We start from the raw sequence: 112835 nt of genomic DNA, 5'->3' as shown, positions 1-112835 counted from the left end.
TTATAGCCGCCGTACTTCGTTCCTGCAAGCGCCAATGGCAGCGCTTCTGTCGCATTTCTTGCCGTTTCGCCTTAACGTCACACAGGTTTAAGTTCCCTGCGGGATAAACACCGCTTAAGGGCTCGTGTTATAGGCATGGCCACCTGCGTTAAAACCACTCTGAATCCAGCCGCTTGGAGTTGCTGTCTTGTCCCTGAAGATCGTTAGCGAAGCCCGTCCCAACACCTTCGAGTTTGAAACCTCGGCGCTGATCAAGGCGTCCGGCTTTCGTGAGTATGATGCGCGCTGGTGGTTCGGCCATCCTGGCTCGGCGGAGCCGCCGGAGCTCAACCTGATCGGTGTCCAGGCGCTCGGCATGGGGCTCGGCACGCTGATCCGGCGCTTGGGCGCCGGGCCGGACATCGTGACCGGGCATGATTTCCGCTCCTATTCGCTGGCGATCAAGCTGGCGTTGGTTTCCGGGCTGATGGCCGCCGGCGCGCGGGTCAGGGATATCGGGCTGGCGCTGTCGCCGATGGCCTATTTCGCCCAGTTCGCGCTCGACACGCCGTCGGTCGCCATGGTCACCGCCTCGCACAACGAGAACGGCTGGAGCGGCGTCAAGATGGGGGCGGCGCGTCCGCTGACCTTCGGCCCGGAGGAAATGAGCGCATTGAAGGCGATCGTGCTTGCCGGCGACTTCGATCTTATCGGAGGCGGCTCCTATGACTTCGTTGCGGATTTCCGCAAAACCTATCTCGACGACCTGACCCGGGACAAGCGCATAGCGAGAAAGCTCAAGGTAGTCGCCGCCTGCGGCAACGGCACCGCCGGCGCCTTTGCACCTGAAGCGCTGGAACGGATCGGCTGCGAGGTGATCCCGCTCGATGTCGAGCTCGACCATACGTTTCCGAATTACAATCCCAATCCCGAAGACATGAAGATGCTGCATGCCATCCGCGACAAGGTGCTGGAGACGGGAGCCGACGTCGGGCTTGGCTTCGACGGCGATGGTGACCGCTGCGGCGTGGTCGACAATGAAGGCAACGAGATCTTCGCCGACAAGGTCGGCGTCATGCTCGCGCGCGACATCGCGCGACTGCATCCCGGCTCGACCTTCGTCGTCGACGTCAAGTCGACCGGATTGTTCAACACCGACGCCGCCTTGCGCGCCGATGGCGCCGTCACCGACTATTGGAAGACCGGCCACTCCTACATAAAACGGCGCGTGGCCGAGCTTGGCGCCATCGCCGGTTTCGAGAAATCCGGTCATTTCTTCTTCAATCCGCCGATCGGGCGCGGCTATGACGATGGTCTCATCACAGCCATCGCCATCTGTCAGATGCTGGATCGCAGCCCGACAAGCAGCATGGCCGATCTCTATCGCGACCTGCCGCTGACCTTCGGCACGCCGACCATGTCGCCACACTGCGCCGACGAACTGAAATACGGCGTGGTCGAGCGGGTCGTTTCCGACTTTCAGGCCATGAAGCAGGACGGCGCGGTCTTCGCCGGCCAGAAGATCGCCGACCTGATAACCGTCAATGGCGTGCGCGTTGTTGCCGAGGACGGCACCTGGGGCCTGGTACGGGCGTCGTCGAACAAGGCGGAGCTGGTCGTGGTGGTGGAGAGCCCGGTGTCGTCGGAGCGGCGCCGGCAGATGTTCGAAGCCGTCGATGCGGTGCTGCGCCGCAGCCCTGAGGTCGGCGCCTATAACCAGACTTTCTAGGTTTTCTCATTCATCGCGGCGTGAGAAGGCCACGGTGGGGGAGCGGACCAAATTTTCCCGTTACAGCTGGTCCGCTCCCCCAGTTTTCATCGGCCGATCATGTCTACAGGAGCTCAGGCAGCGGAATAAGCCCGCTCAAGGGCACGCCAGTCGAACTCCCGCGCCCAGTCGGCAAAACTGTGCCAGCGGACCTCCGGGAAATCTCGGTGTAAAGCCGCGATATCGACGTCATAGCCGACGCGGTCGAACCACTCGAACATCAGCGCCGTATCTTCGCTTTGTTGGCGGGCCACCGCGATTGGAATTGCCTGATAGTTGATCGGGCGGCCGATGGACTGCGAAAGGATCCTGGCCTGGTCTTCGCCGGACAACTCGTCTCCCGCAATATCGAAGCGCTTGCCAAACACGCGCTCGCGTCGCTCGACCAGGGCGGCAACGAAGGCGCCGATGTCGGCAAGTGCGACCAGCTGGAGGACACGTTTGGCGGGCATTGCAAAGGCATGCGTGCCCTGGCTGAGCGCGCCGATCGACCACGGCGCGACGAAATTCTCCATGAAGGCAACCGGGGCGCTGATCGTATAGGGAATGCCGAGCCGTTCGACATGCTGCTCGACGAGATATTTGCTTTCGAAATGCGGGATGCCGGTTTTCTTGTTGGCATCGGCAACGGACGAATAGATCAGATGCCCGACGCCTGCAGCCTTGGCTGCATCGGCGGCTAGAATCCCCTGGCGGGTCTCCTCTTCCATCCCGGCTTCGTAGCTGTTGCCCATCAGGAACATGGTGTCGACGTCTTTGACTGCCTGCACAACGGAGGCCGTATCACCGAGATCGCCGGCCACGATCTCGGCGCCTACCGACGCCAGCTGCCGTGCGGCATCGCTGTCCGGCTTGCGGGTCAGTGCCTTGACGCGATGTCCACTCGACAGCAAGGCACGCGCAACTGCGCCGCCTTGCTGGCCGGTGGCGCCGGTCACCAGAACGTTTCGTTTGGTGGTCATGTGTTTGCTCCTTCTTTTTTCCGATGGAGCAAAATTAGGGCCTGTCACATTGATGCATAATTGCCTATAATTGGAAAACTTTGTCCCATGCATGGATACTATGCTCGATCTCAACGACATCGTCGTGTTCGCTCGAGTCGTCGAAGCTGGCAGTTTCACCGCTGCCGCGCGGCTGCTTGCCATGCCCAAGACGACGGTCAGTCGACGCGTTGCCGCGCTCGAGCGTGAAGTTGGGGTCCGCCTGCTGCAGCGCACGACGCGCAGCCTCAACGTGACGGATGCCGGGCGTCTCTATTACGAGCAGAGTAGCCAGGCGCTGCGGACGATCGAGGTAGCAAATCTGCGCCTCGCCGAAGCGAGGGCGGAGCCATCGGGCACTATCCGCATTTCGGCGCCCGTTGGCTTCGGCGGCCATTTCCTAACCCAGGCGGTGGTCGACTTTCTTGCGATGTATCCAAAAACCAAGGTCGAACTGCGCCTGACCGACGACAAGCTCAACCTGGTTGAGGACGGTATAGATCTCGCTTTCCGCACCGGGGTTCTTCAGGATTCGACGCTGATCGCCCGCAAACTCGGCTCCACGCACAGGTTGCTCTGCGCCAGCCCGGACTATCTCGCGCGCCGCGGGGTGCCGGAGCGCCTGGCGGATCTCGCGCACCACCAGTGCGTCATCGCAGGCCCTTCGACCTCGGGCACCCATTGGGTGCTGGACGGGCCACACGGCCAGGAAACGGTCACGGTGGCCGGGCGCTTCGCCGCTAATGAAATGCAGGCGGTCGTTGCGGCCACGCTCGCAGGCTTCGGCATCGCCCAATTGCCGCACAGCATCGCCGAGCCCCTCATCAATGGGGGGCGGCTGAGCCGCGTTCTCCGGGACTACACGACTCCGGTCGGCGGGCTGCATGTCCTATATCCGAGCAGCCGGCATCTTTCGCCCCTCGTCAAGGCATTCATCGAGCTTGCATCCGACCGGATTTCCAGTCGGGCAAATACAGCGGCTGACCAGCAGTAGCCGCGAGCCTCAATAGGGGCTCGCCACATCCCCGGTCTCGACATAGACCGACTTCAGCTGCGAATAGAGCGCCAACGCCGCCAGCGAATTTTCGCGGCCGATACCGGATTGCTTGAAGCCGCCGAACGGAATTTCGACCGGCGTCAGATTATAGGCGTTGATCCAGCAGGTGCCGGCCTGCAGCTCGGCGATGACGCGGTGGGCGCGCGGCAGGTCGCGCGTGAACACGCCGGCGGCAAGGCCGAATTCGGTATCGTTGGCGCGGTCGATCACCTCGTCCTCACCGTCGAATTTCAGCACGCTCATCACAGGCCCGAAAATCTCCTCGCGCGCGATGCGCATCGTGTCGGTGACGCCGATGAAGACGGTCGGCTCGACGAAGAAGCCGCCTTGGAAACCCTGCAGCGAGGGCACGTTGCCGCCGCAGGCGAGCACGGCGCCATCCTGCTTGCCGGCTTCGATATAGCCGATAACTTTCTCGTGCTGGGCCTTGGAGACAAGCGGCCCCATCTGCGTTTCCTGGTCGAGCGGATCGCCGATACGGATCTTCTTGGTCCGCTCGGTCAGACGTTCGACGAAACGGTCGTGGATGCCCTTCTGCACGAACACCCGTGTGCCGTTGGAGCAGATCTGGCCGGTCGAATAGAAATTGCCGAGCATGGCGCCGCCGATGGCGTTTTCGAGATCGGCATCGTCGAAGACGATCAGCGGCGACTTGCCGCCGAGCTCCATGGTGGCATGCTTCATCTTCGAGCCGGCGAGCGACAGCACCTTGCGCCCGGTCGGCACCGACCCGGTCACCGAGACCTTGGCGACGACATCGTGCCCGACAAGGCCGGCGCCGACATCGCCATAGCCTTGCACGACGTTGAACAGCCCGTCGGGAAGGCCGGCTTCTGTATAGATTTCGGCGAGCGCCAGCGCCGACAGCGGCGTGTTCTCCGACGGCTTGAACACCATGGCGTTGCCCATGGCGAGCGCTGGTGCCGATTTCCAGCCGGCGATCTGGATCGGATAGTTCCAGGCGCCGATGCCGACGCAGACGCCGAGCGCCTCCCGCCTTGTATAGGCGAAGGGTCCGCCGAGATCGATGGACTCGCCATTAAAGGCAGCGACCACGCCGCCGAAATATTCGAGGCAGTCGGCTGCCGATGGCGCGTCCGCCACCAGCGTCTCCTGGATCGCCTTGCCTGTATCCAGCGTCTCGATGCGCGCCAGATCGGCGTTGCGCGCGCGCACGATGTCGGCGGCGCGGCGCAGGATGCGTCCGCGCTCGACCGGCTTCAGCCGCGCCCAGGCCGGTTGTGCTGCACGCGCTGCTTCGATCGCGAGTTCCAGCACGTTCGGTGTCGCCGAACGCAGCATTGCGATGGTCTCGCCGGTTGCCGGATAGATCACCGGCAGCAGCGCACCCTGCTCGTCGTCGATATAGCGTCCGTTGACATAGTGCGATGCCTTTGGCTGGGCGCGCATGGGAGCTTCTCCAAAATTGTCTTTCGCCGGGACCGGCGGGCGGACAGTCCGCCGGATCATGGCTTATCTGTCCGATGCCTGCCAGCGCGGATTGATCCATGGTTCCTGGTTGGACGGCGCCAGCGGCGTGCGGCCGAGAATGTGGTCGGCGGCCTTCTCGCCGGTCATGATCGAAGGCGCGTTGAGATTGCCGTTGGTGACGCGCGGGAAGATCGAGGAATCGGCGACCCGCAGCCCTTCGACACCGATGACACGGCATTCCGGATCGACGACGCTCATCGGATCATCGGTGCGGCCCATCTTGCAGGTGCCGCAAGGGTGGTAGGCGCTTTCGGCGTGATCGCGGATGAAGGCATCGAGATCGTCGTCCGACTGAACGTGCGAGCCCGGCGAGATCTCCCTGCCGCGATAGGGATCGAATGCCGACTGGCCGAAGATCTCGCGCGTCAGCCGTATGCAGTGGCGGAACTCGGTCCAGTCGTCCGGATGCGACATGTAGTTGAAGCGGATCACCGGTTTCGATCCGGGATCGGGCGAGCGCAGCATGACAGAACCGCGCGACTTCGATCGCATCGGCCCGACATGCGCCTGGAAACCATGCGCTTTCGCCGCCGCCTTGCCGTCATAGCGGACTGCGGCCGGGATGAAATGATACTGGATGTCGGGATAGTCGACACCGGCGCGCGACCGCACGAAGGCCGCCGCCTCGAAATGGTTGGTTGCGCCGAGACCCGATTTGAAAAACAGCCATTGCGCGCCGATCATCGCCTTGGAGAAGGGATTCAGCACCGAATTCAGCGTGATTGGCTGCGTCGATTCTTGCTGGATATAAAGCTCCATATGGTCCTGCAGGTTGCGGCCGACGCCGGGCCGGTCGGCGACCACCTGAATGCCGTATTCCTTGAGATGTTCGGCCGGGCCAATGCCGGACAGCATCAGGATCTTGGGCGAATTGATCGAGGAGGCGGCGACGATCACTTCACGTCGCGCCTTGACCACCTGAATCCGTTTGCGCGCTTCGATCTCGACACCGGTAGCGCGTTGATTCTCGATGATCACCCGCCGGGCGAAGCCCTTGACCAGGCTCACGTTTTTCCGCCTGAGCGCCGGCCTGAGATAGGCGCTCGCCGCCGACCAGCGGCGGCCGCCGCGAATGGTCTGCTCCATCGGCCCAAAACCTTCCTGCTTCGCGCCGTTATAGTCGTCGGTCAGCTCGAAGCCGGCCTGACGGCCCGCCTCGACGAACGCGCCGTAGAGCGGGTTGGTCCTTGAGCCCCGCTGCACGGTCAGCGGGCCGCCGTGGCCGCGCCAGCCATTCTCGCCGCCGTTGGCGTCCTCCATGCGCTTGAAGTAGGGGAGCACGTCGGCAAACCTCCAGCCGGCCGCGCCCTGTTCGGCCCAATGGTCGAAATCGCGAGCATGGCCGCGCACATAGACCATGCCGTTGATTGAGGACGAGCCGCCGATGACCTTGCCGCGCGGCGTCGCCAGCACGCGGCCGCCGAGGTGCGGTTCCGGTTCGCTGGCAAAGCCCCAGTCGTAGAGGCTCATGTTGAGCGGGATCGACAGCGCCGACGGCATCTGGATCAGCGGGCCGACATCACTACCGCCAAATTCGATGACGATCACCGAATGCTTGCCGTCCTCCGACAGCCGGTAGGCCATGGCCGAGCCGGCCGAGCCGGCGCCGATGATGACGAAATCCGCCTCAAGCATGGTTCATATGCGCCATGAAATCGGTGAGCGAGACATTGCCGCCGGTTGCCACCACGAGCACCGTCTTGCCGCTCACATCCACCTTGCCGCCGAGCAGCGCCGCCAGCGATGCAGCGCCCGAAGGTTCCAGCACCAGCTTCATCCGCTCGAAGGCGATCCGCATCGCACAGCGCACCGATTGATCGTCGACGGTGATGCCGCGAACGCCCGCGGTCCTGACCGCTGCGAACGGCGCGTCGCCGGGCTTGCGCGCCATCAGCCCGTCGCAGATCGATTTCGGCCCGATCGGCATGGTTTCGATGGCGCCATGCGCCAGCGACGCCCCCATGCCGTTGAAACCTTCCGGCTCGACGCCGATGATCTCGGTCGCCGGCGACAGATAGTGGAAAGCCAGCGAAACGCCGCCGATCAGCCCGCCGCCGCCAACCGCGCAGAACAGCAGATCGGCGCTGGCATTCCTGGCATCGAGTTGCTCGAGTGCCTCCAGCCCCGCACCAGCCTGGCCGGCGACGATCTCGGGGTCGTCGAACGGATGCAGCAGCGCCAGCCCCTCGGTCGCGGCGATCTCGCGCGCCGTGGCGGCGGCAACCTCCTCACGCGCGCGCTCGCCATGGTCGGTCAGCACCACGCGCGCGCCATAGCCAGCCGTTGCGTCGCGCTTGGCGGCCGGCGCGTCGATCGGCATGACGATCGTGACCGGAATGCCCAGCGCCTGGCCGGCGGCGGCCAGCCCTTGCGCGAAATTGCCGGAGGAATAGGCGACCACGCCTCTGCTCGCTTCGTCAGGCGACAGCCGCTTCAGCCGCCAATAGGCGCCGCGCACCTTGAACGATCCCGCCCATTGGAGCGATTCCGGCTTGACGAAGACACGGGCAGCTCCGGTCTCCCTGGCCAAGGCCGCTGACTCCAGCAATGGCGTGATCTGCGTCGCCTTGGCGGTGGCGGCATAGGCCTGTTTGAGGTGATCGAGGGAGGGGACAAGGGTTGTCATCATTCGCCTCGCGGAAAGCGCTTCTGCTCTTCGAGCAGGTCAAGGTTCATGTGGTTGCGCATGTAGCGTTCCGAAGCCTTCTGCAGCGGCTGGAATTCCCAGGGGTAATGGGTGCCGTTGCGCAGCGCCGGATAGACCACCCAGCGGCGCGCCTGGCTGGCGCGGACGGCGGCGTCGAAAGCGGCCATGTCCCAGCGCGCCCGAACCTTGTCGGTGAATGCAGCCACCAAAGCCGCATGCGCCGGGTCGGCGGCGAGATTGGTCAACTCGAGCGGATCCGATTCAAGATCAAACAGTTGCGGCGGATCGATCTCGCAATGGATGAATTTGAAGCGACCCTCGCGGATCGCCACCATTGGCGCATTAGAGCCTTCGGCCGCATATTCCATCAGCACCGGTGCGGTGCGCGTCTTGCCGTCGAGCAGCGGCAGCAGCGACTGGCCGTCGGTCCATGGCGCAATCGCGCTCATGTCGATGCCGGCCAGATCGCAAAGCGTCGGCGTCGCGTCGAGATTGGAGACCGGCGCGGCGATCAGGGTGGCCGAAATGTCTTTTCCGGCGATCATCAGCGGCACCCGTGCCGAGGCCTCGAAAAAACACATCTTGAACCACAGGCCGCGCTCGCCGAGCATGTCACCGTGATCAGAGCAGAACAGGATGATTGTATCGTCGAGCATTCGCGTGCGTTCGAGCACCGACAGCAGTTCGCCGACCTTATCGTCGAGATAGGAGATGTTGGCGAAATAGCCGCGCCGCGCGCGGCGGATATGCTCCGGCGTGATCTTGAATCTGTCATAGTCGCTCGCCCGGTAGAGCCGCTGCGAATGCGGATCCTGCTTGTCGTAGGGAATGAAGCCCACCTTGGGCTCAAGCGCCGGGCAGTCCTCGTAGAGATCCCAATAGCGCCGCCGGGCGACATAGGGGTCGTGCGGATGGGTGAAGGAAACGGTCAGGCACCACGGCCGCCGCGAAGCGTCGTCGGAGACGCGGGCGAAATCATAAAGCTTCTGCACCGCGTGAAAAGCGACCTCGTCGTCATACTCCATCTGGTTGGTGATCTCGGCGACGCCGGCGCCGGTCACCGAGCCGAGATTATGATACCACCAGTCGATCCGCTCGCCGAGCTTGCGATAATCCGGCGTCCAACCGAAATCGGCCGGATAGATGTCGGTGGTCAGCCGTTCCTCGAAACCATGCAACTGGTCCGGCCCGACGAAATGCATCTTGCCGGAGAGACAGGTATGGTAGCCGGCGGCGCGCAGATGATGCGCATAGGTCGGGATCGACGAGACGAATTCGGCGGCATTGTCATAGACCTCGGTGCGTGACGGCAACTGGCCGCTCATGAACGAAGCGCGGCCCGGCGCGCAGAGCGGCGAGGCAGTGTAGTTGTTTTTGAAGCGCGCCGAACGAGCGGCCAGCGCCTTCAGATGCGGCGCATGCAGGAAGTCCGCCGGCCCATCCGGGAACAACGTGCCGTTGAGCTGATCGACCATGACGATCAGGAAATTGGGTCGCTTGGACGTCACTGTGCGCTCCGCCGGCTGAGTTTCGTTTCGAGATAATCCTCGATCAGTGCGATCGCGGTCGCGGCATTGGGCACGCCGTCCTTCAGCGCGCGCCTGATGTAGAGCCCGTCGATCAGCGCCGCTGTCGCCTCGGCGACGCGGTCGGCTTCGTTTCTTGGCAGGATGCCGGTCAACCCGCTCAACAGATTGGTATGGAGGCGCCGCGCATAGACCTTGAGCAGCCGGCGAAGTGCTGCCGATTTCTGCGCCTCGACATAGAAGGCCAGCCAGGCGGCGATCGTTTCCGGCCGGAACTGGACGTCGGAGAAATTGACGGCGACCACGGCCGAAACGCGCTGGCGTGGGGTGCCGGCCGATCGAAGCGCGCGCCGCATGTCGGCGGTCAGCTCGGCCAGGATGTGCCGCATCGTCGCCAGCAAAAGTTCGTCCTTGGCGCCGAAATAGTGATGGGCAAGCGCCGAGGACACGCCAGCGCGCCCGGCGATTTCCGACATCGTCACATCAAGCGAACCGCGCTCGCCGATCGCCGAGATCGTCGCGTCGATCAGCGCCCTGCGGCGCAACGGCTCCATTCCGATTTTCGGCATCTTTGCTCCGGCCTGTTGCCACGAGATTATTTTTTATTGACGGATCAATCAACAAAAATCCAGCCTGATTTGGTGGCAAAAGCCAGGTGCCGTGACCAGATACACAAGATCAAGCGATTGCGCGGTTCTGGCCCCTTCACGAAGTCGCTGGAACGGTTCATGCATTGAACAATGCTGAGGCGCTGCGACATCGCGTAGCCCGGGCCCGCAGGATGGAGATAACCATGACAGCATGCATCGTCGGCTGGGCGCATTCGCGTTTCGGCAAGCTCGAAGGCGAGACGCTGGAGGGCCTGATCACCAAGGTGGCTAGCGAGGCGCTCGATCATGCCGGGATCGGTCCGGACGAGGTCGACGAGATCGTGCTTGGCCACTTCAATGCCGGCTTTTCCACACAGGATTTCACCGCAAGCCTGGTCCTGCAGGCCGACGACCGGCTGCGCTTCAAGCCGGCGACCCGCGTCGAGAACGCCTGCGCCACCGGTTCGGCGGCGGTCAGGCAAGGCATCCGCGCCATCGACGCCAATGCCGCCCGCATCGTGCTGGTGGTCGGCGCCGAGCAGATGACGACGACATCAGGTCCAGAAATCGGCAAGAACCTTCTCAAGGCCTCTTATCTGCCCGAGGAGGGCGACACGCCGGCAGGCTTCGCCGGCGTTTTCGGCAAGATCGCCCAAGCCTATTTCCAGCGCTATGGCGACCAGTCGGATGCGCTGGCGATGATCGCCGCCAAGAACCACAAGAACGGCGTCGACAATCCCTATGCGCAGATGCGCAAGGATTTCGGCTATGAGTTCTGCCGGCATGAGAGCGAGAAGAACCCCTTCGTCGCTGGCCCTCTGAAACGCACCGACTGCTCGCTGGTTTCGGACGGCGCCGCCGCCCTGGTCCTTGCCGACACGGCGACGGCGTTGAAGATGCGCCGCGCCGTCGCCTTCCGCGCCAACGAGCATGTGCAGGATTTTTTGCCGATGTCGAAGCGCGACATCCTGGCGTTCGAAGGCTGCGAACAGGCCTGGAACCAGGCGTTGAAGAGGGCTGGTGTGACGCTTGATGATCTGTCCTTCGTCGAGACGCATGACTGCTTCACCATCGCCGAGCTGATCGAATATGAGGCGATGGGACTGGCGAAACCGGGCGAGGGCGCAAAACTTGCAATGGACGGCGAGACGGCGAAGGACGGCCGGCTGCCGGTCAATCCGTCCGGCGGGCTGAAGGCCAAGGGGCATCCGATCGGCGCCACCGGCGTCTCCATGCATGTGTTGAGCGCCATGCAGCTCGTTGGCGAAGCCGGCGGCATCCAGGTGCCGGGCGCCAAGCTCGGCGGCATCTTCAATATGGGCGGTGCCGCGGTCGCCAACTACGTTTCCATTCTCGATCGGATCAGATAAAAGCGGCCCGCATTACAGCGCCGCGCGCCCTTCCGGGCGCGCAAAGAACGCTGTAACACTTTGATTTTACGCATGACTTTCGAGGTCATGCGTCAGCGGGGAAATCATGACGAATCCGGTTCTGGTCGAAGTTTTGCGCGGCACCGTGGTCGAGAGCGCGCATCGTGGCGCCATTGCGGTCTTCGATGCCGACGGCAGGCCGGTCTGGGAAATCGGCGATACGGCCCGCCCTGTGTTCCCACGCTCGGCGGTTAAGGCGATCCAGGCGCTGCCGCTGGTCGAAAGCGGCGCCGCCGATGCGTATGGTTTCGGCGACCGCGAACTGGCGCTAGCCTGCGCTTCGCATTCCGGCGAGCCGGCGCATGTCGAACTGGCGCGGGCGATGCTGGCGAAGGCCGGGCTGGACGAGGCGGCGCTGGAATGCGGCGCGCATTGGCCGTCGAACCATGATGCGACGGTTGCGCTGGCCAGCGCCGGTAACTTGCCGAACGCGCTGCACAACAATTGTTCTGGCAAGCATGCGGGCTTTCTCTGCACCTGCGTCCAATCCGGCATCGCGCATCGCGGCTATGTCAAATCAGGCCATGCCTCGCAGGAGATGGTGCGCGATGCGATGCAGGCGGTGACCGGTGCCGCCCATGATTTCGATCATTGCGGTACTGACGGCTGCTCGATCCCGACCTATGCCGTGCCGCTACGCAGCTTCGCGCTCGGCTTTGCCCGCATGGCGACCGGGGTCGGCTTTGAACCCGTGCGCGCCAAAGCCGCAAAGCGGCTGCTTTCCGCCTGCATGGCCGAACCCTTTCTGGTCGCCGGCACAGGCAGGGCCGATGTTGCGCTGATGGAGGCCGCACCCGGCCGGATTTTTGTCAAGGGAGGGGCCGAAGGCGTCTATTGCGCAGCCCTTCCGGAGCTTGGCCTTGGCATTGCGCTCAAATGCGATGATGGCGCTGGCCGCGCGGCTGAAGTCATGGTCGCGGCATGCATGGCCAGGCTTTTGCACGCCGACAAGGCACTGGCGGAGAAGCTGATCGAACAGGCAAATCCACCCATCCAAAGCCGGATCGGCGCCAAGGTCGGCGCACTCCGCCCCACTGCTGCACTGAGATCGGGCATTCAGCGCACATGATTGCGCTCGATGGTCAGATGCGCATAGCCGGCATTGCCTGATGAGGCGAGATCGCCGGTCACCGGCTCGGCCCAGCGATGGCCGACGATCGCGCCGTTTTGGGCGCCATCGATGACATTGTCGGAGATGATCGCCGTGCCGGCGCCCTCGACCACGGTGACGGCGATGCCGGTTCCAGCCTTGCGGATGATGTTTCCCATGGCGACCACATTGCGCATGAATGGCCCCCAGCCGATGTGCATGCCGTAGAGCGGCGTATTTTCGACGACGTTGCCGAAGGCGGTGGTATCCGCTTCAACGTTGATACCGATGCCGAAACCGGGTGGATCGGCAGGGTAGGGGCCACTGGTCGAGAGGTTGCGGACGATGTTTCCCGAACACACGCCCATGCGGCCGCCTTCGTTGAAATTGACGATAGAGATGCCGTTGGCGGCACCGTCGACGATGTTGTTGCTGACGATCGCCCCCTCGAAGGAGAATTCGCAATAGAGCGCCGTTTCGCCCGACCGCGAGCAGGTGTTGCCGGTGATATGCAGATTACTGGCGCTGTTGGCGCGGATCGCCGAAAACGCACAATCCGAGACGATATTGCCCGAGATGACGACGTTGCCGGCGCGGAACGCATTGATGCCGTTGCCGTTCTGGCCGGTTCCGCCGCTACGCGCCTGAATGCGCTCGACGCGGTTGCCGCTGACGATGGTGCCGTCCTCGGCCGCTTGCCGGCGGTGCACGAGGATACCGCCATTGGCGCAGTCGGAAACGGTGTTGCCTGATACCTCCAGGCCGGCGGCTTCGACCGAATAGATGCCGGCGTCGGCCGCGCCTGATATTTCCGAGCGCTCGATGCGGCCCGAAGCATGCTCGAGCGCCAGGCCGTTCTTGCCGCTGCCTGATATCTGGCAATTGTCGATGACGAGGTGAGCGACGCGGCGAAGGTCGAGCAGGCCTTTCGCGTAATCGCCCATCCAGCGGTTGGTGCCGTCGAATACCAATCCGGTGAATTCGATATGCTCGGCCTGTTCGGCCATAAGCAGGTGGCCGTTGCCGCCATAGACGATCCGCGATGCGCCCGGCACGCCGGAAAGTCTGATACGGCTGGGCAGCGAAAGGTTGGATACGACATAGGTTCCCGGCGGCAGGAACACCGGCATATCGCGGTCGTTTGCCTCGCGCAGCAGCGTGGCGAAGGCCTCGCTCTGGTCGTCAAGCGCGCCGAGCTGCACGCCGAGGTCGGCAGCGTTGATCGAGCCGCGCATCGAGGCATTGTCGATGCCGGGCAGGCTGCCTGCCGCTGCCTTGCCGAGCGAGAGGCCCAGGACGGCAAAGCCGGCGGTTTGTGCGAGAAATTTTCGTCTGTTCAACATCGGCACAGAGTCCCAGCGTTCGGCCGTCGCGCCGCAGGAATCGTGCCAGACCGATCGGCCGATCGGGTTTGCCGGCAATAGCTTGTGGAGTCGCCGCGCGAGGCATAAGCTCAACCAATGAGCAGAGCCTTCACGCGCGAAGAGGATAGCGAAAACGCCATCGCCGGCATCGGCGAGCGGCCGATCAGTCCGCACCGCAATCTGGTGACGCAACGCGGCCTGGCGCTGATCGACGCCGAACTGGCTGTTCTGCGCGATGATCTGGCCCGAGCGGAAAAGAGGGCCGACCGCGAGCGCATCGCGCTCATCTCGCGCGACCTGCGCTACTGGACCGCGCGGCGTGAAAGCGCCGAGCTTTCCGTACCGGAACCGGGCAGCGACCTGGTTCGCTTCGGCATGGGCGTCACGCTGGAAGGCGATGACGGCAGGAAGGTGCACTGGAAGATCGTCGGCGAGGATGAGGCCGATCCGGCCAAGGGCACGATTTCCCATGTTTCACCGATGGCCCTGGCTTTGTTCGGCAAGAAGGTCGGCGAAATTGCCGTGGTGAACGGCAAGGAGTGGGAAATCGTCAAGCTCTCCGACAATTAGACCTCGATCTTCACGACATGGTCGCGGAAGAATGCCGCCGCCCCAGCCTCGTCGATCTCGCCGGCGGCGACACCCATGACGAATTCATAGATCGTGCCGTTGTCGGCCGTCAGCGTATAGCCGTTGACAATCAGGAACGCGCCGGCGGCGACGATGGCCGTGCGCCTGTTGCCGTCGACAAAGGGGCGATTTCTGGCGGTGCCGAAGATATAGGCCGCAGCCAGGTCCTCGATCGATGGATCACCATAGTTCGCCTTGTTCTCGGCTCGGGCGGGCGCCGATTCAAGAGCATTCTCGTCTCTTAAACCTTGTGCGCCGCCATGCCGGCGCAGCTGCTCCGCGTGCATCGCTTCCACGGCGCGCCGGCTCAGGAATTGCCAGCTCATTCGGCGAGCTTTCGAAGCGCCACTTTGTATTTGTCCATCACCTCGCGGGCAGCTTTCATTTGCCGCTCGAAGCTATCGTCCACCGGCTTCAGCGCAAGGCCATCACCGGTTTCAACGATTTGAAGCTGGTCGCCAGCCTTCAGGTTCAGGCGATCGAGAAGCTCCCTCGGCAGGATGACGCCTTCGGAATTGCCGATCTTGCGGATTGTCGTGTTCATGGCGTTGCACCTTGGTTGCAACACCAATTATAACGAAACCCGCCCTCGTTACAACATATATTATAACGGCTCATCCAACCTGCAACAGCCGGTCCATCAGCCGGTCGGCGGCCTCGGGGATGACCGTGCCCGGCGGGAAGATCTCCGCGGCCCCCGCCTGCATCACAGCATCGTAATCCTGCGGCGGGATAACGCCGCCGGCGACGATCGATATGCCGTCGCGTCCGAGCTTCTTCAGCGCGTCCTTGAGTTCGGGAATGAGCGTCAAATGTCCCGCCGCCAGCGACGAGGCGCCGATGATATGCACGTCGTGCTCGACCGCGAGCCTGGCGATCTCGTCCGGCGTCTGGAACATCGGTCCGACGGTCACGTCGAAGCCGAGATCGGCAAAGGCCGTGGCGATGACCTTCTGGCCGCGATCGTGGCCGTCCTGCCCCATCTTAGCGACGAGAATGCGCGGCTTGCCGCCGGACTTCTCCTCGAACGCCACGATCTTGTCCTGCAGCCGGTCGACCACCGGATTGTCGCCGAGCGCCTTGCGATAGACGCCGGAGATCGTCTGGACCGAAGCGACATGGCGGCCGAAGACCTTTTCCAGAGCCAGCGAAATCTCGCCGACCGTGGCGTTGGCGCGCGCGGCGCGAATGGCGAACTCCAGCAGATTTTCGCCGCTCTCCGCAGCGCGGCTCAGCGCACTCAGTGCGCTCTCGACAGCAGCGACGTCGCGCGTGCCTTTCAGCCGTTGCAGTTTCGACAATTGACGGGCTCTGACTTCGGCGTTGTCGATTTTCAGCACGTCGACTTTGATGTCCGTCTCCGGACGATAGGCGTTGACGCCGACCAGTATCTGCTCGCCGGAATCGATCCGCGCCTGCGTGCGCGCGGCGGCCTCTTCGATGCGCAGCTTCGGTATGTTTTTTTCGGTTGCGGCGGCCATCCCGCCCAGGCTCTCGACCTCTTCGATATGGGCAAGCGCGCGCGCCGCCAGGTCATGCGTCAGCCGTTCGAGATAGGCGGAGCCTCCCCATGGATCGATGATGCGGGTGGTACCGGATTCCTTTTGCAGGATGAGCTGCGTGTTGCGGGCGATACGAGCCGAATGGTCGGTCGGCAGCGCCATCGCCTCGTCGAAGGCGTTGGTGTGCAGCGATTGCGTATGACCCTGCGTCGCCGCCATCGCCTCGATCATGGTGCGGATGATGTTGTTGTAGGGGTCCTGCGCCGTCAGCGACCAGCCCGAAGTCTGGCAATGGGTGCGCAGTGACAGCGAGCGCTCGTCCTTCGGCAAGAAGTTCTTCAGCATCAGGTTCGACCACAAAAGGCGGGCTGCCCTTAGCTTGGCGACCTCCATGAAGAAGTTCATGCCGATCGCCCAGAAGAAGGAAAGGCGCGGCGCAAAACGGTCGATATCGAGACCCGCCGCGACACCGGCGCGGGCATATTCGATGCCGTCGGCGATCGTGTAGGCGAGCTCGAGGTCGGCGGTCGCACCTGCCTCTTGCATGTGATAGCCGGAGATCGAAATCGAATTGAACTTCGGCATGTGCTGCGACGTGTAGGAGAAGATGTCCGACACTATCCGCATCGAAGGCTTTGGCGGATAGATGTAGGTGTTGCGCACCATGAACTCTTTCAGGATGTCGTTCTGAATGGTTCCGGCGAGGTCCTTCTGCGCAACGCCCTGTTCTTCCGCCGCCACGATGTAGAGCGCCATGATCGGCAGCACCGCGCCATTCATGGTCATCGACACCGTCATCTCGTCAAGTGGTATGCCGTCGAAGAGCTGGCGCATGTCGAGGATGGAATCGATGGCGACGCCGGCCATGCCGACATCGCCGGCAACACGCGGATGATCGCTGTCGTAGCCGCGATGCGTGGCGAGGTCGAAAGCGACCGACAGTCCCTTCTGGCCGGCTGCAAGGTTGCGCCGGTAAAAGGCATTCGACTCTTCCGCCGTCGAGAAGCCGGCATATTGCCGGATCGTCCACGGCTGCTGGACATACATGGTCGGGTAGGGGCCGCGCACGAATGGCGGCAGGCCCGGATAGGTGTCGAGATGCGGTAACCCCTGGAGGTCGCCCTGGTTGTACAGATGCTTGATGGCCAACCCTTCCGGGGTCATCCGCTGGCCCTTGGCCTCGATCGGCGCCCGGCGCGGCGCCGACCAGCCGATCTGGCTGAAATCCGGGATCATGGCGCTGCTCCGATCGATTGATCGAGGCGGATCGGAAACAGCGGCTCGCATACCGCTACGCCCTCGGTGACGGCAGGCCGCCGCTCCGCCGCCAGCGTTTCGACCGGACGTTCGGTCTTCGACGGGTGAAGCGTCGTGCCGATGATGGCCCGATCGCCCGCCTGATAGGCAGCATTGCGGCGGGCGGCGGCCGCCTGAACCCGTTTCTGGATGTGTCCTTGCTGCAGGCTGGACAGCACGCCGCCTTCCGCCTCGATCCGCTGGAATTCTTCCCACGCCGCTTCGCAGAGTTCGGCGGTCAGCGCTTCAACCGCGCCCGAACCGCAAGCAGAGTCGGCGACATGATCGATATGGCTTTCGCTGGCCATGATCAGTTGCGTATTGCGGGCGACACGGCGGGCAAAGCCCGCCGGCAGGCCGTGCGCGATCGTATGCGGCAGGATGGAGATCGAATCCGCCCCGCCGGCTGCCGCGGCAAAACCGGCGATCGCAGTACGCAGGATGTTCGTCTCCGGGTCCGCCGAAGTCATCATGCGGAAGGACGTCTCGGCATGGATGTTGGCGGTGGAGGCGGCGATCGAGCATGCCTCCTGAACACGTGCCCACAGCCTGCGCAAAGCCCTGACCTTGGCCATCGACACGAATTGATCCTGGTCGACGCTCAGCGCAAAGCCGATATGGGGCGCCGCATAGACGAGCGGCTGGCGCGCCTCCTCGAACATCCGGAGATAGGAGACCGCCGAAGCCATCATGGCGCCCAGCTCCTGCGCTTCGGTGGCGCCGGCATTGTGGAAGACGCGTCCGTCTGCCTCCAGCAGAACCCCGGGAACGCCCATCGAGAAAAAATGTGCCAGGGACTGCGGCATCGATGCCTGCAGGGCCTCGATCGACATCCGCAAGCGGCCGGTTCCGGCAAAGATCGCCGCCGGATCGATACCGAAGGAAAGGTTGAGTTTTGCCGGGTCCGACCGGCGCTTGCTCAAGAACGCAACCAGCCAGTCGGCCACGGCGCGGCTCCAGGGATGCGCGTCGATGCGGACCTGGATGCGATTGAGCGGCACGCCGTCGAGCACGGTCTCCAGCGCCTCGGCAGTCCTCGGCAGGCCGTAGCCGAACGCATTCGGCGCGCCTTCGAAGACAAGCGACAATCCGGTGGCGCCCTGTGCGACGTCTTCCAGGGCCTGGGCTTTGGCGCGGCCGACATCGGGGTCGTCGATACGCTGGCTGACGATCCACGGCGATCTGGGATTTGCCCGCGCGAGAGGCTCTGCGGTGACCGAACGATCATAGAGCGGCTCGATACGGATGCCATCGTCCGTATGGGATACGAGCTTTTCCTCGAAGGATTCGCCGGCCAAGGCTTTTTCCGCAAGGGCCAGCCACCGCTGCCGGTCAGGGTTCGGAAGTTTGGCATCGTGGTTCAAGGCACCGGCGCCCATCCGCTCTCCTCGTCTTCTCGGCCGATAGGCCTGGAACGTCAGTCTACGGTTCCCCGTCCCATATCACAATGCAACACGCGTCCTGCGACGGTGAACCGTCAACCGATTGCCAAACATGCGCAAAATCCGCAAGCTCCAAAAAGCCCAATTTCGACCATGGCCATTGTCGCTGCGCAATGGCGTCATTATACCTGCGGCGAGCCCCATTACTTTCAATAGACCGGGGCGTTCAACACTTCAGGTTTGCGGAGACCGGACACATGGCTGACGACACCAGTATTTTCATAGGAGCCAGCCGAAAGCCTGATGACAGCTACCAGCGCGCCGAAAATCTGCTGCTTCAGTATGGCAATCGTCACGGCCTGGTCACCGGTGCGACCGGTACTGGCAAGACCGTGACCTTGCAGATTCTGGCGGAAGGTTTCTCCAATGCCGGCGTGCCGGTCTTCTGCGCCGACATCAAGGGCGATCTGTCCGGTATCGCCATGATGGGCACGGCACAGGATTTTCTGGTCAAGCGCGCCGAGCAGGTCAAGCTCGATCCTTATGATTTCCAGGAATTTCCGGTCATCTTCTGGGATTTGTTCGGCGAGCAGGGCCATCCGATCCGCGCCACCGTCTCGGAAATGGGGCCGCTGCTTCTGTCGCGCCTGATGAACCTGTCCGAGGCGCAGGAAGGCATCATGAACATCGCCTTCCGCATCGCCGACGAAGAGGGCCTGTTGCTGCTGGACCTGAAGGACCTGCAAGCGCTTCTTGCCAACATCGCCGAACGCGCCGAAGAAATCGGCGCTCGCTACGGCAATGTCACAAAACCCTCGGTCGGCGCGATCCAGCGCACGCTGCTGGTCCTGGAGCAGCAGGGAGCGACGAACTTCTTCGGCGAGCCGGCGCTACGGATCGCCGACATCATGCGCACCACCCGCGACGGCCGCGGCGCGATCAGCGTGCTGGCCGCCGACAAGCTGATGATGAATCCCCGGCTCTATGCGACATTCCTGTTGTGGCTGATGTCGGAACTGTTCGAGGAGCTTCCCGAAGTCGGCGATCCCGACAAGCCGAAGCTGGTCTTCTTCTTCGACGAGGCGCACCTTCTGTTCGATGACGCGCCGAAGGTGCTAGTCGACCGCGTCGAACAGGTGGTCCGCCTGATCCGCTCGAAAGGCGTCGGCGTTTACTTCGTCACCCAGAATCCGCTGGATATCCCCGAAACGGTTCTAGCCCAGCTCGGCAACCGCGTGCAGCACGCCCTGCGCGCCTACACGCCACGGGAGCAGAAGGCCGTGAGGACCGCCGCCGAGACGTTCAGGCCCAATCCCGATTTCGACTGTGCAACCGTGATCACGCAGCTCGGCACCGGCGAGGCGCTGGTCTCGACGCTGGAAGCCAAAGGTGTTCCGTCGATGGTCCAGCGGACGCTAGTTCGCCCGCCGTCGTCGCGACTTGGCCCGATCACGCCTGACGAGCGCCGTACGCTGATCACCGAGAGCCCGGTCGCGGGACAGTACGATCAGACCGTCGATCGCGAATCGGCTTTCGAGATGCTGCAGAAAAAAGCCAAGGATGCGCTGGACGCGGAGGCGCAGCAGCAGGAGAGCGGCGGCTCACGCTGGACCATTCCAGGCTTCGGCAATGACGATCCCGCCCACCAGCCCGCCGGCGGCAGGCGAGCACCGGCGCCGCGAGCGTCAAATCGCCAGACGGTGGCGGAGGCGGCGATCAAATCGGTGGTTCGCTCGGTCGGTTCATCCGTCGGACGGGCAATCGTGCGCGGCATCCTCGGCAGCCTGGCAAGGGGGCGGCGCTGAAAGTACCGCATCGGACCAAAGTGGGCACCGGTTTTGCGAGAATCCGACTGCTCAGGGAAAAGCATCGGACCGGAAAGTTGCGGCGCCGAAAGTCCACCGCTCCAGCGCTTTCGACCAGCTCAGAAAATCGAGTCCGAGATCGTTCTTGCCGGGCCGAGCAGGATCGATCCTTCCGGGACGCCCGCATCGATCGGAATGGCTTTGCGGTCTGCCGTGGCAACCAGCTCCTGACCGACACCGGCGGTAACGACCACCGGCGTCTTGTTGGGCACGCGGTCGTAGAGATCGATGATGTCCTGATTTATCAAGCGAACGCAGCCGGATGATACCGATTTGCCTATGGAGAACCACTCCGGCGAACCGTGCAGGCGGTAAAGCGTGTCCTCGTTGCCCTCGAACAGATACAGCGCCCGCGCGCCGAGCGGATTCGTCAGCCCGCCGGGCATGCCGCCATTCTCGGCGCTGTATTTTGCGAGCTCGGGCTGGCGGGCGATCATTTCGGCCGGCGGGGTCCATTTCGGCCACTTCTGCTTCCACTGGACGACGGCATCGCCAGACCATTCGAAACCGGCGCGACCCAGCCCGACGCCGTAACGAATGGCTTTTCCGCCCGAACGCACGAGATAGAGGTGGTGGCCAGCCGTATCGACGACAATGGTGCCGGGCCGTTGGCCGGTCGGATCGGGAACGATCTGACGCAGAAATTGCTCGTCGATTTTCTCGAACGGTATGCCCGGGAGCTCGAACCCACCGTCGCTGACCGGAGCGTACATTGTTGCATAGTCCAGGAGCGGCGGCTCGACGTTGGCTGGCGGCGGCGGCTCGACCGGCTGCCCTCCCACCGTGGTGCAGGCGGAAACCGCAATCGAGGCGGCGCCGAGTGCAGCGGCGTTGAGAAAGCCGCGACGGCTCAGGCGATAGGACTCGATTTCGGTTGTGAACATGGTTGCCTTTTTTTAGGTCTCAAATCGAAACAAACATCAATACGCCGATCAGTACGGCGCCAGCCCTACCAATGCCCGGCGCGATAGGCGGTTCCGATTCTGGCCTGAGGGTGGACAAACAAAGGCAAAGCTGTGACGGTTCCGCCCCTGTTGCGCCGAGGCAACAGGCCTACAGCGCCGCGCGTCCATTTGGATGCGTAAAGGACGCTGTAGCACCCTTAATTTGCGCATGATCCTTTGCAAATCGATTCCGATTTTTGGGGTCATGTGTCAGCCTCCGGCCAGCAAGCCTTCGAGCGAGGGCAGGATCAGGGCCGGCGGAAAATCCCGATATTCCTCGGGCTGGTCGGAGCGGTTGATCCAGACTGTCCGGAAACCGAATTTGGTGGCGCCGGCGACGTCCCAGCGGTTGGATGACTGAAACGACACCGCATCCGGATAGAGGCGCCAGCCTGTCGTGACCATGTCGTAGACCGACGGATCGGCCTTGAAGCGCTTGACGGCATCGACGGAATAGATGTCGTCAAGAAACTGGTCGAGCGCGGCCGATTTGACCGCCGCCTCCAGCATTTCAGGCGAGCCGTTGGAGAGGATCGCCAGCTTGGCGCCAGACCCCTTGAGCGCCTTGAGCACGGCCGGCACTTCCGGATAGCAGTCGAGCCGCCAATAGGCGTCGAGCAGCTTGGCCCTGAGCCCCTTGTCCGCCGAGGGAACCTTGCGCAGCGCGAAATCGAGCGCCTGCTCGGTGAGTTGCCAGAAATCGGCGTAGGCGCCCATCAGCGTCCTGACCCAGGAATATTCCAGCTGCTTGGCGCGCCATATCTCCGACAGGAGCTGGCCATCCGGCCCGATCTGGTCGGCATGACGGCGCACGGCGGCATGGACATCGAACAGCGTGCCGTAAGCGTCGAAAACGTAAGCCGCGTGGTGCATGGTGACAGTTTTGCGGCGAGGCAAGGCTAGGCGCAAGCACAGATTGCAGTTCACATAGCGCTGGCCTCAACAAATCTCAGCGATGCCCGTTGACGGCAGACGCCAAAGCATCTTCCAATGGCGACACAGGACAGTCTGGAACGGACACCAAGCGATGACACTGGCGACTGCGGCGCAATCCGCGACATGGACCTTTGTGGATGGCGACTGGTACGAAGGCAACGTCGCCATCCTAGGGCCGCGCAGTCATGCCATGTGGCTCGGCACCAGCGTGTTCGACGGTGCCCGCTGGTTCGAGGGCGTCGCCCCCGACCTCGACCGCCACGCCGCGAGGGTAAACGCTTCGGCGATCGCGCTTGGTCTCAAACCATCCATGAGCGCCGAAAAGATCGTCGGGCTGACCTGGGACGGGCTGAAGAAGTTCGACGGCAAGACGGCGGTCTACATAAGGCCGATGTACTGGGCCGAGCATGGTGGCTATATGAGCGTGCCGGCCGATCCGGCCTCGACCCGTTTCTGCCTTTGCCTCTATGAATCGCCGATGATCCCACCGTCGGGCTTTTCGGTCACCGTCTCGCCGTTCCGGCGTCCGACCATCGAAACCATGCCGACCAACGCCAAGGCCGGCTGCCTTTATCCCAACAACGGTCGTGCCATTCTCGAAGCCAAGATGCGCGGCTTCGACAATGCCTTGGTGCTCGACATGCTTGGCAATGTCGCCGAGACCGGAACCTCGAACATTTTCCTGGTCAAAGACGGCCATGTCCTGACGCCGGCGCCGAACGGCACGTTCCTGTCCGGCATAACCCGCTCGCGGACGATGATGCTGCTTGACGAGTATGGGTTCAAGACCACCGAAAAGACGCTGTCGGTGCGCGATTTCCTCGAAGCGGACGAGATATTCTCGACGGGAAACCATTCGAAGGTCGTGCCGGTCACCCGCATCGAGGATCGCAATCTTCAGCCCGGGCCTGTAGCCAAGAAGGCGCGCGAACTCTACTGGGATTGGGCGCATTCGATTTCGACCGGCTGACTGGCGAAAAAGCGAACCGGCGCTTCATTCCGGAGTTGCTCCATATCAATCCAGACCTATGTTAGTCCAGTATTGCACCGGATTTTTCCACGAGGAGTACGACCGATGGCTTTTGAACTGCCCGCCTTGCCCTATGACTACGAGGCTTTGCAGCCTTACATGTCGAAGGAGACGCTGGAGTATCACCACGACAAGCACCACAAGGCCTATGTCGACAACGGCAACAAGCTTGCTGCCGAAGCCGGGCTCGGCGATTTGTCGGTCGAAGAGGTTGTGAAACAGTCCTTCGGCAAGAACCCCGGGCTCTTCAACAATGCCGGCCAGCATTACAACCACATCCATTTCTGGAAGTGGATGAAGAAGGGCGGCGGCGGCAACAAATTGCCGGGCGCGCTGCAAAAGGCGTTCGACAGCGACCTCGGCGGCTATGACAAGTTCAAGGCCGACTTCATCGTCGCCGGAACCACTCAGTTCGGTTCGGGCTGGGCCTGGGTTTCGGTCAAGGACGGCAAGCTGGCGATCTCGAAGACGCCGAACGGCGAGAACCCGCTGGTCCATGGCGCGACGCCGATCCTGGGCGTCGATGTCTGGGAGCACTCCTATTACATCGACTATCGCAACGCCCGGCCGAAATATCTCGAAGCCTTCGTCGACAGTCTCATCAACTGGGACCATGTCCTCGAGCTCTACGAAAAGGCATAGGCCTAACTGAGTTGCAAGAAAGCCCCGGCAAAACCGGGGCTTTCTTTTTGGCTCAAGGGATCGGCCGCCCTTTTCCAGCACAGAACGATCGTCGCGAAAATTCACACAAGCGTGAGGCGAATTTCCGGAATTTTTAAGCCAATTTTGCCGTTACCAATCAGTCGGACCTTCACCCGAAACATCTTCACCATGGAGCCAATTGAATGAGAAAGCTTATCCTCGCCATCTCGATGCTCGCCTTCGCCGGTTCGGCGGCATTCGCCGATCCGATCCAGGACCGCCAGGCCCTAATGAAGGAACGTGGAAAGATCGCCGGCCAATTGTCGAAAGTGGTCAAGGGCGAGACCCCTTATGACGCCGCGGCCGTGCTGGTGGCGTTGAAGGCGCTGCAGGCGAACGCCGAGAAATTCCATGCAAACGTCGAGACCCTTTTCCCGGCTGGCAGCGAAACCGGCGACACCACCGCTGCCCCCAAGATCTGGGAGGATATGGTCGGCTTCAAGACGGTTGAGGAAAAATATCTCGCCGACGTCAAGGCGGCGGCGGCCGCCGCCCCTGCCGACGTTGATGCCTTGAAGGCGGGGTTCAACACCATAGGCGGCGATTGTGGCACCTGCCACCAAACATACAGGACAAAGAAGGGCTGATAGCGGGCGATGCGCCGGCTGAAAAAACTCGTCGGCGCCGCCCTCCTACTGGGCGCCGCCGGCGCTGTCGCCGGCTGGTTCCAGTCGGCGCCGGTCAGGCTCGACACTGAGACCCTGGCGCAACTCGGCCCCGGCGATGCCGCCAGGGGCAAGCGCGTTTTTAAAGCCGGAGGCTGCACATCGTGTCATGCGAAGCCAGGCTCACAAGGCGATGCCCGACTTCAACTGACAGGCGGTCTCGAACTCAAGACGCCGTTCGGCACCTTCGTGCCACCGAACATCTCGCAGGATGCCAAGGACGGTATCGGCGCCTGGACGGTCGAAGACCTCGCCAACGCAATGATGAAGGGGGTGTCGCCGAGCGGCGAGCATTTCTATCCGGCGTTTCCTTATGCATCCTACGCGCGCATGAAGCCGGCCGACATTGCCGATCTCCATGCCTTCCTGAAAACGCTTCCGGCGGTCGCCGGCAAGGCGCCGCCCAATTCATTGGGATTCCCGTTCAATATCCGTCGCGGCATCGGGCTGTGGAAGCGCCTCTATTTGAGTGACAAGCCGGTGGTTTCCTTCCCCGATGGCACGCCGGATCCGGTGATGGCCGGCCGCTACCTGGTCGAAGGGCCGGGCCATTGCGGCGAATGCCACACGCCGCGTGATTTTGCTGGCGGCACCAGGAAGAGCGAGTGGCTGTCCGGAGCCACTGCTGCCGAAGGCAGCGGCATCGTGCCGAACATTACTTCGGGTGAAGGCGGGCTCAGTGACTGGTCGGAGGCCGACATAGCCTACTTTCTCGAAACCGGCTTCACGCCGGATTTCGATTCCGTCGGTGGCGCCATGGTCGACGTGCAGAGAAACATGGCCGAACTGACGCCCGAGGACCGGGCGGCAATATCAGCCTATCTGAAGGCCATACCGCCGCATCCCAATGGCTATCCGGCGCGCAAGTAGCCTTTGAGCTGACGCGAAAACCGGACGGGATGGCGGCGCGTCAGCGGTCGCCGAGGAAATCGAAGCCGGCTTCGAAGAAATGATTGTAGTCGCAGGTCATCTCCTCGCCGGGCGCTATGTCACGCAACGCATATGTCTCCTCGGGTGTGGCGACGTCGCAATTCGGGTCATCGGCATGGTTCATGTAGCGCGCGTCGTCGGCTTCGAAAACGATGTAGTTCGGGTCGCGCCGGTCGGGGTAGGAATAGCGATCGAGATAGGCTTTAACCGACCCGGTTTCGCGCTCATAGACCTCGACGGGGATACGCCGGTCGTAATTGGGATCGAGCTTCCAGACCAGTGTGCCCCGTGGGATGTGGTTCTTGGCAAAGACACCGATGCCCTGGATGGGCGATTTGTCGAGATAGACGTCGACGAGCAACATGGCAGACCCTTGACTTGACTGGATGATTTTGGCGGCGCGGCTGCGAAAAGCCGCGCATTGGGTAGCGCGCGGCCATCGCAATTGCGAGCGGAAAATCAGCCAGGCCATGACCCGAAATCGGAATCGATTCCCCGTTGGGGATCGTGCGCAAGATCAAGCTCCTACAGCGCCCTTTGCGCGTCCAAAAGGGTGGGCGGCGCGGTGGTGGAAAGGTCGGCCCTGCCCGCCACCTTCAGTGCAAACACATATGTGAAGGCGATTTCCTCGAGCCTGGAAAACCGGCCGGATGCGCCGGCATGGCCGGAGTCCATGTTGATCTTGAACAGCACCGGATTGTCGCCGGTCTTGCGGTCGCGCAGCCGCGCTACCCATTTGGCCGGCTCCCAATAGGTGACACGCGGGTCGGTGAGACCGGCAAGCGCCAGGATCGGCGGGTAGTCGAGCGCCCCGACATTGTCATAGGGCGAGTAGGCGGCGATCGTCCGGTAGTCTTCCGCCGAAGCGATCGGGTTGCCCCATTCAGGCCATTCCGGCGGCGTCAGCGGCAAGGTCGCGTCGAGCATGGTGGTCAGCACGTCGACGAACGGAACCTCGGCGACGATGCCGCCGAAGCATTCCGGCGCTATGTTGGCGATCGCGCCCATCAGCATGCCGCCGGCCGAGCCGCCCTGTGCGACGATGCGATCATGAGCGGTGTAGCGCTCGGCGACGAGGTGGTGTGCGACCGCGATGAAATCGGTGAACGTGTTCATCTTGTGCGCCCGCTTGCCGTCGTCGTACCAGCCATAGCCCTTGTCCTTGCCGCCGCGGACATGGGCAATCGCGTAGACGAAGCCGCGGTCGACCAGCGAAAACAAATTGGTGTTGAAGGCGGCCGGGACCGTGATGCCGTAGGAGCCGTAGCCGTAAAGCAGGCAAGGCGCTGATCCGTCGAGCGGCGTGTCGCGATGGTGGATGAGCGAGATCGGCACCAGTTCGCCGTCGGCTGCGGGCGCCATCAGCCGCCGGGTCACGTAATGCTCCGGGTCGTGACCGGACGGAACTTCCTGGGTCTTCAGCAGCACGCGCTTGCGGGTCCGCATGTTGTAGTCGAAGACCTGCGCCGGCGTTGTCATGGACGAGTAGGAAAAGCGCATGATCTCGGTGTCGTATTCATAGGATCCCGACAGGCCGAGCGAGAAGGCTTCCTCGTCGAAGGAGATGAGGTGTTCCTCGCCGCTCTTGCGGTCACGCACGACGATGCGCGGCAGGCCTTCCTTGCGTTCAAGCCTGACCATATGGTCCTTGAAGCCGATCACCGAAAGGATTAGCCGGCCCGCTTCGTGCGGCACCAACTCCTGCCAGTTGGCGCGCACCGGGTCGCTCGCCGGCGCCGTCATGATCTTGAAATCCTTGGCGCCGTCGGCATTGGTGAGAATGAAGAAGGTATCGCCGCCTTCTTCGAGATCGTATTGCAGGCCGGTCTCGCGCGGCGAAACCAGCTTCGGTTCGGCGAATGGCTCGCTGGCGCTCATGATGCGGTATTCCGAGGTTTCGTGGTCGTTGATGCCGACCATGATCCATTCGTTGGAGCGGGTGCCGCCGACATTCATGAAGAAGCCCGGATCGGTTTCTTCGTAGATCAGCCGGTCGTTCTCAGGACTGTCGCCAAGGGCATGGAACAGCACCTTGGAAGGACGGTGGTTGGGATCGAGGCGGGTGTAGAAAAATCCGTCATTTCCGGCATCCCACACGCCGCCGCCACCTGTGTCCGGGATCCTGTCCGGCAACTCCTTGCCGCTGGTAAGATCGCGCACACGAAGCGTGAAGAATTCGGAGCCCTTATCGTCGAACGCCCACAGGAGCTTGCCGTGATCGGCCGAATGGTCGACGCCACCGAGGCGGAAATAGGCCTTGCCCTCGGCCTCGATGTCGCCGTCGAGCAGGATCTGCTGGTCGCCGCCATCGCGCGGCGTGCGGAAATAACGCGGCTGCTCGCCGCCAAGCTTGAAGGATGACCCATAGGCGTACGGCCCATCCTTCATCGGCACGGAAGAATCGTCTTCCTTGATGCGGCCCTTCATCTCTTTGAAAAGCTGCTTCCGCAACTGGGCGGTGTCGGCCATCAACGCCGCCTGATAGGCGTTCTCGGCTTCGAGATGGGCGCGGATCTGGCCGTCGAGCAGGGATGGATCCCTGAACATCTCTTGCCAGTTGTCGGCTCTCAGCCAGGCATAGTCGTCCGTCCGGGTTACCCCATGATGGAGATCGAAGACTGGTCGCTTCTCTGGTTGCGGCGGGCTGACAGTTGGAAATGCTGGGGTTCGGGTCATTGCGTCTCGCTGTGGAAGTTACTTGAATGGCGAATGAACACGCCGATCAGTGCAGGTTCAAGGGCTGGACAATATGTTTGCGCCGGGCCCCAGAAGATGAGCCGGAGGAGAGGGAAAAATGAAATTCCGTTTTCACGTTGCTGCGGCTTCCGCCGTCGCTTCGACAGTTTTGGCCTTTACCGGCCAATCTCATGCAACCGTGTTCGCAGCTTGGCAAGTGACCAACGTTCCGTTTGGCGACACGCTCAACGTGCGCAAGTATCCGGCGGGATCGTCCCTGAAGCAGGCCGCCTATCCCAACGGTGCCGTTTTGCAGATGACCGGGAAATGCACAGGCGGCATAAACCTGCTCGACATCGCCAAGCAGGCGCGCTACAGCGCCGCGCGTCCTCTGGACGCGCAAAGGACGCTGTAGCACCTTTGAATCTGCGCATGATCCTTTCCGAAAATCGATTCCGATTTTCGGGGTCATGCGCTTGAAGCATCCGCTATCGCTGGTACGAAGTCTGGCATGATCCGGCACAGAACGGCAATTTCGTAACCGGCTGGGTCTACGGAAAATACATCACCCCACATTGATGGATCACTGCCGGTCCGCGGTGCTGATTTCCGGCTTGCTTGCAACAGCAAATCGCAACCTATGGTTTTGCGGACTCTGAAAACAACCAGCTAGCCTGCGCCACAACCAAGCATAGCCAAGCATTGAGATTTTTTTTACTGGCTCTCATGGATGTAACGGCAACTCGACCGGGCGTCCGCCGCTGCTGGTCTGCCCAGAAAATATCGCAAAGTTACAGAGTGCACGAAAGGTTGAAGCTGATCGTCGAATATTTTATTGCCATCGATGAATACAGCGCAAGAAGCGAATTGACTTACTTGGTTTAGTGGCTCATTAGGATGCTGCGACGCGAATCGCAGAGGCTCTTTCCTGCAAAAATTTCGCGCGATGCCCGACCTGTCAAAAATAGGGCGCAGATAGAAACAACTCACGTTGGGGCCAGGAAGCCATGGATATTATCGAAACACCTTCCAGAAATAGTGATGCGCTGATCGAATTGACGGCCGACGTCGTAGCCGCCTATGTCAGCAACAATCCGGTGCCGGTCGGCGAACTGCCGAGCCTCATCGCCGATGTCCATGCCGCCCTCGGGCGCGTGGGCGGGGCCAGTGAACAGCCTCCTGCCGACAAGCAGAAGCCGGCAGTAAACCCGAAACGCTCCGTCCATGACGACTACATCGTATGTCTTGAAGACGGCAAGAAGTTCAAGTCGCTGAAGCGTCACTTGATGACCCACTACGGTCTGACGCCGGACGAGTATCGTGAAAAATGGGGCCTGGACGCAAGCTACCCGATGGTTGCTCCCAACTATGCTGCCGCCCGCTCCCAGCTCGCCAAGAAAATGGGTCTCGGCCGCAAGCGCAAGGGGCGCTGATATCGGCTCTTCCCAACGTGGGTTGAACGATCAACGGCGCCTCCGGGCGCCGTTTTGGTTTCGGAGCATTGCTGGAGCAGCCGATATGCGTTGCGTCATGTGCGGGCTCTCCGTCATTCGGGGCAATCGCGCGGCCTAATCAGGCGGTCTGCCTCAACGCCGCCTCGGCGTCGCGTTTGATGCGCTTGACCATGGAACGAAGACCATTGGCGCGTTGCGGCGACAGGTGCTCGTCGAGGCCAAGTGCCCTCAGCGTGGCTTCCGCGTCGGTTTTCTGGATCTCGCTGGCAGGTCGTCTGGAAAACAGCGCCAGCATGATAGCGACAAGGCCGCGCACGATATGGGCGTCCGAATCACCGGCGAAGGTGACGACTGGGTCGGGACCCGGTCCATATTCGGTGGTCAGCCAGACCTGGCTGACGCAGCCGGGCACCTTGTTGGCAGGGTTGCGTTCCTCATCGGGAAACGGCGGCAGGGCCTCGCCCAGTTCGATCACATAGCGATAGCGGTCTTCCCACTCGTCAAGCAGGGAGAAGTCGTCGCGGATCGTTTGGATCGTCGTGGTCATCACCTCGGATATAGTCATCCGGCGACGCCGCGTCACGGAAAAAGAGGAAAACACCATAGGCGACGACGGGCGGACGGCCTATGGTGCAGTGACAGATGCGCTAAAAATATCTTAGTTTTTCGCCGGCAGATCGATTTTCGCCGGCAAGTCGATTTTCGCGGGCAACACGATGTCTTCGGGCACGCTGCCGGTCATTGTCGCCGTGTCTGGTTCGCCGGTCTTGTCGTCCAACATGGCGGCCGCGATCTTGGCGGTCTCCTTGGCCCGGGCGGTGATCGTGTGCATTGCGGACTTGCCGGTCTCGCAGACATCGGGCCTGCGCTCGCATATGCCGGCAATGTCGCCGACGGCTTCGCGTGCCGCAAACAACGCCTGGATCGGCCCGACGCTTTGGTGGCCTGTCTCGTCGGAGCCGACATTCAGCGGCAGTGCCAGAAGCACCAGCGAAAACCAGAAAGCCATTCTGATCAGAAAGCCCATCTGTATGCCCTCATCTGTGACCGGATCATGCATTCGTGCGGCATGACCCCTTATGGGTACGATAGTGGCATAGACGCGCAAAGGACGGCTTGCCCGGTCAGCGAAAATTTTCCTCAAATTTTAGGCAAATTCGAAACGAAGCATTTTGCAATGGATTTGTCTCAAATCCAGCCGATTTTCTTTACTTGAGGTTAACCATCCATCTAATTGTTTTCCGTAGTGATTTCCCCGAAACGCAGCGTGCCGGTGGCGACTGTCGGAGGCGAAAGGGCGGTTCGCCCGGATAACGCTCCATTTACTATGGCTGCAATTGCCAAGGTTTTGCCGCGCCGGCCTCCCAATATTTGTCTCAGGCCGGGCATTGATCGGTTCCTGCCTTATCCATTCCTTAAACGCTGGATGCGAGTTTCAGATCAACAAAAGCAATCCTGCGAAGCAGGGCAGTTCACGACCAGGTGCGAGTGCGTTGAGTTGAGTTCGATAAGGGCCAGATACGTTGAGTTGCCCGGCGCTATGGCAGCCGGTTGCGAACGTATGGTTCATCCGTCGATCCTCGGACAGAACGACCGCCGGTGCCAGCGCCGGTTTATCGGTGTCATGCTGGCCGCTCCGTTCTTTGCGGCAGGCGCAGCGGTCACGCTGGTCACCTCGGGCATGGGCGCGGCCGTGACCATGGCTGCGATCTTTGCGACTTTCGGCCTCTGCTGGTTTGCCGCCTTGCTGGTGGCGGCATCGGGCAAGATGGCGTTCGCCGGCCAGGTCGCCCTGGTGATGGGCAGTCTTGCTCTTGCCGGTGTCATTGCCGCGGCGGACGGTCTGGCCTCGCCGGTCGCCATGCTTGTCGTGGCGCTGCCGTTCGAAGCCTGGTGGATCGGGGCGTCTCGTCGCGCCGCACTCTGGGGCGCCATAGCTGCATTTGTCGCTATCCTGCTGCAGGCTTTTGCCGGTTCAGGTTTCCCGTTCAGCCCGGCGGAAATCACCGCTTGGCATTGGCTGCTGCCGCTGGGTTGGACGCTCACCGTCGTTCCGCGCGTCGCGAGACTTGGCAATCCGGCCGGCGCGCGTCTTGATCCGGCGACCGACGATCGGCTCGAAAACATCATTGACGCCGTTGTCCTGCGGGCCGGCAGGCATGGCGAGGTTCTGGATGCGTCGGCAAAGGCGCGCACGATCCTGAAGCTGCAGCCGGAACTGCTGTCCGGTAGCGGCCTGTTCGACCGCATCCATCTGTCCGATCGCGTCGCATACCTCAGCGCGCTGGCCGATATGCGCGATGGCGCGTCGGCGCGTCGGCTCGATCTTCGCGTCCGACTGCCGCAAAACGGCAACGGCCCAATGGCGGACAATTACCGGCCGTTTTCCCTTGAGCTGATGCGGGCGGAGCAGGAGGACGTCTTCGCGCTCGTCCTGCGCGAGAACGACGAACTCGTCGGCTTGCGCGAAGAGCTTGCCGCTGCGAAAGAGGCGACCGCGTCTGCCGAAGTGGCGAAGGGACGGTTTCTGGCGGTCGTCAGCCACGAGCTTCGCACGCCGTTGAACGCCATCATCGGTTTTTCCGACATGCTGCTGCATGAGATGTTCGGCACCTTCAAGGATCCGCGCCAGAAGGAATATGTCGGCCTGGTCAAGGAGTCCGGCCAGCATTTGCTTGCCGTCGTCACCTCAATACTCGACGTGTCGAGGATCGAAGCCGGCGCCTATGCAACCGAGCCGGAACCGTTCCGTTTCGTGGAAGCGGTCGAAATGTGCCAGTCGATGATGCGCTTGCAGGCCGAGGCAAAGAACATCGATCTGCAGGCTCAGATCGCACCGGATGCCGGCGAGATAAACGCCGATCGTCGTGCCGTGCAGCAGATACTCATCAACCTAGTCTCCAATGCCATCAAATTCACGCCCGATGGCGGCGATGTCGTCGTCGGCGCCAAGCGGATCGGCTCGCGACTGCATTTCTGGGTCAGGGACACCGGCATCGGCATCGCCGAGGAAGACTTTGCCAATCTCGGCAAGCCGTTCATGCAGATCCAGAACGACTATACGCGCCGCTTCGAGGGAACCGGGCTCGGCCTGTCACTGGTGAAGGGCCTGGTGGCGCTGCACGAGGGCACGATGTCGATCGAAAGCATGCCGGGCGAGGGCACCACGGTCACGATCAGCTTGCCGGTGAACGGACCGAAGGGACGTTCGACGGACAAGCCCGGCGTGCTGCCAATGCCTGCGGCGAAGGCGGAGACGAAAGGGGACAGGCATGGCTCGCTCCGCAAAACAGCCTAAGACGGTCAAGCGCCGCGGCGATGCCTTCCAGGGTGGCGCGGTCGCGGTCGGCAGCCTGATCTCGCGCAATCCGGTTCTGGTCGGCGGTTCGACCGCCTTCCTGGTGACGCTGTTGTACGTCTCGGCGAACGCCCTGTGGTATCAGCCTTTTCCTCATGCCGGCGCGTTTTTCGCGACCAGGAGCATAGAGAACTTTCCTCAAGCAGGCGCCGACGAGCCCGAAACCACTATCAACATCGTGCGGCCGGGCTTGGCCCCGATCAAGAGCGATCCGGTCGTCGAGCAGATCCAGGGCATATTGAAGGACCTGGATTTCTATTCCGGCACGGTCGACGGCATTTCTGGCCCCAACACGCGTAAGGCCATACAAGCCTATCAGCAGAAGGTCGGGCTCAACGCTTCCGGTGAAATCGACAGCGTTCTGCTCGATCAACTGGGCGCCACGCCAACCGCCTCGACGGTCGTGCCGCATCCGGCACCTCGTCCGGACGACCTGGCCGCGATTCCCGTCTCCGCTTCGGCGCCGGCAGATGCGCCGGCGCAGGCACCCGACGCACGTATCATCAAGATCCAGGCTGGGTTGAAGGCATTCGGCAATGACGATATGCAACTCGACGGCGTGGTCGGGGCCCGCACCAAGGCAGCGATCAGGGAGTTCCAGTCGCTGTTCGGGCTGCCTGAGACCGGCGAGCCCGACGAGGTCGTTTACGTCAAGATGCGCGAGATCGGCCTGACCAACTGATGGGCGGAGGCGCGCGGTTCTGGTTTCACCCAAACGCAAAGCGCTCTAAGTACCGTCCGATGTCGTCCAGAATGCTGCTATGCGCATAACCACCGATCTGTGGGTATCGGCCCTGTTGCGCCGGGTTTTCGGCGCCGGCGGCTTTGCCGCCGTGGTCAAGCGCGGCGCAACCGAGGCCGGCGCCGTCTTCGTGCTGGCGCGAGGCCGCATGGGCGAGATTGCCTTGTTTGGACCGGCGCCGCAGACGAGCTACGATTCAGCCAAACCCGACGACCGATTCTTCAGTTTGCTCGGCGCCGGCGAGGATGCCGCCGTTTTTGACGCACAACTGGAAAGGGAGAAGAAATTCGATCCCGACATCTGGGTCGTCGAGATCGAGGCCGGCGCTGTTCCCGTCGAGGAACTTATTTCCGTCAAGTCGCTCTAACGATATGCATGAAAACAAAGGCTTAAAGCGTTCGCTTGAATCTCTTTCAGACCCGACGCGCCTTAATGCATGTCGCGCAAAAGTGTGCAGCGGTTTTGCGATAACGGCGTGCATAAAACAACAACCTGAAGCGCGTCGCATGAGGCCGGTCAAACGCGACGCGCTTTAGGGCTGGCGGCAGCATTGTCGCTGTCCGCTTTGCGGATGTCGGCGTTTGCCGCAACCGGTCCGGCATTGCGAATGGCCTTCGACAGTGTCTCGGCCTTCCAGCCGCGTAGCCTGTCCAGCGCTGCGTCGCGATGCAGCAGTCGGTAGCGGTCGAGGAAGATGCGAATAGCCTGCGGGTGCGGAAACTCTGTGGGATAGACGGCGACGGTGATCAGGAACGCCCTCTCTTCGCCGAGATCAAGCGCGCGCAGGGCGGCTAGAAGCGACGTGTAGTTCTGGTTTGCGGTGAGCGACCGCGCCGTTGAAAAATCGATTTCGAGCGCGTCGGCCAGTGCTGTCTGGAAGAATGCGACATTGCCGGTCAGCGCCGTCTCGCGCAGTTTGACATAGGTTTCAGCGCCGGCGAACGGATTGACGGTCGCGCCGCCGCTCTCATCATCGGCACGCATCATCGACCGCAGCCGGCGCCGTGCATTCTCGGCGGCGGCGCCGGGCACATGCTGGCTGTCGGGGCTGGGCGCGATGACTTCGGCGCTTTTAGGCGCCGTCTTGGCGACCGCCTCCTGCTGCCGCACGCTCACCAGCGTCGGCTTTTCAAGTGCCCTGATCAACTGGGCGATGGTCGGGTTCAGATCCTTGCGGCGCGCGATGGCGCGCGCATGCGGCAGGCCGTGCCGTCCGATCAGCGCGACGAGGTCGATATCACTCAGCGCGCGCGAGCGGATGAGCAACGGCGCGGCAACGTCGACCGGCTCCCCGCAAAGCCGCCGGACCAGCGCAGTGGGTGCGTATTCGCATTCGGAAAGGGCGGCGGCGACATAGCGGCGCGATTCGACCGACACATTGGCGAAAAGCGGAAGCGTCAGATCCTCAAGTTGTGCGATCTCCCGGCGCGAAGGGCGGGTGAGCGAACAGAACGCCGACACCGCCGCGCGGAACAGCCTTTCGGCCTTTCCCGATTCAGCCCGTATAGCGATTTGCCTGAAATCCGAAGCTGACACGAAGGATACGCCTGACACTCGACACGATCTGGACCATGCTCGACCGGGACTGTGTCGGTTTCGCATTTGCCTCGGGTCAGGACTTCCTGACCTCAGAACAAAGATCAAATTAGCGGCGATCCGTTAGCGTTCCGTTAACCTACTGCCGTCCTTAATCAGATTGGAGGCGTTGCGTTGTGCTCCGGGGCAACCGAGAGGAATGCACGAACCATGGGCATGGTACTGTCTTTCGTGCCGCGAACGGCGGCAACCAATCGAGCAGAACGAAACACCGGAACGCCGGCGGCGGTGATCATTTTCCCAGGCGTCCGCTACGAGCCACGGCAGCTGACGGGCGAGACGCGGCCAGGCGCGGGTCCAGATAAGCCGGGCTCGTCAAGGACGATGCCGGGATCGTCGGGGACGCTGCCTGTTCCGCATCATTAGAGCGCCGCGCGCCCTGTTGGGCGCGCAAAGGACGCTCTAACACTGTAAAAGAGCGCCGCGCACCCTGTTGGGCCGGAAACCGGCGGCATATTTCGGTTGACGTCAGTAGGCCTGCAGTTCGCAGGAACTCTGCTCGAGAAACCGCGACACGACCGGCTTCCAGCTGTCGTCGGGCACAAACGAGCGGATGACGAACATGCCTTCGTCGACGGGCACCTCGACGAAGATTGCCCCTTGCAATTCCTCCGGGAGCTCCTTGCGGATCTCGATCATCTGCGCCGGCGTCAGTACGATACTGTCCAGCACCCTTCCGGTCGCACTATGGTCGTTGAAGGAGTAGATGTTATGGCCGCTGCGGTCATAGACCGATACGGACCAGAACGGGACGTTTCCTGGTGCCTTCACCCGAACCATCCCTTCTGACAGATCGAACCGGCAAGCAGCCGCATAAAACAGCGGATCGACGGATTTTACCACCGGCGTACCGCCGGCCTCGGCGTCCAGCCTGGTCATCCTATAGAGGTCCGAGGCCATGGCCAGCCGCGACCACGCATCACGTTCGGAAAATTCCGGGACGAGCAGCAGCACGACGATGTGCACGATGCCGGCGCCCAGCAGGCCGAGCAGGATCGCGTGCAGCAGCCTACGCATTGCAGCCGACCTTCAGGATCTGCGGCAGCGTGATATCCGAAAGACCCGTGCTGCTGGCGATCGGCGTGTCGTAGAATGTCAGCACGAAATACATCCGGCCGAAGCCGCCGGAAAGCAGCCAGTTGCCGGGTGTGGGGCGGTTGCTGACGGAAATCACTACCGAATTGTCGGGTTGGCGCAGAACCTGGTGTGATTGAAGTGCCGCAAGCCTTGGCTTGCCGGCCTTGACCACCCCGAGCGATTGATCGGCGGCATAGAGGGTCCAGAACCGGGCCGCGGGAAATCCACCTTCGATTTCATAGGCGCATTGGCGTTTCAATTGTTCGCCACCGGAATCGCGCTCGGCGATAAAGGACAGGCCTTCTGCCTGCCCGAGTGCAAGGATACCCTCGCGCGCCACGCGGGCTTTCGAATAAGGATCCGCCGCCCTCGTGCCGATATCGGGGAACGCTGTCCATGGGCCGATCCTGATCGCGCCGATGCCGCCCTGCGTCTTGAGAGCGTACCAGACGCTGCCGCCGCCGCCGCCGATGGCTATGGCAAGCGCGAGGAGCGTCAGGAATGCGTTCTTGAGCATGAAGAGCCGCGGGAAAAAAGAGGAGTGCCGCCCGGGGATATCGCGGGGCAGGGGGCGATGGCAAGCGGACCTCTGTGGAATTGCCGGCGCGAGCATGCCCTGGCTCGTCGTGCCGGCGTCAAAGCGCCGACAGGGTCTCCGGCGTCGCAGGCGCCTGTAGGACGGGCGCTGACTGGAACAGTCTTGTGATGTCCCTGAGCGCCCGCGTTGTTTGGCTGGACAGCACCGGCGGGCGCTCGGCGGCAGTGTCGGCCGCTGCCTGCTCGGCATTCTTCTTTTCCGCTTCCTCGGCCTTGGCGGCGATCTCTTCGTCGACGAAGGGATGATCGAGACCGGGGATCGGCTTGAGGTCGATATTCTGGTGCGCATAGACCATCAGCCGCTGCCAGACCATCGCCGGCAGCGAGCCGCCGGTCATGTTGTTGGTCGGGGTGAAGTCGTCATTGCCGAGCCACACGGCAGCCGTGTAGTTGCCTGTGAATCCGACATACCAGGCGTCGCGGTAAGACTGCGTTGTGCCGGTCTTGCCGGCCGAAACGATATTGGGAAGAGCAGCGCGCCGCGCCGTGCCCATCACCGGCACCGCCGCCAGCATGGTGTTCATAGACTTCAGCGCCTGTTCCGAGAGCACACGGTGCGGCGGCGGCGCATCTTTGGCGAAATCGTAAACCACCTCGCCGGTACGGGTGACGAGTTGGGTGATGCCATGCCGGGAGCCGACGAAGCCGTTCTGGGCAAACACGCTATAGCCTGTCGCCTGGTCCATCACGGTCATGCCCGATGTGCCGAGCACCATCGTCTTGTGCGATTCGAGCGGCGATTCGACGCCCATGGCTTCCGCCATCGCCTTGATCGGCTTGATGCCGAGATGATTCTTGGCCAGCCGCACCGGCACGGTGTTGACCGATTTGGCCATCGCCGTGATCAGCGTGACCTTGCCGGCGCGTCCGTCATTGTAATTGTGCGGCGACCAGGCACCCCAGGAGATCGGCCCGCCGGAAACGACGGAGTCCGGCGTGAAGCCGTGCTCCATCGCCGTTGCGTATACGTAGGGTTTAAACGATGAGCCGCTCTGGCGCAGCGCCTTGGTGGCGCGGTTGAACTGGCTGGCACCGTAGTCGCGGCCGCCGACGATCGCCCTGACTGCACCATTGGTTTCGATGACCACCATGGCGCCTTCGGTGACGTTGTATTCCTTGCCGAACTGGCGGAGATGGAATTCCATAGATTCTTCCGCCGCCTTCTGGATGTTGGCGTCGAAAGTGGTGTGAGCGACCAGCGAATGCTGGCCGGACTTCGCGGCGATCTTCTTGACCTCTTCGAATGCCCAGTCGAGGTAGTAATCCGGGCTCTTCTGCTCGCCGCGGTCGACGATTTCAGCCGGATTCAGCCGCGCCTGCAGCACCTGACCCTCGCTCATGAAGCCGCCTTCGACGAGATTCGACAGCACCACATTGGCCCGCGCCCTGGCAGCAGGCAGGTTGATGTGCGGCGCGTATTTGGTCGGTGCCTTGAACAGGCCGGCCAGCATCGCCGCTTCGGCGAGGTTCACATCCTTGACGCTTTTGCCGAAATAGAAATCGGCGGCCGCTTCGATGCCGAACGTGCCGCCGCCCATATAGACGCGGTCGAGATAGAGCTGCAGGATTTCCTTCTTCGACAGATTGGCCTCGAGCCACAGCGCCAGGAAGGCTTCCTTGACCTTCCGCTCCAGCGTCCGTTCATTGGTCAGGAACAGGTTCTTGGCCAGCTGCTGGGTGATGCTCGAGCCGCCCTGCACCACGGAATTCGCCCGCACATTCGCGAAGATCGCGCGCGAAAGGCCGAGCGCATCGATGCCGTAGTGATCGAAGAAACGCCGATCCTCGGTGGCCAGCACCGCCTTGATGACCTGGTCGGGCATCTCGTCGACCGGCACCGAATCGCGCTGGATGATGCCGCGCTGGCCGATTTCATTGCCGTAGCGGTCGAGGAAGGTGATGGCGAAATCGCCTTGGGCACGCCAGTCGCCGGCGGTTTCCTGGAAGGCCGGCAAGGCAAGCGCCAGCATGACGACGATGCCGCCGGCGCCGAGGGTGAAACCTTCGCTCAACAGTTCGATGATGCCGCGGCGCCAGCCGGAGACGCGGAAGCGCCGGAAAAAAATCGTGGCCGCTTCCCAGAACCGGCGCGCCTTGAAGCCGATCTCGTAGAGCGAGGAATCGAACCACGCATCCGCTGCCAGCAGTCTTGCGGCAATCGGACCTCTTCTTTTGCGTGGTTTCAAAGGACTGGCCATTCCAGGATCCGGCTGCGGCTACGCCTCTCACTGAGAAACTGCATGCGGGCAATTTCAGGGCGGCGCGCCAGCCAAGACTATTCGTCCATTTTGGCCCCGCTCACAAGGGCGAGGGGGACTTTTGCGGCACGGATTGTCGATGCGAGGGGTAGGGGCCTGCAACCTCCACAGCCTTGGCACCTCGCATCCGCTTTCAAATTACCGCGCCGCGATAAAGCGCATGAAATGTGCCACGTCGGCGTCGCTTGGCTCCTGGCCGGTGAAACTGCGCAGATAGGCGGCGAGATGACTGACTCTCGCCTCGACCGGTTCCTTGAGGTCGAGCACATAATAACCGATCTGCATGTAATAAAGGACACGGGCGCGGATGAAGGCATCCTCTTCGTCGTAGCCATGCCGGCGATACATGTCGCGGATCGCGCCTAGCCGGTCATTGTCGGCTTGGTCGATGGCCCGGCGCACGTCGTCGGAGCGACGCGCCCATTCTCGGATGGCGAAGTCGAGCCTGGGATTGAACAGGCGCTCGTCCGCCCAGCATTCGAACACGTTCATGACGCCCATGATGATGCTTTCGGCTGGCCGCTGCGCGCGTTCGACGATCGCCCTGGTGTTGGTGTTCCGCCAATGGGCAAGCAAGTGGTCGAGCAGATCCTGACGGCTCTCGAAGTACCAGTAAAAGCTTGAGCGCGAAACGCCGAGCTTCTGGCCGAGCGGCAGCACGCGCACGCTTTCGATGCCGTCTGAAATCAATGTCTGGAGTGCAAGATTGATCCAGTCCCAGCGCGTCACCTTGATGTTGCCGGGCGCCGGCTCGTCCTGCGGAGCAATCATGATCATGGCCGCACAATAGGCATGAGGCGAACTGCATACAACCGTACTAGACACATATGTACAGTGCAAGTATCCTGCCCGCCTCAACGAACTGGGCCGAGCGGCCGGCGCGCGTCATAGCGGCTTCTCCCTACGATCCCCAGCGCCAGGGCAATACGGCAATGAGGAGTATCCGCCATGATCGATGACGCCGCACGTGATCTCAGGCGCGAACGCAGGCGCGGACGAACCGGCGAGGCCGGCAGCGAGACCAGCCGCCGGCCGGACTATCGTTCGCTGAAGAACCCGTTCCTGCCGCAGCCGATCTTTTCGGCCGACCAGGTCGCCGCGATACATGATACGGCGCTGCGCGTGCTCGAGGAACTCGGCGTCAAGGTGCTGCTGCCGGAGGCGCGCACCATTCTTGCTCGTGCCGGTGCGCTGGTCGACGAAGACAGTCAAATGGTGCGCATCGGCCGCGACATTGTCGCGGCGGCGTTGGTCTCTGCGCCGAAATCGATCCGGGCGCACGCTGGTGACCGTGCCCGCGACCTGACGCTCGAGCTTGGCTCGATGACGTTCCTGGCGGGGTCCGGGGCGCCGAACGTCACTGATCTAGAGCGCGGCCGGCGGCCGGGAACGCTTGCCGCTTTCAAGGATCTGATCCGCCTGGTGCAGCATTTCGACGTCCTGCATATGCTGGGACCTTGCATCGAGCCGCAGGACATCGACAACCGTTTCCGCCATTATGCCGTCAACCGGGCTCAACTGACGCTCTCCGACAAGTTACCGTTCGTCTTCGCGCGCGGCACGCCGCAGGTCGAGGACGGCTTCGAGATGCTGCGGCTGGCGCGCGGCCTGTCCGAGGCCGAATTCCGTTCGGGCGCTCATTGCTACACCGTCATCAACACCAATTCGCCGCGTCAGCTCGACAATTCCGATGGCGCAAGGCATCATCGACTTTGCCAAGGCGGGGCAAGTGTTGATCATCACGCCCTTTTGCCTGGCCGGCGCCATGGCGCCGATCACGGTGGCCGGCGCCCTGACGCTGCAGCACGCCGAAGCGCTGGCCGGGCTGACGCTGGCCCAGAATGTGCGACCGGGCGCGCCGGTCGTCTATGGTTCGTTCTCCTCCAATGTCGACATGAAGTCGGGGGCGCCGGCGTTCGGCACGCCGGAGCACGTCAAGGCCACTCTCGGCGCCGGTCAGCTTGCGCGCCTCACCGGCCTTCCCTGGCGGTCCGGCGGCGGCAGCGCCGCCAACATATCGGACGCGCAGGCGGCCCATGAAACGCAGTTCGCTCTGTGGGGCTCGGTGCTTGCGGGTGCAACGGTCTGCATCCATGCCGCGGGCTGGCTCGAAGGCGGCTTGAGCGTTTCATTCGAGAAGCTGATCACCGATATCGAGGCACTGCAGACGGTCGCCGAACTCTGCGCGGCGACGCCCGGAGACGAGGCCGCGATCGGCTTCGAGGCTATCGCCGAAGTGCAGCCGGGCGGGCATTTCTTTTCGGCCGGGCACACAATGGCGCGCTACCGCACCGCTTTCTACGAGCCGCTGGTCGCCGATTGGTCGAATTTCGGCAACTGGACGCAGGCCGGGTCAAGAACCGCCACGGAGCGCGCCACCGGCATCTGGAAACGGCTGCTGGCCGATTTTCGGCCGCCGGCTTCCGCCGCTGCCACATCAGGTGTTCTCGACGAATTCATAGCGCGGCGCACGGAAGAGGGTGGCGCAGCACCGGTGTCGTGAGGATCAGTGCAGTCCCTGCTCGAATAGGTGGCGGCCGTGAGCCCTAACCATATCCGGGCCGTGGATGCTGCGCCTTGCCCTTTCGGCGGTCATCCCGTTTCGTTCGTCTATCGCTGCGAAATCGGGCGGAGGCGCTGCGCCGTCATCCGCTATCCTCGGCGCGGATCGTTGCGGCGGGGCGGACGGACGTCAGTCCAAAACGAGCGCAGAGGTCTGGAACACTCTCGAAGTCCATATCCAGTTGGTACTTTCGTAAAAGTTCGCCGGACTTTGTCCTGTCGGGCCAGATCGCTGCCAACTCGCGGAAATAGTTCTCAAACCCCGCCGGCGAAATTACTTCGATAATTTCGCACGGTGTGTCGCCAGCGTTCCAGAACGTATGCCACTGGCCCCGCGGCTTGAACACCCATGTGCCCGGCCCGGCAGTAATGACGTCGTCGCCAAGCAATGCGCCCAGATTGCCGCTCACCACATACGATCGCTTGTTGAGAACCAGGGCCTGTCGGACGAGGAGGCGGTGGATGCCATGCTCGTCCTCGTCCGCAGCGTGAGCTCGAGTTTGCTGGACCGCCGAAGCAAGAAACCGTCAGCCTGAAGCCAGCGGGGCCGGCGCGGGCCGTTTTCCGATCTAGCGCTGATTGGAGCGGGGTATATGAGCAGTCGGTACGGCATTTGGGGTCGGTGCGAATGCAATTTCTAGTATTATTTCATGATGTCTTTCAGACATTTGATCAATCAAAAACATTTGTGAAAATTGGTTTTTCCGTTCCGAGTTCCTATTTTAGGTGAGAAACTAATTTTCATCACCTCAGCGAAAAGGAGATTTTATCGATGGCGGAACTCAATCAGAATATCATGGAAAAAGCTGAGGCGCGCTTCATGGAGAAGCAGAAGAAAACCGCGGAGCGAAACCAGGCTACGGCCGAATATATTTCCGAGGCCAAAGCCAGGACTATCAAGACCGAAAGGTTGCGGGCGCTGCGGCTGGCCAAGGAAGAGGCCGACCGTGCGGCGGAAGCCCTCAATCCCGTCGCTCCCAAGAAAAAGCGGGCGGCAGTCAAGAAGGCGGGGGCCGCTTAACGGCGGTCAAGTCATGAGCCTGACATTTCCAAATCTAAGCCGAAGCTACGACGAGGCGAGCCGACGGATCCGCTTCGTCGGTTATGACGGCATGTCCCAGATTTCTTTCTTTATCCATGCAGACGCCATCTCGACGGCACCGCCGGGGACGGCGACAGCCGAAGCCACGTATCTCGCCGCCTTCGATTCGGCAGTCGGTCCCATACATGACGTCGCAAGGAATGCTTATGCCCGCACCGGCAAGAGCATGTATGTGCTGACAGCGGCCGATTTTCGATAGATCCCGACCGTCCGCGCGATCGGGACCTTGGAAATCCAGTGATCTGGCGCCAGAACGTCAACGCGGCTACGCTGCAAGCGGAAATCGCTGTCGGGGTGAAGGCCTGTTCAGCCGTGACGGGCGAGGGAGAAGACGATGACCGCGCCCGCCGCCGCGCTGCAGAAGGCCTTGTTCGAAGCGTTGGACGGTGATGGTTCCCTGTCAGTGGCATTGGGCGGCGCAAAACTGTTCGATCATGCCCCGGAAAATGTCCCATTTCCCTATGTCACCTACGGCCGGACCAGCGTCTACGACTGGACAACCGGCTTGGAGAACGATGCCGAGCAGCTTTTCACGCTGCATTTCTGGTCGAAGTCCGAGGCCAGGAAAGAAATGCTCGATGTGATGGACCTTGTCAGCACCCGCCTCCAGGATGCGGCGCTTGCGCTCGACAAGCATCACCGCATCAAACTCAGGCTCGAATTCACCGAGGCCCGTTACGACGAGGACCTTTCAGCCTATCACGGGCTGCTGCGCTTTCGCGCCGTGACGGAAGAAAACGCCTGACGCGCTTTCAATCTGGCTGCAACACAGTCTAGACTGGCGCTTGGATGAGTTTGCCGGGTTGGGGCGGCCAAATCATAAGGTCGGTTGTCTCGCGTTTCAGGGGGGTGAGATAGGCATGTGTTGCAGGCGTTCACTGTTCATTTCACGTTCAGCACCGATGCGTTAGGACGCTGATCATGAAAACGCTTCGCTCCCATTTCCGAACCGCGACATTGGCGCTCTGCGCTGCCGGTCTGTTCGCGTCGCCGGCGGCGGCGCTGCCGGTCGTCGTGCCCGAGCAGAACCGGCCGATCGTCCTGGCTTCTTCCGACTGCTACGCGATCGGTCAGCAGGTTGCCGAGCAGAATGGCGGCACGCTGGCCAAGGCGTCGCAGTCGACGCGCGGTGGCCAGCCGGTCTGCGTCATCGTCGTGCTGGTCCCGGGCAAGGACGGGCAGCGTCCGCGCCGCACCGAGATCGTCGTTCCGCTGAACTGATCCCTCCCGTTTCCCAAGCGCTGGAATCGGCCTATATCTGACGCCCAGCTTCTCAACGGGGCAGCTCTTCAACAGGCCAGATCTTCAACAGGCCAGATCTTCAACAGGTATGATCCCCGCATGCGCGTACTCGTTGTCGAAGATGAGAAGGATCTCAACCGGCAGATATCGGACGCGCTGGTCGATGCCGGCTATGTCGTCGACCGGGCTTTCGACGGTGAGGAAGGGCATTTCCTCGGCGACACCGAACCCTATGATGCCGTGGTGCTCGACATTGGCTTGCCGCAGATGGACGGCATCAGCGTGGTCGAGCGCTGGCGGCGCGGCGGCCGCAAGATGCCGGTCCTGATTCTGACGGCGCGCGATCGCTGGAGCGACAAGGTATCCGGCATCGACGCCGGCGCCGACGATTATGTCACCAAGCCGTTCCACATCGAAGAGGTGCTGGCCAGGGTCCGGGCGCTCATCCGGCGCGCGGCTGGCCATGCGTCGTCCGAGCTGACATGCGGGCCGCTGCGGCTCGACACCAAGGCCTCTAAGGCCGATGTCGCCGGCGTGCCGCTCAAGTTGACGTCGCACGAATTTCGCCTGCTTGCCTATTTGATGCACCATATGGGCGAGGTCGTGTCCCGGACCGAGCTGGTCGAGCATCTCTACGATCAGGATTTCGACCGCGATTCCAACACAATCGAGGTCTTTGTCGGGCGGCTTCGCAAGAAGATGGGCATCGACATGATAGAAACCGTTCGCGGCATGGGCTATCGAATGCGTGAGCCGGAGGCGTAAGGCGGAACCGCTCAAACAGACTGCAAGAACGCCGCTTTCACTGCGGTTCTGGCCGCGTTCGCTGGCGTTCCGGGTGATCGCCTTTTCCACGGTCTGGGCGATACTCACCCTGATTGTCATCTTCACTCTGATCACGACCCTCTATCGCCAGGCGAGCGAGCGCGGTTTCGACAGCTTGTTGTCGGCGCATCTGTTCAACCTGATCGGCTCGGTCGGCGTGTCCGAAGGCGGTTCGCTGACCGGCGCTCCCGACCTTGGCGATCTTCGGTTCTCGGAGCCGAATTCCGGTTGGTACTGGTCGGTGGAGCCCGCGTCGGAAGGCGTGCGCGGTGAGCTGCACTCCTCCTCGATGACCAAGGCGATCCTGTCGCCAAGCGTCGCCGAGGTTCCTTTCAATGCCAGCTTCCAGCGCAGCTATGCGACAGAAGGCATCGATGGCGAGGAACTGGAAGTGTTCGAGAGCGAATTCGTCCTCGACGCGAAAAATCGCGCAGCGCGCTTCCGTGTCATGGGCAACAAGACCGAGCTCGAGCAGGAGATAGGCGCCTTCCAGCGTCGCCTGCTGACCTATCTTTCCCTGTTCGGCGTCGGCATGATCGCCATCAACGCCATCGCGATCCTGTTGGGCCTGCAGCCATTGCGCCGGGTCAGGAACGCTCTCGCCATGGTGCGCGAAGGAACCGCGCAAAGGCTCGACGGTCGCTTCCCGGCCGAGATCGAGCCGCTCGCCAACGAGACCAACGCGCTGATCGAAAACAACAAGCGTATCGTCGAGCGCTCGCGGACGCAGGTCGGCAACCTCGCCCATTCGCTGAAGACGCCGCTGGCGGTGCTGATCAATGAGGGGCGGGCGCTCGGCGGCGCCAAGGGCCAGCTCATAGCCGAGCAGGCCGCCTCTATGCAGAAGCAGGTTGACCATTATCTGCAGCGCGCCCGCGTTGCGGCGCAACGCGACAGCGTCGTCTACCGCACGCCGGTGGCGCCGCTGGTCCAGCGCATGGTGCGCGTTCTGCAAAAACTCAACCCGCAGACCGCTCTCTCGCTTTCGCTGCCGGCAGTCGATATCGTCTTTGCCGGCGAACGCGAGGATTTGGAAGAATTGCTTGGCAATCTGCTCGACAACGCCATGAAATGGGCAAAGAGCGCGGTCGCCGTGTCGGTGGCGCCAATCTCTGGCAAGAAGAGTGGCGTCGGCAAGGAGGGTGCTGTCAATCTGTTCGAGATCAGCATCGAAGATGACGGCCCGGGCATTCCCGAAGACGAGGCGCGCGAGGCGCTGAAGCGCGGACGGCGGCTTGACGAGACAAAGCCGGGGACCGGGCTTGGACTTGCCATTGTCGCCGACCTGGTCAACGAGTATGGAGGCGTTCTGGCTCTGGAACGGTCGAGCATGGGCGGGTTGAAGGCGGTGGTTCGATTGCGGAGCCTTCACTAGACTTATGCTTTTGCTGGGCCAGTCGACATTGATCGACGGTGCGTGATATTGCGGCATGTCGACTGGTCCCGGAGCCGTCGGCCGCGGCCAAATTTCCGACAAACATCGACACTATGGCCACGCCGACTTCCCCGATGGCGCGGCCCAGCTCTAACTCAAGAAAACCGGTTGTTGGCATGAAGATTCGCGTCGCGCTCGTTTCCGCACTGCTGGCCGTTTCCGGCTGCACGACGCTGGGCAAGAGCTCTGGCCCCACGGTGGCGCCGCAACCGGCCGCCACGCCGCCAAGTGACGGCAAGATCGCGACGACGATCATTTCCGCCATGGGGGGCGGCCTCGTCAGCGGATCCATCGGTACCGGCTTGAGCGATCCGGAAAAGCGCAAGGCGCTGGAAGCGGAATACAGGGCGCTCGAGTACACGGCGAGCGGCCAGAAGGTGACATGGAAGAGCGATCGGTCGGCGCATTACGGCGAAGTCGTGCCCGCCCAGCCCTATCGTGTCGGCTCGCAGGACTGCCGGCAATACACCCATACGGTCTTTACCGGCGCTGCCGGCGCCACCGCGCGCGGAACCGCTTGCCGCAACGCCGATGGCAGCTGGACGCCACTGACGTAACGACCGGCCGGATAATGCATGTCGCGCAAAAGTGTGCAGCGGTTTTGCGATAACGACATGCATGAAAACAACAGCCTAAAGCGCGTCGCATGAGGCCGGTCGAACGCGACGCGCTTTAGGTCCGGTTGACATCAATCAAGGACATGCGACGCATCTGCCGTCAAAGCGTCGCAGGACGCCTGTGTTGGCAGGGCAGGGCTCTGCCGTTATTGGAAGAAGCATGCTGTTCTGGGTCATAGCTGCCATTCTCACGCTGGGTGCAAGCCTGGCGGTTCTGCTGCCGCTGGCCGGCGGCCCGAAGGGTGGTTCGGCGAGCAGCGATCATGACCTTGAAGTCTATCGCGACCAGTTGTCCGAGCTTGACCGGGACGTGGCGCGTGGCCTGATCCAGCCGGCGGAGGCCGAAGAGGCGCGTGCGGAGATCGCCCGCCGCATCCTTCGCCTGGACAATGCCGCCGACAAAGCAGCGGCGCGGCAGCCGTCGATGGCGACCAGGCTGGTTGCGACGGCCGCGGTCCTGGCGGTTCCGCTGGTCAGTTGGGGCTTGTACAGCCAGCTCGGCTCGCCCGAGCTGCCGTCGCAGCCGCTCAGCGAGCGACTGGCCAGGAATCCCGCCGACAGTTCGGTGGACGAACTGGTGGCACGCGCCGAGGCCCACCTTGCCGCCAATCCGTCCGACGGCAGGGGTTGGGATGTTCTGGCGCCGGTCTATCTGCGCATGCAGCGGTTTTCCGACGCGGTGACGGCGTACCGCAACGCCATTCGCCTCGACGGCGACAGCGCTGCCCGCCAGGCCGGCCTCGGCGAGGCGATCGCCAGCGCAGCGGGCGGCATTGTCTCGGCCGACGCTCAGGCCGCCTTCGAGGCGGCGCTGAAGCTCGATCCGGCAAATCCGAAGGCCAGCTTTTATCTGGCGATGGGCATGGCGCAGGAAGGCCGCATTGCGGAGGCGACAGCTGGCTGGCAGAAAATGCTCGCGGCCCTGCCGCAGGACTCAGCCTGGCGCGCCGCCGTCGAGCAGGCACTGGCCGAATCCGCCAGGCAGAGCGTCGCTTCGGGAGTGCCTGCAAAAGGCCCGGACGCCGGGGATGTCGATGCCGCCTCGTCGATGTCGCCGCAGGATAGGGAAGCGATGATCAACACCATGGTTGCGGGACTTGATGAAAGACTTCGGCAAAACCCGCGCGATGCGGAAGGATGGATGCAGCTTATTCGTTCCTATGTCGTGCTGGGCAAGGCCGATCAGGCACGCGACGCGCTCAATCGCGGTATCGCCGTTTTTGGCTCCGATAGTGAGGAAGCGAAGAAATTCACCGCCTTTGCCGTCTCGATTGGCCTGACGGCGACGGAGTAAAACATGACGCGCAAGCAGAAAAGACTGTCGGTGATCGCCGGAGGGTTGGCCTTTCTCGGTGCCGCCACCGGTCTGACCTTCTACGCGCTCGGCCAGAAGGCCTCCTACTTCTACATGCCCGCCGATCTGACCAACGCCAGCCTGCAGCCCGGGCAGCGTATCAGACTCGGCGGCCTCGTCGAAAAAGGTACGATCGAGCGCGGTCAGGGGGCCACCGTCGCCTTTTCGGTGACCGACAACCAGAAGCAGGTCAAGGTCACCTACACCGGCATTCTTCCCGACCTTTTCCGCGAGGAGCAGGGCGTCATCACTGAAGGCACGTTTCGCCCGGACGGCGTCTTCGTCGCCGACAGCGTGCTGGCCAAACACGACGAGAACTACATGCCCAAGGAGGTGGCCGAGAGCCTCAAATCCAAGGGCGTGTGGCAGGAGAGCAAGAGTGACTAAGCAGGTTCCGCAAAAGTGTCCCTCGGTTTTGCGGCAAGATCCTGCGGCAAAACAAAAACCTGGCGGGCTTGGCCACAATGGTTGAAACCGGACATTTCGCGCTGGTCCTGGCGTTCGCGCTGTCTTTGGTGCAGACGCTGGTGCCGATGTTCGGCGCGCGCATGAACAACCAGAAGATGATGGCTGTCGGCGGTCCGGTCGCAGTGACCGGCTTTGCCTTGACCGCTCTGTCCTTCGCGGCGCTGGCGATCGCCTACGCAACGTCCGATTTTTCGGTGGCCAACGTCTGGGACAACTCGCATTCGCTGCAGCCGCTGATCTACAAGATCACCGGCACCTGGGGCAATCACGAGGGCTCGATGCTGCTCTGGGTGCTGATCCTGACCTTTTTCGGCGCGCTCGTCGCTGCTTTCGGCAGCAATCTTCCCGCGGCCCTTCGAGCCAATGTGCTGGCCGTGCAAGGCGCGATCGGCGCCACCTTTTTCCTGTTCATCCTGGCGACGTCCAACCCGTTCGCCAGGCTCAATCCGGCGCCGATCGAGGGCCGCGATCTCAACCCGATCCTGCAGGATCTTGGCCTCGCCATCCATCCGCCGCTGCTCTATCTCGGCTATGTCGGCTTCTCGATCTGCTTTTCCTTCTCGGTCGCCGCCCTCATCGAAGGCCGCATCGACGCGTCCTGGGCGCGCTGGGTGCGGCCATGGACGCTGGTCGCCTGGATGTTCCTGACCGGCGGCATCGCCATGGGTTCCTACTGGGCCTATTACGAGCTTGGCTGGGGCGGTTTCTGGTTCTGGGATCCGGTCGAGAACGCCTCCTTCATGCCTTGGCTGGCCGGCACCGCGCTGCTCCATTCGGCGATCGTCATGGAAAAGCGCTCGGCCTTGAAGATCTGGACGCTGTTGTTGGCGATCCTGACCTTCTCGCTGTCGCTGCTCGGCACCTTCCTGGTGCGCTCCGGCGTGCTCACTTCCGTCCACGCCTTCGCCACCGATCCGACGCGCGGCGTGTTCATTCTCTGTATCCTGACACTGTTCATCGGCGGATCACTCGCGTTGTTCGCCTTTCGCGCCTCCAGGTTGACTGCCGGCGGCCTGTTTCATCCGATCTCGCGCGAGGGGGCGCTGGTCCTCAACAATCTGTTCCTGACCACAGCCACTGCCACCGTGCTGATCGGCACGCTGTATCCGCTGGCCGTCGAGGCCGTTTCTGCCGACAAGATTTCGGTCGGCGCGCCATTCTTCAACCTGACATTCGGCCCGCTGATGGTGCCGCTTCTGGCCGTGGTCCCGTTCGGGCCGCTGCTGGCCTGGAAGCGCGGCGACATTTTCGCCGTCGCCCAGCGGCTGATGGCGGCCTTCGCCGCAGCGCTTCTGGCCGTGCTGGTGACGGCCTTGTTCATCGACGGCGCGTCGGTGTTCGCAGCGCTTGGCGTCGGCCTGGGCTTCTGGCTGATCTGCGGCGCGCTCACCGATATTGCCGTTAAGTCCGGCTTTGGCAGTGTCGCGCCCGGCACCATGCTCAGGCGCTTCGCCGGCCTGCCGCGTTCGGTCTTCGGCACCGCGCTCGCCCATCTCGGCCTCGGGCTGACAACGCTGGGGATCATCGGCACGCTTTGCTTCGGCACCGAAAGGATCTTGTCGATGCATGCAGGCGAGACCGTGCAACTGTCCGGCCACACGCTGCGTTTCGAAGGGCTCTATCCGGCCCAGGGGCCTAACTATAGCGAGGATCGCGGCCGCTTCGCCCTGCTCGGCGCCGATGGACGCACTGCCGCTGCAATCACCTCGTCCAAGCGCTCCTATCCCGTCCGGCAGATGACGACGACCGAGTCCGGTATCAAGACGATCGGTTTCAGCCAGCTCTATCTCTCGCTTGGCGACGAGGCGACCGACGGCTCCGTCGTGGTGCGGCTATGGTGGAAGCCGCTGGTGACGCTGATCTGGGGCGGCGCCCTTGTCATGATGGCAGGTGCTGCGATGTCGCTCATGGACCGGCGGCTGCGCGTCGGCGCACCGTCCCGCCGCCGCAAGTCGACGGGCGCCGTGTCTTCTGCGAGCCTGCCATGACCGCGAGATTTTCGCTGGTTTCGCTGATCCTGCTGCTGACACTGTTGTTTGCCGGCGCCGCGCTTGCGGTGAAGCCAGACGAGGTTCTGGCCGACCCGGCGCTCGAGGCGCGGGCGCGGACGCTTTCGGAGCAGCTGCGCTGCATGGTTTGCCAGAACCAGTCGATCGACGAATCCGATGCCGAACTTGCCCGCGACCTGCGCGTGCTGGTTCGCCAGCGCCTCGTCGCCGGCGACACCGACCGGCAGGTGATCGACTACATCGTTTCCCGCTACGGCGAGTTCGTGCTGTTGAAGCCGCGCTTCAGCCTGCGCAATGCGCTGTTGTGGGGCACGCCGGTCCTTCTGCTGCTTGCCGGCGGGATTTTCATCGTGCTGACCGCCCGGTCGCGCCGTTCGACGCCTGCGGCCATGCTCACCGCCGAGGAGAAGGCAGCGTTGGACAAGATGCTGGGTAACTAATTCGGCCATTCCTCCGGCGGCCAGTCCCGGGACGTGTGAATGACGTGCAAGATAACGACGCTCTCACGCCCAGCGATCGGCCGCAGCTCATAGGCAATGACGTGGGGCAGGCGGCTGATGGGCTTCTCATAGGTGCCTGTTACTCGGCCAGGCCGGCCCGTCGCCATGTCGCCAAGACCGCGGCCCGCATCACGAATGCGATCCGCAAGGCGTCTGGCGGCGGCTGGATTGTCCCGCGCGATGAAGGCGATTTGCTGTTAGATGTCGTCCAGCGCTTCTCGCGACCAGGTGACGAACCGCTTCACGCCTTGTCCGCGCGCTTGCCTTTCGATGCTTCGATGATGGCGTCGATTTCCGCCATGGCTTCGTCGTGCGGCACGACACGGCCAACTGCCGCGTCGGCCATGCCGCGTTTGATGCCTTCGATGATCTCGAGCTCGCGATCGACATAGGCCGATATCGCCTCGGCCGCCAGGAACGATTTGCTGCGCCGAGTGTCGGCGGCGATCCGCTCCAGCTTCAGCTTGGTTTCGGACGAAACCCGAATCGTCATGGTGGCGCTTGCGGTCATAGTGAAAGCCTTGTGCTGAACTGTGTACAACATAGGGCAACGGGCAGGCGCGACCAAGGGGTTCGTGCCCGCAAACATTACCAAAGTTTCATGCACCGGAAATGGCGCCGTAATGTGCGCGCCTCTATTTCTCTTGCCTGAGGATGCCGACCGAAGCGCATCCCTTGAAAGAGGATACGACACCCATGCATATTGCCCCCAATTCATGTCCCCGCACCCGCAAACGCCTGATGGCTGCCGCCGCTTCAGTTGCCATTGCCGGCGCGATCGGCTTCGGCGCGGTTGCCACCGGGACAGCCCCGGTCCTGGCCGACGCCGTGCGTGTCGAGGCGCCGCAGGTCCCCAGCTTCGCCGATGTGGTCGAGCGCGTTTCGCCGGCGGTCGTCAGTGTCCGTGTCAAAGCCAAGATAGAATCGACCGCCGACGACGGCTCCGACCTGCCGGACGCTTTCGGCAATCTTCCCGATGATCCGCAATTGCGCCGCTTCTTCAGGGAGTTCCGTGGTTTTGGCGATCAGGATGGCCGGGATGGAATGCGGCGTTTCGGACGCCGTGACCGCCAGCCGCGGCCGGTCGCCCAAGGGTCCGGTTTCTTCATCTCCGAGGATGGCTACCTCGTCACCAACAACCATGTCGTCGGAGACGGCTCGTCCTTCACTGTGGTGATGCATGACGGCAAGGAACTCGACGCCAAGCTGGTCGGCACGGATCCGCGCACCGACCTCGCGGTGCTCAAGGTCGAAGGCGACGGCAAGTTCACCTATGTCGACTTCGCCGATGATTCAAAGGTTCGCGTCGGCGACTGGGTCGTGGCCGTCGGCAATCCGTTCGGCCTCGGCGGCACGGTCACCGCCGGTATCGTCTCGGCCCGTGGCCGCGATATCGGCGCCGGTCCCTATGATGACTTCATCCAGATCGACGCCTCGGTGAACCGCGGCAATTCGGGCGGCCCGACCTTCAACCTCAACGGCCAGGTCGTCGGCATCAACACCGCGATCTTCTCGCCGTCCGGCGGCAGCGTTGGCATTGCCTTCGACATTCCCGCCTCGACCGCCAAACAGGTCGTGCAGGATTTGATGGAGGACGGCACCGTGCAGCGCGGCTGGCTTGGCGTCGAGATCCAGCCGGTCACCTCCGAAATCGCCGAATCGCTCGGGCTGAAGTCCGATAAGGGTGCGCTCGTTTCCAGCGCCCAGGACGATGGTCCCGGCAAGAAGGCCGGCATATCAGCCGGTGACGTCATCACTCAGGTGGACGGTAAGGACGTCGCTTCGCCGAAGGAACTCGCCCGTCTGATCGGCGCCTACCAGCCCGGCAAGCCGGTCGACGTCACGCTGTGGCGTGACGGCAAGAGCGAGACGGTCAAGGTCGATCTCGGCACGCTGCCTTCCAGCGACAAGCAGGCCTCGGCCGACCAACAGCCTTCCGCTCCGCCAAAGGCCGATACGCTGGCCGATCTTGGCCTCACCGTCACCACATCCGACGATGGCAAGGGGCTTGTCGTAACCGATGTCGATCCCGACAGCGATGCCGCCGATCGCGGCATCCAGCCCGGCGACATCATCACCTCGGTCAATTCGACGGAGGTCAATGGTACAGACGACGTCGCCAAGGCCATGGCCGACGCGGTGAAGTCGGGCCGCAAGGCGGTGCTGATGCAGATCACCCGCGACGACAGCAACCGCTTCGTCGCGCTGCCTGTCGCCAAGGGCTGACGTTCCAGACTTTTCCGGTGCGGCGGTTTCAAACACCCGAGCCGTCGCATGGGAGAAGCACGGGGCTTGAATACGTTAATCAGTCATCGCGTTCCGCCCGAGCGGCAGCGGGCTCCCATCGCCCGCTGCCGCTCGAACAAAGCATGACGATATGCTCAAACAACAAAGCATCTCGCCCAAAAGCCTGCCTCGGGCTTGATACGAGGGTGCCCGATGGCTCTGGGGCAACGACATTTCAAAACAAAGACTTACTGCGTATCTTTGAATCAATTTGTTCGCGATACGCCCTGGTGAAGGCCACGATGCATATGCCGGCCACTCAATCTTCCAGCGAAATCGCGTATAACGGTCCCATGAAGATTCTCGTCATAGAAGACGATCGCGAAGCGGCCGATTACCTCCAGAAAGCCTTTACCGAGGCCGGCCACACCGCCCATGTCGCCGGCGACGGCGAAACCGGCTTCGCGCTCGCTGACTCCGGCGACTATGACGTGATGGTCGTCGACCGCATGTTGCCGCGCCGCGACGGCCTGTCGGTCATCGCCGGTCTGAGATCCAGAGGCAATACAACGCCGGTGCTGATCCTGTCGGCGCTCGGCGAAGTCGACGACCGGGTCACCGGCTTGCGCGCCGGCGGCGACGACTATCTGACCAAGCCCTATGCGTTTTCCGAGCTTTTGGCCCGGGTCGAGGTGCTGAACCGCCGCGCCAGCGCCAGGGAAGCCGAAACCGTCTACCGGGTCGGCGATCTCGAACTCGACAGGCTCTCTCATTCGGTGCGGCGCGCGGCGCGCGAGATCACGCTGCAGCCGCGCGAGTTCCGCCTGCTTGAATATCTGATGCGCCATGCAGGCCAGGTGGTGACGCGCACCATGCTGCTGGAAAATGTCTGGGACTACCATTTCGATCCGCAGACCAACGTCATCGACGTTCACGTCTCGCGGCTGCGCGGCAAGATCGAGAAGGGCTTCGACAAGCCGATCCTGCACACGGTTCGTGGCGCCGGCTATATGCTCAAGAGCGGGTAGCATGGCTCTCTCCATGCCGGCCATCATGAAGACGACGGCAGCGCGGCTTTCGGCGCTCTATCTCCTACTGTTCGCCATCTGTGCGGTGCTGCTCGTCTTCTACATGACCTCGCTGTCGGCACGCATGCTGACCGGCCAGACGCAGGAGACTATCAACGACGAAGTGCTCGGCCTCGCCCGGGCCTACCAGCGCGGCGGCTTGCCGCTGCTGGTCCGCGTGGTCGAGCAGCGCTCCCGCCAGCCCGGCGCCAATCTCTATTTGATCGCCGACACCAACGGCCAGATCCTAACCGGAAACGTGCAGAGCCTGGAGCCCGGCGTTCTCGAAGCCGAGGGCTGGACGACGGAGCCGTTTTCCTATCGGCGCTTCGGCGAGGGCGAGCTCGAGCGGCAGCGCAACCCAGTCGCCGACCCGAACGAACCCAGCCAGAGCGAAGTCCAGGTCGAAGGCGAGAAGGGCCACAACGCCATTGCTTTGGTGCTGCGCCTGCCGAACCAGATGATCATGCTCGTCGGCCGCGATCTCGGCGAGCCGGAGCGGTTCCGCGCCGTCATCCGCCGCGCTTTGATGCTGGCGCTCGGCATGATGGCGCTCGGCGGACTCTTGATTTGGTTCTTCGTCGGACGCGCGGCGCTGAAGCGGATCGACTCGGTGTCGGAGGCCAGTCGCCGCATCATGGGCGGCGACCTTTCCGGCCGGCTACCGGTCACCGGCGCCGGCGACGAGTTCGATCGGCTCTCCGAAAACCTCAATTCCATGCTGGCCAGGATCGCCACGCTGAATGAAGGGCTGAAGCAGGTCTCCGACAACATCGCCCACGATCTGAAGACACCGCTGACCAGGCTGCGCAACCGTGCCGAAGCAACGCTTTCCGGCAAGCACAGCGCTACCGACTACCGCCAGGCGCTGGAAGCGACCATCGCCGAGTCCGACCAGCTGATAAAGACCTTCAACGCCATCCTGATGATCTCCAGGCTTGAGGCGGGCTATTCCTCAGAAAGCACCAGCCGGGTCGATCTGGCTGCGTCCGTGCGCGATGTCGTCGAGCTCTACGAGCCGGTGGCGGAGGAGGCGGGAGTGACACTCGAGACCTCGGTGCAGGATGCCTTCGCCGTTGAAGGCAATCGCGAGCTGATCGGCCAGGCGCTATCGAACATCGTCGACAACGCGATCAAATATTCGACCGATTCGACATCCAAGCCGATCGTCCGCGTGACGCTCGATCGCGTCGGTAGCGAAATCAGGCTTTCCGTCACAGACAACGGCCAGGGCATTCCCGACGATGCCGATCGCGCCAGGGCGACCGAGCGTTTCGTGCGCCTGGAGAAGAGCCGCTCGCAGCCGGGCTCCGGTCTGGGCCTCAGCCTTGCCAAGGCAATCATGACATTCCACAACGGACGGCTTGATCTTCTGCCCGCCGATCCCGGATTGTCCGTCGTCATGAGTTTTCCCGAACGGGAGGATCGCTGATGGCGGTGAGGGCGGCTGCGGAACAGACCAACTGGCTTCTGAAGCCGGCGGCAAAGCTCGTCCCCCTGGATCGGAACCGCGCCAGGCGCGAATTGTCGGAAATCGCTTCCGCTGCGCAGGAAGACGGGCTTCCCCGGCTCGCGAAATTTCTCACCGGCAAGGGCGCCGTCCAGGATTTCCTCGCCGCAGTGTTCGACCTGTCGCCGTTTCTCCGCGACACAGTACGCCGCCGCCCGCAGATCGTGGATGCGCTTTTCGATGAAACCGTCGTGGCCCGGCTGGCGTCGATCGGCGCCTCCATCGACAACGCTGCGCGGGCGGAAGCCATCTCCGAAAACAGCCTGATGATGGAGCTGCGGCAACTGAAAGCGGAAGCGCATGTCCTGATCGCGCTGGCCGACCTTGCAGGCGAGGATGAAACAGCAGTCACACTACAGCGGCTGAGCGATCTTGCCGACGCCTGCACCCGCGCTGCCGTCGACTTCCTGCTTCGCGACGCGCACGGACAAGGCAAGCTCAAACTGCCGGACCTCGAGGATCCGGCGCGCCGGTCGGGCTGGATCCTGCTCGGCATGGGCAAGCTGGGCGCCCATGAGCTGAACTTCTCCTCCGACATCGACCTCGTCGTTTTCTTCGACCCGCAGGCGTCTGCCGTCGTCGACCCGCTCGATGCGACGGAGCTGTTTTCGCGCCTGACGCGCCGGCTGGTCCGCATTCTCCAGGATCGCACCGAACACGGCTATGTTTTCCGCACCGACCTCAGGCTTCGTCCCGATCCCGGTTCTACGCCGCTGGCGATCCCGGTCGAGGCGGCACTGCGCTACTACGAGGCGCGCGGCCAGAACTGGGAGCGCGCCGCCATGATCAAGGCGCGTCCGGTGGCCGGCGATCTCGCCGCCGGTACTGCGTTCCTGAAGGATCTCCAGCCCTACATCTGGCGCAAATACATGGACTATGCGGCGATCGCCGACGTCCATTCGATCAAGCGCCAGATTCACGCCCACAAGGGTCTTGGTGAGATCGCGGTGAAGGGCCACAACGTCAAGCTCGGCCGCGGCGGCATTCGCGAGATCGAATTTTTCGTCCAGACCCAGCAGCTCATCGCCGGCGGCCGCTTCCCCGAGCTGCGCGGCCGCGTGACCGTGCCGATGCTTGGCCAGCTTGCGGCACGCGGCTGGATCACGGCCGATGCGCGCGACGCGCTCGCCCGGCAGTACTGGTTCCTGCGCCGCGTCGAGCATGCCCTCCAGATGGTCGCCGATGAGCAGATCCATGTACTGCCGGAAGATGACGAAGAGCTCGAACGCATTGCCCGCATTCTGGGCTTTGCCGAGGCGGCGGCCTTTGCCGAGGCGTTCCGCGCCGCACTCCACCAGGTCGAACGCCACTACGCAGCACTCTTCGAGACTGCGCCCGAGCTTTCGGCGGGCATTGGCAATCTGGTCTTTACCGGCGATGTCGATGACCCCGATACGTTGCAGACCCTGCAGAGATTGGGGTTCCAGCGGGCGAGCGACATCTGCCGCGTCATCCGCGGCTGGCATTTCGGCCGCTATCGCGTCACCCAGTCGGCCGAGGCGCGCGAGCGGTTGACCGAACTGACGCCGGCGCTGCTGCAATCCTTCGGTCAGACGCGCCGGGCGGACGAGGCGTTGATACGCTTGGACGAATTCCTTGCCGGCCTGCCCGCCGGCATCCAGCTCTTCTCGCTGCTCCAGTCCAATCCGGCTCTGCTGAAGCTGCTGGCGACGATCATGGGCGCGGCCCCACGGCTGGCCGCTATCATCACGCGCCGGCCTCACGTGTTCGATGGCCTGTTGGATCCGGCCCTTTTGACCGAGCTGCCGGACCGCGCGTACCTGTCCGGCCGTCTCGCCGCCTTCCTCGAGGGCGACAGGGCCTATGAGGACGTGCTCGACCGCTTGCGCATCTTTGCGTCCGAGCAGAAATTCCTGATCGGTGTCAGGCTGCTTGCCGGCTCGATTGATCCGGCCCGCGCCGGCCGTGCCTTTTCCGATCTGGCCGATCTCACCATCGACGCGGCGCTGCGGGCGGTCATCGCCGAGTTCGCGCTGCGTCACGGTCGAATCGCCGGCGGCACCGTTGCGCTGCTCGGCATGGGCAAGCTCGGCAGCCGCGAACTGACGGCCGGCTCAGATGTCGACCTCATCCTGCTTTATGATCACGATGCGGATGCCGAAGAATCCGACGGCGACAAGCCGCTCGCCCCATCCCACTATTACTCCAGGATGACGCAGCGGCTGATATCAGCCGTGTCCGCGCCGACCGCCGAGGGCGTTCTCTACGAGCTCGACCTTCGCTTGCGGCCGTCCGGCAACAAGGGGCCGGTTGCCACTCATGTCGATGCCTTCAAGAAGTACCAGCGCAAGGACGCCTGGACATGGGAGCATATGGCGCTGTCCAGGGCCCGCGCGATCGGTGGCGATCAGGCGCTGTGCACCGAGGTCGAGGCCGAGGTGGCGGCGGTGCTTGCCCTGCCGCGCGACAGCGCCAAGGTGATGGCCGAGGCTGCCGAGATGCGCGCGATGATCGAGAAGGAGAAGCCGCCGCGCGATCTCTGGGACATCAAGCTGATCCCGGGCGGTCTCATCGACCTCGAATTCATCGCGCAGGTGGCGGTGATCACGGGAAAGCTCGAAGCCGGCCGCCGGGTCACCGGGACAGCGGAAGCCCTGTCGAGGCTGGCGCCTGATTTCGCCGAGGCCCAGGTCAGGCAGGAGCTTTGCGATGCCTATGCGCTTTATCTGGCGCTGACCCAGATGACGCGGCTCTGCCTCACCGGGGTGTTCGAACGGGACGATGTTCCGCCGGGGCTTTTGGATCTGCTTCTGGCGGTCACCGACCTGCCGGATTTCGCTGTGCTGGAAGCGCACCTCAAGGAGACGTCGCAAAAGGTCAGAAAGGATTTCAACCTTTTGCTTCGTGCGAAACGCACATGACGTCGCAACACCAAACGGCTGCTTTGAATTGCATCGGGGGCGCTGCCCCACGGCGTTTCCGAAAGTTGCAACCGCTTCACGAACAGAGGTCAGGCGGCGGCCCTGACCGGCTGCGTCGGCTTCTTGATCGGAATGCGCACCGACACGATCGTGCCGGTGCCTTCGGTGGAGCGGATTTTCAAGGCGCCGCCCTGAAGTTCGGCCAACGAGCGTGAGATGGCAAGGCCAAGGCCGGAACCGGCATGGCTCTTGGAAAACTGGTTCTGCACCTGTTCGAACGGCCGCCCGAGCTTGCTCAGCGCCTCCTTCGGGATGCCGCAGCCATTGTCTTCGATCGTCAGGACCAGAGCGCTGGATGTGTTGCGGGCCCTTACCGCGATGCGGCCGCCCTGGCCGGTGAATTTCACCGCGTTCGACAGCAGGTTGATGATGATCTGCTTGATCGCCCGGCGGTCGGCGAACAGCGTCAGTGAGTCAGGGATGCGTGTTTCGACGGTGATCGACTTTTCCGCTGCCTGCAGCGAGATGACGCGCACCGTTTCCCGCATCAGCGGGCAGAGGTCGATTTCCTCCTGATCCATCGAGAACTGGCCGGCCTCGATCTTCGACATGTCGAGGATGTCGTTGATGACGCCCAGAAGATATTTGCCGCTGCCGTTGATGTCGGTAGCGTATTCCTCGTAGCGCGGCGAACCCAACGGCCCGAACAGCGCCTGTTCCATCAGCTCCGAGAAGCCGATGATCGCGTTGAGCGGCGTGCGCAATTCATGCGACATGTTGGCCAGGAACTCGGATTTGGCCCGGTTCGCGGCCTCGGCGCGCTCGGTTTCCTTCATGTACTTGTGATTGAGCTCGACCAGTTCGCGCGACCGCTCTTCCTCAGCCCGGCGCGCAAGGCTGAGATCGTGGATCGTCGCCATCAGCCGGCGCTCGCTGTCGACCAGCTTCTCCTGGTGCAGCTTGATCTGGGTGATGTCGGAGCCGACCGAGACGGTGCCGCCGTCCCTGGTACGCAATTCGTTCACCTGCAGCCAGCGGCCATCGGCAAGCTGCCGCTCGAAGGTTACGCCGCCCTGCTGCCCGTTGGTGTTGGCAAGCCGGCGCTCCGAGGCGAAGGCAAGCATGCGATCTTCCAGAACGGCGCGCGAGGCGCCCGGCATCACGTCGCGGTCCGACAGGCCGTTGTCCTGCTGGTATTTGGAATTGCACATGATCAGGCGCTGGGCGGAATCCCAGAGCACGAAGGATTCGTTGATGTTTTCGATGGCCGTTCGCAGGCGAAGATCTGCGGCCTCGGAGCGCAGCGCCAGGTGCCGCTGCTCGGTGACATCAACGGCGATGCCGATCAGCTGGATCTCCGGCGCTTCCGGGTCGATCACCTGCGCCCTTGCGCGCATCCACACCCATTGTCCGTCGGCATGGCGCATCCGGAACACCTGGTCGATGTGATCGATCTCGCGTGCGACGATCCTGTTGGCGAGCTGGAACAGGTCGCCGTCCTCGGGATGGATGATCTCGTCGACCTCGCCGAACGACAGCATTGTGTCGCAGGGCTCATAGCCCAGCATGTCGTACATCGAGCGCGACCAGTACATCTTGCCGCGCACCATGTCCCAGTCCCACAGGCCGCAGCGGCCGCGCACCAGCGCCATATCGATGCGCTGGTGCGCTTCGAGATAAATGCGGTCGGCGGCCTGGGCGCGCGCCGCCTGGCCGAAATAGGCGTAGAGGATGACGATCAGCACGCCGGCTGTCAGCACGAACAGCGTGACGTTGAGCGAAACGGTCTTGCGCCACGTGTCGAAGACCGCTTCCTGCGGTACGAGCGCTGCGGCAGCACCGTTCCTGGCATTTGTCAGGCTCACCGCGGCATACCAGTCCTGGCCGCCGATGCTTACCTCCATCACCCCGGCGCGGTCGCCGAACATGAACAGCGGCTGACCGCCCTGGGCGATGACGTCGAGCGACCGCCCTTCCCAGCCCGTCGATTGCGGTGTCACGGCGACGATCTTGAACGCGCTATCGGTGACCGCAAGCACGTGGCTTCGGCCCATGGCGCCCTGACGGCTGATGCCCTCCAACAGGTCCTGCGTCGCGCCAGGCGTTGAGGCCATCTTCGCATCGGTGCTAATCGAACTGGCGAGTTGGCCCGCCGCGAGCGAAAGGATCGCCTTGGCGTCGCGTTCCACGTCGTCACGTTCGTTCATCAGCGACAGGAACCGCAGCGCCGCGATGACGACCAGGAAAATGATGATGAGGGCCGGTATCGATCGACGCAACAATGGCTCGGCTGCCAGAAGCCGTCGGTAGGCGGGTTCGGCGATGAGCCGCGCGTTGCCGGCGAGACCATCGCTTCTCGTCTCACGCTGCTCAAAACCCGTCCCTCCGGGCGCGCCCCACGCGTCCGCCTTCGCCATAAATGGCTCTCCCCGATTTTAAATCTGCTTGGCGATCCGGCGACGCCGCACTTCCGAATCTTCAGCTAAAGAATCAAAGGTGATTCGGCTTGTCCATAGGCGCGGCGAAAAAAGATTAAAAATCGACTAAAATAATGGCTTTTCCGCCCGATGCCGGGCGGCAACCTTCAAAGGTGTGGCGAGATTCAGGTCAGGCCGCGCCGAGAATGGTGGCTTCCGAGAACCGGAGCGGAGCGTACTTTTGGGTACGTGAGCACCGGAAGCGCAGAAAACCGCCGTTCGCAGGCCGGCATCACCTGAATATCGACATACCTTACGCCAGCGTGCGCTCGACGATGTCCCGCAAATCGGTCGACAGGTTCTCGGTTTTGGCAATCGAAAGCAGCGCTTCCCTTGCTTTGGCCTGCCGGGCAGGTTCGAGCGAGCGCCATGATCTGAGTGCCGTCGCCAGCCTGGCGGCCAGCTGCGGGTTGCGCTTTTCGACCTGCAGGACCGTTTCGACGAAAAACCGGTAGCCTTCGCCGTCGGCGCGATGGAAGCCGGTCTGGTTGGCGCTGGAAAACGTGCCAACGAGCGAGCGCACCCGGTTCGGATTGGCCATCGAGAAGGCCGGGTGGCCGGTGAGGGCGCGCACCGCATGAATGGTTTGCGGGCCCGGCACGCTGGCCTGGATCTGGAACCATTTGTCCATCACCAGCGGATCGGTGGCATAGTTCGCTTCGAAGTCGGCCAGCGCCTTGACCGTCTCGGGCGAACCGCGGTGGCGGAGCGCAAGCACGGTCAGTGCGGCGGCACGGTCCGTCATGTTGGTCGCGGACTGGAAGTGCCGGGCCGCAAGCGCCGCACCTCCCGGCAGCAGCGAGAGATAGTCGAGCAAGGTGTTGCGCAGCGCCCGGCGCCCGGCGCTCGCCGCATCCGGACTGAAACCGTCCTTGTCGGCCAATCGATCGTAGAGGTCGGAGAATATCTCGCGGTTGGCCTCGGCGATCGCGGCCGTCAGCGGCTCGCGGGCCGAGAAAATGGCATCGGGATCGATGTTCTTGCCGATGTCGCGGGCGATATCGGCTTCGCCCGGAAGCGCCAGAGCCAGCGCCCGATAGGCCGGTTCGAGTGTCTCGTCGCCGGCTATTTTGCCGGCAAGCCCGGTCAACCGTGATGCGAAACCGGGCTGCTTGCCGTCAAGGACCTGGCGGAAGGCTGATATCAGCGCCTCGGTCAAAAGCGTGTTGAACGCCTGCCAGCGCGAGAAGGTATCGTTGTCATGGCCGGCAAGGAAGAACTGATCGTCGGCCTTCTGCTCGACGGAAAGCGTCACCGGCGCCGAGAAGCCGCGATTGAGCGACATCGCCGGGCGCTCGCCAACGCCCGAGAAGCGCACCATGTGCCGGCGCTTGCGGATATGGATGACGCCGTCCTCGACGCTGGCGCCCTCGACGCCGCTATAGGCTATCGCTTTGCCGTCGGCGCCGACCAAGCTAAAGGCCAGCGGAATATGCATCAGCCGCTTGCGGCTTTCGGACGGCGTTGGCGGTACCGACTGCTCGATCTCGAGCATGAATTCCTGGGCTGCCGGATTGTACGTCGAACTGATCGTCAGATTGGGCGTGCCCGCCTGATGGTACCAGAGCGAAAATTGCGAGAGGTCGCGGCCGGACACATCCTCGAACACCTTGATGAAGTCCTCGATCGTCGCAGCCTCGCCGTCGTGGCGCTCGAAATAGAGATCCATGCCGGCCCGGAACGTCTCGCTGCCGAGAATGGTGCGGATCATGCGCACCACTTCCGAGCCCTTTTCGTAGACCGTGGCCGTGTAGAAATTGTTGATCTCGCGGTAGCGGCGAGGTCGCACCGGATGCGCCAGCGGTCCCTGGTCTTCGGGAAACTGATGCGCCCGCAGCGTGCGCACTTCGGCAATGCGTTTCACCGCTCGCGAGCGTTGGTCGGCGGAGAATTCGTGATCGCGGAAAACCGTCAGCCCTTCCTTCAGGCAAAGCTGGAACCAGTCGCGGCAAGTGATTCTGTTGCCAGTCCAATTGTGGAAATACTCATGCGCGATGATCGCCTCGATATTGGCGAAATCGGCGTCTGTTGCGGTCTCCTGGTCAGCCAGCACATATTTGTCGTTGAAGATGTTGAGGCCCTTGTTCTCCATCGCGCCCATGTTGAAGTCGGACACGGCGACGATGTTGAAGACATCGAGGTCGTATTCGCGGCCGAACGCCTCCTCGTCCCATTTCATCGACCGTTTCAGGGCGTCCATGGCGTAGCCGGCGAGCCGCTCCTTGCCCGGCTCGACATAGATGCCGAGTTCGACCTTGCGGCCGGACAATGTGACGAAGCTGTCAGCGACCTTGCCGAGAGCGCCCGCCACCAGGGCGAACAGATAGGATGGCTTGGGGAAGGGGTCGTGCCAGACCGCATAGTGCCAGCCGTCGGCAAGTTCGCCGCTGCCCCTCGGGTTGCCGTTGGAAAGAAGCAGTGGCGCCTCGTGCTGCCGCGCCTCGATTCGCACCGTATAGACGGACAGGATATCGGGGCGGTCGAGAAAATAGGTGATGCGCCGAAAGCCCTCGGCCTCGCATTGCGTGCAATAGACGTTGCTGGAGCGATAGAGGCCCATCAGGGCTTCGTTGTGTGCCGGCGCCAGCTCGGTTTCGATCAGGAGCTGGAAACGGGGTGCTGCGGGCGGCGTAGTGATCGTCAGCTGATCGGGCGTGGCAAAAAAATCTGCCGGCGCTAGTGTCCGGCCGTCGATTGCGATGCGGCTGAGCGTCAGGCCATCGCCGTCCAGCACCAGCGGCACTGACGCCGCGATGCCGTCGCGGCGTTCAACCGTCAGCACGGCGACGACGCGCGTGGCTTCTGGCGACAGGCGGAAAGTCAGGCTGGTTTCCGGTATGAGATAGTCGGTGGGGCGATAGTCTTCGAGCCTGAAGACCTGGCCGGTGTCCGTGCGCATTCCGTGGGGTGTCCTGTCGATTCCCGCAGCGGCAGGTGAGTCCGCTGGTCCAAGAAATTTGAAGCCCGCGCTCTTTACACGAAACCGTCACTCGACAAAACTGGCGCAGCGCCTATTTCAGGCACTCGTTTTCCAATCATCATCGCGAGGTATACGTTGACCGTCGTCACACCGAAATTCGGCATGGGCGCCTCTGTGCTGCGTCGCGAGGACCAGGCCTTCATCAAGGGTCTCGGTCGCTATACGGACGACATCCAGCCGCCCGGCCTCCTGCACGGCTACGTTCTGCGCTCACCGGTAGCCAAGGCAAGCTTCACCATCGGTTCGACCGAGGCGGCCAAGGCGGCACCTGGCGTCCATCTGGTGCTGACCGGTGCGGATATTGCTCATCTCGGCAAGCTGAAATCCGGCGTCATGCAGAGGCAGCCGGACGGCACCAAGGCACCGACCCGCGATATTCCGGTCCTTTGCCGCGACCGGGTCAATTATGTCGGCGACGCCGTCGCCTTCGTCGTCGCCGACAGCCGCACACTGGCGCAGGACGCCGCCGAACTGATCGAGGTCGATTACGAGGGCGAGGATGCCGCGTCCGGCACCGCCACCGCGCTTGACGAAGGCACGCCGCTGGTCTGGCCGGAACTCGGCTCCAACCGTGCCTTCAGCTACCACATCGGCGACAAGGCGAAGACCGCGGCGGCATTCGCCAGGGCGGCGCATGTCACCCGCATCGAATTCATCAACAACCGGCTGGTCTGCAACTACATTGAGCCGCGCTCGGCGATCGGCGAATGGAACACGAAAGACAACCGCTTCGTGCTGACCACGGGCTCGCAGGGCGTGCATTCGATGCAGTACATCCTGGCCGACGTGTTCAAGATCAAAAAGAACCAGCTGCGCGTCATCACGCCGGATGTCGGCGGCGGCTTCGGGCCGAAAAGCTTCGTCTATCGCGAACATCCGCTGGTCCTTGAGGCCGCCAGGCGCCTTGGCCGCCCGGTGAAATGGGCCGGCGACCGCACCGAGCACTTCCTTACCGATGCGCAAGGCCGCGACAATGTCGTGACCGCCGAGATGGCGATGGACAAGGACGGCCGCTTCCTCGGCATGAAGGTCGATCTGCTCGCCAATATCGGCGCCTATGTCTCGCAATACGGCCCATTTATCCCCTATATCGGCGTCACCATGTCGACCGGCGTCTACGACATCCAGGCGCTCGATGTTTCGGTGACCGGCCTCTACACCAATACCTGCCCGGTGGACGCCTATCGCGGCGCCGGGCGGCCGGAAGCGGCATTCCTGCTGGAAAAGCTCGTCGACGCCTGCGCCCACGATCTGGGCCTTCCCGTCGAAGAGATCCGGCGGCGCAATTTCATTCGGCCTGAGCAGTTTCCCTATCGCACCCAGACCGACCGCCTCTATGATACCGGCGAGTTTGCAGGCCATATGGACCGCGCCATCGAACGGGCCGAGTGGCAGGGGTTTCCGGAGCGGCTGGCGAAGTCGAAGGCGGCCGGAAAGATCCGCGGCATCGGCATGGCGACCTATATCGAGGCCTGTGCCTTTCCGGGCTCTGAACCGGCCTTTGTCGAACTGAACGGCGACGGCACCGTGACGCTGAAGATCGGCACCCAGACCAACGGGCAGGGGCACGCGACCGCCTATGCGCAGTTCCTCTCGGAAAAGCTACAAGTCGACATCGACAAGATCCATGTCCGCCAGGGCGACACCGACGAACTGAAGGCCGGCGGCGGCACCGGCGGCTCGCGCTCCATTCCCCTTGGCGGCGTATCAGCTTCTCGCGCGGGCGAGGATCTGGCCAACAAGATCAAGCGCGTCGCCGCGGATGAGCTGGAAGCCTCGGCCGGCGACATCGAACTATCCAACGGCGTTGCCCGCATCGTCGGCACCGACCGCATGATCGATTTTTCGAGCATCGCCAAGGCCGCCAAGAACCCGGACGATCTCAAGGGCTTTGGCGAATTCGTTCAGGACGAATGCACCTATCCGAACGGCACTCACATCTGCGAGGTCGAGATCGATCCCGACACCGGCATGACGGAGATTGACCGCTATACGATCGTCGACGATTTCGGCGTCACCGTGAACCCGATCCTGCTGGCCGGCCAGGTGCATGGCGGCGTCGTCCAGGGCATCGGCCAGGCGCTGACCGAGAACACGGTCTATGACGAGGACGGGCAGCTGTTGACGGCAAGCTTCATGGACTACGCCATGCCGCGCGCCGACGATTTGCCGTTCTTCCATTTCGAGACCCGCAACGTGCCCTCGACCACCAATGCGCTCGGCATCAAGGGGGCCGGCGAGGCAGGCACGATCGGAGCGACGCCTGCCGCTCAACGCGGTGACGGATGCGCTCTATCGCGCCTACGGCATCAGGCATATCGACATGCCGGCAACGCCGGCGCGCATCTGGGCGGCGATCCAGGAAGCAACTGCTAAGTGAGCCCGACAGATCATCCCGGCGGGCACAACACGCTGACCGGGATCATGCTCAAGATCGTGTCGGTGGCGGTTTTTGTCGGCATGTCGTACTGCATCAAGGCGGCGGGCACGGTGCCGGCTGGCCAGATCGTGTTCTTCCGCTCCTTCTTCGCCATCTTTCCGATCATCGTCTTACTGGCCTTCCAAGGAAAGCTTGGCACGGCGTTCTCGACCAAACGTCCGCTCAACCACATTGCGCGCGGCGTTGTCGGCGTCTGCGCCATGGGCCTCGGCTTCTTTGCGCTGACACGGCTGCCGCTTCCCGAGGCGATCACGCTGAACTACGCACAACCGCTGCTGGTGGTGGTGTTCAGTTCGATCTTCCTCGGCGAAGCGATCCGCGTCTATCGCTGGAGCGCGGTTGCGGTCGGACTGGTCGGGGTGCTGGTCATCTCATGGCCGGAACTGACGCTGCTTGGTTCGGGCGCTGCACTCGGCGATCAGGAGGTGCTCGGCGTCATCGCCGCCCTGGTCGCAGCAGCGATCTCGGCCGTCGCCATGCTGCTGGTGCGCAATCTCGTCCAGAGCGAACCGACCGCAACCATCGTGCTGTGGTTTTCGGTGACGGCGAGCGTCCTGGCGTTGCTTTCGCTGCCGTTCGGCTGGCAGGCGCTGACACCGGCGCAGGCGGGTCTTCTCATAGCTGCGGGCTTTTGCGGCGGGCTCGCTCAGATTCTGATGACGGCCGCCTATCGCCATGCCGAGGCCTCGGTCGTGGCGCCCTTCGAATATACGTCGATGCTGCTTGGCATAGCCGTCGGCTATCTCGCCTTCGGCGACGTCCCGACGGTTCACATGCTTGTCGGCGGCACGATCGTCGTTGCCGCCGGCATCTTCATCATCTGGCGCGAGCGCCAGCTTGGCCTCGAACGTGCTCGCACCCGCCAGGCGACCCCGCCGCAAGGATGATCAGGACGGCTCGGCCCGCTCCTTCGCCAATCGCACCAGCACGGTCCTTGTCTGCTCATCGGCGGGGAAAAAGGATTCGATCGCCAATTCCGACAGCGTCACGTCGAGCGGCGTGCCGAACACGGTGATGGTGCTGATGAACGAAAGCACAGCATCGCCATGGGCAAGCCGCAGCGGGTGCACGATCGCGTTCGGCTCGACCGAAACCGGCCGTGTGCCGTTCAGGCCGGACGGATAGGTCCGAAGCTCGCGTTCCAATTCGATCAGAACCGGGTCGCCTGAGGCGTCGTTCTGGTGTTTCAACCGGTCAAGAAGATGCGCGCGCCATTCGGCCAGGTTGACGATGCGCGGCGCGACGCCACCTGGGTGCAGGCTGAGTCGCAGCACGTTGACCGGGGGCTTCAGCAAGGAGGGCTCGGCGACATCGGCAAGGAACGGGCCGATCGCCGCATTCGCCGACACCAGGTTCCAGTGCCGGTCGACAGCGAGCGCCGGGAAGGGTTCGTGCCCCTTGAGCACGATCTCGACGGCAGCCATCGCCGGCGCCAGTGAAGCATCGGTGAGCGAACGCTCGCTGAAGCTGGGGGCAAAGCCTGCGGCCAGCAGGAGCTGATTGCGCTGCCTCAGTGGGATCGACAGCTGCTCGGCCAGATGCAGCACCATATCGCGCGAGGGTGCCGCGCGGCCGCTTTCCACGAAGCTCAGATGCCGTTGCGAGATTTCGGCTTCCATGGCGAGATCGAGTTGGCTCATGCGCCGGCGCGTGCGCCATTCGCGAATGAGGCTGCCGGCGGAAGTCTGGGTTGCTGTCATGGCGGCACACTATGCCGGCAGCGATCGCATTTCCATTACCTGTGAGGTTATAGATGCCGCTCTTCCCTTCTTCCCTTGTGGGAGAAGGTGGCCGAGCGAAGCTCGGTCGGATGAGGGGTGTTCCAGCTTGGCGAAACACCCTCATCCAAGTCGAGAAGCTGGCGCACGGCGACAGAATCATCAGCGCCTCATTTCTTCCAACACCCCTCAACCGCCTTGGCTCCGCGCGACAATCCACCTTCTCCCACAAGGGAAGAAGGGAAGCTGCGCCCCACCTCAACCCAGCGCCCGCAGCTTTGCCTTCACCTCGAGGAAATCCCGCCACGCCAGCTTCTTGTGCGCGGGGGTTCTCAAGAGATAGGCCGGGTGAAGGGTCGGCATGGCGGGAATGGCAATACCGGAGGCGGTCGTATGGACGCGCCAATTGCCGCGCAGCCGCAGGATGCCCTCGGTGGTGTTGAGCAAGGTCTTTGCCGAGGGGCCGCCCAAATTGACCAGCACCTTCGGATTGACCAGCTCGATCTGCCGTTCGATGAATGGCCTGCAGATCTCGGTCTCGTGCGGCGTCGGCGTGCGGTTGCCCGGCGGCCGCCAGGGGATGACATTGGCGATATAGGCCGACGTCCGGTCGAGGCCGATCGCGGCCAGCATCCGGTCGAGCAGCCGGCCCGAGCGGCCGACGAACGGCAATCCCTCAAGGTCCTCGTCGCGGCCGGGCGCCTCGCCGACCAGCATCACCGCGGCATTCGGATTGCCGTCGGCGAACACCAGGTTCTTGGCGGTGAATTTGAGATTGCAGCCGTCGAATGCCGCCATGTGCTGGCGAAGCTCGTCCAGGGTCGCCGCGGTCGTTGCCAATTGGCGCGCCAAGGCCGCTTGCTGCTCGTCGGGCACCGTCGCCGTCCCGGACGGCGCGCGCACCGCCGGTGCCGCAGCTTGCCTTTCGCCCATTCCGGCGCGTGACAGGCTTGTCGAGCGTGGCAGTGTGGCGCTTCCACCAACTGGCGTAACTGTCGCCGGCGCCCGCTCAGGCGGCTTTGACGCAGCCTCAGCAAACCTGTTCAGCGGCTCGTCTTCGAGCGCTTCATCGACGCCGGCGCTGGCGTAGAAGGCCAGCAGGTCGGCGATATCTGGTCGGTCGTCTCGGGAAACGGCAGTCATACTTTCACATTCCGCCGCGCGGCAGCAATTTGCAAGTAATGCATGTAGCCCAAAAGCGCGCAGCGGTTTTGGGACAACGACATGACGAAAACAAGGATTCTCAGCTCGACGGTATACGCGGATCCTGCACCAGATAGAACGTCCAGCGCGGTGTGTAGTCGGTGATCAGGTAATCGAATTTTGCTGTCTTCAACGGGTCGATCTTGCCGCTCTTGAACAGCAGCCGGTCATAGGGTTCGAAGTCGCGATCGAAATCGGCAAAGCTGCTCGACCAGATGTTGTCAGGCGTTTTGTTGCGCTGGTCGAACGATAGGCCGTCGCCGAACACGCTCGGCCGGTGGAGTATCTCCTGGAGCTCGAACTGGAACTCGACCCAGGCCTGGCCGCTGTTGTTGAGCACGTCGACGCGCATATACATGAGGCCATTGGCAAATTGGCCCGCAGTGCCGAAGGGCTGGATCGGCTTTGTCGTGCGGATCGTCAGTGTCACCGGTGTCGCCGAATTCAGCTCTTCGGTGATGACAAGCGGGTCCTCCTTTGTCCCGATGCCCGAGGCGCTGGTGATGCGGAAGCCGCCCAGCTCGTCGGAAAAGGAGTAGGCTCCGGCCACCCAGACCCTTTGCGGCTCGGCGTGGGCGCCAACGGACGCCAGCGGCAAAAGGGCCAAAACGAGCGCCCGGCAAATCCGTCCGGGCGACGAAAAAAAGCGCGTCGATGAAAAGCCGGATGGCCCAGGAATGCGCATGGTGCGAAGTATGGCCGATAAGCAAGCCGTCGAACAATTAAAAACGTCAGGGCGCCGGCTCTCTTTGGAATGGCTTGGCCCGGATCGATGTTCCGGTGGACCGCAAACCGCGATTTTGTAGTACGATGCGCGACTTTTTGACGAAATCGGCATTGTCACGTCAGCGTCGGTTTCGCGTCGCGAATTGATGCGCTATGCAGCGGATAAGCCAGCAAGATGCGCGAATGCGGTAGCCAGTGAGATGTTGATGAGCGAGATCGAACGCGAAAGCATGGAATTCGACGTGGTCATCGTCGGCGCCGGTCCGGCCGGCCTCGCCACCGCGATCCGTCTCAAGCAGGTCAATCCCGAGCTTTCCGTCGTCGTCCTGGAAAAGGGCGGCGAAGTCGGCGCCCATATCCTGTCCGGCGCCGTCGTCGATCCGATCGGCATCGACCGGTTGCTGCCGGGCTGGCGTGACGAAGAAGGACATCCCTTCAAGACGCCGGTCACGGCAGACCATTTCCTGGTGCTCGGCCCCGCCGGTTCGTTCCGTCTGCCCAACATCCTGATGCCGCCGCTGATGAACAACCACGGCAACTACATCGTTTCGCTCGGCAATGTCTGCCGCTGGCTGGCGACCAAGGCCGAGGCGCTGGGCGTCGAGATCTATCCGGGCTTTGCCGCCGTGGACCTCATTTACAGTGACGAGGGCGCGGTCACCGGCGTTGTCACCGGCGATATGGGCGTCGAGAAGGACGGCACGCATGGCCCTGGCTTCGCGCCGGGAATGGCGCTGATGGGCAAATATGTGCTGATCGGCGAGGGCGCACGCGGCTCGCTGGCCAAGCAGTTGATCGCCAAATACCATCTTTCCGACGGCCGTGAGCCCGGCAAATACGGTATCGGTCTCAAGGAGCTCTGGCAGGTCAAGCCGGAGAACCACCGGCCAGGCCTGGTCCAGCATTCCTTCGGCTGGCCGCTAGACATGAAGACCGGCGGCGGCTCTTTCCTCTACCATCTGGAGGACAACCAGGTGGCGGTCGGCTTCGTCGTCCACCTCAACTACAAGAACCCCTATCTGTCGCCGTTCGACGAGTTCCAGCGCTTCAAGACCCACCCGGCGATCAGGGGCACATTCGAGGGCGGCAAGCGGCTGGGTTATGGCGCCCGTGCCATCACCGAGGGCGGCTGGCAGTCGGTGCCGAAACTGTCCTTCCCCGGTGGTGCGCTGATTGGGTGTGCCGCCGGGTTCGTCAATGTGCCGCGCATCAAGGGCTCGCACAATGCCGTGCTTTCCGGAATGCTGGCGGCCGAGCACGTCGCCGAGGCGATCGGCGCCGGCCGTGCCAATGACGAACTGGCTTCATACGAGGCGGCATGGCGGGCAACCGACATCGGCAAGGATTTGAAGAAGGTGCGCAACGTCAAGCCATTGTGGTCGCGCTTCGGCACCGCCATCGGCGTCGGCATTGGCGGCCTCGACATGTGGCTGAACACGCTGTTCGGCTTCTCGCCTTTCGGCACGCTGAAGCACGGCAAGCCCGACTATGCGACGCTGGAGCCGGCCGCCAAGCATAAGAAGATCGCCTATCCGAAGCCGGACGGCGTGCTCACCTTCGACCGCCTGTCCTCGGTGTTTCTATCCAACACCAACCACGAGGAAAACGAGCCTGTCCATCTGCTGGTCGCGGATATGGATCTGCAGCGGCGTTCCGAACACGATGTCTATGCCGGGCCATCGACACGCTACTGCCCGGCCAGTGTCTACGAATGGGTCGACAAGGATGGCAACGCCGCCGCCGATCCCGAGGCGAAGGACGTGCGCTTCGTCATCAACGCGCAGAACTGCGTCCACTGCAAGACCTGCGACATCAAAGACCCGAACCGAAACATAACCTGGGTGCCGCCACAAGGTGGCGAAGGCCCAGTTTACCAGAACATGTAGCGTCAGATATTAGCTATTCCTAATTGACAGAACGAGTGGCAAGACTGCTGGCATATCTTGCACTCGACGTGGGATCGTGCCGTGCCGTGCCGAGCAGATCTGGCGAGCGTATTGAATGCTAGAAAATTGCCGTTCTGGTCTTCGCGCAAATACCGAATCTACGCCACGGCGGCGATGGTCGTACCCTCCACCGGCCGCGGCACCGGCGTTCCATAGACCCAGAAGGAATCCGGAACCGGAGAGCCGCTCCAGACCACGGCATCGGCGATCTTGGACGCCTCCCACACCACGGTTTTCCAGGCCGGATCGAAGATCATGTAGCCGGGATCGCCCATCACCTCGATGCGATTGCCCCCTGGTTCCAGCATGTACAGGAACGTTGCCCCGCCGATGCCGTGCCGGCCCGGCCCGTGCTCTATCGAAATGCCGGCTTCCCTTGCCAGCTCCGCCAGATCGAAGAGATGCTGCACCGAAATGTAGTGGAAACAGACGTGGTGGAAGCGTCCACGCATCTCCGTCGGCTCCGGGACGATTGCAATATCGTGCGAAAGGTTGGTCACGCTGAGCCAGCTCGCGATCGCCGACCCGTTGTCACCAACGACCCGCTCGCGCTCGCGAAAGCCTAGCACGTCAACCATGAAATCGCGGCAGGCGCCGGTGTTGGCGGCCATCAGGTTCAGGTGATCGATGCGGCGAACCGGAATGCCGTTGAGCGGGCGTCTCTGCGGGCGATTAAGCAATTTCGTAGCCTGCCCCGGCGGTACGCTGACATAGTCGACGTCCCACAGCAGCTCCATCGGGTGCCCCTCGGGCGTTTCGAATCTGAAGGCGCGGCCATGGCCGGCATCACCGTCGATCCAGCCTCGCCCGAGGCCGGTCGCCTCTACCGCTGCGACTCGGCGCTCCAGCGCCTGCGGGCTGCGCGTTCGCCAAGCAACGTGCCCCAGTCCGGCGTGCTGTGCCTCGGTCACCTTCAGCGAGTGGTGATACTGCTCCTCATAGGCGCGCAGATAGACCGACTTGCCGCGCCGCTCGGTCTCTTGCATGCACATGAAGTCCATGAAGAAGCGTAACGTCCCATCGAGATCGGGCGTCAGCAATTCGACATGCGCGAGCTGGGCGACATCGAAGATTGGTTCGGAAAGGGTGTTCATAACGACACTCCTGAAGGTGAACGGGTCTATATTGAGGGAAATGTACTCCTGTATTCGTCAAGTGGCCGCACAACAGTTCGCGTAGTTCGCGCGGCGCGGTGTGATACCCTGTCAGGCCGCCGGTACCGGCTGAATGATCCCCTGCGCACAGAACAATTGCCCGTCGGCCAGCCGCGCATAATTATGAACGACTTTGTTCTCGTGATCCTGAACCTGCACGACGAAGTTACCGCTCTGCTCCGTCCAGCTCATGATGAACAGATCAGGGCGGACGCCTGTCAGATCGCTCTTCACGACCTCGTCGATCTGAGTAGCGCCGATCGTCGCCCGTACATGCAATTCTGTCGGCGACAGAACCGTCAGCCGCGGCACGAACGGGCCGAATGCACAGTCGAAAGTCTTCCCGACGAGCGATGTCGGGCCACCACTGGTCGCAGCCATCCAACTCTCCTTTGATGATTTAGCGCTCACACGCCCAGATTGGGCACACGAGCCTTCGCTTTGGCACAGAATGCTTATAAAGCTGCTATTTCTGCTAATTGGAGCGCTCCAATGCAAGATCTGCCTTTTATGATGACGAGTCAAGAATAAACTTGGAGCGCTCCAAAAAAGTGTTTAACTGAAGGAATGAACCATACCAAAACGCCGACCCTCGTGGATGTCGGGAGAGTTGCCGGGGTCTCCCGCGGCACTGTCTCCAATGTCTTCAATCACCCGGACCTGGTGCGGTCCGACGTGCGCGAGCGCGTCGAAGCTGCGGCGCGCCAGCTTGGTTATGATGGTCCCGACCCTAGAGGGCGAGTACTGCGTAATGGCAAATTCAACGCCATCGGATTTATGCCGCCGGGCGCCTATGCCATTGCCGACGTCATCAGAAGCCCATATGGACGAGAACTGGTGCTTGGCGTTTCGCTTGCGTGCGACGGGGCCGGGGCGACGCTGAGCCTAGTCAACGGTACGGAAGAAACGCGCACCTCCACCATCCGGGAGGCGTTGGTTGACGGCTTCATTTTGGGCCATAGCGTAGACATCGACCTGATCACCTCGGCGCAGCGCCGGCGCTTGCCATTCGTCATCCTCGAAAGCGATGCCGGCCCGGATATCAATTCGATCCGGATCGACGGCAGGAGCGGAGCGCTGATGGCTGTCGGGCACTTGGCTGCTCTCGGGCACCGGCATTTTGTGATCCTCTCCATCCGGCGCACATCCGGACCACCGATTGTCCACATGCCGGGCAAGGGCAAGATTACCGCGGGCTTTCAGCTCGACTATGAAAGGCTTGATGGCTTCGCCCAAGGCTTGGCGGAGGTCAATCTGTCGATCGATGATTTTCCGATCATCGAAACCACCCCTGGGGAGCCTTCGGCCGGAGCTGTCGTGTTCGATCGATTTCCAGAAGCAACGGCAATCCTGACCATGTCGGACTGGCAGGCAATCACCGTGCTCGACGAAGCGGTTCGTCGCGGCATAAACATACCCGAGCACGTGTCGGTTGTGGGCTTCGATGGCACCGCGGAATCGGCACGCACCACGCCCCCACTCACCACTGTCACGCATGACATCGTCGGGAAGGGTCGCCTTGCTGCCCAGATGGTGTTTGAAAACGGCCAGCCGAGGCAGATCATCATGTCGGTTGAACTGGCGGTTCGCGGATCGACGGGTCCGCCGCGTTGAGGAAATCCGCAAGGATCGCGATTGGCGCGCAACACGCCGCCCTGCCGAACGCATGACGCGTCGCCCCCTTTCCGTGCTGCAGGCGCTTAAGAGACGCCGCGTTTGCGCCAGCCAGCGGACCATCGGGAACTCGGGGTGTGTTGAGATTCAAGCCAGGCCGCGCCGACATGGTGGTTTCCGAGAGCGTATGTTCGGGTACGAGAACCCCGGAAGCGCAGGAAGTCCGCTTCTGGATCGAGAGACGTTCCGGCCAGTTCAATGTGCGATCGAATGCGTCGCTGTCATGCGTGGATCAATGGAGCACAACGTCAGCGTGTGAAGTCCACCGGAACCGTCGACCAAAATGATAGCCGGGGAAAGCCCGCTATATTTGCGGCGTCTAAAAGAAGTTGAAGCGGCGCGGCGCTTGTGGTTCCCTTCCCTCCTGACGCGGAGAAATGACCATGCGCCTGGCGGTTTTGACGTGCCTTGTGGCTATTGGTGGCTTGTGCGGCTTCGCACCGTCGGCATCGGCTGACACGAAGGTGCTGGTCAAGACCCGAACCTACGACATATCAGGAACCACGGGCGCCGCCCTGATCGAGGCCATGGACCGGAAAGGTCCGAAGAGGCACGGCTTCATGACGCACGCCATCGCGCTGGCCGCCTATACGGTAAATTGGGACCTTGAGATCACCAGGGAGGGTGGTGTCTGCCGTCTGCGGCAGGCCAATGGGACACTCGATCTCACCTACACCTTACCGCGCATGATCTCAGCCGCGACGCCGGCGCTTCAGAAGCGCTGGAAGCGATTTTTCGCGGGCGTTCGTGCCCACGAGCATAACCACGGCCGCATCGCCAGGACAATGATGCGGGCGACCGAGAAATCGATCACCGGACTGGAACTCGCCGACAACTGGGTTTGCAGCAAGACGCATCGCGAGGCGAGGCGCCGGATCAAGGCTGTCTATGCCGAATACGAGGCGAAACAGAACGCTTTCGACGCGCGCGAGCATCGCGCCGGCGGCCATGTCGAACGCCTCATCGGTGCCCTGTTGCGCAAGCGCTAGGCGATCAGCTTCGAGTCCTGCCGTCCTGTCTCACGGAGGCGGTCGCGGTTTCATGTTCGTCGACCGGCTTTTTCTGTTCCGGCCTGAGCGAGAATTCCACCATCAGCGGAAGATGGTCGGAGCCGGTGCCTTCCAGCCTCGACACCGAATGGATGAGAACCGCGCCCTTGCTGAAAACCTGGTCGATCGGCAGTCCGGCGAAGCGCAGGAAATCCGGCAGCTCGATATAGAGCCAGGTCGGCCCCGGCGAAGGCGCCACGGTCAGCTTGCCAAGGTCTGCGACGCGCCGGACGGCGGCGCTCCACGGCACTGCATTGCAGTCGCATGCCATGATCGATGTTTCGCCGAGCGAGGCGAACTCCCCCGACAATCCGCCGATCTGCTGTGACTGGTTGCGCGGCCATGGCCAGGTCAGGTGCATGGCGGCCACGTCGACCTCGGATCCGCCGAATTCGACGGTTGCGATGGCCATTGCACCGCGGCTGTCGCAGCGCGGTTGCGAGCCGGTGGCAAACGGCCGTCTGGACAGCAGCGCAACGCCGAAAACGCCATTGGGGTAGGGGCAGAGGATCCGGTAAGGATAGGCACTGGCGAGAAGGCCGAGCTTCGCCTTCCACATGTCGGATACCTCATCGAGGGTGATCACATCAGGCTGGGTCCGGCCGATCAGCGACAGGACTTTTTCAGGCGTTGGATTGTTGAACCGCAGATTCATCTGCAGCAGGCGGTAGACCGCCTGGTCACCGGAGACCGCCTGATTGCCGGCCTCGGCTTCGTAGGCTGCCTGGACCGGCCACAGGCGGGGCACCGACAGGGCGTTCGAGGTGGTGGCAAAGGCAGCCACCGCAAAGAGCAGCGCTGTGGCCGCCTCCAGGCGAAACGAGGTCGCGAGCAGCGGCAGCGCGCAAAGCGCCATCAGCACAGCAAGATGAGCGCGGAAATGAGCGAAGGAATCGAAGGCCGGATGCAGCGTTCCGAAAAACCCGGCCACCAGCGCGACCGAGAAGACGAGCATTGCTACGAATGCTGCCGACGCCATCATGTTTCGAACGCGTGCCATCTACTTTGTTTATCGGCAGAAATGCAGCCCAAATCAAGATTACGAAATGCCCTGCCGCGGTTACCAAGGTCCGGTCGATGCAAGCCGATCGGTGCTACTGGAACGCCGTCTCCGAAAAGCTTCTGAGCTTGCGCGAATGCAACCGTTCCATCGGCATCTCGGCCAGCTTTTCCATCGCCCTGATGCCGATGGTCAAGTGCTGTGCCACTTGTCGCTTGTAGAACTCGGTCGCCATGCCGGGCAGCTTCAATTCGCCATGCAGGGGCTTGTCCGAGACGCAAAGCAGGGTGCCATAGGGCACGCGGAAACGGAAGCCATTGGCTGCGATCGTCGCCGATTCCATGTCGAGCGCGATCGCCCGTGACTGCGACAGCCGCTGCACCGGCCCCCGCTGGTCGCGCAACTCCCAGTTGCGGTTGTCGATGGTGGCGACGGTGCCGGTGCGCATGATGCGCTTGAGGTCGTAGCCGGAAAGGCCGGTGACTTCGGCGACCGCCTCCTGCAGCGCAACCTGGATTTCGGCCAGCGGCGGGATCGGCACCCAGACCGGAAGATCGTCGTCCAGAACATGGTCTTCCCGCACGTAGGCATGCGCCAGCACATAGTCGCCCAGCGCCTGGGTGTTACGCAGCCCGGCGCAATGGCCGAGCATCACCCAGGCATGCGGCCTGAGCACCGCGATGTGGTCGGTGATCGTCTTGGCGTTGGAGGGGCCGACGCCGATGTTGACCATGGTGATGCCGCCATGGTTCGGCTTCTTCAGATGATAGGCCGGCATCTGCGGCAGGCGCGGCGGTGCCACGCCATCGCCAGGCGCGCTTTGTCCAGCCTTGGTGACGACGTTTCCCGGCTCGACGAATTCGACGTATCCGCCGCCGCCATTCGCCATCAGCTTGTGCGCACGAGCGACGAATTCGTCGATGTAGAACTGGTAGTTGGTGAACAGCACGAAATTCTGGAAATGCTGCGGACTGGTCGCCGTGTAGTGCGACATCCGGTGCAGCGAGTAGTCGATGCGTTGCGCCGTGAACGCCGCCAGCGGCCTGGCTCCGCCTAACGCCACTTCGAACGTGCCGTTGGCGATCTGGTCGTCGGTGCCGTCGAGGTCCGGCACGTCGAACAGGTCACGAATCGGCCGCCTGATGCGCTCGGCTGCCGCGCCGTCGACATGGGAGCCTTCCAGGAACGCGAAATGCAGCGGGATGGGCGTCGTTGATTCCGAAACCGTGAGCGGAACGCCGTGATTGCGCATGATCAGGCCAAGCTGTTCGGTAAGATAGCGTTCGAAAAGGGCAGGCTGGGTTATGGTGGTCGAGAAATGCCCAGGTGTCGGCATGTGGCCGTAAGCCTGCCGCGAGTCGATCTGGGTGAATGAAGTCGTGGTGACGCCGACCTCGGGATAGAAGGCCCGGTAGCGCTTGTTGTTGTCGCCGCCTGCGGCGAGCGCCGTAAATGAATCGCGCAGGAATTTGGTGTTGCGATCGTAGAGGACCTGCAAGGCCGCGACGGCCTTTCCTGCATCATTAAAGCTTTGCCGACCAAACGGCTCCGGCATCACGACTGAGTCTATGGCTTGGGGATAGATTCGCTTTTCCATGACCCAATATAGAGGCTTGGCCATGCGGTTGGGAGGGGCCAAAGGATCGTTTTTTGTTTTTGGATAGTCTCGATGAAGGCCGATTGCGCCTAGCCGCGCCGCAGGCTGACCAACAGCACAAAGCCGACGCCGGTCTTCTTCAACGCCGGCGCTTCGATCGTCGAGCCGGCATCGGCGCGCATCGAGGGCACGGCCAGAACCGGCGCTGCAAGAACCATCAGGATGAGCGTCGCCCGCGGCACAAGCCGAAGGGCCTTGAGGGCGTTGGCGACGATGCGGTTCATGGTGTGTTGCTTCTCTCTAAGGGTTTCTGTCGGCGTCAATGGCGAAGGTGGCTCGGGCAACCGAACCGGCAGGAATTGGCCTGGTCCCAGGAGCGGGCTGGGCGGCCGGCCTCGGCAACGAGGATGGCGAACGACATGCCGAACAGGCTCATCAGCAGGCAGACGATGGTGAAGCGGCGGGCGAACATTGCGTGGTGTCTCCTTCAACACGCATGACAATGCCCTGATGCAACTGAACCGGTTCTGATGCCGGCGTTCATCTGCGGTTCAAGTTTATCGACGGAGGGTCGAGTGCCCGCCGCCACCGCGCCGTCGCCGGCCACGAGCGCCGCCGCATGCTTGCTACCGACATCCAATCTTGCTGCCGACAAGGGCGGGTAAAATTGCTGTTAGGGCGCTGAAGGCACGGCCCGCACGATTGATCCGTTGTCCCAAGCAGACGGCGCAAACCAAAAAAGGGGCCTTCGCGGCCCCGTTTTCAATTTGTGGCAGCGGAAACGATTAGAGCTTGTGCCAGGTCTGGCTCCTGCAGATCAGCCCGCCGAGCACGCAGCCGCTCATCTTGAGCGAAGCGCCCGAGACCGAGGCCTTGCCCGAATAGGTCTTGTCGGTTTCCGGGTCGGTTATGGTGCCCGAATATTTGTTGGCGCCGGAAACCTTGAACGAACCGATGCGCTTGCCGGCAAACTTGCCTGATTTGAGCGTGATCGAAAATGCACCGCCGCCGCTTGAGATGGCGGCGGTCGAACCGGCTTGCGTTTTCCAGTTGCCTTCGATCGGATCGGCCCAAGCCGCGCCGGCCATGATCAAGGTGGCCGTAAGGGCCATGCTGATTTTGCGAAACATGTTTCTCCTCCCTCTGGGCATCCGGCCGGGTGTTCCGCCCGCCTGTCTGCCTTTTACGCAAACGTAAGCTAATTCAGCTCCCGACAAAACAAAAGCGGTGCCGCTGCGGAAGACTTCAGGATTTTCTGGCCGCCCAAAGCGGTCTCGTCGGTGGGAAATGAAAAGTTCGCAACTCCGTCTTTGTCTCCCGTGGTTAGCGGAGTCTTGATCTTCGCCTCGCAAATTTTCGTCAAATTTAGTGCAAACCGGCGCAATTGCTGGCTTTGCATCCTTAACGAATTCTCGCGTTTACCTCTTGTTTTAGCTTTGTTTTCCTCAAATTAAGCACGCCACTTAACCGCGGATTCAAGCCTCCGGTTCATTCTCGAAAGTATCGAAAGAGCGGCCGCCCCCAAGGGTTATCAACAGATACCAAGGGACAGAACGAGGCAGCTCTCGGGAGCCTGACAGGGCTAGAACAGGGGATTGAAATGGCACGTTTTGAAATGCCTGAAGTCGGCTTCGGCGCCATGGGGGCAACTGCCCAGGCCGACATCCTTTTCGAATTGGGCATGATGTATGCGACCGGCCGCGATTGCGAGACCGATGTCGTCGCCGCCCACAAATGGTTCAACATTGCTGCGATCAAGGGCTCGGTCCGCGCCGCGGAACTGCGCTCGGAATTGTCGGCCGCCATGTCGAAGGTCGAGATCGCCAGGGCGCTGCGCGAAGCCCGCGAATGGATGACGATGCACTAAGGTGGCCTGAACTCATCGGGCACTGAGATCACCGACAGGGACGCTTCAGGTCAAGGCTGCGCAAGACGGCCGGACCGGCAAGAACAAGGCCGCGCAAGACGGTCGTACCAACAATGACAGGAACGCAGCAGGCCGGATACAGCCAAGCTGCGCGACGGACAGGGAAGGCGAGCGGTTTTCGGGCGCGGGAGCGTTCGGGATTGTTCGATCGACAAAAGCCGCGACCGGCCGGAACAAGGCCGGCGCGGCTTTTTGCGTTTTCGACCATGATCCCAAAAAGTGGAAAACGGTTTTTGGAAAAACCATCGTCGAACAGAGGCGTTGCAGGCCCAATCGAGTGCCGTCGATGCGCCTAGACAGGCTTGGCGAAGGGTGAGATTCTCCCGGCCACTCTGGAAGAGGCGCGGCCGGGACGGCCGCGCGAGAGTGGAGGAGTTGTATCACCATGAAAAAGTTGGGTATTTTGAGCGCGGCCATAGTGGGCCTGGTGATGAGCGCGCCGATTGCCTTCGCCGAAGACATCACCTTTTCGGTGGTCGGACCGATGACCGGACAGCTTGCCACCATCGGCGACCAGTTCAAGCAGGGCGCTCAAGCCGCCGCCGACGCGATCAACGCCGCTGGAGGTGTCGAAGGCCGCCAGATCAAGCTCGACGTCCAGGATGACCAGTGCGATCCGAAGCAGGCGGTTTCGGTCGCCAACCGCATCGTCGCCAACGGGGTCAAGTTCATCGATGGCCATGCCTGCTCGGGCTCGAGCATCCCGGCCTCGGCCGTCTATGCCGAAGCCGGTGCGCTGATGATGAGTCCGGCTTCGTCGAACCCAGAGCTGACCGACGCGGCGGCGAAAGCCGGCTGGCCGACGATCATGCGCCTTTATACGCGCGACGATGCGCAGGGCGCTTTCATCGGTCCATGGATCGCCAAGAAATATGCCGGCAAGAAGGTCGTCATCATGCATGACAAGAGCGCCTATGGGCAGGGCGTGGCCGATGCCGTCAAGGCGACGATGAACCAGAACGGTCTCAACGAGATCCTCTACGAGGGCATCAACGCCGGCGAAAAGGACTACTCGGCGCTTGTCACCAAGCTCAAGGAACTGAAGGCTGATGTGGTCTATTTCGGCGGCTACCACCCCGAGGCCGGCCTCATCCTGCGCCAGTCGGCGGAACAGAACCTCAAGTTCCAGCTGATCATGCCGGACTCGATCGCCACCCCGGAATTCTGGCAGGTTGCCGGCCCGGCCGGCGAAGGCACCATGTTCGTCTTCCCGTCGGATCCGCGGGCCAAGCCCGAAGCCAAGGAAGCCATCGAAAAGATCAAGGCGGGCGGCTTCGTGCCCGAGGGCTTTACGCTGTTCTCCTATGCCGTGATCCAGGCCTTTGCCGAGGGTATCAAGCGCGCCGGCAGCGACGACCCGGCCAAGGTTGCCGAAGCGTTGAAGAACGGCGAGCCGATCAGCACCGTCGTCGGCCCTGTCACTTTCGATGAAAAGGGCGACCTCAAGAACGTCAGCTACGACATCAACCAGTGGCACGACGGCAAATACGCGCCGATCCAGCCGTAACGATTGGCGTCGCTTGCGGTAAAACGGAAATGGCCGCGTCAGACCGGCCATTTTCATTTGGGCATGCGTTTGTGGCGCGTGTCTTCAACGTCACCTTATGAATGGGGGAACAGCGGTCAGCCGTGGGCTTCCTCGGCAAAACGCACCAGCACGGTCCCGTCGGTGACCTGCGCGCCTTCCGCTGCGATTTCGGCGATCGTGCCGTCATGGGTGGCGGAAATCGTGTGTTCCATCTTCATCGCTTCCAGGATCAACAGCGGCTGGCCCTTGATGACGGCCTCGCCCTTGGCTGCACGCACCAGCTTGACCAGACCCGGCATCGGCGCCCTCAGGCTGTCAGAACCGGCGGCGATTTCGTCGGCCCTTGCCAACGGGTCCGGCACCGCGAAGCTGTAGCCGACGGCGCCCGAAAAGACAGTGACATGGCCCGGCCAGCGGGCAAGGCGAGAGCCAGCGCGCAGATCAAGCGCGCTGTTATAAGGTGCGTCCAGTGCCACTTGGAAGCGCCCGTCCGGCGGCAGTACCGACACTAGCGCGACAATCTCGTCCTCGCCGTAGCGCAGTCGCGTGCGCCGCGGAACAGTGTGGAAATGCGCATAGCCGGCAAGCGACGACCATGGATCGTCGGACGGCGCCTGAGCCCCGGCGCCGGACGCCGCAAATGCGGCTGCGGCGACGATCTCGCTGCTCGGCGGCGGCACTGCGGTCAGCGCTTGCTGATGCCTGCCGATCAGGCCGGTATCGACATCACCTGCCGAAAAATCCGCGTCAGCGGCAAGAGCGGCGAGAAAGGCGGTGTTGACGGTCGAGCCAGCGATCTCGGTCTGCGAAAGGGCCATGCTCAGCGCTTCGAGCGCCGCCTGCCTGCCCTTGCCGCGCACGATCAGCTTGGCGATCATTGGATCGTAGAAGGGCGAGATGGCATCACCGGCCCGCACGCCGGTCTCGATCCGCATGCTTGCGCCCTCGGGCGCAGCATCCGGAAATTTCAGGTGATGCAGCGTGCCCGTCGCCGGCAAAAAACCCTTTGCCGCGTCCTCGGCATAAATGCGCGCTTCGAAGGCATGGCCGGAGAGCGTGATCTCGCTCTGCGTCTTCGGCAGTTTTTCGCCGGACGCCACCCGCAACTGCCACTCGACCATATCGGTACCGGTAACCATTTCGGTGACCGGGTGCTCGACCTGCAGGCGAGTGTTCATTTCCATGAACCAGAAGCGGTCGGCATTCAGCCCTTGCGAGGCATCGACGATGAACTCGATCGTGCCGGCGCCGGAATAATTGATCGCCTTGGCGGCCTTCACCGCCGCCTCCGTCATCGCTTTGCGCAATGCCGGCATCATGCCGGGGGCGGGGGCTTCCTCGATCACCTTCTGATGGCGGCGCTGCGCCGAGCAGTCGCGCTCGTAGAGATGCACGACGTTGCCGAAGATATCGCCGAATACCTGAACCTCGATGTGGCGCGGCTTGTCGATATATTTCTCGACCAGCACGCGGTCGTCGCCGAAAGCGGCCTTGGCCTCGCGCCGCGCACCCGACAGCGCCTCGGAAAAGTCGTCGGGGTGTTCCACGCGCCGCATGCCCTTGCCACCGCCACCGGCGCGCGCTTTGATCAGGACGGGATAGCCGATCTCGCGTGCCTTGGAGGCGAGCAGCACAATCTCCTGCGCCTCGCCGTGATAGCCCGGCACGACAGGCACGCCGGCCTTCTCCATCAGCCGCTTGGCCGCGTCCTTCAGCCCCATGGCGCGGATCGAGGCGGCCGACGGGCCGATGAAGACGAGCCCCGCCGCCGTCACCTGATCGACGAAATCGGGGTTTTCCGAGAGGAAGCCGTAGCCCGGATGGATGGCCTCGGCGCCGGTGGCCAAAGCCGCGGCGATGATCTTGTCGCCGCGCAGATAGCTTTCGCCGACCGGGGAGGGACCGATATGCACCGCCTCGTCGGCCATCTCGACATGCAAAGCCCTGGCGTCGGCGTCGGAATAGACGGCAACGCTACGTACGCCCAGCTTGCGCGCCGCGCGGATCACCCGGCAAGCGATCTCGCCGCGGTTGGCGATCAGGATTTTGGCGAACATGAAACCTCCCGGATTTTCCGCGGGCGGTGCCAGTCAGCCAGGCGACTGACTATTTGGAAAGCGCGATCTGACAGCCGCCGCTCGCAAGCCTGACTTTCCACTTTTTCAAGCCTGACTGACAGTTCCGCAGCGCCAAATCTTCCGCCGCCTTTTGCGACGGTGCGTTCAGCCGCGCGCCGCAGATGATGGAGATGTCGACGACGCGCGAATAAAAGGTCGTTGCATAGGCTGAATGGCCGCTGGCCGCCACATAGGCGTTGTACGTCTTGGTACACGGATCCTTCGGGTTTCCAGCCAAAGTCGGGTAGAAACGGATGTCGCCTTTGTTGCCCGCCAGTGATTCCGCAGCGCTGCTGCCTGGAGCAGCTAATATAAGAAGCCCTGCAAGTATCGATACAGTAGTTTTCTGAGAAAGTCGCAGTCTCATCTTCGCCCCATCCCCATGGAAATTGCAAATCAGCAATAGCCGCAATTTTTCCGTCTGGCCAGTTCGATGTTTGAAAATGAGTCTGAAGGGTGTGGACGGGATTTCTCATAGGGACAGGTCACGCTCCCGCCTGGCGCAGCAACGCCTGCTGGTATAGTTCTGCCGTCTGCTGGTCGAAGCAGCAGAAAATGACAGTTTCCGGAACCGCGTTCTGGCCGACGAAGGCGCTCACGGTATCAACAGCGACCTGCGTCGCCTGGTCCTTTGGATACCGGTATACACCGGTCGAGATCGCTGGGAATGCTACGGTCCGGCAACGCTTGGCGGCGGCGAGTTCGAGCGACTGGCGATAGCAGGAGGCCAACAACGCGGCTTCGCCCTTGCCGCCGCCTTGCCAGACCGGCCCGACCGTGTGGATGACGTAGCGTGCCGGCAGCCTATATCCGTTGGTTAGTTTTGCGTCGCCGACCTTGCAGCCATTGAGTGTTCGGCATTCGGCCAGAAGTTCGGGACCGGCCGCACGGTGGATGGCGCCGTCGACGCCTCCGCCACCCAGAAGTGACGTATTGGCGGCGTTGACGATGGCATCGACCGCCAGCTTTGTGATGTCGCCGACATGAACGCCAATCCTGGGGACAATCTCGCTCATCTCACATCCTGAACACGCCGAACCGTGTCTCCTCGATCTCGGCGTTCAGCGCGGCTGAAAGGCTAAGCGCCAGCACCTCGCGCGTCTTGGCCGGGTCGATGATGCCGTCATCCCAGAGCCGGGCGGAGGAATAGAGCGGGTGGCCCTCATGCTCGTATTTCATCAGGATCGGCTTCTTGAATTTCGCCTCCTCCTCCGCACTCCATTCCCCGCCCTTGCGCTCGATTCCCTCGCGCTTGACGACGGCCAGCACTGTGGCCGCCTGCTCGCCGCCCATCACCGAAATGCGGGCATTCGGCCACATCCATAAGAACCGTGGCGAATAGGCGCGTCCGCACATGCCGTAATTGCCGGCGCCGAACGAGCCGCCGATGATCATGGTTACCTTCGGCACCCGGGCCGTGGCGACGGCCATCACCAGCTTGGCGCCGTCCTTGGCGATGCCGCCGGCCTCGTATTTTCGCCCCACCATGAAGCCGGTGATGTTTTGCAGAAAGATCAGCGGGATCTTGCGCTGGCAACACAGCTCGATGAAATGCGCGCCTTTCAGCGCGCTTTCGGAGAACAGCACGCCGTTGTTGGCGATGATGCCGACCGGCATGCCGTTGAGATGGGCAAAGCCGGTGACCAGCGTGGTGCCGTAATTCTGCTTGAACTCATCGAAGTCGGAGCCGTCGACGATGCGGGCGATCACTTCACGTACGTCATAGGGCTGGCGCAGATCGGTCGGCACGATACCGTAGAGCTCATCGGCTGCATGAAGCGGCGGACTCGGATCGCGAAGTGCCAGCCCGATCTCCTTCTTTCGATTCAGGTTCTTGACGATGCGGCGCGCGATCGCCAGCGCATGCTCGTCGTCCAGCGCAAAATGGTCGGCAACGCCGGAAAGCCGCGTGTGGACGTCGGCGCCGCCCAACTCCTCCGCGCTGACATCCTCGCCGGTGGCGGCCTTCACCAGCGGCGGGCCGCCAAGGAAGATAGTCGCCTGGTTGCGCACCATGATCGTCTCGTCCGACATCGCCGGCACATAGGCGCCGCCCGCCGTGCACGAACCCATGACGCAGGCGATCTGCGGAATGCCCGAAGCCGACATATTGGCCTGGTTGTAGAAGATGCGGCCGAAATGATCGCGGTCAGGAAACACCTCGTCCTGGTTGGGCAGATTGGCGCCGCCGCTGTCGACCAGATAGACGCAAGGCAGTTTGTTCTGCAGCGCGATCTCCTGGGCGCGCAGATGCTTCTTTACGGTCAGCGGATAATAGGTGCCGCCCTTCACCGTGGCGTCGTTGACGACGACCATGACTTCGGTGCCTTCGACGCGGCCGATGCCGGTAATGATGCCGGCTGATGAGATGTCTTCGCCATACATCGACCACGCCGCGAACTGGCCGATTTCGAGGAACGGTGAGCCGATGTCGAGCAATTGGGCAAGGCGCTCGCGCGGCAAAAGCTTGCCGCGGCTCTGGTGCCGCTCACGCGCTTCCTCCGAGCCGCCACGCTCGACGGTTGCCGCCTTTTCCGCAATGTCGGCGACCAGCGCCCGCATGCGCTCGGCATTGGCGCGGAAGCTGTCGGAGGCGGGCGAGATCTGCGAGGTGAGGGTGGGCATGGTGTTACCGGATCAGTTCGATCTTGCAGCCGATATCCAGGTCGCCCCAGTCACGGTCAGCGGTGACGGCAATCGCGTTCTCGCGAATTGCCAGGGCGAGGCAGGCCCGGTCGCCCAGCGACAAGCCGCGATGCCGCGTCAGCTCGCGAAGCTGACCGGCGGCGATGCCCATCATTTCGTCGAAAACAGCGACCGGCATGCCGAGGCTGGCGAGGTCGTCTGCGGCCTCTTCCATGCTGCGTCCCCTGTCGATCAGCTTGGCGATGACTTCAGCCGTATTGACGGAACTGCATTGCGCGTCCGGCGCGAATCCCAAGGCGATATCGGTGCCTGTCTCGTTGAGCAGGATCGCGAGCGCCGCCGAGCTGTCCATAACGTAGGGTTTCACTTCGCTCCTTTCCTCGCCGTTCCTTCGGCGTGAAGCCGGTCCAAACGCTTGTCGCTTCGGTGCTGTTCTTCTCGCCGCTCCTTCAGAAATTCGTCGACGACACTCTCGCCCGGCTTTTTCAACGCCGACAATTCCGCCTGGACGCGCCTGAGATTCCGAAGCCACGACCTTACCCGCAACTCGCCGTTCTCGACATGAAGGATCAAGTCTTCGCCAGGCTTCACGCCCATTTCCTCGCGCATCGCAGCCGGGATAACAAAGCGTCCGCCCTCGCCAAGTCTAACGCGCTCGCGTTTCGCTGGAACCCGGAGCGGAGTTTTCCGAGCTCCGGCCTCGAATTGTGTTTGCGGATTTTCGTCAAATCCAGCCTTTTCGGTTCCGTTCGCCATAGTCTGCCTCGTTCCCGAAATGTGGCACATATTAGTTAATATGGCACAATTGGCTATTCATGGCAAAGATTCAAAAAAGGGACCACTAGATCGCCTCCGCCATGATTTCCCGGCCGATCAGCCAGCGGCGAATTTCGCTGGTGCCGGCGCCGATCTCATAGAGCTTGGCGTCGCGCAAAAGCCGCCCGGTCGGATAGTCGTTGATGTAGCCGTTGCCGCCCAGCAGCTGGATGGCGTCGAGCGCCATCTGCGTCGCCTTCTCGGCAGCGAACAGCACGCAAGCGGCGGCGTCCTTGCGGCTCGTCTGGCCGCGGTCGCAGGCGGCGGCCACGGCATAGACATAGGCGCGCGCGGCATTCATCGTCGTATACATGTCGGCGAGCTTGCCCTGCACCAGCTGGAACTCGCCGATCGGCTGGCCGAACTGCTTGCGTTCGTGCACATAAGGTATTGCCACATCGAGGCACGCCGCCATCAGCCCGATCGGGCCGCCGGCGAGCACGGTGCGCTCGTAGTCGAGGCCCGACATCAGCACTTCGACGCCGCGCCCTTCCTCATGCAGCACATTGTCGAACGGCACCTCGACGTCTGAAAAAACCAGTTCGCCGGTGTTGGAGCCGCGCATGCCGAGCTTGTCGAGCTTTTGCGCGACGGAAAATCCGGCAAAATTCTTTTCGACGATGAAGGCGGTGATGCCGCGCGAATGGAGCTCCGGATCGGTCTTGGCATAGACGACCAGCGTCTCGGCGTCCGGGCCGTTGGTGATCCACATCTTGGTGCCGTTGAGCACGTAGTGGTCGTTGCGCTTTTCGGCACGCAGTTTGAGCGACACGATGTCGGAGCCGGCGCCGGATTCCGACATTGCCAGCGCGCCGACCTTTTCGCCGATGCACAGCGCAGGCAGATATTTCTGCTTCTGCGCCGGCGTTGCCCAGCGATTGATCTGGTTGACACAGAGGTTGGAATGAGCGCCGTAGGAGAGGCCGACCGATGCCGAGGCGCGGGAAATCTCCTCCATAGCGACAACATGAGCGAGATAGCCCATGCCGGTGCCGCCGAAATCCGGATCGGCGGTGATGCCGAGCAGGCCGAGCCCACCGAGCTCGGCCCACAGATGCGCCGGAAATTCGTTCGAGCGGTCGATCTCGGCGGCGATCGGCGCGATCTTGTCCTGGGCGAAGCGCCGCACCAGGTCGCGCAGTGCCTCGATGTCTTCGTCAAGCCCGAAGTTAAGTGTGTGCGTGTACATGCCGTTCCTCCCGGCGCACGACCCCGAAATCGAATTCGATTTTCGCGGTGGATCATGCGCAAAATCAAAGTGCTACAGCGTCGTTTGCTCGCCCGGCGCTGTAGGTCGTTGTCGCGCTGCGGGCCTTTGCTCCAACCAGGCGCATCGTCATTGAAAGATATGTGGCGGTTACCTCCGAGATCGATAGCCGCTCGCCCGGCCGGAACCAGACGATGACGCCGGTCATCATCTGGATCAGCGCCATGGCAGTCAGCCCGGTGTCTTCGACGTCGAAGACACCGGCTTCTGCGCCGTCGCGCAGAATGGCGCGCAGCTCCTTTTCATAAGTCGTGCGCATTCGCAGGATCTGCGTCAGGCGATCATGCGACAGGCTGCGCAATTCCATGTTCGAGACATGGGTGGAGTGGCGGCGTTCGATGTGGAAGGCGATGTGGTTTTCGACATAGGCGGCGAGCCGCGTCGCCGGATCGGCCACGACGGGGCGCGCCGCATTCCATGCCTCAATCAGCCCTTCCATATGCTCGCGCATCAGCGTGAACAAGAGGTCTTCTTTGGTCGGAAAATAGCGATAGAGCGCCGCGGCCTGCACGCCGACCTCGGCGGCCAGCTGGCGCATCGACATTGCCTCGTAGCCAAGACGCGCGATCAGGCTGACCGCCGCCTCGCGGACCGCTGCCTCGGTCTTTTCCCCGTCAGAACCGGTCGTGCGCGCCATGATCGCCTCTCGAGTGGCGCAATAATAAAACGAACGTTCAATTAATTCAAGCGTGGATTCGATTCCAAGATAAATGACCGCGTCTTTTAAATAGTTGACTTAGTCAATCGATTTGGCGATGATCCTGCAGCGTAGAAATCTCCTGAGAAGGAGCCTGCCATGCCGGATGAGCGGAATGCCATGGTCACCCAAATCCGCCATTTCAACAGGTTCTACACCAGCTTGATCGGGCTGCTCGACGAGACCTTGATGCAGAGCACCTACACGCTGACCGAGGCGCGGGTGCTGTTCGAGCTGGGTCACCGGGCGGGCGCCGTCGCTAGCAACCCGAGCGGCGAGGCAGGGTTTCTCGCGCGAGCGTTCCATCTCGATCTCGGGCCGGCGGCGTCCTGGATTGCCGGCGAACTCCGGCTGGACCCTGCCTATGTCGCGCGGATCCTCAGAAAATTCGCCGCCATGGGCCTGATCGAACTGCGTGCCGACCCGGACGACCGGCGTCGGCGCATCCTGTCGCTGACCGCGCGGGGGAACTCGGAACTGGCCACGCTGCAGGCGGCGGCGGACCGCGATCTTACCCGGCTGACGGCCGGCCTGGCCGACAACGAAGCCGCCGAGCTTGCGGACGCCTTGAAGCGGGTCATGTGCCTGCTCGGCGACGGGGGGAAATAGCGGCAGGCCGAAACGATGTTTTGCGATCCTCAGTTCCTCCGTGCCGCCGCTAGCGCGCCGGGTAGCTCCTTAGCAAGGATGTCGAGCTCGTGGTCGAGGCCGACGCTGACCCGGATGCAGCGGTCGAGCACCGGCACCATCGGCTTGCGGATGAACACATCGCGCGACAGCAGCGCCTGCAGCACCTTCAGCGCGAAGGCGCCGTCGCCGCCGCAGTCTATGGTGACGAAATTGGTCGCCGAGGGCAGCGGCTTCAGCCCGTTCGCCTCGGCTATTTCAGCGATGCGGCGGCGGCCGGCAGCGACCCGCGCCACCACGCTTTGCAGATAGTCCTGATCGGCCAGCGCCTCGACACCGGCGATCTGCGCCATGCGGCTGACGCCGTAATGGTTGCGGATCTTCTCGAAATCGCGGATCACCTGGGCGTCGGCCACCGCATAGCCGCAGCGGATGCCGGCCAGCCCGTAGGCCTTCGAGAAGGTGCGCATGCGGATGACGTTCGGCCGCGCGACATCGATCGGCGGCAGCGCCGAGGCCGGGCCTAGCTCGCCATAGGCCTCGTCGAGCACCAGCATGGTGGTTTCCGGCAGGGCTTCGATGAAGCGGATGAGCTCGGCCGCTTCCCACCAGCTGCCCATTGGATTGTCCGGGTTGGACAGATAGACCAGCGGCGCCGTCTCCGTGGCGACCGCAGCCAGCAGGCCGTCCAGGCTTTCCCGGTCGTTCTCGTAGGGAACCGCGACCAGCCGGCCGCCGACGCCGGCAATATGGAAATTGAAAGTCGGATAGGCGCCGAGCGAGGTGACAACCGCGTCGCCCGGCGCCACATACATGCGCGCCACCAGGCTGAGCAATCCGTCTATGCCTTCGCCGACCACCACGTTTTCGGCGCCGACGCCAAGATGCGCGGCGACTGCCACCTTCAAATCGTGATTGTCTGGGTCGCAATACATCCACATATCGCTGGCAATCTTGGCCATACGGGCGACGACGCGCGGCGAGGGACCAAAGCTGCTCTCATTGGCGCCGATGCGGGCGCGAAACGCGCGGCCCCGGTCACGTTCCTGCGCCTCCGGGCCGACAAACGGCACCGTCGAGGGAAGCGCACTGACGATTGGCGTGAGGGAAGGGCGCTGGCGCATGGCAAAGGCTCGTTCGAAAAGGGCCTTCTTGCTAGCGCGGCACAGTTGGCCGCGCAAGCTCCCGCCTTGGCTGCAACCAGCATGCTGGATTCTCCCCGCTCTTTTTGCTAGCGAGATATCATGAACAATCGACTCCCACCTGCCTGGTCCAAGCACCTCAAGCCCGGCCCCGCGCCGAAACCCAAATCGCCGCAACCGAATGTGCCGCAAGCGAAGCTGCCGAATTCGCCCTCGCGTGCGCAGGCCGACGACGCGCTGCTCAAACAGGCATATGCCTTTCACCAGGCCAAGCGGCTCGACGAGGCTCAGGACCTATGCCTTCGGGTTCTGGCGCGCACGCCGAACCATCCGCTCGCCTTGTACATCCTGGGGACCGTATACCTGGGTTACGATGACGAGAGGGCCTTGCGATATTTCGCACGGGCGGTCGGCGAGGAACCTAAAAACCCCTACTACCACCTCAGCCTGGGCGAGGCCTATGTGAAGGTCAGCGAGTATTCGCCCGCAATCAGGCATATGCAGTACGCCTTGGAACTGCAGCCCGGCCTAATCGAAGCACTTTGTGCATTGGGGCGCACTTACACGGCGTTTGACAAGCCTGACATGGCTTTGCCGCTTTACGAGAAGGCGCTGAAAATCAACCGCGATCATCCCAAGGTGCGAGCCGGGCTGGCCGGCGCGCTCAGCGGCCTAGGGCGTATGGATGAAGCCGCCGTCTATCTGAAAGAAGCAATCGAACGTCGTATTGGGGTGCCGGCTGCCTACAACGATCTTGTACAGACGCAAAAGTTCACCGAGGAGCCCGAGGAACTCCAATCCATCCTTCGTGAACTCGGTAATCCGAAGCTTGGTTCGGAAGCCGCGCAGCAGCTCCATCACGCCGCCGGCAAGGTCCTGAACGACCTCAAGCGCTACGATGAGGCATTCGACCATTTCAACAGGGCGAAACAGGCCTCCGGCTACAAGTTCGACATCTACTTGTATCGTCGGTGGATCGATTCGATGATTGAAACCTTCACGCCGGACTTTTTGGCTGCCCGGGCCGGCTATGGAAATCCTTCCGAAATGCCTGTGTTCGTGGTTGGCATGCCCCGCTCGGGAACGACGCTCACGGAGCAGATCTGCGCCAGCCATCCCGATGTTCATGGTGCAGGGGAGCTTAGCAAACTAAGGCGGGTCGCGAATGCGATCGGTCTCAAGACATCATCGGCTGGAGATTTGCACCAGCCAATCACGTCGATCACGGAAGACCTGTCCAGAACCTTGGCCGAAGAGCATCTGTCCTACTTGCGGGAGCGGGCGCCTGCCGCACTTCGCGTCGTGGACAAGACGCCGCACAATTTCGAACTGATCGGCCTTATCGGGCTTCTCTTCCCCAACGCACGCATCATTCATTGCCGTCGTGACGCCATCGACAATTGCGTCTCCTGCTTTGTCCTCAACTTTAGCGAGGCACACAGCTATAACACCGACCTGAAAACACTAGGCCTGTACTATCGCGAGTATGATCGCCTGATGCAGCATTGGAACAAGGTTTTTCCGGGCCTTATCTTCGAAAATCGCTACGAAACGCTGGTTGAGGACCAGGAAGCGCAGTCACGCCGCCTCATAGATTATCTTGGGCTGCCTTGGGATGACGCCTGCCTGCGCTTTTTCGACAGGGATGGTTCGGTCAACACGCCCAGTCGCTGGCAGGTTCGTCAACCGATTTACAAATCGTCGGTCAAGCGCTGGAAGAATTATGAAAATGAAATTCAGCCGCTGATACAGTCGCTGGGCGATCTTGCAGAGATTTGACTTGAGGATGGCGATCCGCATTGCGTGGACCGCGAGGGTCGCAAGCGCATAGGCTTAGCCGATCTTCTGCGATCAGGCCACCATGCCTTGGCAGGGCAGGAGCGAACGCCCTATCCTGTTCCTTCCAAGCGCTGCTGCGGTGCAGAATCTTTCAAGACGCTGGAGGAACAGCGCCCCCCTCTGTCCTGCCCTCTTTGCCAAAACTTGGCATCTCCCCCACGAGGGGGGAGATTGGCCGTCATTGCGGCTTTCGCTAATCTCCAACGTTGATGAACAGGCGCTGTCAGCGAAGCTGCCGATCTCCCTCCTTGTGGGGGAGATGCCACCATTTTGGCAAAGAGGGGCAGGACAGAAGGGGGCGCGAAGGATCGCTGCTGCTTTCATTCTGCGCAGCCGATCGGCTTCCAACCTGTCAGAAATCACAGACCGAGATCCAGCACAGAACGACCATGGCCGGCATTGGCGGCGTCATGCATCACGCAACGCGACAGCCACGCCGATACGAAAAAACCCGGCGGTTGCCCGCCGGGTTGGAGTTCAGTCAGACAAAGTCTGTTAGAACGAGCGCTGGAAGCGGAGCATGCCGCCGAGGCTGTCTTCGTCGTCCGCATTGGTCCAGTTGGAGAAGTCGTCCTCGCCGAACTCGCCGGCGTGCAGGTAGTCGACTTCGGCCGTGATCGTCAGGCCCGGAACGATGTCATAGGCAATGTTGGCGGCGATGCCGAGGTTTTCGCCTTCGTCATACGAGATCTGGGTGTTGAACGAGGTCTTCTCGTTGATGGTGTAGGTGCCACCGCCCCAGACCGCCCAGTTGCCGGACCACAGCTTGTAGAAGCCGCGGCCGCCTGCGGCGGGGAATGCAAAGCCGTCGTCCGTGTAGTTGTCGTCCGTGCCGTAGCCGGCCATGATGAACAGCGACAGGTTCTCCATCGGGGTGACGTCGAGGCGAACCTTGCCGGCCACTTCTTCGTAGTTGGCGTCGTAAGCAATGACGCCGGTGATGGCGCCCCAGCCCTGTGTCCACTTCAGGCCGCCGACGACATGCGGAACATAGCTGTCGATCGTGAAGTCGCCATAACCTTGTTCGAGCGAGACCACGGCCGAGAAGCCGTTGCCGGCGTCGAAATAGTACTGAACGACGTTGGTGTCGAAACCACCGTAGGGAACCAGCGTATCCTGGATGACGTTGCCGGCATAACCGATGAACGTATCGAAGGCCGATTCGTCTTTACCGACGCGCAGCCCACCGAGCTGGATCCAGGCGAAGTTCAGCGAAATGCCTTTGTTTTCGGCAGGGTTAAAGACATATTCTATGGTATCTGGCGCCACGGGCAGCGGACCGGGGCCGTCCGGATCGACACCGGGGATGACTGTTCTGCTGACGTGTCGGTTCCGGTTGCCGAAGTTGAAACGGGTCTCGGTGTAGGTCTTCAAGGTGCCGAGCTCGGTTTCCTGGCCGGTCCAGGTCTTAAAGTTAAAGCGGGCCTGCTTGTAGTACGTGTCCTGAATGTCGCCGTCTTCGGCGTCGAAGTTCTCAGCACCATCGAACGAGCCGACGTCGCCGACGCCGATGTCGTAGCGGACGTAGCCGCCGATGCGCAGGCAGGTCTCGGTGCCGGGGATGTAGAAGTAGCCAGCGCCGTAGACGTCGCAGATGCGGACGTATTCAGCGGGTTCCGGCTCGGCAACGACGACGGCGTCGGCGGCGCGCGCACCGGAAACTGCGACCAGTGCCGCAGCGGAGCCAAGAAGAAGGCTCTTGATGTTCATTTTCTGACCTCCAGTCAAAAGTTAAAAAACGGGTCTGGGTATTCTTTGCTGAAGGACAGCGTTCCCTGCCCCATCCCCACTACCGAAAAAGATGCGCACCGCGCCGCTCCTTCAAATTCGACATTACCCATGAGGCGGCGGCGTTCAACCACCATCGCATCGGCGAAAGGTCTGCGCGGGTGCTATCCCCCTGCGTTGTTGCACAAATGACACGATTTGGCCTCACTCGGAAAGCTCCCATTAACCATTGAGCTGTCGGAAACTCTTGGGCGAGCCCTTGCAATCCGGCCGATTCCGGCAATTGCCCCCTCCCTGAATTGCGACGATGTCGTGAGTCGTCAGCCAAGGGATTGCCGCAGAATCGCCGCATGGCAAAAGCGCGGTTTCGGCAGAAGCCGGTTTTTTCAACGATAATGGGTCAGGCTTGTTGATTGTGCCGGCGCTTTTCTTTATCCACCGGCGCAACGGAGAGGTGGCCGAGTGGTCGAAGGCGCTCCCCTGCTAAGGGAGTAGAGGTCAAAAGCTTCTCGTGGGTTCGAATCCCATCCTCTCCGCCATCCTGCTTCGCGCTGCGCGCTTCGCAGGACAAGCCAGCGAATCCATCCTGCCTCGCGCTTCGCAAGACAAGTCCGGCAAATCCCTTTCTGCGCGAAGCAGGATGCCCTCCGAAGCCTTGGCGAAGGAGGGCTGCAAAACAGGGTTGGCAGTCTTCCTCTCGCGAAGCAGGATACCCTCCGCGTAGTCCTGCGAAGCGCGAAGCAGGGAAGGAGGGCCGATTCGTGTGGTATGTGTATCTGCTGGAAAGCAAGGCTGCCGAAGGTGAGCGCTATATCGGCGTAACTTCCGACCTGAAACGACGGATTGTCGAGCACAACGCCGGAAAATCCAGCCATACTTCCAAATTCATGCCATGGCGGATCGTGACCTATGTCGCCTTCTCGAACCTGGCTAACGCGACTTCATTCGAGCGTTATCTTAAATCCGGTTCCGGGCACGCTTTCGCCAACAAACGTCTGTGGTGAATGTCCGCATCCCTCGCAAAAAGTCACTTTGCGACGAAGCATTGCTCGGCCCCGTCCAGAAAAGCGGCGATGGCGCCGGGCAGGCCGCCGGTCTCGAGGAAAGGCGCATGACCCTGGCCCTCGGCCGTGATCGTCTCGACACAAGGGTGACGCGTTCGCATCTGTTCGAGCGTCTCAGTGGACAGCAGCTTCGAATTGGCGCCGCGTATGGCGAGCAACGGTATCGCCGCCAGCGCCTCGAACTGCTGCCACAGATCAGGCAGCTTCTGGGTCAGGTCGAGTCCCGCCAGCGTGTCGACCAGCTTCGGGTCGAAATCCGGCACCAGCCCCTCATCCGTCTCTCGGTAGAGGGCCGATACCATCCGCTCCCAATCCGCCTCGGTCAGAGCTGGAAAGTCGCTGCCATGCGCGCCGCGCTGGGCGCCGACCGCCTCGGCATGGGTTTTCGGCTTCGGCACGCTCTCGAGATAGGAGCGGATATGGTCGAGGCCGCCGGCCTCGACCACCGGGCCGATATCGTTGAGTACGACAGCCCTCAGGACGGCCGGGCGCATCGCGCCGAGCACATGGATGATCAGCCCGCCGCGTGACGTGCCGATGAAACCTGCCTCCTCGATGCCCAGCGCTGCCAGCCCGGCGAGGATATCACCGGCTTCGACGCCGACATTGTAGTGGCCGACATCGGGGTCATAGGCGGATTGCCCGCGCCCGCGATAGTCGAAGGCGATGATTTTTCGCGGACTTTCGGCCCGTCGCGACAGGTGCAGCGCCAGCTCATGAAAATCGCGGCAGTTCCGTGTCAGGCCAGGCAGGCAGACGACCGGCCAGTGTTCGGAATTCGCTTCGCCGTAGATGCGGGCGTGGAGTTGCAGCCCGTCCGGCGAGGCGTAGAAGAAGTCGGAAAAACTGCTCGACATTTTGGACTCGATTCCTCGCCGTTGCCGGATCGTCGAGACTGCTACAGGCGAGGGCGAGGGTGGTCAAATCGGCTTAGTCGTCGGCGGGATAGCGCCCCCTCTGTCCTGCCGGACATCTCCCCCACTTGGGGAGAGATTGGCAGTTCGGGCGACCCGCTCACTTCTGCGACGTTGGAGATTGGCGAAGGCCAAGGTGACATCCAATCTCCCCCCAAGTGGGGGGGATGGCCGGCAGGACAGAGGGGGGTGCGAAGGATCACCGCCTTAGCTTAACCGATCGCCCGTCCTTCAACTCCGCCCATTCACCAAATCCCCCACGATGTCGTACTTGCCGGAAATACGCATCTTGTAGACTTCGTAATTCTCCATCACTCGCTGGACGTAACTTCTTGTTTCCGTGTATGGAATCCGTTCGATCCAGTCGACGACGGCATCGATGTCCTTGCCGCGCGGGTCGCCATATCTAGCCACCCATTGGGCGGCGCGTCTAGGGCCGGCATTGTAGCCGGCGAAGGTCAGCACATAGGAGCCGTCGAAGCGGCCGAGCTGCTCGCCGAGGAAGGCGGCGCCCAAGGTCGCATTGTAGCCGGCGTCGGTGGTCAGCCGCACCTGCGAGAAGGTCATTCCGGCCTTCTTCGCCAATTGCCTGGCGGTCCCCGGCATCAGCTGCAGCAGTCCGCGCGCGCCGGCGCTGGAGACGGCGCCGATGTTGAACTCGCTTTCCTGGCGGGCGATCGCATAGGCCAGCGCCTTGCCCGAGCCGGAAATGTTGGCGGTCTCGGGAATGACGCCGAGCGGATGCGACAGCGCCCCGACATCGACGCCGCGCGCGCCGGCGATCTTGCCGACTTTCAGCGCCAGGAAGTGATTGCCGTGCTTTTCCGCCATCGCGGCCAGCAGCGCCAGCTCTCCGGGGCTGGTCAACTGTCCGGCGAGGTCGCGATAAAGCGTGTCGGCGTAGCGCTCATAGCCCGCCTCCTGCAGCCGCCTGATGGCGCTGACCGATTCGCGATCGGCAAAATTCCGCTGATCGGCGGCACTCGGCTGCGGATGGGCGATGTTGAGGACCTGCCGACCGACGCGCTCACCGGCGAGCTGGCCGTAGAACGTCGTACCATAGGCGGCGGCACGGGTGAAATGATCTCTCGCACTGCCGGGGCCGCCGGCTTCGGCCGCACGGCCGAGCCAGTAATAGGCGCGCGACAGCGATATCGGCCCCTGGGTGAGATCGGCGATCCGCGCAAAATGCCTGGCAGCGGTGTTGGGATCGTTGAGACCGCGCAACGCGTACCAGCCGGCATGGAACTCCGCATCGGCCGCGTTGGCAGCATTTTCGGCGGCGTGTGCTGCGACTATTCTGTAGGCGGTCTTCATGTCGCCCTGGTCGACCAGTTCGCGCGACAGCACCCGGCGCTCGGCCCACCAGGCATCCGGGTCGACAAGCGCGATGCGATCGCTCGGCGCCTTCATCACCATAGCGGCGGCGTCGGAAAACTTCTGCTGTTTGCGCAGATATTGGGCTTGCGCGAAGAGATAGCCGGCCGAACGCTGCGCGGCGGGCACCGTCTTCAGCAGTTTGGCCGCATTCTTGTCGCCCCTGTCCGCCGCCGCCCAGGCGTCGGCCAGCTGCTGGGCGCCGGCAAGACCGGCGACGCGCAGCGCGGAATTGACCCGGTCGGCATAGAACATGCGTTCCATGCGAAAGCGGTGGTCGGCGACGGGGATCAGCTCACCGAATTCCTGGATGATCGCCGCCTCGTCCCTGGCTTCCAGTTTTTCGGTGCGCCAGAAAGGCGACAGCACCGAGCGCGCCGCCTCGACGTTGCCCTGCGACCCATAGGAGCGGGCGAGGATCACCACGCCCTCGACTGTGAGAGGCTGGCTGCCGCCAAAAGCCTGCACCACGATCTCAGGCGAGGGGTTCTCGCGGTAGAGGGCGCGCTCGCTGTTCTTGCGCAAGGCGATCATGCCCGGCCAGTTCGGCAGCATTTTCGCAGCATCGGCGATGTCGCCGCTTGGCACCCTGTCGCCGCCATAGAGCGAGATCGACCAGGCAAGGATATGCTGGTCGAGCGAGTTGACCGGCAGGGCATCGCGCACTCGACGCGCACCGGCAATGTCGTTTGCCGCCAGCGCATCAAGGCCGCTTTTCAGCCTGGCGACACTGGCGGGCGGAGATTCCGTATCGTGCAGGCCCGTATCCTGCAGGATTGGCATCGGAATGGCCGACGTGACCTGCACATCGATCTTGCCTGCGGCCACAAGGCTCGGCGTCAGCAGGAGGATTGCGCCAAGCAGCGCGAAAAAATGAGGCTGCCTGGTCGGCATGGTCTTCGTCAATTCCTGCCTTGCACATTACCAACAGGCACAGATCAACTGAAGCCTAGTTGGCTGTGATGAAGAGCCCGTAAACAAAGGGCTGTCGAGGTCTTTCAAATTGCGCTTGCTGGCACTACCGCCATGCTTGCCGCGCAACGGTGTCGAGACTATGGTGCGCCGCTTCGCTTTCGGCTAGAAGGCGCGCACGACAAAACACCTACAGCGCCGCGCGTCTTCTCAGACGCGCAAAGGACGCTGTAGCACTTTAAATTTGGCGCATGATCCCCAGCGAAAATCGGGGTCATGCGCTAGTCCCCAGGAGTTGGACGACATGCTGAGAGGCTCGCTTACCGCGCTCGTGACACCGTTCGAAAAGAGCGGCCGTTTCGACGAGAAAGCCTTTCGCGCTCTCGTTGCCTGGCAGATCGCTGAAGGCACGACGGGCGTGGTTCCGGTCGGCACCACCGGCGAGTCGCCGACGCTGTCGCATGACGAGCACCGCCAAGTCGTCAAGGTCTGTATCGAGGTGGCCAAAGGCCGGGTTCCGGTCGTCGCCGGCGCCGGCTCCAACAACACCGAAGAGGCGGTCGGCCTGGTCCAGTATGCCGAGAAGGCAGGCGCCGACGCGGCGCTCGTCGTCACGCCTTACTACAACAGGCCGACGCAGCGCGGCCTCTATGCGCATTTCGCCGCGGTCGCCAAGGCGACCAGCCTGCCGATCATCATCTACAATATTCCGCCACGCTCGGTGATCGACATGATGCCCGAGACGATGGGCCAGCTGGTGCACGACTTCAAGAACATCATCGGCGTCAAGGACGCCACCGGCAAGGTCGAGCGGGTTTCCGAGCAGCGTGCCAGCTGCGGCAAGGATTTCATCCAGCTTTCCGGCGAGGATGCCTCGGCGCTCGGTTTCAACGCCCATGGCGGCGTCGGCTGCATCTCGGTGACGGCGAATGTCGCGCCGCGGCTGTGCGCCGAATTCCAGGAGGCGACGCTTTCCGGCGAGAACGCCAAGGCGCTGGACTTGCAGGACCGCCTGCTGCCGCTGCACAAGGCGATTTTCCTCGAACCCGGCGTGTCCGGCGCGAAATATGCACTGTCGAAGCTCGGCAAGGTCGAGAACGTGCTGCGTTCGCCGCTGGTCACCGTCGAGCAGTCGACCGCCGAAAAGATCGATGCGGCCATGAAGCACGCCGGCTTGATTAATTAGGAATGAGGCGCCACCTCTCCGCATCATGAATCAAGTCAGAAAAGCCGACCCCAACAACAAGACCGTTGCGGAAAACCGCAAGGCGCGGTTTTCCTATGAGGTGCTCGACACGATCGAGGCCGGCCTGGTGCTGACCGGCACCGAGGTGAAGTCGCTGCGCCAGGGCCAGGCCAACATCCAGGACAGTTACGCCTCGGTCGAGGGCGGCGAGATCTGGCTGATCAACTCCTATCTGCCGGAATATCTGCAGGCCAACCGCTTCAACCACGAGCCGCGCCGGCGCCGCAAGCTCCTGCTCAACAAGCGCGAGATGGCCAGACTGGCGCAGAGCGTCGACCGCGAAGGCATGACGCTGGTGCCGCTAAAGATCTATTTCAACGACCAGGGCCGGGCGAAGCTTTTACTCGCCGTCGGCCGAGGCAAGAAATTGCACGACAAGCGCGAAACCGAAAAGCAGCGCGACTGGTCGCGCGAAAAGGGCCGGCTGCTAAAGGAGCGTGGGTAGGCTGGGAGCCGCTCTTTTGAAGAACCGGATGAAGAACCGGATCGTCTTTTGGGGTGCGGCCAGCCTGATCCTGGCGTGCCTCGTCGCGGTCGGCGGCTATTTCTATTTCCATCCGTTTTCTCCGGACCGCGGCAAATATCCGGTCAGGGGCATCGACGTTTCCCATCATCAGCGGCAGATCGACTGGCGGCGTGTTGCCGCCGATGACGTCACCTTCGCCGTCATCAAGGCAACCGAAGGCGGCGACTATATTGATGACGCCTTCGCCGCCAATCTACGTGAGGCCCGTGCGGCCGGTCTGGCGGTCGGTGCCTATCATTTCTTCACCTTCTGCAGGCCTGGCGCCGATCAGGCGAAGAATTTCATCTCCGTCGTGCCGCGCGGTCAACCGCTGCTGCCGCCGGTGGTGGATATCGAATTCGTCGGCAATTGTCCGCGGCGGCCATCGCCCGAAGAATTGAATGTCGAACTCTCCGCTTTCCTTGGTCCTGTCGAAGCAGCCTTCGGCAAAACGGCGATCCTTTATGTGACCGACGACGCGGCGCGGGCCTATGCCGGGCAGATTGTCGGCCGCCCGCACTGGGTTCGTTCGCTGGCGCTACAGCCAGGTCATGACGAGTGGATCTACTGGCAGTACCACGACAAGGGTCGCGTCGACGGCATCACCGGCGATGTCGATCTGAATGTCCTTCAGGGCGGGCAGGAGAAATTGGCCGAGCTGGTTGCGCCACCGCCCGAATCTATCTCTCGAGAAACGCCGCTATCTCCCTGAACACGTTGACGAACATCGCTTCCGTCAGCACGCCGGTGTTGGTGTTGTAGCGCGAGCAGTGATAGCTGGAAAATAGCGTCATGCCATTGGTTTGCTGCTGCCCGCCATGCCTGAACGGATAAGCGGCGACACGCTGGCCGAGCGCCCGCACCGTCGACTGGTGCGCGATCGAGCCAAGCGCCAGCACGGCGCGCAGGTTCTTAAACCGCGCGATCGTCGGCACCAGGAACCTCCGGCAGGTGGCAATCTCGGCACCGACCGGCTTGTTGTCCGGTGGCGCGCAGCGCACCGCATTGGTGATCGCCGTGCCGACAAGCTCCAGCCCGTCATCGGGCCGCGCCTTGAATTGGCCGCGCGCAAAGCCGTGTGCGATCAGCGTGTTGTAGAGCAGGTCGCCGGCAAAGTCGCCGGTGAAGGGACGTCCGGTGCGGTTTGCACCGCGCAGGCCCGGCGCCAGCCCGACGATCAGCAGCCGCACTGCATCCTCGCCCTCCGGCGGCAGGAAGGTCGGCACCGGCGCATTGAACCAGGACGGCTCGCGCTGCCGCCATTGCGCGATAAAATCATGCAGCCGCGGGCAGAGCGGGCAGTCGCGATCGGGCTCTGGGGACGCGACCGAAGGAGCGGTCAAGACCGCCGCCGTCAATAGTCGTCCTCGTCGACTTCGGCCGGCTCGGGCCGGCGCACCGGCCGCTCGGATGGATCGCGGCCGACCTCGCTCTTCAGCGTCATCAGATCGATGAAATGGTCCGCCTGGCGGCGCAGATCGTCGGAAATCATCGGCGGCTGCGAAGCCATGGTGGAGACGATCGAAACCTTGCGCCCGCGCCGCTGCAGCGCCTCGACCAGCGTGCGGAAATCGCCATCGCCGGAAAAGATGACATAGTGGTCGACGACATCGGCGAGTTCCAGCGCATCGACGGTCAACTCGATATCCATATTGCCCTTGATCTTGCGGCGGCCGGTCGAGTCGGTGAATTCCTTGGCCGGCTTGGTCACCACCTTGAAGCCGTTGTAGTCGAGCCAGTCGATCAGCGGCCGGATCGAGGAATATTCCTGATCCTCGACCAGCGCGGTGTAATAGTAAGCACGCAGCAGATAGCCACGCTTCTGAAAGCTCGACAAGAGCCTGCGATAGTCGATATCGAAGCCGAGCGCGCGCGACGTGGCGTAAAGATTGGCACCGTCGATGAAAAGGGCGATTTTTTCGCGAGGGTCGAACATGGAAAATATTCCTTTTCGAAAAATAAGCGGTCGTCTAAATGCGCGTGACTATCGGTCGGCTTGAAATAACCGGCTGACCTTCGTCATTCGAGATAGCGCCGGTTTTACGGCAATCCAAGGGTATGATGCTGCAAGCAAGCAATTGTGATCGGTGCCGTATCGTCGCAGGCGGCGCGCGCCCAGACGGCCTTGGCCCCGGCCCCTGCCCTGGCCCCGATCTTGGCATTGCCAAAAAGCTTGTATTTTGGCTGCGTTCGGGTTATGGACCGCGCCTGTTTTCCATCAAATCCAGGCATGAAAGGGGCAGCTCATGGCCCGCGTAACCGTTGAAGATTGCATCGACAAGGTCGACAACCGCTTCGAGCTCGTGCTTCTGGCCGGCCACCGCGCCCGTCAGATCAGCCAAGGCGCGCAGATCACGGTTCCTCGTGACAACGACAAGAATCCGGTCATCGCGCTGCGCGAGATCGCCGAGGAGACATTGTCGCCCGACGACCTCAAGGAAGATCTGATCCACTCGCTGCAGAAGCATGTCGAGGTCGACGAGCCGGAAGCCGATGGCGAGGCGATCGCCGACCAGACCGGTACCGCCGCTGCGGCAACCGATGCCGACGACACCGAGGACAACATCACCTTCGACCGCATGACCGAGGAAGACCTGCTGGCCGGCATCGAAGGTCTGGTACCGCCGGAAAAAAGCGACGATTATTGATCTTCGCAGCGGCCGCCGACACTTTCGCGTCGGCAGTTTCGTGGTTATCTATGACATGCGCCGTACGCCAGTGCGGCGCATGATTCATTTCAGCACTGCGAGATCCCGCCCATGATGCGTCAGTATGAGCTTGTCGAGCGCGTCCAGCGCTACAAGCCTGACGTCAACGAGGCGCTGCTCAACAAGGCCTATGTCTACGCCATGCAGAAGCATGGTCACCAGAAGCGCGCCTCCGGCGATCCCTATTTCTCGCATCCGCTCGAAGTCGCCGCCATCCTCACCGAAATGCACATGGACGAGGCGACCATCGCGGTTGCCCTGCTGCACGACACGATCGAGGACACCACGGCGACCAGGGCCGAGATCGACGAGCTGTTCGGTCCGGAAATGGGCAAGCTGGTTGAAGGCCTGACCAAGCTGAAGAAACTCGACCTCGTCTCCAAGAAGGCCGAGCAGGCTGAAAACCTGCGCAAGCTCCTGCTGGCGATCTCGGAAGACGTTCGCGTGCTGCTGGTCAAACTTGCAGACCGCCTGCACAACATGCGCACTCTCGACCATGTGCCCGAGGCCAAGCGCCTGCGCATCGCCGAGGAGACGATGGATATCTATGCGCCGCTGGCCGGGCGCATGGGCATGCAAGGCATGCGCGAGGAGCTTGAGGAGATCGCCTTCCGCTTCATCAATCCGGAAGCCTACCGCGCCGTCACCGCGCGGCTCGCCGAAATATTCGAGCGCAACAAGGGCGTGCTGTCCGAGATCGAGATGGCGCTGTCCACGCTGTTCGACAAATATGCGATCAAGGCCGAGGTGAAGAGCCGCCAGAAGAAGCCGTGGTCGGTGTTCCGCAAGATGGAGGCCAAGGCGCTGTCCTTCGAGCAGCTGTCCGACATTTTCGGCTTTCGTGTCGTCGTCGATACCGTCGAGGACTGCTACCGGGCGCTCGGCGCCATCCACACGACATGGTCGATGGTGCCAGGCCGCTTCAAGGATTACATCTCGACGCCGAAGCAGAACGACTACCGTTCGATCCACACCACCATCGTCGGACCGTCGCGCCAGCGCGTCGAGTTGCAGATCCGCACCTATCAGATGAACAAGATCGCCGAATATGGCGTTGCCGCGCATTCGATCTACAAGGACAGCGGCGGCAAGGTGAACGGCACTGCCCACGCGATCTCGAAGGAGACCAACGCCTATGCCTGGCTGCGGCGCACCATCGAGCAACTTGCCGAAGGCGACAATCCCGAGGACTTCCTCGAAAACACCAAGCTGGAGTTGTTCCAGGACCAGGTTTTCTGCTTCACGCCCAAGGGCATGCTGATCGCGCTGCCGCGCGGCGCCACGCCGATCGATTTCGCCTACGCCGTGCACACCGATGTCGGCGACACCTGCGTCGGCGCCAAGGTCAACGGCCGCATCATGCCGCTGATGACCGAGCTGAAGAATGGCGACGAGGTCGAGATCATCCGCTCCAAGGCGCAGGTGCCGCCGGCGGCGTGGGAATCGGTCGTCGTCACCGGCAAGGCGCGCTCGGCGATCCGCCGCGCTACCAAGGCCGCCATCCGCAAGCAGTATTCGGGTCTCGGCGTTCGTATTCTGGAGCGTGCGTTCGAGCGGTCCGGCAAGACCTTCACCAAGGAAAGCCTGAAGTCGGTACTGCACCGGCTGGCGCGCAAGGACATCGAGGATGTGCTGGCTTCGGTCGGACGCGGCGAACTTGCCTCCACCGATGTGATGAAGGCGGTGTTTCCCGACTACAAGGATGAACGCGTCACGCTGGTTGCGCCCAAGCAGCGCGAAGAGGGCTGGTCGAAGATCCGCAACGCCGCCGGCATGCTGTTCCAGATTCCCGGCCGGGCGGCGCGCAAGGACAAGGACCAGCCAAAGGACGGCGCCGTGCCGATCCGCGGCGTCCGCGGCGACCTGCCGGTGCGCTTCGCGCCGGAAGGTGCTGTGCCCGGCGACCGCATCGTCGGCATCGTGCAGCCGGGGACTGGCATCACCATCTATCCGATCCAGTCGCCGGCGCTGCAGGCCTTCGATGACCAGCCAGAACGCTGGATCGACGTGCGCTGGGACATAGACGAACGCACCAAGGAGCGGTTTCCGGCGCGCGTCTCGGTCACCGCCATCAACGCGCCGGGCTCGCTGGCCGACATCGCGCAGGTCGTTGCATCCAACGACGCCAACATCCATACGTTGTCGATGGTGCGCACCGCGCCCGATTTCACCGAAATGCTGATCGATCTCGAAGTCTGGGACCTGAAGCACCTGAACCGGCTGCTGTCGCAGCTCAAGGACAATTCGAGCGTCAGCGATGCGCGGCGCGTGAATGGGTGAATAGTGAATAGTGAATAGTGAATAGTGAAAGAAGGGTGCTCTCACTACTCACCACCATTCACCATTCGCCATGGACATGGAGCGAACAATGAACACCGACGAAGTGCTGGGCATTTTCCGTGAAGCCGGTGCCGTTCTCGAAGGGCATTTCATCCTGACATCGGGCTTGCGAAGCCCGGTCTTCCTGCAGAAGGCGCGGGTCTTCATGCATGCCGACAAGACCGAGCGCCTGTGCAAGGCGCTGGCCGAAAAGATCCGCGCTGCTGTGTCCGGCAGGATCGATTACGTCGTCGGCCCGGCGATCGGCGGGCTGATCCCGGCCTACGAGACCTCGCGCCATCTTGGCGCACCGGCGATCTGGGTCGAGCGGGAAGGGGGCGAGTTCAGGCTCCGCCGCTTCGAGATCGCCAAGGGTTCGCGCGTCGTCATCGTCGAGGACATCGTCACCACCGGCCTGTCGATCCGCGAGACCATCGACTGCCTGCGCGCGCTTGGCGCCGAGGTCGTTGGCGCTGCCTGCATCATCGACCGCTCGGCCGGCAAGACGGATGTCGGCGTGCCGCTGATCGCGCTCGCCGAATATGAGGTTCCGGCCTACCCGGTCGACAGGCTGCCGCCCGAACTCGCCGCCATACCGGCCATCAAGCCGGGCAGCCGCAATATCTGATGCATGTCGCCCAAAACTGCGCAGCGGTTTTGGGACAACGACGTGCATAAAACAACGTTAACTGAGGCGCTGCCGTGATTGCAGGCATCGATCATTTCGTACTGACGGTTCGCTCCGTCGAAGACACCTGCGCCTTCTATCAGCGCGTGCTTGGCTTCAGGCGCCTCGACGAGCCGAACCGGCCGACGGCGCTGCTTTTCGGAACGCAGAAAATCAATGTGCATGAGGCAGGCCACACCTTCGAGCCCAAGGCCAAGGCGCCGACTCCGGGCTCCGCGGATTTCTGCCTGGTCGCCGTCAGTCCGCTCTCCGAGATATGCGCCAGCCTGGCGGCCAACGGCGTTGCCGTCGAAGTCGGGCCGGTCGAGCGGATCGGCGCCCGTGGCCCGATGATGTCGGTCTATTTCCGCGACCCGGACGGCAATCTCGTCGAGGTCAGCGAGTACGGGCCGTAGATAGCTGGAGTTGCTGCCGATTTCTGCGGCGACTCGCCTCCTCAAATCCGCCGCGATTATACTGTGTCCGGAGCGGCGAAACGCCGGCCCCGCAGGCGACAGCAAGCGGACGGCATGCAGCTACGGTTGTTCTGCGGCCAGCGTATCGCTATATCAAGGTCGTTGTTGCCTTTCGACGGCCGCAAAGCGCAAGATGTAGCTGTCGTGCCCGGCCCGGGATGGTCGGAGCGGCAGCTTTGGATATCAGGACAGGAACAGAGTGCTTTTTCGACGCCGCAAGCCTGATGGTTTTCTCGAGCGGGTGCGTACCTATCTGTGGCCACACCGCTCGTTCTCGCGCTCTATGCGCCTGGCGAAAAGAGCTGGAGCGGCCGGACGGGAAGTTCCCGCCGAATGATCATTGGTATCGGCAGCGACCTGATCGATATCAGACGCATCGAAAAATCGCTGGAGCGCCATGGCAAGCGCTTCATCCAGCGCATCTATACCGAGGTTGAACAGGCCCGCTCCGAAAACCGCGGCGCCCGCGTCGCTTCCTATGCGAAGCGCTTCGCTGCCAAGGAGGCCTGCGCCAAGGCGCTGGGCACCGGTATGGCGCAAGGGGTGTTCTGGCGCGACATGGGCGTCGTCAACCTGGCCAGCGGCCAGCCGACCATGGCGTTGACCGGCGGAGCGGCGGCGCAGCTGGACAAAATCCTGCCTGACGGGCACAGGGCGGCGATCCACCTCACCATCACCGACGATTTTCCGCTTGCTCAAGCCTTTGTGATCATCGAGGCGTTGCCCGTCGAAGAAGCGCCATATTGATTGCATCTGACCACCGGCATGACGTTGCCCAGCGCACGCCGAGACTCTATACCAACCAACGCATAATCGAGGACGACATGAGCGTGGCTGAAAAATCCCAGAAGAAATCCGGCGGGCTTGGCGAAACCGTCAGCGTCATCGTCCAGGCGCTGTTGCTCGCTCTGGTCATCCGCACGCTGCTTTTTCAGCCATTCTCTATCCCGTCCGGGTCGATGCGGCCGACCTTGCTCGAAGGCGACTATCTCTTCGTCACCAAATGGTCGTATGGCTTCTCCCGCTATTCCCTGCCGTTCGGGCCGGACCTCTTTTCGGGCCGCATCTGGGGCGACGAGCCGAAGCGCGGCGACGTGGCGGTGTTCAAGTTCCCGCCGGACCCCTCCGTCGACTACATCAAGCGCGTCGTCGGCCTGCCGGGCGACAAGATCCAGGTCAAGGACGGCCAGCTCTTCATCAACGGCGTCGGCGTGCCACGCCAGAAGGTCGGGCAGATCGACAATCGCGACATCACCGAGGAGAGCGGGCCGGTCGACGTCTATCGCGAGACATTGCCGAATGGCGTCAGCTATGACACGCTCGACCTGATACCCAACTCGATCGGTGACAACACCAAGGAATTCGACGTGCCGCCCGGGCACTATTTCATGATGGGCGATAACAGGGACAATTCCTCGGACAGCCGCTTCACCGTCGGTTTCGTGCCCGACGACAACCTGGTTGGCCGCGCCAATCTCATCTTCTTCTCGATCGGTGGCAGCGCCAGCCCGCTCGAAATCTGGAAATGGCCGTCGCTGATGCGCGCGTCGCGCCTGCTCCATTTCGTCAATTAGGGTCATGGCGGCAACAAAACGGCTGACCGTCGACGCGCTCGCCGAAGCGCTCATGGAGCGCACCGGCCACGCCTTTGCCGACCGCCAGCGCTTGCAGCGCGCGCTGACCCATGCCAGCGCCCGCAGCAGCCATGCCGGCATCGACTATGAGCGTTTCGAATTCCTGGGCGACCGCGTCCTCGGCCTGGTCGTCGCTGACATGCTGCTGGCGGCGTATCCGGACGCTGCCGAAGGTGAGCTGTCGCTCCGGCTCAACGCGCTGGTCAATGCCGAGGTGCTGGCGGACATCGCCGAGGAGATCGGCCTGCCGGAGTTGATCCGTGCCGGCTCGGACGTACGCGGCCTGGACGGGCGCAAACGCGTCAATCTACGGGCTGATGCGCTGGAATCGCTGATCGCCGTGCTCTATCTCGACGGCGGGCTGGAGGCGGCCCGCGCCTTCATCCACAAATACTGGCGGCCGCGCTCGCAGGCCATCGGTGCCGCCCGCCGCGATGCCAAGACCGAACTGCAGGAATGGGCGCATCAGGCGGCAGGCGCCGTGCCGGTCTACATAATTGACAGCCGCGAGGGACCGGACCACGATCCGCTATTCACCGTCAGCGTCAAGGTCGGCGCCTATCCGCCGGCGACCGGCAGCGGGCGCTCCAAGCGCGAGGCCGAGCAAGCCGCCGCTACTGCACTCCTGTTGCGCGAAGGCGTCTGGCTAAATAAGGGGAGCGCGGCATGACCGCCACCGAAGACGTCCCGCCGGCAACAGAAGCCGCCACCACGCATTCTGGCTTCGTCGCGCTGATCGGCGCGCCCAATGCGGGGAAATCGACGCTGGTAAACCAACTGGTCGGCGCCAAGGTGTCGATCGTCACCCACAAGGTGCAGACGACGCGCGCGATCGTGCGCGGCATCGCCATCCACAACAACGCACAGATCGTCTTCGTCGACACGCCGGGCATCTTCAAGCCGAAGCGGCGGTTGGACACGGCGATGGTGACGACCGCCTGGGGCGGCGCCAAGGACGCCGACATCGTGCTGTTGCTGATCGACGCCGAGCGCGGCATCAGGGGCGACGCTGACGCGATCCTCGAACGGCTGAAGGATGTCCGCCAGCCGATGGTGCTGATCCTCAACAAGGTCGACCGGGTCAAGCCCGAGGCGCTGCTGGCCCTGTCCGCGGCAGCGAATGAAAGGGTGCCCTTCAAGCGCACCTTCATGGTCTCGGCGCTAACCGGGTCGGGTTGCAAGGACCTGCTCGACTATCTGGCCGAAACCCTGCCTGCCGGCCCCTGGTATTACCCGGAGGACCAGATCTCCGACCTGCCGATGCGTCAGCTGGCGGCCGAGATCACTCGCGAAAAGCTCTATCTCAGGCTGCATCAGGAACTGCCCTACTCCTCCCATATCGAGACCGAGAAATGGGAAGAGAAGAAGGACGGCTCGGTGCGCATCGACCAGACCATCTATGTCCAGCGCGACAGCCAGAAGAAGATCGTGCTCGGCCACAAGGGCGAGACGATCCGTGCCATCGGCCAGGCGGCACGCATGGAGATATCAGGTATCCTCGAACAGAAGGTGCATCTTTTCCTGTTCGTCAAGGTGCGCGAGAACTGGGGCGACGACCCCGAGCGCTATCGCGAGATGGGGCTGGAGTTTCCGCATTAGAGCATGTCCCGAAAAGTGGGAGCCGGTTTTCGGAAAAGATCATGCTCAAACACGAAGTTACTATCGACACAGCCCTCGTGAGCCGGTTGGTCGCCACGCAATTTCCCCGATGGAAGGATCTTGCTGTCCGGCCGGTTGCATCAGGCGGATGGGACAACAGGACCTTTCATCTCGGAGACCATATGCTGGTGAGGCTGCCGAGTGCGGCGGCCTATGCCTTGCAAGTGGAAAAGGAACATCGCTGGCTGCCAAGGCTTGCGCCTCTGCTGCCGCTGCCTGTCCCGGTTCCCTTGGCGATGGGAGCCCCGGCCGACAACTATCCCTGGCATTGGTCCGTCTACCGCTGGATCGAAGGCGAGACGGCGACGCTGGAGCGTATTGCCAGCCTGCCGCAATTCGCGGCCAGCCTGGCCCAGTTTCTGGTCGCCCTGCAACGGATCGATCCCGCCGGTGGACCGGCGCCAGGGCAGCACAACTTTTTTCGCGGCGGACCACTGAGCGTCTATGACGGTGAAACCCGGCAGGCAATTGCAGCCCTCGACGGCAGGATCGACACGGGCGCCGCCAGCGCGGTCTGGGAAGCAGCGCTTGCCGCGACATGGTATGACGCGGCCGTTTGGTTCCACGGTGACGTCAGTTGGGGAAACCTGTTGGTCAGGCAAGGCAGTTTGAGGGCTGTGATCGACTTCGGGACGTCCGGCGTGGGCGATCCCTCGTGCGACTTGGCGATTGCATGGACGCTCCTCGAAGGCAAAAGCCGAGAGGTGTTTCGCGCGGTTCTTCAGGCCGATGAGGCAAGCTGGGCGCGGGGCCGTGGCTGGGCGCTATGGAAAGCGCTGATTACGGTCGCCGGCCATATAGACGTCAATCCAATCGAAGTTGAAAAGTCGCGACGCGTGATCGATGAAGTGCTTGCCGATCACCAGCGCGCGGACCGCTACGGAAGGGGCTCACAGAGGGCCTGAAAAACCCAATCTTGATTTCGCCACTGAAGCGGTGACAAGCTCCGTTCATGGAATGGCGCGACGAGGGAATCATTCTCGGCACCCGCAAGCATGGCGAAACCAGCGCCATTCTTGAGGTCATGACGCGTGCGCATGGCCGCCACCTCGGCCTTGTGCGCGGCGGCCGCTCGCGCAAGCAGCAGCCGGTTCTGCAGCCCGGCAACCGCGTCGACCTGTTGTGGCGGGCGCGGCTCGACGAACACCTTGGCACCTTCCAGGCCGAGGCGATCGAGATGAACGCCGCCCGGCTCATGGACAGCGCCGTCGCCATCTATGGGCTGCAGACCATGGCTGCGCATCTGCGCCTGCTGCCCGAGCGCGACGCCCATGACGGCCTCTACGAGACGCTGGCCGTGATGATCGCCCACCTCGACGATGCGGACGCCGCCGGCGAGCTGGTGGCGCGCTTCGAATTGCTGATTCTCGACGAACTCGGCTTCGGCCTCGATCTCAGCCAGTGTGCCGCGACCGGCACCAGGCAGGACCTTGCCTATGTCTCGCCGAAGTCCGGGCGCGCGGTGTCGCGCGCGGCAGGCGCGCCATGGCGCGACAAGATGCTGGTGCTCCCCGCCTTCCTGCAGCGCGGCTCCGGCCTGCGCGCCGATCCGGCGGCGATCGAGGATGCCTTCCGGCTGACCGGCTTCTTTTTTACCCGCCATGTCTACGAGCCGCGCGGAATCGAGGTGCCCGGTGCCCGAGCCGGCTTCCTCGCCGCCCTGCGCAAGCACCACGCGGCGGGCAAGTCCCCGAT

The 112835-nt window shown here is 62.5% G+C and carries 103 protein-coding genes, 1 tRNA gene and 2 pseudogenes (1 of these 106 running past the window's edge); 55 read left to right on the top strand and 51 right to left on the bottom strand.

What is annotated here, in order from left to right; translation table 11 throughout:
• The first annotated feature begins 187 nt into the window (after window positions 1-187).
• The gene (locus tag AC0L3N_RS05320; protein ID WP_473546156.1) at window positions 188-1708 is read left to right on the top strand and encodes a phosphomannomutase/phosphoglucomutase; all 1521 of its coding nucleotides are present in this window, start codon (window positions 188-190) and stop codon (window positions 1706-1708) included.
• 113 nt (window positions 1709-1821) lie between these two features.
• Here the strand turns inward: AC0L3N_RS05320 and AC0L3N_RS05315 are convergent, their stop codons facing one another.
• Window positions 1822-2709: an NmrA/HSCARG family protein gene (locus AC0L3N_RS05315; protein WP_473546154.1), complete on the bottom strand. Its 888-nt coding sequence runs from the start codon at window positions 2707-2709 to the stop codon at window positions 1822-1824.
• A 100-nt stretch (window positions 2710-2809) separates the two neighbouring features.
• On the opposite strand from AC0L3N_RS05315, the gene AC0L3N_RS05310 reads away from it, so the two are divergent.
• The gene (locus AC0L3N_RS05310) at window positions 2810-3721 is read left to right on the top strand and encodes a LysR family transcriptional regulator (RefSeq protein WP_473546351.1); all 912 of its coding nucleotides are present in this window, start codon (window positions 2810-2812) and stop codon (window positions 3719-3721) included.
• A 9-nt stretch (window positions 3722-3730) separates the two neighbouring features.
• Here the strand turns inward: AC0L3N_RS05310 and betB are convergent, their stop codons facing one another.
• The 5 genes from betB to betI form a co-directional block, all read right to left on the bottom strand.
• Window positions 3731-5194, bottom strand: a complete 1464-nt coding sequence (gene betB / locus AC0L3N_RS05305; RefSeq protein ID WP_473546152.1) for a betaine-aldehyde dehydrogenase — start codon at window positions 5192-5194, stop codon at window positions 3731-3733.
• A gap of 63 nt (window positions 5195-5257) precedes the next feature.
• Window positions 5258-6910: a choline dehydrogenase gene (gene betA, locus AC0L3N_RS05300; RefSeq protein WP_473546150.1), complete on the bottom strand. Its 1653-nt coding sequence runs from the start codon at window positions 6908-6910 to the stop codon at window positions 5258-5260.
• Window positions 6903-7904, bottom strand: a complete 1002-nt coding sequence (locus AC0L3N_RS05295; protein WP_473546148.1) for a threonine/serine dehydratase — start codon at window positions 7902-7904, stop codon at window positions 6903-6905. The genes betA and AC0L3N_RS05295 overlap by 8 nt, the downstream gene beginning before the upstream one ends.
• Window positions 7901-9430 (bottom strand): choline-sulfatase, encoded by a 1530-nt coding sequence (gene betC / locus AC0L3N_RS05290; protein WP_473546146.1) that lies wholly within the window; start codon window positions 9428-9430, stop codon window positions 7901-7903. Before betC ends, AC0L3N_RS05295 begins: the two co-directional genes overlap by 4 nt.
• Window positions 9427-10017, bottom strand: a complete 591-nt coding sequence (betI, locus tag AC0L3N_RS05285) for a choline-binding transcriptional repressor BetI (RefSeq protein WP_473546144.1) — start codon at window positions 10015-10017, stop codon at window positions 9427-9429. Before betI ends, betC begins: the two co-directional genes overlap by 4 nt.
• A gap of 224 nt (window positions 10018-10241) precedes the next feature.
• On the opposite strand from betI, the gene AC0L3N_RS05280 reads away from it, so the two are divergent.
• On the top strand, window positions 10242-11408 hold the full coding sequence (locus AC0L3N_RS05280; protein WP_473546143.1) for an acetyl-CoA acetyltransferase: 1167 nt from the start codon (window positions 10242-10244) through the stop codon (window positions 11406-11408).
• A 106-nt stretch (window positions 11409-11514) separates the two neighbouring features.
• The gene (locus AC0L3N_RS05275; RefSeq protein WP_473546141.1) at window positions 11515-12537 is read left to right on the top strand and encodes an asparaginase; all 1023 of its coding nucleotides are present in this window, start codon (window positions 11515-11517) and stop codon (window positions 12535-12537) included.
• Here AC0L3N_RS05275 and AC0L3N_RS05270 read toward each other — a convergent pair.
• On the bottom strand, window positions 12525-13901 hold the full coding sequence (locus AC0L3N_RS05270; protein WP_473546139.1) for a TIGR03808 family TAT-translocated repetitive protein: 1377 nt from the start codon (window positions 13899-13901) through the stop codon (window positions 12525-12527). The genes AC0L3N_RS05275 and AC0L3N_RS05270 overlap by 13 nt on opposite strands.
• Window positions 13902-14018: 117 nt before the next feature.
• Between AC0L3N_RS05270 and greA the strand changes: the two genes are divergently transcribed.
• Window positions 14019-14492, top strand: a complete 474-nt coding sequence (gene greA / locus AC0L3N_RS05265) for a transcription elongation factor GreA (protein WP_123149230.1) — start codon at window positions 14019-14021, stop codon at window positions 14490-14492.
• On the opposite strand, the gene AC0L3N_RS05260 is transcribed toward greA, so the two are convergent.
• The 4 genes from AC0L3N_RS05260 to AC0L3N_RS05245 form a co-directional block, all read right to left on the bottom strand.
• Window positions 14489-14878 carry a type II toxin-antitoxin system death-on-curing family toxin gene (locus tag AC0L3N_RS05260; RefSeq protein ID WP_123149229.1) on the bottom strand — a complete coding sequence of 130 codons (390 nt, stop codon included), beginning with the start codon at window positions 14876-14878 and terminating at the stop codon, window positions 14489-14491. The genes greA and AC0L3N_RS05260 overlap by 4 nt on opposite strands.
• Entirely contained in the window at window positions 14875-15096 is a 222-nt protein-coding gene (locus AC0L3N_RS05255; RefSeq protein WP_123149228.1) for an AbrB/MazE/SpoVT family DNA-binding domain-containing protein, read from the bottom strand. Before AC0L3N_RS05255 ends, AC0L3N_RS05260 begins: the two co-directional genes overlap by 4 nt.
• A gap of 70 nt (window positions 15097-15166) precedes the next feature.
• Entirely contained in the window at window positions 15167-17290 is a 2124-nt protein-coding gene (scpA, locus tag AC0L3N_RS05250; RefSeq protein ID WP_473546136.1) for a methylmalonyl-CoA mutase, read from the bottom strand.
• On the bottom strand, window positions 17287-18729 hold the full coding sequence (locus AC0L3N_RS05245; RefSeq protein WP_473546134.1) for a methylmalonyl-CoA mutase subunit beta: 1443 nt from the start codon (window positions 18727-18729) through the stop codon (window positions 17287-17289). The genes scpA and AC0L3N_RS05245 overlap by 4 nt, the downstream gene beginning before the upstream one ends.
• A 260-nt stretch (window positions 18730-18989) precedes the next feature.
• Here AC0L3N_RS05245 and AC0L3N_RS05240 point away from each other — a divergent pair, with 260 nt between their 5' ends.
• Window positions 18990-20537, top strand: coding sequence for a helicase HerA-like C-terminal domain-containing protein (locus AC0L3N_RS05240; protein WP_473546132.1), 1548 nt, complete (start codon window positions 18990-18992; stop codon window positions 20535-20537).
• Between the two features lie 119 nt (window positions 20538-20656).
• Here the strand turns inward: AC0L3N_RS05240 and AC0L3N_RS05235 are convergent, their stop codons facing one another.
• Window positions 20657-21481 carry a L,D-transpeptidase gene (locus AC0L3N_RS05235; RefSeq protein ID WP_123149224.1) on the bottom strand — a complete coding sequence of 275 codons (825 nt, stop codon included), beginning with the start codon at window positions 21479-21481 and terminating at the stop codon, window positions 20657-20659.
• Between the two features lie 270 nt (window positions 21482-21751).
• Window positions 21752-22414 (bottom strand): haloacid dehalogenase type II, encoded by a 663-nt coding sequence (locus tag AC0L3N_RS05230; protein ID WP_123149223.1) that lies wholly within the window; start codon window positions 22412-22414, stop codon window positions 21752-21754.
• Between the two features lie 154 nt (window positions 22415-22568).
• Here AC0L3N_RS05230 and AC0L3N_RS05225 point away from each other — a divergent pair, with 154 nt between their 5' ends.
• The 4 genes from AC0L3N_RS05225 to AC0L3N_RS05210 all read left to right on the top strand — a co-directional run bounded on the left by AC0L3N_RS05225 (window position 22569) and on the right by AC0L3N_RS05210 (window position 25744).
• Entirely contained in the window at window positions 22569-23447 is an 879-nt protein-coding gene (locus AC0L3N_RS05225; protein WP_473546130.1) for a branched-chain amino acid aminotransferase, read from the top strand.
• 105 nt (window positions 23448-23552) lie between these two features.
• Window positions 23553-24149 carry a superoxide dismutase gene (locus AC0L3N_RS05220; protein ID WP_473546128.1) on the top strand — a complete coding sequence of 199 codons (597 nt, stop codon included), beginning with the start codon at window positions 23553-23555 and terminating at the stop codon, window positions 24147-24149.
• A 203-nt stretch (window positions 24150-24352) separates the two neighbouring features.
• The gene (locus AC0L3N_RS05215) at window positions 24353-24796 is read left to right on the top strand and encodes a c-type cytochrome (RefSeq protein ID WP_473546126.1); all 444 of its coding nucleotides are present in this window, start codon (window positions 24353-24355) and stop codon (window positions 24794-24796) included.
• Between the two features lie 9 nt (window positions 24797-24805).
• On the top strand, window positions 24806-25744 hold the full coding sequence (locus AC0L3N_RS05210) for a cytochrome c (protein ID WP_473546124.1): 939 nt from the start codon (window positions 24806-24808) through the stop codon (window positions 25742-25744).
• Between the two features lie 40 nt (window positions 25745-25784).
• Here the strand turns inward: AC0L3N_RS05210 and AC0L3N_RS05205 are convergent, their stop codons facing one another.
• Complete coding sequence (locus tag AC0L3N_RS05205; RefSeq protein ID WP_123149280.1) at window positions 25785-26168, bottom strand: SET domain-containing protein; 384 nt, start codon at window positions 26166-26168, stop codon at window positions 25785-25787.
• A 161-nt stretch (window positions 26169-26329) separates the two neighbouring features.
• Window positions 26330-28480: a S9 family peptidase gene (locus AC0L3N_RS05200; protein ID WP_473546122.1), complete on the bottom strand. Its 2151-nt coding sequence runs from the start codon at window positions 28478-28480 to the stop codon at window positions 26330-26332.
• A gap of 118 nt (window positions 28481-28598) precedes the next feature.
• On the opposite strand from AC0L3N_RS05200, the gene AC0L3N_RS05195 reads away from it, so the two are divergent.
• Both AC0L3N_RS05195 and AC0L3N_RS05190 read left to right on the top strand, forming a co-directional pair.
• Window positions 28599-28895: a hypothetical protein gene (locus AC0L3N_RS05195; protein WP_473546120.1), complete on the top strand. Its 297-nt coding sequence runs from the start codon at window positions 28599-28601 to the stop codon at window positions 28893-28895.
• A 592-nt stretch (window positions 28896-29487) separates the two neighbouring features.
• A complete protein-coding gene (locus tag AC0L3N_RS05190) occupies window positions 29488-29913 on the top strand; it encodes a Ros/MucR family transcriptional regulator (protein ID WP_023800837.1) in 426 nt (141 codons plus the stop codon).
• A gap of 139 nt (window positions 29914-30052) precedes the next feature.
• Here AC0L3N_RS05190 and AC0L3N_RS05185 read toward each other — a convergent pair whose 3' ends face one another.
• The gene (locus AC0L3N_RS05185; protein ID WP_123149279.1) at window positions 30053-30481 is read right to left on the bottom strand and encodes a SufE family protein; all 429 of its coding nucleotides are present in this window, start codon (window positions 30479-30481) and stop codon (window positions 30053-30055) included.
• 111 nt (window positions 30482-30592) lie between these two features.
• Window positions 30593-30961, bottom strand: a complete 369-nt coding sequence (locus AC0L3N_RS05180; protein ID WP_473546118.1) for a DUF5330 domain-containing protein — start codon at window positions 30959-30961, stop codon at window positions 30593-30595.
• 534 nt (window positions 30962-31495) lie between these two features.
• Between AC0L3N_RS05180 and AC0L3N_RS05175 the strand changes: the two genes are divergently transcribed.
• The 3 genes from AC0L3N_RS05175 (at window position 31496) to AC0L3N_RS05165 (ending at window position 34401) form a co-directional block, all read left to right on the top strand.
• Window positions 31496-33232 carry a PAS domain-containing sensor histidine kinase gene (locus AC0L3N_RS05175; RefSeq protein WP_473546116.1) on the top strand — a complete coding sequence of 579 codons (1737 nt, stop codon included), beginning with the start codon at window positions 31496-31498 and terminating at the stop codon, window positions 33230-33232.
• Entirely contained in the window at window positions 33207-33974 is a 768-nt protein-coding gene (locus tag AC0L3N_RS05170) for a peptidoglycan-binding domain-containing protein (protein WP_123149215.1), read from the top strand. Before AC0L3N_RS05175 ends, AC0L3N_RS05170 begins: the two co-directional genes overlap by 26 nt.
• 79 nt (window positions 33975-34053) lie before the next feature.
• The gene (locus AC0L3N_RS05165; RefSeq protein WP_123149214.1) at window positions 34054-34401 is read left to right on the top strand and encodes a DUF1491 family protein; all 348 of its coding nucleotides are present in this window, start codon (window positions 34054-34056) and stop codon (window positions 34399-34401) included.
• A gap of 149 nt (window positions 34402-34550) precedes the next feature.
• Here the strand turns inward: AC0L3N_RS05165 and AC0L3N_RS05160 are convergent, their stop codons facing one another.
• The 5 genes from AC0L3N_RS05160 to AC0L3N_RS05140 form a co-directional block, all read right to left on the bottom strand.
• Window positions 34551-35570: a hypothetical protein gene (locus AC0L3N_RS05160; RefSeq protein WP_123149213.1), complete on the bottom strand. Its 1020-nt coding sequence runs from the start codon at window positions 35568-35570 to the stop codon at window positions 34551-34553.
• Window positions 35571-36098: 528 nt separating this feature from the next.
• Complete coding sequence (locus tag AC0L3N_RS05155; protein ID WP_123149211.1) at window positions 36099-36647, bottom strand: DUF1254 domain-containing protein; 549 nt, start codon at window positions 36645-36647, stop codon at window positions 36099-36101.
• Window positions 36640-37224 carry a DUF1214 domain-containing protein gene (locus AC0L3N_RS05150; protein WP_123149210.1) on the bottom strand — a complete coding sequence of 195 codons (585 nt, stop codon included), beginning with the start codon at window positions 37222-37224 and terminating at the stop codon, window positions 36640-36642. Before AC0L3N_RS05150 ends, AC0L3N_RS05155 begins: the two co-directional genes overlap by 8 nt.
• Window positions 37225-37342: 118 nt before the next feature.
• Window positions 37343-39502: a transglycosylase domain-containing protein gene (locus AC0L3N_RS05145; protein WP_473546113.1), complete on the bottom strand. Its 2160-nt coding sequence runs from the start codon at window positions 39500-39502 to the stop codon at window positions 37343-37345.
• 198 nt (window positions 39503-39700) lie between these two features.
• Complete coding sequence (locus AC0L3N_RS05140) at window positions 39701-40339, bottom strand: TetR/AcrR family transcriptional regulator (protein WP_473546111.1); 639 nt, start codon at window positions 40337-40339, stop codon at window positions 39701-39703.
• 171 nt (window positions 40340-40510) lie between these two features.
• On the opposite strand from AC0L3N_RS05140, the pseudogene AC0L3N_RS05135 reads away from it, so the two are divergent.
• A pseudogene (locus tag AC0L3N_RS05135) lies at window positions 40511-42065 on the top strand (trimethylamine methyltransferase family protein).
• 142 nt (window positions 42066-42207) lie between these two features.
• On the opposite strand, the gene AC0L3N_RS05130 reads toward AC0L3N_RS05135, so the two are convergent.
• Entirely contained in the window at window positions 42208-42534 is a 327-nt protein-coding gene (locus tag AC0L3N_RS05130; protein ID WP_473546109.1) for a cupin domain-containing protein, read from the bottom strand.
• 362 nt (window positions 42535-42896) lie between these two features.
• Here AC0L3N_RS05130 and AC0L3N_RS05125 point away from each other — a divergent pair, with 362 nt between their 5' ends.
• From AC0L3N_RS05125 to AC0L3N_RS05075, 11 genes are all read left to right on the top strand, one after another.
• Window positions 42897-43145, top strand: a complete 249-nt coding sequence (locus tag AC0L3N_RS05125; protein ID WP_473546107.1) for a hypothetical protein — start codon at window positions 42897-42899, stop codon at window positions 43143-43145.
• 13 nt (window positions 43146-43158) lie between these two features.
• Window positions 43159-43425 carry a DUF1488 family protein gene (locus tag AC0L3N_RS05120; protein WP_473546105.1) on the top strand — a complete coding sequence of 89 codons (267 nt, stop codon included), beginning with the start codon at window positions 43159-43161 and terminating at the stop codon, window positions 43423-43425.
• 135 nt (window positions 43426-43560) lie between these two features.
• Complete coding sequence (locus tag AC0L3N_RS05115) at window positions 43561-43971, top strand: DUF3168 domain-containing protein (RefSeq protein WP_473546103.1); 411 nt, start codon at window positions 43561-43563, stop codon at window positions 43969-43971.
• A gap of 176 nt (window positions 43972-44147) precedes the next feature.
• Window positions 44148-44447, top strand: coding sequence for a hypothetical protein (locus AC0L3N_RS05110; protein ID WP_473546101.1), 300 nt, complete (start codon window positions 44148-44150; stop codon window positions 44445-44447).
• Window positions 44448-44567: 120 nt separating this feature from the next.
• Window positions 44568-45233, top strand: coding sequence for a response regulator transcription factor (locus tag AC0L3N_RS05105; protein WP_473546099.1), 666 nt, complete (start codon window positions 44568-44570; stop codon window positions 45231-45233).
• Window positions 45217-46668: an ATP-binding protein gene (locus AC0L3N_RS05100; RefSeq protein ID WP_473546097.1), complete on the top strand. Its 1452-nt coding sequence runs from the start codon at window positions 45217-45219 to the stop codon at window positions 46666-46668. The genes AC0L3N_RS05105 and AC0L3N_RS05100 overlap by 17 nt, the downstream gene beginning before the upstream one ends.
• Before the next feature lie 176 nt (window positions 46669-46844).
• Entirely contained in the window at window positions 46845-47285 is a 441-nt protein-coding gene (locus AC0L3N_RS05095; RefSeq protein WP_258118304.1) for a hypothetical protein, read from the top strand.
• Window positions 47286-47505: 220 nt separating this feature from the next.
• Window positions 47506-48639 carry a c-type cytochrome biogenesis protein CcmI gene (ccmI, locus tag AC0L3N_RS05090; protein ID WP_473546095.1) on the top strand — a complete coding sequence of 378 codons (1134 nt, stop codon included), beginning with the start codon at window positions 47506-47508 and terminating at the stop codon, window positions 48637-48639.
• A 3-nt stretch (window positions 48640-48642) separates the two neighbouring features.
• Window positions 48643-49086 carry a cytochrome c maturation protein CcmE gene (gene ccmE, locus AC0L3N_RS05085; RefSeq protein ID WP_123149883.1) on the top strand — a complete coding sequence of 148 codons (444 nt, stop codon included), beginning with the start codon at window positions 48643-48645 and terminating at the stop codon, window positions 49084-49086.
• Between the two features lie 77 nt (window positions 49087-49163).
• Window positions 49164-51155, top strand: coding sequence for a heme lyase CcmF/NrfE family subunit (locus AC0L3N_RS05080; protein WP_473546092.1), 1992 nt, complete (start codon window positions 49164-49166; stop codon window positions 51153-51155).
• Complete coding sequence (locus tag AC0L3N_RS05075; RefSeq protein ID WP_473546090.1) at window positions 51152-51616, top strand: cytochrome c-type biogenesis protein; 465 nt, start codon at window positions 51152-51154, stop codon at window positions 51614-51616. The genes AC0L3N_RS05080 and AC0L3N_RS05075 overlap by 4 nt, the downstream gene beginning before the upstream one ends.
• On the opposite strand, the gene AC0L3N_RS05070 is transcribed toward AC0L3N_RS05075, so the two are convergent.
• Together AC0L3N_RS05070 and AC0L3N_RS05065 are read right to left on the bottom strand one after the other, a co-directional pair.
• Complete coding sequence (locus tag AC0L3N_RS05070; protein WP_473546349.1) at window positions 51613-51867, bottom strand: type II toxin-antitoxin system RelE/ParE family toxin; 255 nt, start codon at window positions 51865-51867, stop codon at window positions 51613-51615. The two genes, AC0L3N_RS05075 and AC0L3N_RS05070, sit on opposite strands and share 4 nt — an antisense overlap.
• A gap of 50 nt (window positions 51868-51917) precedes the next feature.
• Entirely contained in the window at window positions 51918-52187 is a 270-nt protein-coding gene (locus AC0L3N_RS05065) for a CopG family ribbon-helix-helix protein (protein WP_473546089.1), read from the bottom strand.
• A 185-nt stretch (window positions 52188-52372) separates the two neighbouring features.
• Here AC0L3N_RS05065 and AC0L3N_RS05060 point away from each other — a divergent pair, with 185 nt between their 5' ends.
• From AC0L3N_RS05060 to AC0L3N_RS05045, 4 genes are all read left to right on the top strand, one after another.
• Window positions 52373-53902, top strand: coding sequence for a DegQ family serine endoprotease (locus AC0L3N_RS05060; protein WP_473546087.1), 1530 nt, complete (start codon window positions 52373-52375; stop codon window positions 53900-53902).
• 353 nt (window positions 53903-54255) lie between these two features.
• Window positions 54256-54930: a response regulator transcription factor gene (locus AC0L3N_RS05055; RefSeq protein WP_164547000.1), complete on the top strand. Its 675-nt coding sequence runs from the start codon at window positions 54256-54258 to the stop codon at window positions 54928-54930.
• 1 nt (window position 54931) lies between these two features.
• A complete protein-coding gene (locus AC0L3N_RS05050) occupies window positions 54932-56401 on the top strand; it encodes a sensor histidine kinase (RefSeq protein WP_473546085.1) in 1470 nt (489 codons plus the stop codon).
• Window positions 56401-59361, top strand: coding sequence for a bifunctional [glutamine synthetase] adenylyltransferase/[glutamine synthetase]-adenylyl-L-tyrosine phosphorylase (locus tag AC0L3N_RS05045; RefSeq protein ID WP_473546083.1), 2961 nt, complete (start codon window positions 56401-56403; stop codon window positions 59359-59361). The genes AC0L3N_RS05050 and AC0L3N_RS05045 overlap by 1 nt, the downstream gene beginning before the upstream one ends.
• An 89-nt stretch (window positions 59362-59450) precedes the next feature.
• On the opposite strand, the gene AC0L3N_RS05040 is transcribed toward AC0L3N_RS05045, so the two are convergent.
• Window positions 59451-61778: a PAS domain-containing sensor histidine kinase gene (locus tag AC0L3N_RS05040; protein ID WP_473546081.1), complete on the bottom strand. Its 2328-nt coding sequence runs from the start codon at window positions 61776-61778 to the stop codon at window positions 59451-59453.
• 313 nt (window positions 61779-62091) lie between these two features.
• Entirely contained in the window at window positions 62092-64737 is a 2646-nt protein-coding gene (pepN, locus tag AC0L3N_RS05035; RefSeq protein WP_473546079.1) for an aminopeptidase N, read from the bottom strand.
• A 156-nt stretch (window positions 64738-64893) separates the two neighbouring features.
• Here pepN and AC0L3N_RS05030 point away from each other — a divergent pair.
• A pseudogene (locus AC0L3N_RS05030) lies at window positions 64894-67198 on the top strand (xanthine dehydrogenase family protein molybdopterin-binding subunit).
• Window positions 67199-67242: 44 nt separating this feature from the next.
• Window positions 67243-68145 (top strand): DMT family transporter, encoded by a 903-nt coding sequence (locus AC0L3N_RS05025; RefSeq protein WP_473546347.1) that lies wholly within the window; start codon window positions 67243-67245, stop codon window positions 68143-68145.
• Here AC0L3N_RS05025 and AC0L3N_RS05020 read toward each other — a convergent pair whose 3' ends face one another.
• The 3 genes from AC0L3N_RS05020 to AC0L3N_RS05010 form a co-directional block, all read right to left on the bottom strand.
• Window positions 68146-68958, bottom strand: coding sequence for a helix-turn-helix domain-containing protein (locus AC0L3N_RS05020; protein ID WP_473546077.1), 813 nt, complete (start codon window positions 68956-68958; stop codon window positions 68146-68148).
• 276 nt (window positions 68959-69234) lie between these two features.
• The gene (locus AC0L3N_RS05015; RefSeq protein WP_473546075.1) at window positions 69235-70119 is read right to left on the bottom strand and encodes a uracil-DNA glycosylase; all 885 of its coding nucleotides are present in this window, start codon (window positions 70117-70119) and stop codon (window positions 69235-69237) included.
• Window positions 70120-70219: 100 nt separating this feature from the next.
• A complete protein-coding gene (locus AC0L3N_RS05010) occupies window positions 70220-70864 on the bottom strand; it encodes a hypothetical protein (RefSeq protein WP_473489796.1) in 645 nt (214 codons plus the stop codon).
• A 247-nt stretch (window positions 70865-71111) separates the two neighbouring features.
• On the opposite strand from AC0L3N_RS05010, the gene AC0L3N_RS05005 reads away from it, so the two are divergent.
• Window positions 71112-72791, top strand: a complete 1680-nt coding sequence (locus AC0L3N_RS05005) for an electron transfer flavoprotein-ubiquinone oxidoreductase (RefSeq protein ID WP_473546073.1) — start codon at window positions 71112-71114, stop codon at window positions 72789-72791.
• Window positions 72792-72949: 158 nt separating this feature from the next.
• Here AC0L3N_RS05005 and AC0L3N_RS05000 read toward each other — a convergent pair whose 3' ends face one another.
• Both AC0L3N_RS05000 and AC0L3N_RS04995 read right to left on the bottom strand, forming a co-directional pair.
• Window positions 72950-73945 carry a VOC family protein gene (locus AC0L3N_RS05000; protein WP_473546071.1) on the bottom strand — a complete coding sequence of 332 codons (996 nt, stop codon included), beginning with the start codon at window positions 73943-73945 and terminating at the stop codon, window positions 72950-72952.
• A gap of 111 nt (window positions 73946-74056) precedes the next feature.
• The gene (locus AC0L3N_RS04995) at window positions 74057-74386 is read right to left on the bottom strand and encodes a MoaF-related domain-containing protein (protein WP_473546069.1); all 330 of its coding nucleotides are present in this window, start codon (window positions 74384-74386) and stop codon (window positions 74057-74059) included.
• Window positions 74387-74572: 186 nt separating this feature from the next.
• On the opposite strand from AC0L3N_RS04995, the gene AC0L3N_RS04990 reads away from it, so the two are divergent.
• Together AC0L3N_RS04990 and AC0L3N_RS04985 are read left to right on the top strand one after the other, a co-directional pair.
• Window positions 74573-75619: a LacI family DNA-binding transcriptional regulator gene (locus tag AC0L3N_RS04990; RefSeq protein WP_473546067.1), complete on the top strand. Its 1047-nt coding sequence runs from the start codon at window positions 74573-74575 to the stop codon at window positions 75617-75619.
• A 443-nt stretch (window positions 75620-76062) separates the two neighbouring features.
• Complete coding sequence (locus AC0L3N_RS04985; protein ID WP_473489815.1) at window positions 76063-76668, top strand: DUF922 domain-containing protein; 606 nt, start codon at window positions 76063-76065, stop codon at window positions 76666-76668.
• A gap of 4 nt (window positions 76669-76672) precedes the next feature.
• Here AC0L3N_RS04985 and AC0L3N_RS04980 read toward each other — a convergent pair whose 3' ends face one another.
• The 5 genes from AC0L3N_RS04980 to AC0L3N_RS04960 form a co-directional block, all read right to left on the bottom strand.
• Window positions 76673-77728: an endonuclease/exonuclease/phosphatase family protein gene (locus AC0L3N_RS04980; protein WP_473546065.1), complete on the bottom strand. Its 1056-nt coding sequence runs from the start codon at window positions 77726-77728 to the stop codon at window positions 76673-76675.
• A 94-nt stretch (window positions 77729-77822) separates the two neighbouring features.
• On the bottom strand, window positions 77823-79283 hold the full coding sequence (locus AC0L3N_RS04975) for an AMP nucleosidase (RefSeq protein WP_473546345.1): 1461 nt from the start codon (window positions 79281-79283) through the stop codon (window positions 77823-77825).
• Window positions 79284-79414: 131 nt separating this feature from the next.
• Window positions 79415-79609, bottom strand: a complete 195-nt coding sequence (locus AC0L3N_RS04970; RefSeq protein ID WP_473546063.1) for a hypothetical protein — start codon at window positions 79607-79609, stop codon at window positions 79415-79417.
• Between the two features lie 35 nt (window positions 79610-79644).
• Complete coding sequence (locus AC0L3N_RS04965; protein ID WP_165848692.1) at window positions 79645-79797, bottom strand: hypothetical protein; 153 nt, start codon at window positions 79795-79797, stop codon at window positions 79645-79647.
• Window positions 79798-80110: 313 nt separating this feature from the next.
• Window positions 80111-80455: a DUF2147 domain-containing protein gene (locus AC0L3N_RS04960; protein WP_473546061.1), complete on the bottom strand. Its 345-nt coding sequence runs from the start codon at window positions 80453-80455 to the stop codon at window positions 80111-80113.
• Between the two features lie 470 nt (window positions 80456-80925).
• Here AC0L3N_RS04960 and AC0L3N_RS04955 point away from each other — a divergent pair, with 470 nt between their 5' ends.
• A complete protein-coding gene (locus tag AC0L3N_RS04955) occupies window positions 80926-81192 on the top strand; it encodes a sel1 repeat family protein (RefSeq protein WP_473546059.1) in 267 nt (88 codons plus the stop codon).
• Window positions 81193-81637: 445 nt separating this feature from the next.
• Window positions 81638-82759 (top strand): branched-chain amino acid ABC transporter substrate-binding protein, encoded by a 1122-nt coding sequence (locus tag AC0L3N_RS04950; protein ID WP_473546057.1) that lies wholly within the window; start codon window positions 81638-81640, stop codon window positions 82757-82759.
• Between the two features lie 116 nt (window positions 82760-82875).
• Here the strand turns inward: AC0L3N_RS04950 and AC0L3N_RS04945 are convergent, their stop codons facing one another.
• From AC0L3N_RS04945 to AC0L3N_RS04910, 8 genes are all read right to left on the bottom strand, one after another.
• The gene (locus tag AC0L3N_RS04945; RefSeq protein ID WP_473546055.1) at window positions 82876-84837 is read right to left on the bottom strand and encodes an acetyl/propionyl/methylcrotonyl-CoA carboxylase subunit alpha; all 1962 of its coding nucleotides are present in this window, start codon (window positions 84835-84837) and stop codon (window positions 82876-82878) included.
• Between the two features lie 49 nt (window positions 84838-84886).
• Entirely contained in the window at window positions 84887-85264 is a 378-nt protein-coding gene (locus tag AC0L3N_RS04940) for a hypothetical protein (protein WP_077381928.1), read from the bottom strand.
• 118 nt (window positions 85265-85382) lie between these two features.
• Complete coding sequence (locus AC0L3N_RS04935; protein ID WP_473546052.1) at window positions 85383-85913, bottom strand: O-acetyl-ADP-ribose deacetylase; 531 nt, start codon at window positions 85911-85913, stop codon at window positions 85383-85385.
• 1 nt (window position 85914) lies between these two features.
• Entirely contained in the window at window positions 85915-87522 is a 1608-nt protein-coding gene (locus tag AC0L3N_RS04930) for a carboxyl transferase domain-containing protein (RefSeq protein WP_473546050.1), read from the bottom strand.
• Window positions 87523-87526: 4 nt separating this feature from the next.
• On the bottom strand, window positions 87527-87910 hold the full coding sequence (locus AC0L3N_RS04925; RefSeq protein WP_473546048.1) for a type II toxin-antitoxin system VapC family toxin: 384 nt from the start codon (window positions 87908-87910) through the stop codon (window positions 87527-87529).
• Entirely contained in the window at window positions 87907-88299 is a 393-nt protein-coding gene (locus AC0L3N_RS04920) for an AbrB/MazE/SpoVT family DNA-binding domain-containing protein (protein WP_473546046.1), read from the bottom strand. Before AC0L3N_RS04920 ends, AC0L3N_RS04925 begins: the two co-directional genes overlap by 4 nt.
• 85 nt (window positions 88300-88384) lie before the next feature.
• Window positions 88385-89548 carry an isovaleryl-CoA dehydrogenase gene (locus AC0L3N_RS04915; RefSeq protein WP_473546044.1) on the bottom strand — a complete coding sequence of 388 codons (1164 nt, stop codon included), beginning with the start codon at window positions 89546-89548 and terminating at the stop codon, window positions 88385-88387.
• 64 nt (window positions 89549-89612) lie between these two features.
• Window positions 89613-90263, bottom strand: coding sequence for a TetR/AcrR family transcriptional regulator (locus AC0L3N_RS04910; protein WP_123149907.1), 651 nt, complete (start codon window positions 90261-90263; stop codon window positions 89613-89615).
• A 159-nt stretch (window positions 90264-90422) separates the two neighbouring features.
• Here AC0L3N_RS04910 and AC0L3N_RS04905 point away from each other — a divergent pair, with 159 nt between their 5' ends.
• Window positions 90423-90932 (top strand): MarR family transcriptional regulator, encoded by a 510-nt coding sequence (locus tag AC0L3N_RS04905; protein ID WP_473546042.1) that lies wholly within the window; start codon window positions 90423-90425, stop codon window positions 90930-90932.
• A gap of 29 nt (window positions 90933-90961) precedes the next feature.
• Here AC0L3N_RS04905 and AC0L3N_RS04900 read toward each other — a convergent pair whose 3' ends face one another.
• On the bottom strand, window positions 90962-92074 hold the full coding sequence (locus AC0L3N_RS04900; protein WP_473546040.1) for a pyridoxal phosphate-dependent aminotransferase: 1113 nt from the start codon (window positions 92072-92074) through the stop codon (window positions 90962-90964).
• A 120-nt stretch (window positions 92075-92194) separates the two neighbouring features.
• Between AC0L3N_RS04900 and AC0L3N_RS04895 the strand changes: the two genes are divergently transcribed.
• Complete coding sequence (locus AC0L3N_RS04895) at window positions 92195-93871, top strand: tetratricopeptide repeat-containing sulfotransferase family protein (protein WP_473546038.1); 1677 nt, start codon at window positions 92195-92197, stop codon at window positions 93869-93871.
• A gap of 555 nt (window positions 93872-94426) precedes the next feature.
• On the opposite strand, the gene AC0L3N_RS04890 is transcribed toward AC0L3N_RS04895, so the two are convergent.
• Entirely contained in the window at window positions 94427-95641 is a 1215-nt protein-coding gene (locus tag AC0L3N_RS04890; protein ID WP_473546036.1) for a porin, read from the bottom strand.
• 466 nt (window positions 95642-96107) lie between these two features.
• Between AC0L3N_RS04890 and AC0L3N_RS04885 the strand changes: the two genes are divergently transcribed.
• Both AC0L3N_RS04885 and AC0L3N_RS04880 read left to right on the top strand, forming a co-directional pair.
• Window positions 96108-96198: transfer RNA gene (locus AC0L3N_RS04885), tRNA-Ser, on the top strand.
• A gap of 222 nt (window positions 96199-96420) precedes the next feature.
• Complete coding sequence (locus AC0L3N_RS04880; protein WP_095496697.1) at window positions 96421-96663, top strand: GIY-YIG nuclease family protein; 243 nt, start codon at window positions 96421-96423, stop codon at window positions 96661-96663.
• Between the two features lie 23 nt (window positions 96664-96686).
• On the opposite strand, the gene AC0L3N_RS04875 is transcribed toward AC0L3N_RS04880, so the two are convergent.
• On the bottom strand, window positions 96687-97580 hold the full coding sequence (locus AC0L3N_RS04875) for an alpha/beta fold hydrolase (RefSeq protein WP_473546034.1): 894 nt from the start codon (window positions 97578-97580) through the stop codon (window positions 96687-96689).
• Window positions 97581-97868: 288 nt separating this feature from the next.
• The gene (locus AC0L3N_RS04870) at window positions 97869-99908 is read right to left on the bottom strand and encodes a lytic transglycosylase domain-containing protein (RefSeq protein ID WP_473546032.1); all 2040 of its coding nucleotides are present in this window, start codon (window positions 99906-99908) and stop codon (window positions 97869-97871) included.
• Between the two features lie 322 nt (window positions 99909-100230).
• On the opposite strand from AC0L3N_RS04870, the gene dapA reads away from it, so the two are divergent.
• From dapA to AC0L3N_RS04855, 3 genes are read left to right on the top strand one after another with little or no spacing between them, the layout of a single operon-like run.
• Window positions 100231-101112 (top strand): 4-hydroxy-tetrahydrodipicolinate synthase, encoded by an 882-nt coding sequence (dapA, locus tag AC0L3N_RS04865; RefSeq protein WP_123149903.1) that lies wholly within the window; start codon window positions 100231-100233, stop codon window positions 101110-101112.
• A gap of 25 nt (window positions 101113-101137) precedes the next feature.
• A complete protein-coding gene (gene smpB, locus AC0L3N_RS04860; protein ID WP_473486640.1) occupies window positions 101138-101617 on the top strand; it encodes an SsrA-binding protein SmpB in 480 nt (159 codons plus the stop codon).
• A 28-nt stretch (window positions 101618-101645) separates the two neighbouring features.
• On the top strand, window positions 101646-102389 hold the full coding sequence (locus AC0L3N_RS04855) for a glycoside hydrolase family 25 protein (RefSeq protein ID WP_473546030.1): 744 nt from the start codon (window positions 101646-101648) through the stop codon (window positions 102387-102389).
• Here AC0L3N_RS04855 and AC0L3N_RS04850 read toward each other — a convergent pair.
• Together AC0L3N_RS04850 and AC0L3N_RS04845 are read right to left on the bottom strand one after the other, a co-directional pair.
• Window positions 102358-103035 carry a uracil-DNA glycosylase gene (locus AC0L3N_RS04850; protein ID WP_473546028.1) on the bottom strand — a complete coding sequence of 226 codons (678 nt, stop codon included), beginning with the start codon at window positions 103033-103035 and terminating at the stop codon, window positions 102358-102360. The two genes, AC0L3N_RS04855 and AC0L3N_RS04850, sit on opposite strands and share 32 nt — an antisense overlap.
• Window positions 103032-103613 carry a LabA-like NYN domain-containing protein gene (locus AC0L3N_RS04845; RefSeq protein WP_123149816.1) on the bottom strand — a complete coding sequence of 194 codons (582 nt, stop codon included), beginning with the start codon at window positions 103611-103613 and terminating at the stop codon, window positions 103032-103034. The genes AC0L3N_RS04850 and AC0L3N_RS04845 overlap by 4 nt, the downstream gene beginning before the upstream one ends.
• 310 nt (window positions 103614-103923) lie before the next feature.
• On the opposite strand from AC0L3N_RS04845, the gene rpoZ reads away from it, so the two are divergent.
• From rpoZ to recO, 10 genes are all read left to right on the top strand, one after another.
• A complete protein-coding gene (rpoZ, locus tag AC0L3N_RS04840) occupies window positions 103924-104325 on the top strand; it encodes a DNA-directed RNA polymerase subunit omega (RefSeq protein ID WP_029354482.1) in 402 nt (133 codons plus the stop codon).
• Window positions 104326-104436: 111 nt separating this feature from the next.
• The gene (locus tag AC0L3N_RS04835) at window positions 104437-106665 is read left to right on the top strand and encodes a RelA/SpoT family protein (protein WP_123149814.1); all 2229 of its coding nucleotides are present in this window, start codon (window positions 104437-104439) and stop codon (window positions 106663-106665) included.
• Between the two features lie 88 nt (window positions 106666-106753).
• Window positions 106754-107332 (top strand): orotate phosphoribosyltransferase, encoded by a 579-nt coding sequence (gene pyrE, locus AC0L3N_RS04830; protein WP_473546026.1) that lies wholly within the window; start codon window positions 106754-106756, stop codon window positions 107330-107332.
• A gap of 74 nt (window positions 107333-107406) precedes the next feature.
• Window positions 107407-107787 (top strand): VOC family protein, encoded by a 381-nt coding sequence (locus AC0L3N_RS04825; protein ID WP_473546024.1) that lies wholly within the window; start codon window positions 107407-107409, stop codon window positions 107785-107787.
• A gap of 393 nt (window positions 107788-108180) precedes the next feature.
• Window positions 108181-108594 (top strand): holo-ACP synthase, encoded by a 414-nt coding sequence (gene acpS / locus AC0L3N_RS04820; protein WP_473528067.1) that lies wholly within the window; start codon window positions 108181-108183, stop codon window positions 108592-108594.
• 77 nt (window positions 108595-108671) lie between these two features.
• Window positions 108672-109421 (top strand): signal peptidase I, encoded by a 750-nt coding sequence (gene lepB, locus AC0L3N_RS04815; RefSeq protein WP_473546343.1) that lies wholly within the window; start codon window positions 108672-108674, stop codon window positions 109419-109421.
• Window positions 109422-109425: 4 nt separating this feature from the next.
• Window positions 109426-110151 carry a ribonuclease III gene (rnc, locus tag AC0L3N_RS04810; protein ID WP_095496687.1) on the top strand — a complete coding sequence of 242 codons (726 nt, stop codon included), beginning with the start codon at window positions 109426-109428 and terminating at the stop codon, window positions 110149-110151.
• Entirely contained in the window at window positions 110148-111080 is a 933-nt protein-coding gene (gene era / locus AC0L3N_RS04805; RefSeq protein ID WP_473546022.1) for a GTPase Era, read from the top strand. Before rnc ends, era begins: the two co-directional genes overlap by 4 nt.
• Window positions 111081-111121: 41 nt before the next feature.
• Entirely contained in the window at window positions 111122-112045 is a 924-nt protein-coding gene (locus AC0L3N_RS04800; protein WP_473546020.1) for an aminoglycoside phosphotransferase family protein, read from the top strand.
• 47 nt (window positions 112046-112092) lie between these two features.
• Window positions 112093-112835: the 5' portion of a DNA repair protein RecO gene (gene recO, locus AC0L3N_RS04795; protein ID WP_473546019.1), read on the top strand. Its footprint extends 34 nt past the window's final position; 743 of the gene's 777 nt are visible here — the first part of the coding sequence; it begins with the start codon at window positions 112093-112095; its stop codon lies beyond the right edge, outside the window.

It is taken from the genome of Mesorhizobium sp. WSM4807, assembly GCF_055811615.1.
The sequence above is the reverse complement of the archived record's forward strand: the minus strand, read 5'-3'. Positions and strand labels throughout refer to the sequence as shown.

Coding starts and splice junctions, on each gene's coding strand:
- ccmE (WP_123149883.1), top strand. CDS start 48,643: ATGACGCGCAAGCAGAAAAGACTGTCGGTGATCGCCGGAGGGTTGGCC.
- AC0L3N_RS05025 (WP_473546347.1), top strand. CDS start 67,243: ATGCTCAAGATCGTGTCGGTGGCGGTTTTTGTCGGCATGTCGTACTGC.
- betA (WP_473546150.1), bottom strand. CDS start 6,910: ATGCTTGAGGCGGATTTCGTCATCATCGGCGCCGGCTCGGCCGGCTCG.
- AC0L3N_RS04955 (WP_473546059.1), top strand. CDS start 80,926: ATGGCACGTTTTGAAATGCCTGAAGTCGGCTTCGGCGCCATGGGGGCA.
- AC0L3N_RS05020 (WP_473546077.1), bottom strand. CDS start 68,958: ATGACAGCAACCCAGACTTCCGCCGGCAGCCTCATTCGCGAATGGCGC.
- AC0L3N_RS04875 (WP_473546034.1), bottom strand. CDS start 97,580: ATGTCGAGCAGTTTTTCCGACTTCTTCTACGCCTCGCCGGACGGGCTG.
- AC0L3N_RS04990 (WP_473546067.1), top strand. CDS start 74,573: ATGAACCATACCAAAACGCCGACCCTCGTGGATGTCGGGAGAGTTGCC.
- AC0L3N_RS05105 (WP_473546099.1), top strand. CDS start 44,568: ATGCGCGTACTCGTTGTCGAAGATGAGAAGGATCTCAACCGGCAGATA.
- AC0L3N_RS05205 (WP_123149280.1), bottom strand. CDS start 26,168: ATGTTGCTCGTCGACGTCTATCTCGACAAATCGCCCATCCAGGGCATC.
- AC0L3N_RS04950 (WP_473546057.1), top strand. CDS start 81,638: ATGAAAAAGTTGGGTATTTTGAGCGCGGCCATAGTGGGCCTGGTGATG.
- AC0L3N_RS05210 (WP_473546124.1), top strand. CDS start 24,806: ATGCGCCGGCTGAAAAAACTCGTCGGCGCCGCCCTCCTACTGGGCGCC.
- AC0L3N_RS05295 (WP_473546148.1), bottom strand. CDS start 7,904: ATGATGACAACCCTTGTCCCCTCCCTCGATCACCTCAAACAGGCCTAT.
- rnc (WP_095496687.1), top strand. CDS start 109,426: ATGGCGGCAACAAAACGGCTGACCGTCGACGCGCTCGCCGAAGCGCTC.
- AC0L3N_RS04910 (WP_123149907.1), bottom strand. CDS start 90,263: ATGGCGCGCACGACCGGTTCTGACGGGGAAAAGACCGAGGCAGCGGTC.
- AC0L3N_RS05155 (WP_123149211.1), bottom strand. CDS start 36,647: ATGCGTAGGCTGCTGCACGCGATCCTGCTCGGCCTGCTGGGCGCCGGC.
- AC0L3N_RS05140 (WP_473546111.1), bottom strand. CDS start 40,339: ATGATCATGATTGCTCCGCAGGACGAGCCGGCGCCCGGCAACATCAAG.
- AC0L3N_RS05225 (WP_473546130.1), top strand. CDS start 22,569: ATGACACTGGCGACTGCGGCGCAATCCGCGACATGGACCTTTGTGGAT.
- AC0L3N_RS04965 (WP_165848692.1), bottom strand. CDS start 79,797: ATGTTCGCCCGCCGCTTCACCATCGTCTGCCTGCTGATGAGCCTGTTC.
- AC0L3N_RS05015 (WP_473546075.1), bottom strand. CDS start 70,119: ATGACTGCCGTTTCCCGAGACGACCGACCAGATATCGCCGACCTGCTG.
- scpA (WP_473546136.1), bottom strand. CDS start 17,290: ATGATCCCGGATTTCAGCCAGATCGGCTGGTCGGCGCCGCGCCGGGCG.
- greA (WP_123149230.1), top strand. CDS start 14,019: ATGAGCAGAGCCTTCACGCGCGAAGAGGATAGCGAAAACGCCATCGCC.
- AC0L3N_RS05310 (WP_473546351.1), top strand. CDS start 2,810: ATGCTCGATCTCAACGACATCGTCGTGTTCGCTCGAGTCGTCGAAGCT.
- AC0L3N_RS05040 (WP_473546081.1), bottom strand. CDS start 61,778: ATGGCGAAGGCGGACGCGTGGGGCGCGCCCGGAGGGACGGGTTTTGAG.
- AC0L3N_RS04985 (WP_473489815.1), top strand. CDS start 76,063: ATGCGCCTGGCGGTTTTGACGTGCCTTGTGGCTATTGGTGGCTTGTGC.
- AC0L3N_RS05120 (WP_473546105.1), top strand. CDS start 43,159: ATGAGCCTGACATTTCCAAATCTAAGCCGAAGCTACGACGAGGCGAGC.
- AC0L3N_RS05245 (WP_473546134.1), bottom strand. CDS start 18,729: ATGGGCGCCGGTGCCTTGAACCACGATGCCAAACTTCCGAACCCTGAC.
- AC0L3N_RS05185 (WP_123149279.1), bottom strand. CDS start 30,481: ATGACCACGACGATCCAAACGATCCGCGACGACTTCTCCCTGCTTGAC.
- lepB (WP_473546343.1), top strand. CDS start 108,672: ATGAGCGTGGCTGAAAAATCCCAGAAGAAATCCGGCGGGCTTGGCGAA.
- AC0L3N_RS04920 (WP_473546046.1), bottom strand. CDS start 88,299: ATGGCGAACGGAACCGAAAAGGCTGGATTTGACGAAAATCCGCAAACA.
- AC0L3N_RS04895 (WP_473546038.1), top strand. CDS start 92,195: ATGAACAATCGACTCCCACCTGCCTGGTCCAAGCACCTCAAGCCCGGC.
- AC0L3N_RS05255 (WP_123149228.1), bottom strand. CDS start 15,096: ATGAACACGACAATCCGCAAGATCGGCAATTCCGAAGGCGTCATCCTG.
- AC0L3N_RS05170 (WP_123149215.1), top strand. CDS start 33,207: ATGGCTCGCTCCGCAAAACAGCCTAAGACGGTCAAGCGCCGCGGCGAT.
- AC0L3N_RS05260 (WP_123149229.1), bottom strand. CDS start 14,878: ATGAGCTGGCAATTCCTGAGCCGGCGCGCCGTGGAAGCGATGCACGCG.
- AC0L3N_RS05125 (WP_473546107.1), top strand. CDS start 42,897: ATGGCGGAACTCAATCAGAATATCATGGAAAAAGCTGAGGCGCGCTTC.
- AC0L3N_RS04945 (WP_473546055.1), bottom strand. CDS start 84,837: ATGTTCGCCAAAATCCTGATCGCCAACCGCGGCGAGATCGCTTGCCGG.
- AC0L3N_RS05270 (WP_473546139.1), bottom strand. CDS start 13,901: ATGTTGAACAGACGAAAATTTCTCGCACAAACCGCCGGCTTTGCCGTC.
- AC0L3N_RS05200 (WP_473546122.1), bottom strand. CDS start 28,480: ATGACCCGAACCCCAGCATTTCCAACTGTCAGCCCGCCGCAACCAGAG.
- acpS (WP_473528067.1), top strand. CDS start 108,181: ATGATCATTGGTATCGGCAGCGACCTGATCGATATCAGACGCATCGAA.
- AC0L3N_RS05080 (WP_473546092.1), top strand. CDS start 49,164: ATGGTTGAAACCGGACATTTCGCGCTGGTCCTGGCGTTCGCGCTGTCT.
- AC0L3N_RS05045 (WP_473546083.1), top strand. CDS start 56,401: ATGGCGGTGAGGGCGGCTGCGGAACAGACCAACTGGCTTCTGAAGCCG.
- AC0L3N_RS05060 (WP_473546087.1), top strand. CDS start 52,373: ATGCATATTGCCCCCAATTCATGTCCCCGCACCCGCAAACGCCTGATG.
- ccmI (WP_473546095.1), top strand. CDS start 47,506: ATGCTGTTCTGGGTCATAGCTGCCATTCTCACGCTGGGTGCAAGCCTG.
- pepN (WP_473546079.1), bottom strand. CDS start 64,737: ATGCGCACGGACACCGGCCAGGTCTTCAGGCTCGAAGACTATCGCCCC.
- AC0L3N_RS04870 (WP_473546032.1), bottom strand. CDS start 99,908: ATGCCGACCAGGCAGCCTCATTTTTTCGCGCTGCTTGGCGCAATCCTC.
- AC0L3N_RS05165 (WP_123149214.1), top strand. CDS start 34,054: ATGCGCATAACCACCGATCTGTGGGTATCGGCCCTGTTGCGCCGGGTT.
- AC0L3N_RS04975 (WP_473546345.1), bottom strand. CDS start 79,283: ATGCCGGAGCCGTTTGGTCGGCAAAGCTTTAATGATGCAGGAAAGGCC.
- AC0L3N_RS05075 (WP_473546090.1), top strand. CDS start 51,152: ATGACCGCGAGATTTTCGCTGGTTTCGCTGATCCTGCTGCTGACACTG.
- AC0L3N_RS04995 (WP_473546069.1), bottom strand. CDS start 74,386: ATGGCTGCGACCAGTGGTGGCCCGACATCGCTCGTCGGGAAGACTTTC.
- AC0L3N_RS04915 (WP_473546044.1), bottom strand. CDS start 89,548: ATGTACACGCACACACTTAACTTCGGGCTTGACGAAGACATCGAGGCA.
- AC0L3N_RS05110 (WP_473546101.1), top strand. CDS start 44,148: ATGAAAACGCTTCGCTCCCATTTCCGAACCGCGACATTGGCGCTCTGC.
- AC0L3N_RS05115 (WP_473546103.1), top strand. CDS start 43,561: ATGACCGCGCCCGCCGCCGCGCTGCAGAAGGCCTTGTTCGAAGCGTTG.
- AC0L3N_RS05220 (WP_473546128.1), top strand. CDS start 23,553: ATGGCTTTTGAACTGCCCGCCTTGCCCTATGACTACGAGGCTTTGCAG.
- AC0L3N_RS04980 (WP_473546065.1), bottom strand. CDS start 77,728: ATGGCACGCGTTCGAAACATGATGGCGTCGGCAGCATTCGTAGCAATG.
- AC0L3N_RS05190 (WP_023800837.1), top strand. CDS start 29,488: ATGGATATTATCGAAACACCTTCCAGAAATAGTGATGCGCTGATCGAA.
- AC0L3N_RS05010 (WP_473489796.1), bottom strand. CDS start 70,864: ATGCGCATTCCTGGGCCATCCGGCTTTTCATCGACGCGCTTTTTTTCG.
- AC0L3N_RS05280 (WP_473546143.1), top strand. CDS start 10,242: ATGACAGCATGCATCGTCGGCTGGGCGCATTCGCGTTTCGGCAAGCTC.
- AC0L3N_RS05235 (WP_123149224.1), bottom strand. CDS start 21,481: ATGTTCACAACCGAAATCGAGTCCTATCGCCTGAGCCGTCGCGGCTTT.
- AC0L3N_RS04855 (WP_473546030.1), top strand. CDS start 101,646: ATGAAGAACCGGATCGTCTTTTGGGGTGCGGCCAGCCTGATCCTGGCG.
- AC0L3N_RS04940 (WP_077381928.1), bottom strand. CDS start 85,264: ATGAGACTGCGACTTTCTCAGAAAACTACTGTATCGATACTTGCAGGG.
- AC0L3N_RS04800 (WP_473546020.1), top strand. CDS start 111,122: ATGCTCAAACACGAAGTTACTATCGACACAGCCCTCGTGAGCCGGTTG.
- AC0L3N_RS05000 (WP_473546071.1), bottom strand. CDS start 73,945: ATGAACACCCTTTCCGAACCAATCTTCGATGTCGCCCAGCTCGCGCAT.
- AC0L3N_RS05315 (WP_473546154.1), bottom strand. CDS start 2,709: ATGACCACCAAACGAAACGTTCTGGTGACCGGCGCCACCGGCCAGCAA.
- AC0L3N_RS05050 (WP_473546085.1), top strand. CDS start 54,932: ATGGCTCTCTCCATGCCGGCCATCATGAAGACGACGGCAGCGCGGCTT.
- AC0L3N_RS05055 (WP_164547000.1), top strand. CDS start 54,256: ATGAAGATTCTCGTCATAGAAGACGATCGCGAAGCGGCCGATTACCTC.
- rpoZ (WP_029354482.1), top strand. CDS start 103,924: ATGGCCCGCGTAACCGTTGAAGATTGCATCGACAAGGTCGACAACCGC.
- AC0L3N_RS04970 (WP_473546063.1), bottom strand. CDS start 79,609: ATGAACCGCATCGTCGCCAACGCCCTCAAGGCCCTTCGGCTTGTGCCG.
- AC0L3N_RS05215 (WP_473546126.1), top strand. CDS start 24,353: ATGAGAAAGCTTATCCTCGCCATCTCGATGCTCGCCTTCGCCGGTTCG.
- AC0L3N_RS05065 (WP_473546089.1), bottom strand. CDS start 52,187: ATGACCGCAAGCGCCACCATGACGATTCGGGTTTCGTCCGAAACCAAG.
- AC0L3N_RS05275 (WP_473546141.1), top strand. CDS start 11,515: ATGACGAATCCGGTTCTGGTCGAAGTTTTGCGCGGCACCGTGGTCGAG.
- betI (WP_473546144.1), bottom strand. CDS start 10,017: ATGCCGAAAATCGGAATGGAGCCGTTGCGCCGCAGGGCGCTGATCGAC.
- betB (WP_473546152.1), bottom strand. CDS start 5,194: ATGCGCGCCCAGCCAAAGGCATCGCACTATGTCAACGGACGCTATATC.
- AC0L3N_RS04845 (WP_123149816.1), bottom strand. CDS start 103,613: ATGTTCGACCCTCGCGAAAAAATCGCCCTTTTCATCGACGGTGCCAAT.
- AC0L3N_RS05145 (WP_473546113.1), bottom strand. CDS start 39,502: ATGGCCAGTCCTTTGAAACCACGCAAAAGAAGAGGTCCGATTGCCGCA.
- AC0L3N_RS04935 (WP_473546052.1), bottom strand. CDS start 85,913: ATGAGCGAGATTGTCCCCAGGATTGGCGTTCATGTCGGCGACATCACA.
- smpB (WP_473486640.1), top strand. CDS start 101,138: ATGAATCAAGTCAGAAAAGCCGACCCCAACAACAAGACCGTTGCGGAA.
- AC0L3N_RS05095 (WP_258118304.1), top strand. CDS start 46,845: ATGAAGATTCGCGTCGCGCTCGTTTCCGCACTGCTGGCCGTTTCCGGC.
- era (WP_473546022.1), top strand. CDS start 110,148: ATGACCGCCACCGAAGACGTCCCGCCGGCAACAGAAGCCGCCACCACG.
- AC0L3N_RS05180 (WP_473546118.1), bottom strand. CDS start 30,961: ATGGGCTTTCTGATCAGAATGGCTTTCTGGTTTTCGCTGGTGCTTCTG.
- AC0L3N_RS05230 (WP_123149223.1), bottom strand. CDS start 22,414: ATGCACCACGCGGCTTACGTTTTCGACGCTTACGGCACGCTGTTCGAT.
- AC0L3N_RS05195 (WP_473546120.1), top strand. CDS start 28,599: ATGAAATTCCGTTTTCACGTTGCTGCGGCTTCCGCCGTCGCTTCGACA.
- AC0L3N_RS05005 (WP_473546073.1), top strand. CDS start 71,112: ATGAGCGAGATCGAACGCGAAAGCATGGAATTCGACGTGGTCATCGTC.
- AC0L3N_RS04905 (WP_473546042.1), top strand. CDS start 90,423: ATGCCGGATGAGCGGAATGCCATGGTCACCCAAATCCGCCATTTCAAC.
- AC0L3N_RS04960 (WP_473546061.1), bottom strand. CDS start 80,455: ATGTTTCGCAAAATCAGCATGGCCCTTACGGCCACCTTGATCATGGCC.
- AC0L3N_RS04900 (WP_473546040.1), bottom strand. CDS start 92,074: ATGCGCCAGCGCCCTTCCCTCACGCCAATCGTCAGTGCGCTTCCCTCG.
- AC0L3N_RS04930 (WP_473546050.1), bottom strand. CDS start 87,522: ATGCCCACCCTCACCTCGCAGATCTCGCCCGCCTCCGACAGCTTCCGC.
- AC0L3N_RS05150 (WP_123149210.1), bottom strand. CDS start 37,224: ATGCTCAAGAACGCATTCCTGACGCTCCTCGCGCTTGCCATAGCCATC.
- AC0L3N_RS04890 (WP_473546036.1), bottom strand. CDS start 95,641: ATGAACATCAAGAGCCTTCTTCTTGGCTCCGCTGCGGCACTGGTCGCA.
- AC0L3N_RS04835 (WP_123149814.1), top strand. CDS start 104,437: ATGATGCGTCAGTATGAGCTTGTCGAGCGCGTCCAGCGCTACAAGCCT.
- pyrE (WP_473546026.1), top strand. CDS start 106,754: ATGAACACCGACGAAGTGCTGGGCATTTTCCGTGAAGCCGGTGCCGTT.
- AC0L3N_RS05175 (WP_473546116.1), top strand. CDS start 31,496: ATGGTTCATCCGTCGATCCTCGGACAGAACGACCGCCGGTGCCAGCGC.
- AC0L3N_RS05240 (WP_473546132.1), top strand. CDS start 18,990: ATGGCTGACGACACCAGTATTTTCATAGGAGCCAGCCGAAAGCCTGAT.
- dapA (WP_123149903.1), top strand. CDS start 100,231: ATGCTGAGAGGCTCGCTTACCGCGCTCGTGACACCGTTCGAAAAGAGC.